Below are 115,343 nucleotides of genomic sequence, written 5' to 3'. Positions count from 1 at the left end.
GCCTTCGGAATCATATCCGCTTATACCTTTTTCATAATCTATAAATGAAGAGCCACAGAGTGAGTAATAAATGTCCGAGTAATCTCGTATATGAAAGCCCATTCCATCAGTAGGATCCATGCCCTGCCTACTGCAAATATCTTTATAATTCTCCAGTGTTACTATTTCATCCCCTACTATATCCTTGGCTGCAACACATGTATTAATCTGGAATTTGGGAACTAAAAAGTAATGATTTCCCTTTATAGATGTAGCCTCTACAACATTTTCGAGGATTTTTTCCAGTGATATTTCCTGATCCTGTTCTACATATTTATCGAGAGATTCCAGTGCACCTTTATCAATGTAGCTTCTCCAGGGCATATCATCATCAAGTATGAGAATATCCGGTGCATTTCCCTGAACCATATCCAGATTAAGTCTTTCGTATGAGGCTGACAAATCGCCTTCTTCCGCACCAGCATCATTTTCTGTATAATCCAGAATCTTTAGCCTTACTTTATCGTTCTCCTGATTAAACCGAATCATCTGATTCCTGACGTCATCATCAATCCCCATCATCCCTATTGTCAGAGTAGTTTTTGATGTAACGTCTTCCGGTTTAACTTCTGTGACACCGCATAAACTATACTCATCATTTCCAAGTGATCCATATATAACCATGTTATCAGGAGATGGTTCCGCTATAATTGCAATATACCCCATCTGAATATCTGACAGGACATAATCATATATCAAAGTCGCTTCCATATCCCCAGTATTAAAGCCGTAAATGCCATCCTTTTCAGCCACATAGAAATCAAAGGTACTTCCCGGAAAAAGACTTTGACAGTTCACATGTAATGATTGTGGAGTCTCAACTACTTTCCCAAATGTTTTTGAATCACAATTAAACTCATAAAGCTTGTAATCCAAATTGCTATCTTCTTCGCAGATATAAACCTTGCCATTCCTTGTCTTAAGAAGTTTTGCGTCATAGTAATTAGGAATATCCGTATCTCTCTTTACTTTTTCTGTGAATTTTCCATCATTTTCATCATATATTGATAATTCACCTTCTCCGACAATTACTACCCCTACACCATTTACATAAGCTACATCACGGATATCATTCTCACAATCAGCTTCAGTTAATGGTGCAGACCACATCATATTTCCCTGTGCAGATAACTTAACAAGACACTTTTCTGATGGTGAAGAATCATCGCTATAGGCCGTCTTTATAATGAAAATATTCCCACTATCGTCAACTGTAAATTTCTCATAATAATAATCTGATTCTTCCGGCAAGAGTATTTCCTCAAAATCTCTCTCCACAGTTAGCTTCAAGATAGATTCAGCCGTCAGGATTTCTCCATGATAGGCATGAAAATAGCAGCAGCCATTAACGACAGAAAAGCTATCCGAATAAAGACTCATATCCGCATTGGGAAGTTTTTTGTCTTCCAATTTAAAAACATGACTTCTTTCTCGAACATCTTCATCCCGAACAACTGCTACCGGTGCTTCATTTTCACTTATGTTCTCAGCTTTTCCGCACGCTCCTATGAGTAACACAGACATGCACATCCCCACCGCCAAGCTTCCCCAAGTATTGACTTTTTTCATATTCCACCAAACAATTTATTTTTCCTTGATTCCAAAAAACTTAATAGTAAAACACAATAGTTCCGGATTCATAACTCTCATCATTTCCGAAAGCAGCTTCTCCTTTGCACCATCCACTCATGAAAAATAAAACATTTTCAAATTCAAACGTACTGTCCGCAAGGCACTGCTTTGTATCATATACATATTCTATGGCGTAATCCTGCTTTGCTTCTGAAACAGTTTCATCTTCTATCATTGTCTCAAGTTTTTCTGTTGATGGAACTTTTAACCTATTAACAACCTTGTTATATTGAGATGAACCTTCATCATAACGTTGAGCTATACATATCGTGGCATAGAATATTCTTTTTATTAGTAATGAAAAATCATTTTTTTCTGATCTCTTCAAGACAACGTCCAAGCGGTGTTTCACCCTTCTTACATGGAATATTGGGTGCTGTTCCCTGAACTGCATTAATACTTCCATCAGGATTTTCGCCTACGCAGTCTGAAAAACCGATCAGTACACCCGAATCAGGAAGTAACAATAGAATCGGTGAAGTATGATTACCATCCCCCGATGTCTGTGTGCCTACTATAGTAGCCCAACCAGTAGCTTTGCAAAAACCTGTAAATGTTTCTGCAGCAGAATAAACATTACCACTTGTTAAAACCCATCTTTTGATCTCTTTATTGACTGTCTTACCTTCATAATAATCATAAGGGATACTATAAATAAGCTTACTATATCTGTCTAATCCCAAATCCTCGACCCAGTCAGGTGCATCACTCAAATCGGATACGGGAAAAGTTACAATATTTGAACGATACTCTTCAAACAACGGAGACGATTTATAGTAATTACGAATCTCGTAATCATAGTGCCCACCAAATGGAGAAATCAGATTATCTGTCCAATAGTAATTGCTTCCCCCACTATTTCCCGTAATGTCAAAAATGATATGCTTAGTTTCAGGATATTGCTCCAAAGACTCATATATAATATCTCTGTCTCTATAAATAAGATCCCATCCAAAAGACGATATTTTAAGATATAGCGTGTCACAATCAGAATAGTATTGAGAAAAGATTTCCTCATTAGATGCGGAGCCAGTCTCATATTCCGTGGCCTCAGACACATCATAGCGTTTAGAAAGCAAAGGGCTGGTCACAACTTTTAAATATGGATCATTTTCCTCAGCTACCATATCTTTCTCTTCTTCCGGAACATAATAAGCCCTCATGTATTCGCTAGGTGTGATTACACGCAGATGGGCAAAATTATTCAATTCCGAAAGCATGCTTTCTATTTTTCCATAAAATTGGTCTTCATCTGAAACAGCTTCTATTTCCTCTGCATACCTCGAGTATATTTCATCCGTATCAATTCCTACCGATTGCAGATATGGTAAATATGGGTAGGTATTTCTGAGTGCATCCCACAGCACCTCATAATCGCTCATATATGGAGCTTCACCTTTTTCCTGGCTAAAGGTAATGCTAACATTGTTACCACAAAATACCTTAATCTGCTTTATCAAATTGTCTTTATCATCTTCAGATAACTCACGTGCCCCGGTATCAATAGAAACTTCTTGAACCACTAAATCATCAGATACAACAGTTTCAACCTCTGCATCATCTATGTTTAGCTGTTCCGCTATTACATCTAATAACTGTTTTTCAATATATTTCCCATACTCATCTGCTGTGACCGGTGTAGCATCTGTTAATGATTCTATATCCGCAGGATCTTCCGTTACATTTTGCCCTGATGAACCATTTCCACATCCATTCAGTAAAAGCATGATGAATACTGCCCCAATGGTGATTCTCCTAGACCAAAAGCTCTTTACCATACCTTTTCCCCTACTTTACGACCATCATCTATTCTCACTAAGGTAAATGCTAACCCTGCTCTGGATGATATCGGCTACTTCTTCCGCAGTTTTCTGATCCTCATAGAAAGCATCTGCCTCTTCATATATGATGGTCGATATCTTATTTTCATACGCTACAGTATTAGTCAGGGATTTGATGAAATCCATAAGTCTGTCTGTTTCTTCCTTTGACATCTCTGTGATTTCTATATCCTGTCCACCTGCATGCCAGGATTCTGAGGTTTCAACCTTTTTGCCATCACTATCGATGTAATACGGCTTGTGCTGAGCCTTCTCAGCCTGAGCTTCTAAGGCACTTGTCTTGATTGGGAATCCATAATCCAGACGGTCCTGATAATCATCTACAAGAAATGATTTCATGAATTCCCATGCTGCTTCCTTGTTTTTACAATCCTTGTTCATTGCTATTTGAGAATCAACTGAAATATAGGACTCTCCACCATCGGCTGTGGGGAAGCCGTTAAACACTATATCTTTGCCAAAATAACCTTTTTCCAGCACCTGATATTCTTTGAAGGAAGAAATATTATATGACAGAAGAAGTGACTTGTTTTCCCTGTAATACGTATCATATTCTTCGTAATCCATATCCTCATCCATTTCCTCAGGGAACTGTTTTACAAATTTCAAAAGATCGACAAAGCCATCAGAATCATAGTTGCAGGTCGCATTCTCATAGTCTATATATGTAGTTCCTGTAGTGGCATACAGTTCAGAAGCTGAATTTCTGGTCATTGCTCCCATGCCGACAGCAGGGTCTATACCGTTCTTTTCACAAATATCCTTATAATTCCCAAGTGTGACCTTTTCATCTCCTACATTATCCTTAGCAGCCACGCAGGTGCTGACCGAGAACGAAGGAACAACTGTATAAAGCTTTCCGCCAACACGGGTCGAATCCACAATATTTGTCACATAATCAGAGAGCTGTATGTCGGTATCGTTTTCAATATAGGAATCCAAAGGCTCAAAAACGCCCTTTTCGGCATAGCTCTGAATCGGCATATCATAGTCAACAATCAGCATATCCGGTCCCTGTCCCTGTACAAGGTCAAGTCCCAGTTTATTTATGGAATCGCTATAGGCATCGCCTGTATCATCCATGTTATCCTCTGCATAGTCGATCAGACTTATCCTGTATTTGTCGCTCTTTCTGTTGAACCTGACTACCTGCTTTCTAACATCCATCGGTGTCCAGACGGTACCGATTGTGATCGTCTCCTTATCAGCAATTTCTGACGGATCAACTTTTACCATGCTTGCAAGCATCGGTTTACTGTCTTCATCGTTATTAAGCACATACAGCTTTCCACTCTCATCATCTCCTACATAGCTGAAATAATTGGACAGTATGTCAGAAGATGTCAGATCGCAGATAAGGGTTGTTTTCTCATCACCAATATTAAATGCACTTATGCTTGTTGAATCAGCTATATAAAAATCATAGCATTTTCCGGGATATAAACTGCTTCCGCCATATACTCCTTCTGGAAGGGATGCCTCTCCATCAAAGGACATGTTATCCGGGTTGAATTTAATCAGTCCTGTTGAATTACCATCCCAATTATCTTCATAGATGTATATGCTGCCATCCCTCATGGCATACATGTATGCATAATAGTAATCGTCATCACCATCAGGCTTTCTCTCTGCGATCTGTTTTCCCTCACCGGTATTCTCATCATATAATGAGAATTTTCCACTACTCTGAGTAAGGATACCTTTGTCCTTAACATATATCATGGAGCGGACATAATCCTTGGCATCAGATTCCGTGAGAGGCTGATCCCATATAACATCCCCTGAAGGAGACAGCTTGACCATAGTGGTTTTAACATCGGAATCAGAAGCTGCTTCTGAAATTGTTGTATCGTCAGTTGTTGCTTCTACATTTTCTTCATTATTATCATCTGAGTCTTCTTCTATAGCTTCATCTGAATCTTCATCCTCTTTTGAAGCGGCTTCTTCCACGGATGTTTCTTCCGCTGTTTCAGCACTTTCGTTATCTGAAACAACTGCTTCATCAGATTCTTCTTCGTCTTCCATTGCCTGGATCTTAGCCATGTATTCATCAGAGTACACCGTCTTTATGAGATAAAGATTTTCTTTCTCATCAACTGCCAGAGATCTGTATGAGGTATTACCGTCTGTATCAAGCGGGATCTTCTCGACATTTTCTGCATCAAATCCCATTTTGAGCAGGGAGATCTCATCCTCATCTCCACCATAAAAATCTACCAGCGTATAGAAATTCTCCTTTGTTGTACAGCAATTCTGAATATAGCTGTCCCCATTGACCGGCAGCTCTATATCCTCCATCCGGTAGACATGATCCTTATCAATCCTGGATTCCACTTTGGTTTTTTCCTGTTCAGGTGCAGTCTCTTTTTTCCCACACGCACTTGTAAAAACCATGGTGCATACCATCCCCATGGTAAGCCCCTTCTTCCAAAAACTCTTTTTCATACACCTTTTTCTCCTATTTTCCAGCCATCAGCTATTTTCACTAAGATAAAGACTAACCCGGCTCTGTATGATATCAGCCACCTCTTCCGCCGATTTCTGGTTCTCATAGTAAGCCCCGGCTTCTTCGGTTATTATGTTTTCAATCTGGATTTCATTAGTTGATACATCCGTCACCGATGAAATGAAATCTATCACGGTTTCTATTTCTTCCTTAGAGAGTTCATCGAGCTGGTATTCCTCATTTCCTATCCCAAGGATATCACCCGTATATACTTCTTCGCCCTTTGAATTAGTATAGTAAGGTCTTTCCTGCGCTTTTGCTGCCATCGCTTCAAGAGCACTTTTCTTTATTGGAAAATCCCTTTGTAATTTATTTCGATAATCATAGTCATAAAAAGACTTCATGAATTCCCAGGCAGCGTCTTTATATTTACAGTTGTGGTTCATTGCTATCTGCATTCCCATGGAGAGGAAGGATTTTCCTCCATCATTTGTTGGATAACCATTAAACTCTACATCCGTGCCAAAGTATCCATCAAGCAGCAGCTTATAGTCCTGAAAAGATGCCAGGGTATAATCCAAAAGAAGAGCTTTATTTTGCCTGAAGTATGTTTCGTATTCTTCCCACTCATCGTTATCTTCATCATCTTCTGTTTCTTCCGGAAACTGATTAATGAATTTCAGAAGATTAACAAAGCCCTCTGAATCAAAACTGCAGGTTCCATTTTCATAATTAATAAAAGTGCTTCCTGTGGTTTCGTAGAAGTCCGTGGCTGCATCTCTTGTCATATAGCCCATTCCGACAACAGGATCAATACCATTTGCTTCGCATATTTCTTTATAATTCTCCAGTGTGACCTTCTGATTTCCAAGCTTATCTTTAGCTGCAACACAGGTATTCACATAAAAAGACGGAACAACGGTATACAGTTCTCCATTTACTCTTGTGGCATCGACCACATTGGGTAAAAGATCAGAGATGCTAATATCAGGATCATTTTCAAAATATGAATCAAGAGGCTCAAACACACCTTTCTTCGCATAATTCTGAAGAGCTGCAGAATGGTAAACCACCATAATATCCGGCCCCTGCCCCTGAACAAATTCCAGCCCCAGCTTATCTACACAGTCAAAATATCCTGACAAATCCGCTCCTGCGCTGTCAGTAGCATAATCAATCAGCTTAAGCCTGTATTTATCACTCTTTTTATTGAATTTGGAGACCTGCTTTCTGACCTCATCAGATATGAAAATGGTTCCAACTGTGATAATCTCTTTTTCCGTAATTTCTGATGGATTGATTTTTGTCAAACTTGCAAGCTCAGATTCTTCATCGGGCATTTCATTTATTACAAAGATTTTTCCGTTTTCATCATCCCCGATATATGTCAGGTAATTTATTACTATATCCGATGCCTCAAAGTCACAGACAAGCGTCATCTGCTCGTCCCCAAGATTAAAGGCCTTTATTCCGGAGCGCTCTTCAACATAAAAATCGAAGGCTTTTCCTGGATAGATTCTATTCCCATTCTGAGCATCGTTTGGAATAGAAACCTCTTCATCAAAATCCATCGTATCCGGGTTGAATTTTTTAATGATAAGACCGTTTTCATTGTAGGAATTGTCATATAGATATACGTTGCCATCTCGCAGCGTATATAGATTTCCGAAGTAGTAATCATCAGAAGAATCATCATTTCCCCCTATGATTTCTTCTCCTTCATCGGTGTTTTCATCATAAAATGAAGATGCGCCTCTACTATAGGTCAGGATTCCCCTACCCTTAACATAGGCCATGCTCCCTACTGTCAGCTTCGAATCTGTCTCAGTAAGCGGTTTTTCCCATATAATATTCCCTTCTGCTGAAAGTTTTACAATAGTAGAAGTAGTGTTGTCAGCACGAAATTTTTCCGAGTAGGCAATCTCTTCCTCATTTTCATAAGCTTCCAGCCAATCATCGGTGTAAACTGTCTTTACCAGATACAGATTTTCATCTTCGTCAGCTGTCATCTCACAGTATGCAATATTATAGGCAGCTTGAAGGGGAATCTCAGCCACAGCTCCGGAAGCATAATCAACCCTCATTATCTCCGGAGCAGCTTCGCTCCCTTCGTAGTAGCCTATCAGTGTGAAAAAACTGTCCTCTGTGCTGCAACTGCTAATGCAGTAACTACTATCCTTTACAGGTAAGTCGATGTCCTCCCACCGATATACATGATCCTTGTCAATCGCAGGTTCAACATCAGCGTTTTCCTGCAGAGCTACATTTTCCTTATTTCCACATGCACCAAGGATGGTCATGGTACATATCATGCCCATAGCTAATACTCTTGTCCCAAAACTCTTTTTCATAGTCCCCTTTTCTCCCATTTTGAAAGCCTTATCTCAATCTCGTTATGTAATGCCATAAAAGTATCTACTTCAAAAACAATCACCCCCCTCATTTATATAACGCGTGAGCATCCTATTTCGGGACACAAAATCTGCTTATTTTAAGATTTTCTTCTGCCATATAATCCCAAAATAAGAGTAGAACACCCCATCGTTCCCACTATAGCTCTCCATATCAAACCGGGGATTCCAAATAATGGTGGGAATGGACATAAAAGAACAAATATAATAATCCAGATTCCAACAATACAAAATATCAAGCTTTTCATATATACCTTCCCTCTAATCATCTTGCTAAATTCATATTATCATCTATTTTTTCAGATAAATCTTAATAATTCTTAAGTTTTCCTAAGTCGTATAAAATCTATGTTATAGTAAAGAAAAACCATAATAAGGACACATTATGAGCTCACAGACCATACTGATAATTGAAGACGATGAAAGCATAATATGTAATGCCATAAGTATCGACTTTTAAAAACAGTCAACCCATCCACAGCTTTTAATGTCATCAAATGTAACTTCTTTATTTAATTCAGAACCATTAGTTAACGGCTCCGGTTTGGCAGACATATCCCCAAATGACACTACCGTTATAATTATTGCCACAATTACCCCCAAGCAGATCACTACCAGCTTTTTTGTATGCATATTATTCCCTCCGCTGATCTTTAGAATGAACAACTAACTTTCTACACAAGACTGTACTAATCAGGAAATGTCATTATTAAAACCATGCTTCGTAATAATACCAGCCGTTACCAATTTTCTTAGTTATTCCGCCATTATCACCTTCGTCATGCCACTTCCAGTAGCCATTTTCTGCTTCCAAATTGACATCAACATTCTGAAAAGCTTGTGGCTGATCTGAAGGAGAATAATAAAAGCCATAATACTTGGAAGCAGGAACTATTCCTTTTCCTGTATACGTAAATTGAACAATTTCTTCACTCTCTGAATTTCTGAAAACTCCATCCATTTTAGCCTTTTTGAATGTTTTTTTAGACAAATCCCCATCTATCATGTTCTGAGCTATATCTGTAAGTTGAAGTTTATTCTCTTCTACAAAGGCTATTATCTGTTTTTCTCTAGATGGTCTTGTACATAAAAAAATCATAAAAGCCGCGATAGTGCCGATTAAAACTGCCATAAATCTAACTTTTGCAAATATATTTTTCATGTAAATCCTCCTGGCAAAGTTTTCCCTTCTCAAGTATCTTTAATCCCCTCATTTATATAACGCATGAGCATTTAATTTCGGGACAATTAATCCCATCCTTTTCTATTTTCTTATCTCCAACATGTTATATGGCTCCACCTTTAATTCTTTTTTAGGTATATGTTGTTCAAAAAGCTCGCCATCAACATACAAGTCATATCCGTCCGGCGTAAGCTGTAAATATGCATTATCCTTTGTTATGAATATTTCGTCCTCAACATAAGGCGGATCATAGAGAGGCTGTATGACCGGTACGTATGATGCAAAAAGAAGAACCAGTCCCAGCATTATGATCACAGAATTCTTCCTTTTATCTGTTCTTATATCAAAGAATACTCGGCGTGCTCTTGATACAAGCATTCTTTTCTGCGTAATTCCTGAAAAGCTTGCCACGCTGTACCCATAAGGCTTCATCGCTCTTATGACTGCCATCTTTTTCATGGTCTCAATATAACTGATCTTCTCTTCCTGTGAGTAACCTCTTACAGCAGCTTCATCGCATCTTCTTTCAGAAAGCATTTCAAAATCAACTTCAAGGAGTCTAAGCACCGGATTCCACCACAAAATACAGCTTGCAAGATGAAGCAGCATTTTGGTCAGGACATCCCTGTGTTTGATATGTGATGCTTCATGGAATAAGATATTTCTGATATCCAGGTCCGAATAATCCACCGCTGGCAATATCACACCATAATTTATAACCCCAACCGAAACAGCCTCTTCAATAAATTCAGACATTACTATTTTCTTCGGATCCAGGCCCGCGCTCCTTGCTATAAAGGCATATTCCTTAGGAAGCTCTTTACCCTGTATAATTAAAAGTCTAATACTGTTTCTGTTTTTTAAGACCTTATATCCCCAGAAGCCGATTGCAAAAGCAGCACCGGCAATCCATATGACTATCAGCAGTGAACCTATAGATATAACATTGCCTATCCTTGAGTTCAAAAAATCATTAAGGCCTGTCATCACTATCCTCGATGGGATTACAAATGAAATGCATGTTTCTATGGGAATTATGATCCTTACAAGAAGCATGACAAATGCTGCAATCCATGGGGTCATTCCTGCGGAAAACATGTTGCTATCTCTTTGCACAGCTATATGAAAAGTCAGCGCAACCGCTGTTCCAAAAAACATCGCAGTAAACACAGACCAGGTACTTATACTTATCATTTCCCGATTTCCTTCTTCTTTTCTTTTACAAGTCTGTCCAGTTCCTCTATTTCATCCGCATCAACTTTTCCAGTCCCAATTATCCCTGAAACCAGCTGAGGCAAAGATATCTTCCCTTCATATTGCATCAGTTCTTCCATCATATATTCCGTGCAGCTGACCTCAGGTGCAAAAGTCCTGGCAATTGTCTTCCCACTGTGCGTATATCCCACTTCTTTAAGAAGGCCTTTTTTTATAAGACTGTTTATGATAGAAAAACCTGATCTGTCCTTCCAACACCTGTTAGGACTTGCCTCGATCAACTCTGCCAGAGACATCTCTTTCTCCGCTGTCCAGTATGCCTGCATTATCTCCATCTCGCTCTGTGTTAAGTACATCCGTTATCTCCCTGTATTTTATTTAAACAATTTGAATTTCGCCTGATACGGCTGATTTCCCCAAAGTTATATATAGAGTATATGGCATTTGATAGTATGCGTCAATTCATTTTGACTGTATCTTTTTGTTTTTATTAAACAAAAAAGCTCTTAGGAAATCCCAAAAGCTTTTCAGTAAATCATTTTATAAATCTTCTCGAACCATTCTAATTTCTACAGCGACAAGACTCTTAGTTTCCATAGTTTTTATTATGATTTCTATATCATAATCACCCTTTCACAATTCTTAATTCTTTAACCTGTTGCGATATTCTGACATTACCTCCACGGATAAGCTGCTCCCCAACTTCAGTAAAGCCCATCTTTGCATGAAAAGCCAAACTCTCTTTGTTATAAGGAACAGTAGTAATCGCAGCAGCCACTATCTCTATGTCATTTTCTTTAACATAATCAAATGCATATTGATATAACTTACGTCCTAAACCTTTTTTCCAGTATTTTTTATCAACAACAACTCTGTCTATATAAAGGAATTTGGAATACCGCTCTTTAAACCATCTATAGCTCTTGAAATCATAGTCCTCAAGGCCTTCTCGTAAAGCAATGATAAAACCGGCAGGAACTTCGTCTACATAGATAATCTGAAAGAGAGCTGCCTTTTCAGCAAGATATTTCAGTTCTTCTCTATCAGTAGGTATCAGGACATCGACATTTTCTTCATTTAATTCAAGAACATAGTCATAATCCTTAGGTTCTATTCTTTTAATCATCTACATATACCTTGAATTCATACCACTCTTCATCTGTTTTCTTAAATCCTATCGGTTCAAACATACACTGACTCTGTTTATTAAAGGAATAGATATTAGCCTTGACTGTCTGCATGCCTTTTTCTTTCGCCAATCTCAGCATATCCTGAATGCAACGTCTTCCAATATGCTGATTCTGATATTCCTTACATACCACAATGGCTACTTCAGCATTCTCCCTAAGCGAAACATCTCCAACCAGCGTCCCCTTGTACTCTATATAGTAACAATCTCCATGAGAACCGAGATAGTCATACATACAATGCAAAAGTTCCAGATCATATGGTTCATCCCTGTTGTCAACCTGTTTACATACATCAAGATCCTGATACCAGGGAAGTGATACCTCATCGTTTCTGTAATATGGAATCAGTCTTATTTCATCATCTATAATCCGTTCTTTCATCTTCCTTTTTAATACTTTCCCAATACTTCTTTACTTCAGTTATTTTCTTAACCACACTTTCCGGGAAAGGCTCATTATCATCCAGCGCAAGTAACTTATCAATACTATCAACAGCGCTCTGTCCCAAATCATCATATAGGGCTGGCTTAAAGTCTTCGTTTGCATGCCAAAACTTTATTTTCCCGGAAAGACTGTTGGTTGGATTCCTATCATACTCCTGCGCTAACGAATATGCTTCATCAACACAATTTCTCATATCATCATACTCTTTAAGGCAGGACAGGCACATAGCCTTAAGAATCAAAAGCGTAACTTTCACTTTGGATAAATAGCTATTTTCCTCTTTGGAGATAGAATCAAAGAATTCCATCCCCCACTGTATAAAATCATAGGCTTCCCTAAAAGCTTTTGTTTTATCTGTAGCAATGAGCGCTCCTGTCATACTCATGGAAAGGCCTATCATCCTGACAATTACTGCGACCAAAACTCTTGTAAATACATGTAGTGAATCATCAATCCTGCCTGTCTTCATTAATATGCGAGCTATATTTATATCTGCTATGCCTAAATAATTTATTTTTTTGAAATCTTCAATAGCCTCCTCCGGAGCTTTTTCGCTTTTGAGCTCAGCAATCATAAATCGTATAAATACCTCATTAAAATCCGGATCATCATTTTGAGATATGTATCTTAGCGAAGCTTCATATAGCTCTATTGACCTTTTCCTATGTGCCTCTGAGCCATCTAAGGTGTAAATGACCGAGTATAACTGTGCAGACTCTTTGAGAATTTTAAAGTTCCCAGGGTATCTAACAATAGCCTTTTCTGCCGCAGCCATTGCCTCATCATGTTTTCCCTCATTTAACAGCTTATTTATTCTTTTTTCAATGTCCGTAACCCTTTTAGAGGACATATCATATCCAAGAAGAACATCCATGGAAATACTGAAAAAATCTGCCAGTTCCATAAGTGTGACGATATCCGGAACAGTACTTCCATTCTCCCATTTTGATACGGCACCTACCGTAACACCAAACGCCTCTGCAAGAGCTTCCTGAGTAAGCCCCATTTCCTTCCTATACTTTTTGATATTTTCATGCAAATTAAGCTGCATCTGCTGTTTTTACCTCTCTTTTTTCAAGCTCTGGCCTTGTCAGAACCAGTGCCAGAAGAACTGCTAACGAAAATACTGCGCTAAAAATCATTATATTTGAAGTGCTCATATATGTTACGAGCCCGCTTATCCCAAATGATCCGACAGGCATAGCCACCGTTGAAGTTGCATCAAACACCGCTGAGGCTCTTGCCATATATTCCTGATCAACGCATTTCATGAACTGGATACCAAGAACGCCACCAATAAGTGAAGCTGCAATAGTCAATTCAAAGAAGCAAACACTCATAACGATATAGCAGGCTGTCTTATTTCCGGCAAAAATGCCTCCGACGGGTATTCCCAAAAGTCCAATCCCCAGTGCTGCTGTTCCTAAGCCTGTAATGCTCAAGGGAGAAAGCTTCCTTGACAGAAGCGGTAATAAGGCAGAACCTGCAATACCTCCCAGCGCGGAAAAAACTCCTGCAAAACTGAGTATCTCAGCACCGGTCTTGAAGATTTCACTTGCTATAGGTGCCTGGAGTGCATTTATCGGTACGAGCATAAAATTCAGCGCCACACAGAGCATACAGAAATTCCTGACAACCGGAGTCTTTGCAGTATATGCGATTCCATCCTTAAATAATCTGATGATACTCTCTTCTGAATTACCTGCTTTGCTATTGCTGCATTCCGAAAAAGCTATTCCATCACTTTTCATAAGTCCGACAAGAATAGCTGTGACTAAAAAAGTCGCTATATCTATGCACATAGCTGCCGTAGCTCCTGCTCTCGCCAGGATTACTCCGCCAATTCCTGTGCCTATCAGAGTTGCAGCACTTGAAAGCATCTTATTCAGGCTGATGCCTGCTGTCATATGCTCTTTCCTGATCACGTTAGCAGTATATGCAGACGCTGCAGGTCGATCAAATGACTCAATCGTTGTGATAATAAGCGTTATTACCACCATTACAACAGGTCCAATATGCCCGAAAATATATAAGGCTACAAAAGATGTGATTACAATTGCTCTCAGAAGGTTTGTTATTATCAGGACCCTTTTCTTATCCATCTTTTCGACAATAGCGCCTGCAAATGGCTGCACTACTACATTGGGTAGGAAATTAACTCCAAATACTATTGCTGACCACGCCGCACTGTGAGTGATCTGATATACAATCCATGTGAAAGCTATTGAATCTATAGAATCCCCAAAACGATTGACCATGTTTGAAAGAATGAGTTTTCTGTAATCTGGTATTCTAAGTATTTGCCTATATGATATTTCTCTGTTCTGTTCCATAAAAGAAGCCTCCCATCCGGTTCTGTTGGCTTCATTTTAGGTGGATTTCATATAAATAATAATACACCAATTGTATAGTTTAGAAAGATAAATATTTCCAGTCAGGAAAACAGTGTTGAGTAAAGGTCAAGACGATATCAGGCAAGCTTGTTCTGATCCTGCAGCATTTCCCGACGTTCAATAGCTTCCTCAGTCAACTGTTTCTGATAATCCTTTTTCTTGTAATACTCCTCAAGCTGCTTCTTTTGTCTGGCAGCTTTTTGAGCTCTCCTCTGAGCGTTAGTATTATTATTGTTTCTCTGTCGATTCTGAGTACTCTGATTTCTTATCTGTTCCATTAACTGATCAAGCTTTTCTTCATCCGATAATAGTTCAGCCTCGCGTCCTTTTATAGCCATATCCACATGCTGAATAGTCCCTGCTCCCCCGTTCTCTTTTAGGAACATGCCTGTTTTCCGGATCTTTCCGTCAAGAACCTGATCTGCACCATCCATTCTGAATTCTGTCTCTTCTGCTCCAAGGAAAATCGCTCCGACGCCTGCATCCTTAAGACTCTTTAACTCATCGCCGTTTTCAGTCTTGTACCACACTTTGAGCTGATCAAAAACCTCATCATTTTCATCGATCCAGCCATTTCCATCTATGTCATATTCTGCAAGATCCTTGAAGCCATCACCACTTTTCACTCCAAAAAGCTCATTTCCATCGTTAATCTTGCCATCTCCATTTTTATCCAGTGTAAGGAACCCGCTTCCTTCACCAAGCGTAGAGATCTCATCCTCTTTTCCATCTGCATCCAGGTCAAATTTGAATTTCTTATCACTAAGCTCTGCAGTGTCGGATCCTGTATTTATGATAAGTGGATCAAACAGCGCATCTAGCGGAGAAGCCATCGGTACAAAAACTTCTGACACTTTGCATCGTTCCATAGAGGCGTTCATATTAACATCAATACTTCTACCATCTGTAGTTTTGACTGTTCCCTTAGCTTCATATGTTGTCATTTCCTTCTCTGTTGTTTTATCGACAAGGCCAACAAATCCCATGTTGCTGCCTTTTCCCGTCTGGCCGTACTGTTTATCATAATATCTTGAAGCTGTACTGTTTATTTCACTCTGATCAATTCGCATATATATTTCCTCCAGATACTTCCGAGACACAAAAAGCGCCTTAGTTCAAATTAGATCCCTCGAACCAAAGCGCTTTCCGTAGCTTTAATCTATGTAGTTTTCCCTTACGCCAGCCAGTTTCCTAAAAATGATGAAAGTCCATAGTTCCCAGTAAGCCCATAGCTGCTTCCTAACCCATAACTACTCATCAATCCATAAAGGCTGTTGGTCCCATACAATCCATTGCTGCCATAAGCACTGGTTGTACTATTCCTTACAGCTGTCGCAGCCACGCTCTGAATCAGTGTAGAATTAGAACGGATCCTCTGACCAAATGAACCATCCCGTCCAAGCAGGTTTTTGACTTTATCCTTATCAGCTGCCTTAAATTTCTTTTCATCAATGCTTAGTGTTCCATTTTTGCTGTTATAGCTGATACCAATTTCACTAAGAGCATTTTTATTGCCGGCAGCATCATTTTTCATGGCAGTAGCTCTGGTTCCGATAATTGTAGCTGTGCTGTTCTTTGCCTGCGAAACTATGTCATTATATCCATCAACAAGATTCTTTGCACTGTTATACAGCTCATCAGTATTTTTATCATTGTAGATATAATCGCTGCCAAGTGCCTTCCCGGCTGCCTCAGCCTTTACACCGCCCTCAAGCACTGAACTGTTTGCTCTGGCAGAACTACCATTAAGCTTGTTATACAGATTGCTGTTTCCCGTTGAACGGATATTTCCAGCGTTTCCATACCTGCCTGATGAAAAAGCTCCGGTATTTTTTCGAGTGCCTGATTCAACAGCCTCTCGTCTTTCTGCCCTGGACATTTTCATAAAAGTATCCGCATAGCTTGCCTGTGCAACAGCCTGACCTTTGGTAAGCTGTTGTCTTCCACTTTTTCTTACGGATCCCGTTCCATAGCCACTCCAAACTGAGCCGGCACCACCGATCCTGCTCATTAGCGCGCCTACATAATCCATCCCAAAATTCATGCGATCACCTCCTCACAAGGAGCTTTTTCCTTTGCTATTTCAAGTATCGTCCATGAAATGAGACAATTAAATAGGATTGTAACGAACGGACAGTTTAATGTAATGAATAGTCATTTTTCTTTTGACTGCAGCATTACCGTAACGATAAAAGTATTATTTCCAGTCTCCACTTTGACTCCGCCGAGATATTTTTCTGCGATGTTTTTTACACTTTTTAGCCCAATACCATGCTGCCCATTATCTGTTTTTTCCTTTTTCCTGCTAACTATTGAGCTATCTTTGTCCCGTATAACAGTTCCATCATAGGAATTTTCTGCTTTTATCAGATAAAAGTTATCTTTTGAAGTCCCGTACAGCTTAATAAATCGTTCTTTTTCCGATACCAATGCCACCGCTTCCAATGCATTATCTAAAAGGTTATTGAGTACAATAGCCATATCCATAGCACTGATACTCTTATCCTCAGGGTAAGAAAACTCACACTCAAAGGTACATCCCTGCTTTTCTGCCTGAGTTGCCGCTTCATTTATTACAACATCAGTAACCGGATTACCTGTAGAATATTTCACCCCACTGGCATTCAGCTCTATATCCATTTCACTTAAAAAATCACTTGCATCCTGATAGCGATTATTCTCGATAAAACTCTTTAAAATCATCAGCTTTCCTGCCATATCATGACGCAGAGTCCTGATCTGATCGTGATGTTTTTCAGTAAATTCTATCTTTTTTCTCAGAAACTCCTGCTCCTGCACCTGTTCCTGAAGCAAAAGATCTTCTTCCTTTAATCGCCTATACCGCTGCCAGGTTGCTATGGCTGATAATTCACCTATAAAGATAAGCACTGCAAGAATTGGCAGAGTATATCTAAGACTTCTCTTTTCGTCCAGCAAAACAAATACTTCCTTTTGCATGGGAACGACCATAACATCTACAATCATGTATGAGATAAAATAAGATACCGCAGAGTAGATTGAAAGATAGACTGCTTCCGTCCAGGTCATATCATACTGTTCTGGACAAATCCTTTTTATTAATAAAAATTCCAGCCACAATAGTACAGTCATAAATATTACTTGAGCCATCATCAGCAAAAACATCCTGATCCACAGTTCTTCTATCGCTCCCTCCAGCGAGTAGTCTATACTTCCTATGACTTTGTCTGTTACTGAATTAGAAGCTGCTGTATTGATCAAGTGCCAGACATAATAAATGTTCTGCCAGAGAAAAAACACAAAAAGCATATGTGGCATTGCCTTTTTGTCATAGAAATAGAATATGGCAATGATTGTCAGAACACTTATTATGGTAAATAGCCCTTTTACAGGGAAGGGAAGAGAATACAGACATAATGCTTCTATCGTAATTACTGCTGATAACACAATCCTTTTTACCCTGTTCAAAACCTCTTTTTTTATAAACAGGCGAATGAAATAAAACAAAAATATGCCTCGTATCAGTATTATTGATACTCCATAAAATTCTTCTATTATCCTAATTTGCACTTCTGACATATACACCAAGTACCTCGTCACAAAATATAATCCATATATGCTTTAACAAAATCTGCATATTTATATTTGGAAATAATAATAGAATCTCCGCTGTCCATAATGGCTTCTGTCCTTGTGTACCCTCTGATATGGTTCAAATTCACAAGATATCCTCTATGTATTCTGAAAAACTCTTTTCCTAGTTCATCTTCAAATTCTGACATTCTTTTATACACTTCATAGTTTTTGCCTTTGAGATGTACAGTAGTTTTCCTGCCATTACTTTCTATATACAAAATATCCTTGATGGCTATCTGGATTGTTATTCCACCTGTCTGGATTGTTGTGTATTGTTCTCCTGTATCCTCTTCATATGCAGCTTCACATATCATCTGGGCATCCATTTTTTTCAGTTCTTCCACTGCTCTTCGTAGTTCAGACTCAAATGCAGCTTTGGATATTGGTTTAAGAAGATAACCGTAAGCTCTTACACCAAAAGCATCTCCCATTCTGTCGGGAATACCTGTGACAAATATGATAAGCGGCCTTGAAGCCCTAATACTGCGGCCACTTTCTTCAATTCTTTCCCCCAGAGTTTTGGCAGCCTCAATACCATCAGCACCACCCATAGCTATATCAAGAAAAAGCACATCAATTCTGGTTCCTGAATCTATGTCCTTTATGAGGTCTTCAGCTGATGAATACTCCTTTATTTCCGCGTTATACACACTTCCGGAAAGCCATCCGTAAAGTAATTCTCGTACTGCTTTTTCATCATCACAGATTGCAAAACACATTTTTCCCATAATGTGTGAACCCACTTTCCTCTTTTATTGTCTATCACATCCATATCATCAAAACTAACAATCATAATGCCGTTAACAACAAAGTTATCTCCATAGACATAACAAAAAGCTTAACATGATTCTTCATGTAAGCTTTTTGAATTTCAACTATATTTTAATCATAACATTATGCCAGCACTCTCTATAGGTCAATGTTATGAATGGTCAGTTTTATGTCATGAGTGGACATTATTCCTTCTTATCAACAGCCCGCGGTAACAGTGATGAAAGTGCATCCGAATATCTTCCCTGGCTATTATACGATCCACCACCCCTTGCTGCTGCGTTATTAATCGCCCTTCCTTTGTCACTCATCTTTGACGCAAACGAATTATACCCGGTGAAAAGTGTCTTTAGTGTTTTTATATCTGAACTCTTAAGCTTATCCTCATCCACCTCAAGCTTATTATTGGCTCCTACACTTATGCCCACCTTGTTTAATAGATCCTCATTTACTTCAGTTGTTTTAATCATCCATGTAGCAGAACGTAGAACATCTTTGGTGTTTGACTCTGCAGCACCATCCAATGTTCGGTTGTAACTATCCACAAAGCTCTTAACAGCCTTGCCGATACTATCCCAATCGTACTCTTCAGTTACTGTCTCTTCACCTGTTTCCTCATTTTTAGTAGTCTTCTGCTTTTTTTGCCAAAGAGAGTCCTTCATCAGATTCTGCGCAGCTTTCGTCAATGTTCCTGCATTACTTGCCATAGAAGTAAGCTTTGCATGCGAGTCCTTACCTGCAGCAGCATTTTCTGCTTTCTGCTTGGCATAGTATGCTTTCACAAGCTTTTTGTACGAGCCATTTCGGAGCATAGCATAATCAGAAACACTAAAAGGGCTTGTTGCACTTGTGCTGGTATTTATATTTAGCCCCGATAAAAAAGAGCTTGCATTCTGATTATAATCGCTGAAATCATAATCAGATTTATCATAATAACTACCACTTAATGAGTCTCTTATCGTTGACATCTCCTTGCCCTCCTTCCTTCGACTTATAATAATCATCAAAAAGTTTGTTTGCAGCTTTCAATGTTTCATTACATATAGATGGAAGATCTCTCCCCCATGCACCAGTAGCCAAATTAAATCCCTTTTCCATAGCTTTCTGCATCTTTTTCATTTTCTCTACATCATCGCCTGCAAGAGCTGATGCAAAGTCAAAAAGTCTCTGAGAAGTCTGCTTTACACCATAATATCCATCTTCAGAAATATCCTTTTGTGCCTGAGCTTTAGTTGCTGCATCTACCTTGAAATTGCCACCAGCCAATCTTTTCCAAAAGCTGTCATCTGTTGCCTTTCCAAAAGCTGAAACCTGACCTTCCAATGTTTTCCTGACAATTTCCAGAAGCTTGTTTCTCTGGTCCTCTTCAGCCTGTTTCATCTGCTGAACTATTGCAGCTCTGTCTGCAGGTGACTTCTTATTTATGCTATATAAACCTGCATCCTTTTCACTTGTCTTTTCAGCTGTCTTCTCGTAAACTGCAGCAGACTCTTTATTCTCGTTTGCTACTTCCTGAACACTGTCAGTTTTCTTTCCATTTTCAGAACTATAGTTTTCTGTGTTCATGACTGAATAATCAGTATTCTGAATGTTTCCTACTAATCCTGTACTCATAACAAATACCTCCTTTGTTAACATCTGTTAATCATTTAGTTATAAAAAAGCTATATTTCTGCATCAACCATGCCACCTACTTCTGTCATTCCAGAGTCCTGTACCATCACGGACATCTCATCTCCGCCAAGTGATAGCGAAACACCGCTATCAAAACCTGATGAAACTGACGATTTCCCCAAATTCTCTTTTTCTGCCTGAAGTCTTTCAAACATTGCCTTTAGATATTTTAAGTCAGCCTTCATGATATCCCTTGCTTCATCAGATCTGTGTTTAGCCTTTAGCTGTTCAAGATCCTGCGGCGCCATGGCTCCTGAAAGTGCCTCAGCCATCTCATCTAGCTCCTGATCTAGCTGAGCCGTTTCCTCAGCCTCTTCATACATCTCCTCAGCAGACATTTCCAGCTTTTCCATAAGAGCTTCGAACTCTTCCTGTTCAAGTTCCCTTATTTCCTCATCCGACTGAACTTTTTCTAAAGGATTTTCTTGCTCAGAAGGCAATTCTTCGTCCATATTCTGCTCAGCAGTTTCTTCCATTTTCAGGTTCTTCTTTTTCTTCTCACAGGCACGTTGAACCATTTCCGCATGCAGGATTGCCCTCAGAATCTCTTCATCATCGTATTCTCCGGTTTTCAGCTTCTTCTGAAGGTTCCCGATTTTCATCCTGATCCCGATTGAAACCTGAGCAGCTTTTGCGGAAGTCTTGGCACTTAATACCTGTGCTGAAACCTGCTTGAAGCTATACATAGCAGGTCTCTTCTTTTTAGAGCTGTTACTCGTTTTCCTTGGCCTGGACATAGAGATAGTCCCTACATGGTTACCATTAAGGTCATATAAGCGCTTTGAGTAATACTCTGTATTTCCTCTGATCTGTAGTTCATATCCATACATAGTTATCGCCTTCTCCACTTCGTTCCGCATACAGTCTTACTAAGCTCACAAGTTCGCTAAGTGCGACTAGCATCCTTGCTTCGCTACGCATAAAGATTTTTCATAACCACATTATCATCCAGTTCCATACGTCTATATCATCATGGTTCTCTATTCTGAACACTCCGTCCTTAACGTCAGATGCCGAAAATTCTCCCCAGCCTCCTCCACCGCCAACTCCAGGAATTTTATAATATCCCCCGACAAATACAAATAGAGACTGCTCTTCTATTTCAGCATCAGGGTATGCTTCCTTTAAAGCCGCTCCATCAATATATATGTAATCCCCATCATACCCTGTAACTATCTTTTCTTCTGTATCTTGCACAACCGTATCCATCTTTGTCATGCTGTAAATGCCACTTATATCCAACGGGTTATTACGCTTGTACGAAAAGCATTTTATTCCAAAGATTGAAGCTATAAGTGCCATTATGAAAAGGACACCACCGGCTAAAACCACTTTTCTGTTATAGCCATTCCTCTCAAGTATCCTGTGGATCCTTTTATTTAGCACCTTATAATTATCATCCCATGCAAAAAGGAACCCTTCTTCGCACTTCATGTTTTTTCGGGACAACATGATTTCCCTGGCATTTGCCAGAAGTGATTCACCATAATCAAAAGGATCAATCCCATTCATTTGCATAGTCACAGCATCACAAACATCTTCAAGATCCCTTTTTATGTACTTTGTAGCAATATGAAGAAAAACATTAGGCCACAAAAGACACCGCACCATATCATATCCGGCAATTATCCAAAGATGTCCCAGTTTAATGTGAGTTTCTTCATGCTTTATAACTATAAGAGCATTCTGCACGTCAAGCTTTTCCGGAATAACTATTATAGGATGGATACAACCTATGCAGAAAGGGGAAATAGTACCCGGATATTTTCTAATTTCATTATCAAAGCCGCAGGTCGTGGCTTTATCCAGCCCCTTCACAAATTTATGTAGTCGCCTTCTTCTGTATATAAAATATGCCGCAAATATGAATATTCCAACTATATAGATAATTGAAACGATCCTGTGTGCACATAACAGATTCCATCTGCCCAATGTATACCACCCGGCTTTGGTTTCGAAAATAAGCTTAAGTTTTCCGCAAAATAAACAAAGGATCAATAGTCCCCAAGAAGCAGCCTTCGCAAATACTCTATCTGCTAAGACAGTCTTTCTAAGGAACATAATGATCCCCAAAACCAGTACTGATATAAGCGCACAGAAACCTAAAATGATCGAATAATAAACGACCAAAAATTCAAAAAACTGTGATAAATTTGTAAAGAATTGCTGCAGCCCTTGCATAACATACCTCTGCTCATCCGTGAGCTACTTATTCTTCTTTGCATTCTTTATAATGTTTTCAAGTTCCTTTATCTGATCTTCAGTAAGTGACTCTGCCTCCAGAAAAGCAAAAGCCGCACCTAGTTTATTTCCTCCAAAATAATTATTGGCAAAATCTATGCTCTTTTCACGTCTGCATTCTTCCTTTGTCTTTATGGGAAGATAATGATAAACTCTGCTATCTTTTTCATCTACTGTATATGAAATAAGATTCTTCTTGCACAGCCTGTTGATAAGAACTCTCACCATTCGCTGCGACATTTTGTCCTGTCCGGGAAGTTTCTCACATATCTCTACAGAAGTAAGGTCTCTTCCAGCATCCCAAAGTGTCTCCATTATCAGCCATTCACTCTCACTAGGAAGCATTTCTTCTCTTTTCATGAAAACCTCCTCAAAATGCCACATAATCCGATATGTTACCTTTTCATAATAACATATCGGATAATGTGTGTTAATAATTAATAGCTGTTAATGATTTTTTTGGATTTTTTATTTTTTTCGACTCAAGTCTTTACATCAATGCTAACACTGACACCTTCTGCTGCAGATACCTCTGCTCCGGTGGATTTTGCAATCTTTTCATCAATATGAGGCACTTTTGTATTATGTGTGGACTCTGAAACCACAGAAACCTTCACGCCACCGACATCGATCTGCTGTGCCTTTGCATTTTCTTCGTCTGAGAATCCTGATGCACTTGCCTGTGCATTTGCAACTCTGTCTGCTTCTTCCGCTCTTCTTTCTGATGCAGCCTCCTGAAGATGCTGTTCCTGCCACCTTCTCTCAGCTCTCTTCTTTTCACGCGCTGCTTCATCTCTCTCATTCTCTTTCTGCAGGGTTGCATCAGCTTCCCTGGCTTTCTGCATTTCCTTATTAGTCTCAGCAATCTGCTCCATATTGTTATTTGCTATGTCTTCAGATCTTTTCTGAGTTTCAGCTAGTTCTTCTTTCTTTTTTGTGGTATCCACGCCGGATGCCTCATCTCTCTTGATCTCAGCATCCAGGACACCGGCCTTTCCATCCATCTGCTTCTTCACTCCCTGCTGAAGCTGTATCTGTTTCATGGATGTACTGGCAGATATAAGAGACTGAGTCATTACATTTGTTAAAGCCATTACACACACCTCCTTGTATTAAATAATGGAAGTTCTGATCTCACTTCGTTCGCCAGAACACGTTCGGACTAGGCTCAAAAATACTTCGCCAAGTCCTCTCAGTTCTACCAAAGGCTTCGGAAAGTTAACCAAAAACCATTATAGATTTTTCACGAAAGGACCTTTTTCAATCATGAATGGACTGGTTTTACATTAAATTACCATCATAGCTGTGAAAATAACTGTATCATCCTCCTGTTCCAGTTGTGTTGTTCCAAAATACTTTTCTGCAATTCTTCGCATATTTTTCAGTCCATAACCATGCTTATCAAAATCCGGCTTCGATGTTCTCACAAGTCCATCCTCATCAGAAATCCATAAAACACCGCTAAAACTGTTCCTGACCTGAACCATGAACATATCACCACTACGCCAGGATTTTATCTCAACAAACGGATTATCCTGACCTTCAGCAGCCCTAATTGCATTTGAAAGAGCGTTATTTAAAATAACACCCACATCTATAGATTCTACTTTTCCTTCCTCCGGATAGTGAAAATCATCTACAAATCGTATTCCAGCATCTTCAGCTTGTCTCCGTTTCTCTGAAATCACTATATCCGTGACTGGATTTCCGGTCTTTGCATTTATGTCTACTGTATGGAAATCCTCAGACCAATCATTTAGGTATTGTAAAGCCTGATCACTACTGTTTTCCTTTATTAGATTACCGAGTACCATAATATGATTGTTGATATCATGCCTAATTCCACGGAAATCCGAATAGACCTTCTCCATAGAATGAACATGCCCTGAAAGTTCGTCGATCTGACTGTGTATAAGTGAGTTTTGCAGTACTTCTTCCTCTGATGCCTTTATCTTATGATAAAAATAAATTACCGCCATCATGGCAAGAAAAGCTATCACTCCGAACACAGCGCATATTCCATGATATACAGGATACCTATGCCCGAAATAGTCACCTGCAGCTTTTTCAAAGGCTTCCTCCATAAATGTACATATCCAGTATGATGCAATTATTGCTATGTATGTTGTGGACAAAAAAGCCAGCTCTCTCCATTCCATTAACTCTTTCTTGCGCTTGTATATGACCTTAATCAGATGAATTCCAAAGCTCAGAACAGCGCACCGTATTACCGCATGAATAGCCTGCGCCAAACCATAAAGCATAATCTGCTGTAAATCTCCTGTCACTTTTGGATTCATAAAAGTCACAGAGCTTATAAGATTCCATGGCAAAACAGCAAGCTCCATTGATATCCACAAAAGCAGATACATCGTCATTGATAAAAACATCATTTGCGGAGCGTTCACCCTCTCTACGAAAACGGAGGCAATACATACCGCACTGCAGCCAAGAGCATAGGCAATTACCCCGGAAAAGTTCACCGGAACAAAATACAATATAGACATCACTCCTGCATAGACCACTCCGAGTATAACTGTGCGCACTCTTCTTCTCAAAAAAGGTATGTAAAAAAACGAAACAAGCACTGCATTTAACAGCACATTTGCAATCATCGATATATTATTTACCTGGTCCCACATGGCTTCAGTAATCATTAATTCTTTTCACCTCTATAATTTTTGAAGTAATACCTTACTCAGCTCTCTTTTTGTTGTAATCCATCAGAGCTTTTACAAAAACCGGATAGTTTTGTTTTGAGATAAGTGCTTCACCCCTTGCCATATAGCACGTTCCAGAATCATACCTCTTTACAAATCGTAGATTTACAAGATATCCTCTATGAGTCCTTAAAAAATCATCACCTACAAGCTTTTCTAGTTCTGATAGATGTCCATAATATTCAATTTCATCAGTTCTTGTATGTACGATTATCCTGGCACCATACACTTCTGCAAAAACAATGTCTGAAACACACAGCCTTATATGACTGCCTCGTGAGTTCAACATCACATACTTCTTTTGAGAATTAATAGCCGATTTAGCAATTTCCACTTTTGCATCTTTTATCACATTAACCATCTTCTTATTTGAGAATGGCTTTACAAGGAAATGAAATGCTCTTACATCAAAAGCATCAAATACATACTGCTTTTCTCCAGTTATAAAAATGATAACAACCTCATCGCTAATATCACGAAGTTTCCTGGCGACATCCATTCCAGACACTCCGGGCATCATAATATCCAGAAGAATAATATCAGGCATATAACCATCTTGTTCCACAACTCTCAAGACGTTTTCTCCAGTGCAAAAGCAACTAATCTCATCATCCGAAAACGATGCATTCAGTTCCGACACTATAATTTTTCTTATTCTTTCTTCATCATCGCATACTGCTATCTTCATAAGGTAATATTCCTCCAAGTTATTCGTATCATAATCACATAAGAAATACTATGATTTGATCACGAAACGACCTTTTTCATATCTGAAAGGGCAAAAAAGAGCCGGATAGAAATATTTTCCCATCCGACTTTACATTAACAATATAACTTTTAACCATACTGTTTAAATCTGAACATCAATCGAACCCCCATCTGAAACCGGAGCTGCCATTGCCGGCATTGATACGGTTACCCCCTGCACTGCAGGGCTTCCAACCACTGCAGAAGCTGACTGTCCACCTCCCATACCGGGAATACTTCCGGCTTTTCCAAGCTCATGCTTGATCATATCTTTAAGGTATTCCATATTTGCTTTTACAATAGCCTTGTTTTCCGAAGCCCTATGCTTCCGCTTTAGATCCTCAAAATCCTCTTTGCTCATATGCGGATCTACCACTTCCATATCTTCAAGCATCTCCATAGTTTCTTCCAACTCTTCCAGTTCTTCCTCGCCAAATTCAGAGATCATCTTGTTCAGATCAGCCATCATTTCATCCGAAACATTAGCTCCGCTTTCTTCGATTTGTTCTAGAGCTTCCTCCAGCATCTCCTCGCGCTCATCGAAGATTTGGTCTTCTTTCTCAGTGATCTTTTCTTCCTCTGCCTGTGTTATGGTACTCTGAATACCCCGAACAGCATCTTCCTGTTCGTCAAGGCGCTCATCCTGCTTCTGAGCACGAGCCACCATTTCTTCCAGCTCCAGATGATGTTTCTTTTTCCTTGCCACCATTTCCATGCGCTTTGCATGGGTTAAAGCAAACTGTAGTTCCTCAGGATCACCATCCCCCGCAGAAATCTTTCTCTTTATCTGCGTCACAGCTCTTTTTGCTGCCAGTACTGCCTGCCCGGCACTGTTTGATGTCTTGGCACTCTGTATTTTGGATGCAACCTCTTTATAATTATAGGTCGGCTTAGGCGCTGTCTCTTCCTCTGCTGCATCCGGGGAACCGGATGATGTCAGAAAATCATTTATTTTTTTATTATTCTGATCTTGGTGAGAATCCTGCTTCAGTGAGCGTATCATCTGCCGCATCTGCTGTGATAATCCTTTTCGATCATTAACATCATTGTCTGTTCTTCTGTCAAAGCTTGATACAAAAGGATTTACCGGCATCTTTCCCATAATTGTATTCTTCATGGCTCTGTCAGTCTTCTGAGCATAGAGATTCCCCTGGGCATTCTTCATGTACTGTGAACTATATAGATTATTCGCAATAAATGATATATTCATGCCGTACCTCATAACATATAGGAATCGTATTTATACGATTCCTCTCGCGCCAGCCGCACGCTGCATAGCAGCAATTTCCACTGTGCGGCTGTGTGCATAAAACATCAGCCTCTGAAATCTATCTTTGTTCCTACCATCTGCTCGGCCTGAGTCATAACTTTTCCGGATGCATTATTGTATGAGTATGTCTGCACCTTAGAGAGAAGTTCATCCATGGAATCTGCTTCGAATGTTACATATTCCTCGTCATCTTTAATCCTGGAATCATCTTTATCAGTATCTTCCTTTTCAGCTTTTTTATCCCTGGCTTTTTGGATACGTTCCTCCTGCGCCTTCTTTTCCGCTTTCTTCTTCTCCTGAAGTTTCTGAGCCTTCTTCTCTGCTGCTTTCTTTTCTGTACGCTTTTTCTGAAGATCTGAAGATTTATTTACAGTGGCAAAGAAACTCTCCTTACCATTAGAATCAACACTCATCCCAAAATTCTTAACACTTGCGCCGCTGCTGGCAAGTCCCATCTTAGCCTCTGACATCTTTGTCTGTGCCATGGCAATGATTCCCTCATATTTTTTGCGATATGATTCATCCGTCGCCATCCGCTCAAGCTTCTCTTCATCTATAAGGACTACCATTTTGTTGGCATTGCCATAGGAGGCAGCATTCTGCTGGACCTGTGCTTTCATATCCTTGCTGACAGCAATGAACTCCATGTTATGATATTTTGATTTCAGCGAATTATAGTAGTCCTTTGCCTTATCGGAAAGCTGCACATCTCCAATAGTCATCCCATATTCAGTTTTTCTGGGCACAAGTGAACTCGTGGTATCTATCGGACTCCACGCTTTTGTTTCTACTTTAGCCTGCTGAGAATTTTTTGCTGAACCAGCCTGATCTGCCCTACCTGTATCAGGAGTCTTAGACACTCCCGATTTCTCGTTATGGACACTCGGATTTATCTGCTGATATGCAGAAATGCCATTAATTCCTGTCATACTGATCTACCTCCTTGTAAAAAAGCCGACATCCTTTTCATTCATCTATATCTAAAAACACATAGTAAGACACTTACCATTTCTTATATATCTTTTATCGTCTTAACTTCATATGGAATGTACCCTGAAATTATTAAAAAAATATAAAAAGGCACTCCCATCTAATCAAACCAAGAATGCCTCTATCATATATCGCTACAAACGTTTTCATCCATAGCGCCTGCGGAATATTCTGACAGTCATTATTATTAAAAGCAATCCCACAAGCACATAAAGAATAGGTGCTGTTTGAAAAGAAATAAGAAATCTGCCAAACAGCTTAGTGAGACGCATATCCGGAATTTCCGAATTAAGAAGTATCGTAATCGGAGTCAGATAGCGTATCTGACTTAATACACGCATATGTGTAGGCACGTTCCCAAAGAGATCAAACAGAACTATCATAAAAATGGTTCCGGCTGCAGCCATGGACCTGTCATAGAATAATGACAGCATCATGACAAGTAGCCCAGCAAGCATGCAGCCAAGAAGGTACACCAATGTATGCAAAAGCAGCATCTGCCATGCTTTCATGGTAATATTCGAAAACTGCATAACCATGTACCAAGGGGCATCAAGGCCATGAAGTCCGCTAAGAATAAGAACAGGCAAATGTGTCATTAGGAGCATCACACTTCCCATAACAAGAGAAAAAGTGCATCCTGTCGCCAGTTTTACTGCGACCGTATATTTATGTCCGTACTTACTTGAATAAATCAGCGCATCCATCTTACTCTCTGTTTCTCCCGCAAAGCTTTCAGCCAAAAAAACAGCTATCAGCATACATGTAACGGTCATTGTAAATTGATAAGTTGTTCGCAGATTTTCAATGTCCTGAGCACTACGATAAGTAAATGGTTTTGGAATAGTTTCTTCCATCCTTTCCCAATACTCGTGTTCGGCTCTCGTTAGATAGAATTCATCTGCAAGCTCACCAATCACGCGCTTTCTTGTATCGTAAAACACATCTGCTGTCCAGCTTTCCTGTTCCACTGAACTATGGTAAATAGATTGTGACTCGTTATAATAAAAAACCATACGTGCATAACGTTTTGCATAGCGCCACATTGCTCCGGGGTCTGGATTCGAGTCTTCACACAGCTCAGCAAAGAAATCCTCATCCATGATTCTTCCATCCAAAAGATGCTCAGCTTTCCATGCGTTAGTTTCCGGATTTACCCCAAAATAACGCTGAGCTGAGGCAAAGAAAAGGAAAGCAGCAACTGCTATCAATACTAACGGTTTTAGCTTATTCGAAAAAATCTTTTTGAGTTCATATAAGTATAATGTCCAAAACATCATGAATACTCCCTCAGATATTACAATCTGTCATCTCCCGGTAACCTGAAATCTGTCATAAGCAATTTTCCCTATAACTATCAAAAAAACTGATATAAGTATGTATATGACAGGAGCGGCCACATAGGCGGTTACATAGTGTCCTCCAAAGCCGACAAGCCTGTGCTCCATAAGTGACCATATACTTATCTGGTTAGAAGGCAGCATGGCTTTTATCTGTGCCAGTACTCGAAACCTTGGAGGTATAAGTTCCAACTGGCTAAAGATAAACAGTCCCACCATAATGCCCATGACTGCAAGGCTGTTCTTTACTACCTCTGACATTGCCATGGCAAATGTGGCAAAAAGAACCGCTGCAGTGATCATTACAAGCATCTGCACGATTATGAACTGTCCCATGGTAAAAGAATAGGCTGATAGCGGAAGTTCAAGCTGAACTGCGGCTCCAAGACCATCCATGCCATAAAGAATAGCGATAAGTAATGCAAGGAGAGCTACGGACACAAGGCAGCACCCTATTACTACAGAAAGGCCAGCTGCAATCTTTAAAAAGAAAGTTTTCCTTCGTCCGTTCCTGCAGCTGATCACTATCTGATCCGTACGCTGACGATGCTCTATTGTGAACACAGTAGACAGGCACAGTGCTGAAATAAGCATTATGCACATAAGCGTCAGCGACATTCCCTGTGCAAGGTTTATAGTTCCTTGGCAGTAACGGTAAGTAAAGGGCGTATCTATTTTTGAATTCTCATTTTTCCACCACTGAAGTTCTCTTTCTGTCAGATTGTCCTCCTGCATCATTGCCATAATAGCTGATTTCCGTTCCTTATAAAGTTCATCCGCTGAATAATCAGATAGGTTCGCTCCATCGGGAAGTATGCCATCTTCCATATCAGCTATTTTTTCATACATTGCGTTATCTGCTGTCCATACAGTTCCATTACTGATTAGCTTTGGATACATTTCCTGAAGCAAAGCATCGTCAATTACAGTTCCATCCAATACTTTTTGTGCATCTTCCATCTCTTTTGATAAATACAGCTTCGGAATGAACGCTTCTATCAGGATAAAGAGCACTGTTACAATCAGCATTGCGACAGTAAGGCGGTTCTTCATAATCTTCTTGATTTCAAATCTGTAGAGCTCCCCGTAGTTTCCCATCACTCAAACTCCTCCATGTAGAACTGCTCAAGATCTCCCTTCTCCTTATCCCAGGCACCCTCATAAATGATCTGCCCGTCCCGCATCATTAAGAGATTACTTGCTATACTGTCAATATCAGAAACTATATGTGTTGAGAAAAGTACTATTGTATTCTTTCCAATTTCAGCTATCAGGTTTCTGAAGCGCACTCGCTCCTTTGGATCAAGACCGGCTGTTGGTTCATCCAGAATGAGTATTTTGGGATCATTAATAATAGCCTGTGCGATTCCCACTCGCTGCTTCATGCCGCCTGAAAATGTTTTTATCTTTTTACCTGCCACATCAGATAGGCCCACCAATTCAAGGAGCTGATCAGTTTTTCTCTTGGCAGTATTCTTATCAAGTCCTTTTAATGCAGCTATATACTGAACAAACTCTCTTGCAGTAAATTCAGGATAATATCCAAAATCCTGGGGCAGATACCCCAAAATAGCTCTGTATTCTTCGGTCTGAACCGGGATTCCATCTGCTATAATATCTCCGCTTGTTGGCGCAAGAATGCCAGTTATCATTCTCATCAAGGTTGTTTTTCCTGCACCATTGGCTCCAAGGAGCCCGGTAACTCCTTCTGTAAGATTAAAAGAAACACGATCTACAGCGATCTTATTCTTGTACTGTTTACTTAACCTGTCGACTGTTAATCTCATGCAAACTCCTCCACATAGTTTAATGTCTTCCACTGTTCATATACTGTTACCATCGCAAAAATAAGGACTATCAAAACTCCCCAGTTTTCAATAAGTTCCATTGTTCCATGGACTAAGCCAAAATCATAATTCTTTATCCAGATCATTAGAACAACTATAAATGTCGATACAGCCAGCGAAGCATATTCCAGCTTCCGTCCCAAGCTGCTCCGTTCCACCTGAAGGCAAATACTCATTGTTATCAGATATGGAAGTACTATGTTTATTGCGGTAATAATTGTCTGTCCGCCAAAAGATACTGCAATTACCGGAGAAATAATTCCCAGGACAATAATGTATAAAAGACCAAGCACCAGCATCCTTGCAAAGATCACGCTCCGTAGAGAAAATCTGGTTGCCATCTCAAGCTCGATCATTCCATATTTCTTAGATCTTCTGGTCTCCAGCACCGATACTGCAGCTAGAAAAGGCATGATCACAGGTATCAGCTCTTTTGTTTCCTCCATCTGCATCCAGGATCCAAATAAAGCAAATGTAGTGATTCCCAATGCAAAAATCCAAACTGAAATCCTAATATACCTAACCTGCTGAACCAGCATTTCTACTGTGCTAACCTCACGAGGTCTGATAGTTTTCAGGAATGCCTGCTTATTCTTTGGCTCCGGAGCATAAAAAGCATCCTTCAATGCATCCTTCATTTCATTTTTCATGGACATCCACCTCCAAACCGGCTCGAAGCTTATCCTCTGCATTTTTAAGCCGCCTGTAAAATGCAAACCTGGAAATTCCCAGTGTCTTACTGATAGTTCCTACAGACTCATTGTTAACGTATCTTAAGAGTAATATTTCCTGTTCTTCTACAGGTAGTTTTGCTACTGCATCTCTTATTGCAATCCGCTCTTCCAGCAAATCATCTCTGGCCGGTATAATTTCTTCATAACCTTCAGGGAGTGAATCAGGCTTAACTCTCCTGTACTCGTCAACACAAAGGTTTCTGGCTATGGTGTACAGATACTTTACCTCGTACCCATGTATACTGCCTTTCTGACTGATAAAGCGAAGGAAAGTCTCCTGGGTAATATCTTCTGCTACTGTCTGATCATTCATTTTGAAATAAACATACCGGTATATTTTGTCGTAAGCATTTTCTAAATCCATGGATACCATTTTAACCTCCCTTCATTATGATTAACGGCTGAGAATACTAAAATGTGCGGCTATTTTCATATTTTTTTATTTTTTCGTATACAACATAAAAGAAGCCTTCAGAAATACTCATTCTGAAGGCCAATGCAACAGCACATCAAATAATCAGATGCTAATTATAGAGATTCTATTTGTATTTATTAGATTGTCAAAGACCCATTTACAATATCTATAACATCACCATATCCTGATTTCTGCAGCAACCGATTCATTCCATCAAGGACCTCTTCTTTGGAAAAATCATGCTCTGTCAGGAACCCTTCCTCTTTTTCAGACAAGTATTGATAGAACAACGCCGCAGCAGCAACGCTTTGCTTATCAGAATAATCAATACCTTCCAGTAAGAGATTTTCAGCTCTATTAATCTCTCCGCAATCTATCATACCAAGCAGCTCATTCAGTTTTCTCCCGGAAACTTCATATCCGTTATTCCGCTCCATCTCAACAGCAACATACTTTTTCCCAAGCATCAGCGAAAACAGAACCCTTGCCATTTCCTTGATGATTCGCATGATGTAGTCTTTTTCATCGTCAAATGTCATAATGCACCTCCGCTCTTAAACGATAATGCATTATTTCCTGTGCCTGGATGAAATGGCTGCCAGGGCCCTTAGCACAACAAAGGATATGATAAAGATGATACAAAAGAAGGCAATAGACAACTGAAATTCATTTCTTACAGAATATCTAAGTGCAATTAAGAAAAACGGTACTGTAAACACCAATGAAGTAACCGCACTGACAAGGAGATCCCTGCTTATGACATCCGACTCCTTCTTTGAGCCGTTCCATGCTCCTGCCCTGACAACAAGCGTCAGATATGCAATACCCCCGATCAAAATAGCCGCCGTTTCTCCCACTACCAGCTTCATGTCGGAATACATTACAAGCTGCGCCACAATAGCAACTGCACATGCCATAAAAACTATAACAAATCCATAACTGCTTGCTTTTACAGCTTCCTGCCTCTGAATATCAGTATAATCAGCCACCGTTTTCAAGGTTTCTTTCAATTCTTTATCCATCTCGCTTTTCCTTTCTCCATTAAGGAGCTCCTTGATGTCAATATCATAGTAATCAGCGAGTTCTATCATGATTGCAAGATCTGGCATATTTGATCCGGTCTCCCATCTTGACACAGTTCTCCCCGACACTCCTAATATTTCAGCAAGTTGCTCCTGGGTTAAGTTTTTCTCCTTACGAAGTTCGCGTAAGAATGCTCCTATTTTTTGTGAATCCATGTGTTCCTCCCTTCACACACAGAATATTAAAAGTTGTCTGATCCGTACACGACACAAAGCGAGAAAATATCGTTTTTATGCAATTAGACAACCTTGTCTATCTGAAAATTATTTAATAACAAAAGTTATTGTCATGCCAATGCTTCGCAATACTCATTACCACCAACAAGACAACTATCAGTTCCCCAAAACAAGAAAAAACAGTGCACAACTCCCACAAGTCATGCACTGTTATAGTATATCATTATCTATGTACTTTATCTTGCGTTGATGATTTCTTCTGCCATATCCATCATTTCATCTGCGCTCATACTTGTATCAAATGAAAGAATACAATAATATACATCACCCATGACAAAGCTTACCGTACTGCTCATACGCGTTTCTCTCTCATCACTTCCAACACTTATAAAGAAATGCGGATCATTTGCATCTCTGTCTTTCTCCTCATCCGTCAAAACATCCGCTTCAGAGACAGGAACAAATAGATATTCATCACAGCTATAATAAACATCCACATCTCCTACTTTGCGGCTGGCCATGGCATCTTCTGAGGCATCACCACTAACCATATCTATGGGGTCCATATATATTGCAACGTAGGGTTCATTCTCTTTGATATATTGCATGCTTATGCCCATGTAAGACTGAATATCGTTGAAACTATCATCCTGAGTAGTAGATTCGCCTACTTCCATATGATCAAACTCATATCCATTTGAAAATGATTCTACAGCTGTAATATCCAATCCTGCCTGCTGTTCAAGCTTTTCAAGATCTCCAAAGTTACCTGTTCGTGTGTCTGGCTTGTTATGACTAACTACACCTGTCGCAATCCCGGTAGCTGTTGCTGTCACCCCAAATACCATTATGCACGCTGCAACTAATATCGCCGTTTTCTTTACTCCCAATCTCTTTTTCATCATGCCTTCCTTTCTGATCGGACTAATCTTAGTTAAATCCGAAATCATCTTTTCTTTTTTATCATCAGAAAGTTTGATAAGGCTCATAGATTCAATATACTCTTTATTTCTATATTCACTCATGTCGATTCTCCTAACCGTTAACCCGTTTCACCATACCAAGATCATTCATGATTGAAAGCCTGAGTTTCTTTCGCCCTCGGGAAAGATACATATTTATTGCGGATTCTTTTTTCCCCAGAAGCTCCGCTATCTCTTTTGCCGAGTACCCTTCATAGTAAAAAAGATAAATACTGATACGATAGTTTCTGGGCAGCTTCATCACTTCTTCCGTTATTCCAAGATCCGGTGGGGTAATAGCTTTAACATCATCAGCTTCCTCCAGCACTGTAGTCTTTTTGGAAAATGCACTCTTCAATTCGTTTTTACACATGTTTATAGTGGTTCTGATAACCCATGCTTTTTCATGTTCAAGACTATCAAACTGTGGATCTGTAGAAACGTACTTTACTAAAACCGCCTGGCATATATCCTCTGCTTCTGTCGTACTCTTAAGATAATTGGTACCGATGCGCATGATCATGTCAGTATAGCTCTCCACCAACCGTCTTGCTTCTCTCTCCTCCATGCGTTTACTCACTTTCTGATATCTTTTAGAAGGCCTTCTATATATAATACAATTCAGGTTACTGAAACCTAACACATAATTTTTTACTATCACAAAAAAGCCTCCAGAAATCCACATTCTGAAGGCTAACGCATTCTGATAATCTGAACACTACGTTCCATCACATCTTCCACTATCTGCTCTGGAGACGGGTTGACCTCACCATTTATTGATAATTGATAGTAACAGTTCAGCTTCAACAGCACATTTACATACTTTTGCTTGATTGAAGTCAGCCTGCTACTTTCCAAGAAAAACCTTTCAATTTCAAAGAATTGTCCCTTACTTTCCTTTGGAACCTGTTCAGGCAATATATCAATGATCCAGTAAGGTTTTTGAAGCAACACATCTACTTTTTTTATTTTTCAGTCTCCTGACTCATTCTTCGCCAATGATTCCCAGTATTCGTTACCCTTCATATAATCAAACGCCTCTTCGTCACAGAATCTCTTTATCAGATCCTGCTGAAAAATAGATATGAACTCCTTATCCAGCTGTGAAAATTTGAGATGTGAAAAAAGCAGGGATTTTGTAAAATCTGATACGCTTTCACAGTTCTCAATGAGTATCTGCATTATTCGGGCGGTTTCATCAGCATTCTTTTCATAAGCAGCTATTTCAAGCTTTGAGGCGTTCTCCTGATACGGTCCCATTTCAAAACATTTTGCTATTTGTCCGTTCAAATCCGCAATTCTATGCGCCATCTCAAGATTGTTGTCTTCCAGGCAATAGACTTGCAGGGCATTCACAACACCTCTTAACCTGTTCACAGCTGACAGCATAAGTCCCTCATATGCGGCATAAGCCTCTTTTGATTTGCCGGTTTTTGAGTAAATATCTGCCTGTAAAAGTTCACGATCAGGATGATTTTCCGGCAAAAAGCTCAGATTCTCCTCTGCCTTATTGTAATCCTCTTTTCTGAAGTAGATACGGAAAAGCGATTCTGCAGCTGATTCTCTGATTGAAGCATCCTCTGATTTCAGTAACTGCGAAAACCATTGACATATGCAATCAACATAGTAATCATGATCTTTCACATCATTTATCAGCCACGTTGCATATAAAATTGTCGCTGTATTCCACTTAAGTCTATCACAGTTTGGGTACTCGGCAATTTTCTTTTTTGCATCGGCAAATACCTGCTCAAAAGACTCTTCCTCAAGCCTTTTGTCCAGCTTCTTTATAAATATGTTCACTTCTTCATCAGTGAGATCTTCCTTAAATGACAGCAGCTCATCAGTTGAAATTCCAAGTAGCCTTGCTATTGGCGCAACCAATCCTATGTCAGGAAGTGTATTCCCATTCTCCCATTTATTTACAGCAGGAGTTGTTACTCCCAGACGAGCCGCCATCTCTTCCTGGGTTATACCCATTTCTTTACGATATTTTCTGATAATCTTTCCGATATTCATCTGCCGTCCCTCCAGCAATATATTGGAACCGGTTCTTCTTGATAATATCGAAGATAATCCAAAAAATCTATTGAGCGCTCGTTAAATATAAAGAAAATTTTTTAACCATAAAGAAACATAGCCTCTCTTCCATATTGCGGTCGAGAGGCTATGTTTTCATTTAAAATAATGATACCATTTACCCTTTTTATGCAAACAAATCATCCAAAGTTATTACATTAGCAAATATCCCACTATATGAATTTTTCTTTAAACCATAAGTCGTTACAAGTGTGTTCCTGACTACTTTTTTTCGGGAAATCTTTTCCATAACAAGCCTGTCCCTTGTTCGCATCTTTTCTTCATAATTGTAGTCAACTGAAAACTCACCACTATAAAATTTCAGTTCACAGAGGTTCACCACATTATCTGCACGATCTATCAGCAAGTCTATTTGGGTTCCTTCGGAATCATCACTTTTTTCTTTTATCCACATAGACATACTTGCTTCGACGCCATTAATCTCAAGGGCTTTCTTTATCTGAGGATAATGCAGATAACATACATTCTCAAAGGCCAAACCTCTCCAGATATTTAAAACGCTTGAATTCACATTGTGTTGCCAGAAGTTTTCTTTATTTCTCTTCCCTTTGATAAAATTTAAATATGTCAGGCAATAAGGATCCGATAATCTGTATTTTTCTTCTCTTTTGCCATCTGCAAATGGGATGTACTTTATCAGAAAGTCACTTTCTTCAAGTGATGCCAATATCTTGTTAAGCTCGCTGCCCGAGACATCTTTAAACTTTTCTGCTATTGCACTTCTTGTATATCCAATACCCTTTTCAAATAAGAACTCAACAATTTCCCTAGTTTTTGTAGGCTTATCAAATGCTGATGTGAAGAGATTATCATATTCTCCTTTTAGCAAAGGGTTTTCATCAAACAATATCCTGTCAATATTCTGAGCAAGGCTCAACCTTCCATCAATATATCCAAGATAGTAAGGAACTCCACCAAATACCATGTAACTTTGCGTAATATCATACCTTGAAAACTGGATATTTTGGCTTAGGAAGTATTCTTCACACTCTCTTAGTGTAAACGGTAACAATTTAATCTTGTGGGTAATTCTATTATAAAGACCACCTTTATTACTTATCAGCTTATTCTGAATCCATGAGTTAGCGCTTCCGCATACTATCAGCATGATATTTCCGCGTTCATTGCACCAGCCATTATAGAATTCTTCGAACGCAGTAATAAATCTGGATCTTTTTGTATCCATCCAGGGGAGTTCATCGATAAAAACTACCTGCTTTGAGCCATCGTCTTTTTCAGTCAGCAGTTTCTTAAGCATAAAGAAGGCTTCAAGCCAACTGGATGGTTTTGCACTTTTTTTCATTCCATACATTTGCAGAGACAAATAAAAGCTTTCAAGCTGGTCGTTTAATGTAACTTTTTCACCTTTTTCATTGACAGGTGACAACCCCGTGTGATGAAAAGCATACCGTCCCCTAAACGTGTTGTTTACAAGATATGTCTTTCCAACTCGCCTTCTGCCATAAATAACCACAAAGTCTGACTGGTTTCTGTCATATAGTCTATTTAGTTCTTCCTGTTCTTTTATTCTTCCTATCATACTTTAATTATATCTTATTTGTCCTATAAGTCAATTTATATTGCATTACAGGACAAATAAACGGCATTTTAAGTCTTTTATTTGTCCTGTTATGTATAAAAATATTATTGTTAGGATAATTATATTTATCATTCCATGCCCAATCATCCAAAAAACCAAATATACTTGCGAATCTCGAAATTCTAAAAGTTCTCATCTTTGCAAAGTAATGATTTTGGGATTTCACATAAAATACATATAAACTTCACTTTTAGTTACGATGTCTAATGTAAGATAACAATATAGAACAAAAACACTAAAACTCCCTCATAAGAAACACATTTTTTTCATAACACACAACAATCCGGATTCTACGTGACAAGAATCCGGATTTCCTCATTAATATGATGTTTTAACCATCTGTACGTAGCAAGCTCAGATTTTGTTTCCGCATCCGATTCAGCTGGATTGGGAACATGAATAAATCCTGCAGGAATATCAAGAGCCTTTTCTTTCAGGTAATGCATTACCCTATAGAAAAGGTCGTTGCATACATAAGCTCCTGCTGAATATGAAAGCTCAGAAGGTATTCCTTCCTTTGTCATGGTTTATCTCCTTCTAGAAAGCGCCTCAATCACCTAGAATAGCTTACGCTTTCAAGTTTGATCGGAATGGGATTTTGAAGCACCCACTTAACAGCGAGCTCCTCTAGCCTATACATCTCTGTTTTACCCTGATTGGGCAAGGTTTTTGCGATTTCTTCAACCTCAAGCAGTTCTGAGTCTGACAACCCCTGCCCTTCTTTAAAGTACTCTTTTAATGCATTGACCATTTTTCTGAATTCATGATCCCAGTTGGCACCGCCATTATCAAGTACTTCATGGGAAAGTCTTCCGGTTATTCTTATAACTTCACCCTGAACAATGGAACATGCACCTGAGCCTGGAACAAGGAAATCCCACAGTTCTTCATGCTGCTCCATCCAGCCTTCCGCCTTTGGATGTATCTCACTGACACCGTCGTGAACCTGTCTTTTAGGCACGGGTTCTACATCAAGTAGCTTATAGAGCTTATCTACTGTATCATCCACTCTCTGGTTAAACTCTATAGCCCATGTGTTTTCTGCAGGGATTGGGCATCGGTGGAATTCTATTTCTTTAACATCATTTATGAATGCCTCTTTAAGCTTATCGGTTACTGGAACACCTTTTGAAAACAGAAATTCCGCTACAGGAAGTAACCTGATCAGTTCAGCAGGAATAGCGCCTCTGAAAGCTGCTTCCAATGGTGTTTCATCATCTTGATTTTTCTCGTTCGGGTCTGCTCCAGCATCAATTAATGCACTAATTATATTGAGAGTGCCATGTCTAACAGCATGGAAAATAACACTTCTTCTGGGATATCCTGTTTTAAAGTGTATATCTGCTCCATATTTCATCAGAAGAAGCGCTCTTTTTTCATGAAATTCTTCATCCCCTAGAGGTGTGCTGACATGTTCTATCAAAGGTGTATCCCCGAGACCATCATGATAGTTTATATCAGCTCCCTGCTCAAGGCACCACTTCACCATCTCATCGGATATATCAAAGAAAAGGATATTTTTCGATCCAGAATATGCATTTATCTCGCACTTTTCAAATACTGCCTTAAGTGCATTATCATCATGAATATACTCTTTAATATCTTTTGGAAGTCTTTTCCGTTTTCTTGTAGCCATTTTCATTTCCCCTTTAAAACTTTATTCAGTCCCCTCTTAGTAACTTATTACTTATTTAGCTCCCATGCTTTTAGCATGTTCTTCGCCATTTCAAAATCTTTAAGTGCATCTTCCCTGTCATAGGCTCTGCTTCTCCTTCGGTTTTTAGCTCTGACTGATGTAATTTTTCACGTTAAGGCTCTAATCCGCAGAAAATGTCGCATGGAGCAACTGGTCCAAAGCCATAGTAGCACAGGCAACGGATATACTTATGGCAATCCGGGCAGTATACAATGATATTGCCCAGTGATTCTGTAATATTGATTGTTTTGCCACAGTCTTCACATTTAAATTCCATATTTTACTTCTAAATCCCTTCTGAAGCCGTCTCTATAATCCTGCAAAACAGCTTCGACACCTTTTCACCTATCCCAACATACGTGGTGCTAATTACATGCCAAACTCTTCATAGTAATTTATAAGATCCTTAAGCGGCGGAATCACCCTTCTTATATCCTGTTCAGTTACACTTACAGATTTTGAACCGTTTGCATGTGCCCCGCTATTACCAACTTTTGAAATATTATATAGGATCTCAATATAGTGCTTTGGAATCACCTTTGCGTTTTCTAGCTTTTTGCGCTGCTCTCCCTTATTGTCAAAAACACATTCCGGTATGAAGATCTGGACAAAATAAGACAAAATAGTCTCTTCTATATGTCTTATATTAGCTGCGGCATCTTCAAAATACCCTTTTTCAAGGTGTTCCATTACTCTCTCGTAGAACTCACTAACCGATCCTTTTTCAACACTTGCTGCATCTACATTCGTAATATTATTCTGGCTGCTTACCTTGTTTTCTCTGTATAACCTGTCACATTTCTCAGCTGCATTTTCTTCCCCATTATCATGCGCTTTTTTATACCATTTTGCTGCAAGATTATAGTCCTTTGGAACACCGATACCATCTTCATAACATAAGCCTAGATTAAACATGGCATGACTGTTACCCATATCAGCTGATTTTTTATAGAGATTGAATGCCTTAACATAGTCTCTTATATCTATACCCAATCGTTCCTGATAGCAGATGGCAAGCATGTTATAGCCATCGCTCGACCCATGGATAGCTGCTTTCATATTCCAGATATAGCAGCTCCTTCTTTCCTTGTCTTTTTCAGGACTGGTAGGTCTGATATAATCCGATCCAAGCTTTCTACACGCACACTCGTTACCTCTATTTGCTGCCTTGCTATAAAGTCCATATGCACAGGCTTTTTGGTTCGCTTTTATAATATTATAAGTAGCTTTATCATGCTTTTGCATATAAATGCGGGCTAACTCAACATAACCCCAGTTTTCATCATGCCTTGATGCTTTCATGTACCAACGTATCGCATCTTCGATATTTACAGGTACACCATTCCCATAATGATAAGCATCTCCAACCAATAACTCTGCCCATGAATCACCATCTTTTGCTCTTTTAAGTAATTCATCAAAATTCATGGATTCATAATCAATCTCGTCTTCATCATCATCGCTACCAAGATCTTCAGTATAATCCAGATTGATCGTAATACTGGTTTCATCAGTTTCGATGCGCCTATTATAAATGTACTTCTCAAGCTCTTCTTTTATCAGTTCTTTCTTTTCCGTATCAGTAAAAGCAAAAGAAACCTTACGATCCCCTAACAATGCGTTAGTGATTTCTTCCCTATTTGCATATAGCCATTCCTCAAATTGCCCAATAACGCTCTCAGGGTTTTTAATGACTTTTCTACCTTTCTCTATATAATTGTTTTCCCAGGTGTTATGGTAATAGTCAAAACAGTCTGAAAGGATAGAGTCAAAATATTTCTCATCCTTTGTTTCCTGATATTTCTTATCATACAGTTCATAAAGCTCTTTTTGTGCCATGGGGATTTTTTCTTTTACTGCCAAGCGCAAAGCATCTACTATCTCATCAAAAGTCGATGCATCGTGCCTTTGGCACTTTATCACAGAGGGCATAAATCCAAGATTTGCTGACTTTTTCCACCAGTCATAGCTTATCTTTTCGTAATTCACGGTCTTTCTTTGCTCTATAATTTGAGCAAGCTGATACATGGAAACAGGATTATTTGCGCAGGCACTGCCACCTAATACCGAGAATCCATAGTCGGACATATGGTGCGTATAGAATAGATAATTAGCCCTTATAAAAGCAGCATAACTTTCGCCCATTTGTTCAGCTATTAAAAACAGCTTGTAAGCTGCTTTAGTATTCTTTTCTACACCTGTACCAAATGCATAACACTCAGCCAGTTTTGCAGTTGCTATACAGTTACCAGCTTTATAAAGTTCAAACAGACTTTTTGCATCATTATTGTTTATGATATTGTCATATGCGTTCTTTTTATCTCCGAGAAGCCCGTGGTGACTTGCATATCTGACAACATTTGTCCAGGAATAATTGCGTAGTTGATAAGACTGCATTTCTTCTACATCAGCAAGGACGGGTTTCTTTTTTTCAAAAAAATCTGTCGATGCATATATTACCGTCGAGTCCTGATTGCTTTTCGCGCATGAGCGACAGAACGGCTTATTCTCCGAGTTGTAATATATATTTTCAGAACAACATTTCATGCATATAGGATTTGTTTTGGGAATCTGCTTTATCTTATTGTTTACGAATGACTTCCTTTGAACCATCCTGGTATATCTATTACCACCAGAAGATGACTGGTTATTATTCTTTTTATAAATCGCGTATCCTTTATTCTGATCATTTCCCACAGATTTTGTAAGAGTATAATCCTCAGGCTTATTTTGCCTAGGTTCATTCAGATCCAGAGCTGCATCATAACCATCATTAAGATCATTATCATCCTCATCTACAGTCTGACTTTTACCCAAAAGAGATCCTCCCCAAGAATCATTAGAAAAACTGTCATTTTTGTACCTTCGCTCATCTTCCTCCAGATTGTCAATGAAGACAGAAAAATTCTGAACTTCATCATCAAAAAAGCCAAATAAGCTCATAGGTTGTTCCCTCCCAACTATTATTTTTTGTCCCCTCTGTACTGTTTTACGACAATACATTACTACTATATCAGAAACAGCAGAATATGACAGCAATTATCACGAAAAAGTGCTGCCTTTTCTGCCAAAATCTCCCATGAGACTTTCCAAAAAAATACTTGAATGCGGAATTTAATTCCGCATTCAAGTACAAGAGGAATTGTTGAAAGATTTTTCGGAACGCTAGAGTCCAGAGGATTCCATATGCTGCCATCAACAACCGGGTCAGATACCAAAGATCCTGTCAGAAAAAAAACCGAAAAAAATGCAATAAAATATGATGTCACATATGAACAGATGACTGAACTGATAGATGTTCTCATAGCTGAGTATAATAACACACCCCATAAAGGGGTAGATGGACTTTCACCCTTAGAGTGCATGAGCTGCAAACTGTTTCAAGCGGGGCTTTATATATATCTGATCCATGGAACACACTAATAATCCCGACATATCAGGTATTGTATCTGAAACATGAAGATATGTATGAAATAATGAAATGCTAGCTGTTACTCTGTTGGAATTGACGAGGTAGGGCTAAAGTGTTATATTGTAACTAGAAAATAGTTGCAAGAGGAATTACTGTGCCAAAGAAATCAAAATTACTAGAAAAATTACTGTCAAAACCCGCACCCAGGTAATGAACTGTACAGGTATCACGTAAAGATGGTCATAGTATTTCTTAAGGAAGTAGGTGAGATAGAATGATAAGTTCACTGATGGAATACAATGGATATCATGCAAAAGTAGAATTTGACCAGGAAGATCAGATATTCATAGGTCACGTTCTTGGCATCAATGACTCTCTGAATTTTCATGGAGAATCAGTAAAAGAGCTTACACAGTCCCTGCATGATTGTATAGATAATTACCTTGAATACTGCCAGAAGATTGGAAAAGATCCTGAACGAGAATTTAAAGGCTCATTCAATGTTCGCATTAAGCCTGAGCAGCATAAGAAAATTGCATTATATGCTGCCAATGAAGGAATCACAATAAACCAGTTTGTATCCAGAGCTATTGATGATGAACTGGACATCCTAGAAGGTTAGCCCAAAGACGCAATATTTTTGTTAATTCGCCGATTCGAGAACTGATAACTAAAGATGGATTTTTATAATGGAAAGGCCTTGATGACAAGGCTTTTCTTTATTTGTTTCAACTATTAAAATATAAGGGTATGAAACCTTTTCTGAGCAAATTAGATATGATGAGTTTAAAAAAGTTGTGGAGAAAATTAGGACATTATGCGTTAGCTCATCAAGCATTCTTTGCTTGTCTTCATCGGAACCTATAAGTTGTTTTTCACGACTAAAATTTAAAACCTTTAATAGCAATTTGTTTTTACATTCATATCTATGAATTTCCGATACTATAACGTCATTAAAATAATCAAGAAATTCACATATTCTTTTTTCATCATCCACATAATAATGAACATTTATGTGACGCGAAAGCTCCTCTGTCAGTTGATCTGCTTCCTCAGATACACTCAACACTTGTAGCATATATTTCAAGGACTTGCCTGTAAAATACCTTTTCAGATGCACGGATATCTCTGATGCGTTCAAGAATCTCTTTGAAATAGCCACCACCACCGAGGTTCTTTAATCGCTCGTCATCCATTGTGAAGCCTTTTTGCATATATTCCTTCAGCCTGGCTGTTGCCCATTGACGAAACTTAGTAGCGGTTATTGAAGTTATACGATATCCCAAAGAGATTATCATATCCAGATTATAATGAAGTAGGTTTCTTTCAACGTTTCTTCCGCCTTCAATTTGAACTGTTCGGAATTTCCGAACAGTTGCCGCCTCATCTAACTCACCCTCTTTGAATATATTGGTTATGTGCTCGCTGACCATGAATGTCGTCTGTCGCCCTTGTTTTATGCAAGAATTATACATTTTGTTAACACATCATCAACTGCGACATAGCCTGAAGAAGAGCTTCTTGATGAAAGGCAGAATAAACCGAATTTTACGCCAACCCACCTTCCCGGTACAGCTCTCATTTTTAGTGCCGGAGTGTAGTTTACTCCATCGATACTATAATACATGGTGACACGGTTATCAGGAAACATCCCATCCTCTGAATTGATTTCTCTTTTTCCGATATTTTCTACAACGTACCTGACATAAACAATACCTGACTCAGTAGGTAATACCTTCCAGCACAGACAGTCTTCCTCAGACTTTTCAACAAGTATTCTCCCAAATATCTGGTGTCCTCTAATAACTTTGACAAAAAACTGTGATTTACAGTGGCAAAAAGAAATCACTCCGTAATCCATTCCCAAAGATATCATTCCTGCTTCATCCCCTTGCATAAGTTTTGAAAGAGATAGTCTTGCAGTCCAGGAGAATTCAGAAGCAGGCCATTTCTGAAGAAGGATATTCGGCTGATCACCATAAGCTCCACCCTTCTTAATAGCATGAAGATGCAAGGCATCGTCTTTTATATCAAACCAGGATGAATTCGGATTAGCATTCCATTGCCATTTAAGGCTAATACGGCCTTCTGAAAAGTCCTTAGAATTATCTGATTCCCGTATCAAATAGGATACTTCTCCGACATCAGGCTTTTTATGTCTGCTTACAGGCTCGCCATAATCGGCATCTGCAACAGGTTTTCCAATTATAGGCCAGTCATTTTCCCATTTCATGGGCTGAAGATGTACTATTCTTCCTGCTGCATATACATCCTGAAAATGTATAAACCAGTTTTCTCCGGACAAAGTATCAATCCATGCACCCTGATGTGGTCCGTTCACTTCACTATTCCCCTGACGCATAACAACTTTATATTCATAGGGACCATAAATATTTTTCGAACGAAGCACCGTTTGCCATCCGGTTTTTACACCACCTGCAGGTGCAAAAATATAATACATGCCATTTCGCTTATACAGCTTAGGGCCTTCGATAGTATGCTGATCATTCTCATTTCCATCAAATACTTTTACAGGTTCACCTATAAGTCCCATGCCATCAGGTTGCATTTCCTGAATATGGAGAACACTTTTATAGCCAATGCGGCTTTTTGCTACTCCAGTTACCAAATATGCTTTTCCATCATCATCCCAAAATGGGCATGGATCAATCCGGCCTGCGCCTGGACATATGTTTACCGGCTCAGACCATTCGCCGTACGGATCTTTTGCGGTAGTCATAAAAATTCCCTCATCCGGTGTAGGAAAGCATATATAAAACAGACCTTCGCGATAACGTATTGACGGAGCCCATACCCCACAACCATGTACCGGAAGGTCATATCTTTTATTGGGAATCTTTGGTAAAGCATAGTTTATAAGCTTCCAATCAACAAGATTCTTTGAATGAAGAATAGGAAGCCCCGGGGCATTGCTAAAGCTTGAAGCTATCATATAAAAATCGCTTTCAACTCGTATAGCATCCGGGTCAGAATAATCTGAATAGAGGATGGGATTTGTATATGTCCCATCCCCATTATCTGCAATATACATAACAGAACTTAGCCTCTTATTTCCTTTACAGCCTTAACAGCCTCCGCTGTAAGCTGCTCAATCTTTGTAAAATCGCCACTCTTTATAAGATCGGATTTAACCATCCAGCTTCCGCCACAGGCACTGATTTTGTCAAACGAAAGATAATCTCTTAAGTTCTTCTCGTTTATGCCACCTGTAGGCATGAACTTCACTCCGGTGTATGGTGCAGCCATCGCCTTGATCATTGGAAGTCCTCCTGCTTGCTCTGCAGGGAAGAATTTAAGAACCTTAAGACCTCTCTTTACGCCCTGAGCTACCTCTGAGGGTGTTATTGTACCGGGAATAATCGGAATATTTTTACTGATGCAATAGTCTACCACCTCAGGATCAAATCCCGGACTAACAATAAATTTTGCTCCCGCTGATATAGCTTCATCCACCTGCTTTGCTGAGAGAACTGTTCCGGCTCCTACAAACATATCAGGGAAATTTTCTGTCATGGCCTTTATTGCGTCAGCCGCTGCTTCCGTACGGAAGGTTACCTCCGCACACTCCAGTCCACCTTTCATAAGAGCCTCTGCCAGAGGTACTGCATCTGTAACATCATCTATTACAACAACAGGGACTACCCCGTATGTCATAAGCTTATCTATAACCTTTTCCATTTTTGTCTCCTCAAAAAAATTTGTTTTAGGGCTGTTTTCCTATATAAGCAAGGATGCCTCCATCTACATAAAGTATATGTCCGTTTACAAAGTCAGAAGCCTTTGATGCCAGGAAAATGGCAGGGCCTTTAAGGTCATCTGACTCACCCCAGCGCTCAGCAGGAGTCTTTGCAATAATGAAGCTATCAAAGGGATGTCTTGAACCATCACTCTGACGCTCTCTTAAAGGAGCTGTCTGCTCAGTAGCTATATATCCGGGACCTATGCCGTTACACTGAATATTGTATGCTCCATACTCAGATGCAATGTTCTTTGTAAGCATTTTAAGTCCTCCCTTTGCAGCTGCATAAGCTGATACAGTCTCTCTTCCAAGCTCAGACATCATTGAACAGATATTGATGATTTTTCCTCCACCTCTTTTCATCATTGACGGAATAACCGTTTTAGATACTATGAAAGCAGCTGTAAGATCAACATCAACAACTCGCCTGAAATCACTTGCTTCCATCTCGATCATCGGAACTCTTCTGATCATTCCGGCATTGTTAACAAGGATATCAACCTCGCCAACCTCCTTGCATATTCTCTCGTGAAGGCTCTTCACTGCATCCTCATCAGTTACATCACACACATATCCTTTCACAGAATCGAGAAGTCCGTCTTCCTCATAGCTCTTAAGTCCTCTGTCCACAGTCTCCTGTCTGCTACAGTTAAATACTACCTTGGCACCGGCTTCAATATACGCCTTTGCTATTGCATAGCCTATTCCATAAGCAGCACCTGTAACCCATGCCACTTTTCCTTTAAGTGAAAACATATCTTCGCTCATATATCCTCCTTATAAAAGGTCAGTTGCCTTTAGATTGTCCATATCATCAAACTCCTGATTCTCTCCACCCATTGCCCATATGAAGGTATAGTTTGATGTACCTGCTCCTGAATGAATAGACCATGAAGGAGAAATTACAGCTTCCTCGTTTTTCATTACAATATGTCTTGTCTCTCCGGGCTCACCCATGAAATGGAAAACCACCTGATTCTCAGGAATATCAAAATAGGTGTATATTTCCATTCTGCGCTCATGTGTATGAGACGGCATAGTATTCCAAACGCTGCCCTCTTCAATTACTGTCATTCCCATACTAAGCTGGCAGGTCTTCAAAACATTCGGATGAATAAACTGGTTTATAACTCTCTTGTTGCACTCAGCGGTACTTCCAAGAGGTCTCTTTACTGCGTCTGCAAAGGTAAGAAGCTTTGTTTCATAAGAGCAGTGTGCAGGAGCACTTACCATATAGAATTTTGCAGGCTGTTCCTTATCATCTGAGGAAAAAAGAACCTCCTTTGCTCCTCTGGTGATATAAAGGCAGTCCTTGTGTCCAAGGTTGTACTCTGTTCCATCTACATTGATTTTGCCGCTGCCTCCGATGTTAAAAATACCAATCTCTCTGCGTTCCAAAATATAGGAAGTTCCAAAATGAGCGTAAACATCCAATCCATCATCCAATGAAATCTGCTTATTTACAGGCATGCATCCGAAGGTTACCATTCTATCCACATGTGAGTAAACTGCCTTTACCTTGTCTGCCTCGTATAAACCAGTAATCAGAAACTCATCACGGAGCTCGCTTGTTGTATATCTTTTAACATCCCTCTGATTTGCAGAATATCTTATTTCCATAATCAAATACCTCTCATAATTTTTGGCTTAAAACAAAGGATTATCTCTGAACCCTTGCTCCCTTTCCGCCCATAATTGCTTCAACTTCACTTTTATCAGCCATGGTGGTATCACCAGGTGTAGTCATTGCAAGTGCACCGTGAGCAGCTCCGTAATTAACAGCAGTCTCAGCATCACCTGTAGTCATAAGGCCATAGATAAGTCCGGATGCAAATGAATCACCGCCTCCAACTCTGTCCATAATTTCAAGTCCTTTATAGTCCTTAGCCTTATAGATTTCTCCATCTGCAAAACACAGAGCACTCCAGTCATTTACTGTAGCTGTTTTTACTTCTCTTAAAGTAGTTGCCACCGCCTTGAAGTTAGGATAGGTCTTTACAACCTCTCTTATCATCTTCTTATAGCCCTCAATATCAAGCTTTGAAAGGTTCTCATCATTTCCTTCTATCTCAAATCCAAGACAGGCTGTGAAGTCCTCTTCGTTTCCAATCATCACATCAACATATTTGGCAATTTCCTTATTAACCTCTCTTGCCTTTTCTATTCCGCCAATAGCACTCCACATGGATGGTCTGTAATTGAGGTCATAGGAAATAATGGTTCCATATTTCTTTGCAATTTTAATAACTTCAAGAGCTGTTTCACAGGACTGTTCTGATAAAGCAGCATAGATTCCGCCTGTATGAAGCCACTTCACTCCCATTTCACCAAATAGCTTCTCAAGGTCAAAGTCCTCCGGCCTTACCTTTGAAATAGCAGTATTGGCTCTGTCTGAGCATCCCTTTGCACCTCTTATTCCAAAGCCTCTCTCTGTAAAATTGAGACCGTTCCTGCATTCCCTTCCTATGCCATCTGTTTTCATCCACTTAATAAAGGATGTATCTACACCGCCCTGAAGAATCAGATCCTCCATAAGCTTTCCGACTTCATTGTCTGCAAAAGCGGTAAGTACTGTGGTCTTAAGTCCAAAGCATCTTCTAAGTCCCCTTATGACGTTATACTCTCCGCCACCTTCCCATACATTAAAATGTCTTGCTGTTCTTATTCTTCCTTCGCCCGGGTCAAGTCTCAGCATTACTTCGCCCAATGATACTGCATCAAAAACGCAGTCTTTTCTTAAATTAAGATCCATTTTTATCCTCCAACAAAAGATTTATAAAGTTACTCCATCCTTAAATATTGCAATTTCCCGGTAGCCGTCCTCTTCCTGTTTTGTAAATTCCCCACTTGCTACCTTCAGAACATAATCAAGAAGTCTGTCCCCTGCTTCGTCCAGGGATTCCTTTCCTTCCGCCACCGTTCCGGCATTAAAATCTATCCACTTAGCCTTCTTTTCATACAGTGCTGTATTAGTCGAAATTTTCACAGTTGGTGCAGGTGCTCCAAAGGGTGTTCCCCGACCTGTTGTAAACAGAATCATATGTGCTCCTGCAGCTGTAAGATCTGTCGCGGATACCATATCATTACCGGGACCTGACAAAATAGAAAGGCCCTTAGTTTTTACCGGCTCAGCGTATCCAAGAACATCAACTATCTGCGCACTTCCGCCTTTTTGAACACATCCACAGGACTTATCTTCAAGGGTAGTAATTCCACCTTCTTTATTGCCGGGACTGGGGTTTTCATATACGACCTGTCCATGTCCTACAAAGTACTTCTTGAAGCTGTCCACCATATCTATAGCTTTATAAAAGGTCGCACTGTCCTTACATCTGTTAAAGAGTATGGATTCAGCACCAAACATCTCCGGTACCTCTGTCAGAACAGTTGATCCTCCAAGTGATATCAGTCTGTCAGAGAATCTTCCTACCACAGGATTAGCAGTTATTCCGGAAAGACCATCAGATCCGCCGCATTTTAATCCAACAATCAGCTCTGAAGCATCAATTTCTTCCCTGACCGACTCCTGTGCCGCTCTTGCAATCTCTTCAAGAAGCTTTCTTCCTTCTGAAAGCTCATCCTCTACATCCTGACAGGTTAAGAATTTTACCCGTTCACCGTTCCACTCCCGCAGTTCCTCCTTGAACTCAGCCTGAGTAAGGTTTTCACAGCCAAGGGATACCACCAGAACACCACCTGCATTAGGGTGTCTTACAAGAGATGCTAAAACCTTTTTTGTAGTAGCATGATCCTCTCCCATCTGTGAGCATCCATAGGGATGAGTAAAGGCATATAATCCCTCGATATTTCCGCCGACCAGATCCTGATTGTCCTTTGCCAGCTTCTCCACAACTGAATTGACACATCCCACAGTCGGAATGATCCATATCTCATTTCTGATACCGATTTTGCCTTTGGGTCTTCTATATCCCATAAAGGATTTTCCATCAAGCTTTGGCAGGCTGTTTAGAACCGGATGATACTCATACTTTGTGTCCTCAGAGAGCGCAGTTTTAACATTATGGGTATGTACATGACTTCCTGCCGATATGTCGCAGGTTGCAATGCCTATCTGATTACCATACTTAATAACCGGGCTATTCTCCTTAATATTAGTGAGAGCAATCTTATGTCCCCTGCTTATTTTTTCACTCGCACAAAGCTTGTTTTCATCTGCGTTTATACAATCTCCTGATTCTATATCTGCAAGAGCAACCACCACATTATCAAGTGGGTGTATTTTTATACTATTCACCCTGTACCTCCATCATAGCTTCGTACATTCCTTTTTCTCGTATAAGTTTAAGATCTCTGATTACAAGCTCTTTGAATCCAGGCAGCTCTGAAAGCTCTTTGCCCCACATCTTTTCATTATTTATAATCTTAGTTGCCAGAATTTCATCATCAGAATCCTTAAGCTTCAGGAAGTCCTCAAGCGCCCACTCGTCATCCTTTATCAGGAATTCCTTATCTTTTCTGTGCGCGACCAAAGCTCCGTCTCTCATTTCTTCTCCCATGTGGTAGAAATCAAGCAGCGCTGCAAACGAGAATGTCAGTACTTTAGGAAGCTTCTTTTTTTGCTCATAATATTCAAGCACCGTATACATAACTCTTGCCTTCCACTTGGATACTGAGTTGAGGGAAATGCTTAAAAGCTCGTGATCAATATAGGGATTTGCAAATCTGTCTGAAACAGCGGCTGCAAATTCCTCCAGATCCTTCTTATCAAGACCTGTAAGAACCGGGATAATTTCATCATAAAGGGCTTTATTCATATATCCTCTTATCACATCGTCCTGCATGCAATCCCTGACAATGTCCTTACCTGCAATGAAGGCTGCCATTATCATAGATGTATGTGCCCCGTTGAGAATTCTTACCTTTCGCTTTTTATAGGGATCAACATTATTCACCACTATTACGGGAATATCTGCTTTCACAGCCGGAAACTCATCTTCAATAAGCTTTGGTCCTTCAATAACCCAGGCTCCAAAAACTTCAGCAGTATCAATTAAGTTATCCTGATAACCAAGCTCATTACATATAGACTCAGCTTCAGCTCTCGGATATCCCGGAACAATTCGGTCAACCAGTGTTGAGCAGAAATAATTCTCATCTGACACCCATTTAGCAAATTCATCCGGTAGTCCCCAGCTTTCGATGTATCTGTTAACACATCTGTGAAGTTCATCTCCATTCCTGTCAATAAGTTCGCAGGACAGAATAATCACTCCGGGAAGTTTGTTGTTATATCTTTCATATAAAAACTGAGTAAGTTTTCCCGGAAAACTGGATGCCGGTCTGTCATCAGCCTTACAGGAAGGGTCATATACAATACCTGCTTCTGTTGTATTGCTGACTATAAACCTGATCTCAGGATTCCTCGCACAGGCTAAAAATTCATCATATTCATCATAGGGATTTATACATCTTGAAACACTTGATATGACGCGCTTTCTGCTCACTTTTTCACCATTTTCCTGGCCTCTTAGAAAAAGTGTGTACAGACCCGCCTGCTCATTTATCATGTCAGAAAGCCCCTGTGCAATGGGCTGGCAAAGAACAACCTTCCCATTAAATCCTGCCTTTTCGTTCATGATATCTATGAAATAATCCACGAAAGCACGAAGAAAATTACCCTCACCAAACTGAAGGACTCTTTCCGGTGCATCCTTAAGTATGTATCCGTCATACCCCTGTTCTTCCAACAGTTTGTAACTAAGCCTTTCCATTTATCTTAACCTCCCCAAAACTTTATCTATTTTTCCGATTACAACAATCGCTATCACCCAATACCGAAATATCTTTTAGCATTATAGAAGGATATACCTGAAACTATCATCTTAAGAGCCTCGTCATCGGCCGGGTACTCACCATTCTCAACAAGATTTCCGATCAGGTTACACATAATTCTTCTGAAGTAATCATGTCTTGTATATGATAAAAACGATCTTGAATCTGTTAGCATCCCGATAAAATTACCAAGAAGTCCGAGACTTGCCAGAGACTTCATCTGCTCTTCCATCCCCTGCTTTGTATCGTTGAACCACCAGGCAGGTCCGTGCTGTATTTTTCCCGGAATCTCCGAGGACTGGAAACATCCAAGAATTGTTCCAATCTGCTCATTGTCAGCAGGATTCAAAGAGAAAATAATTGTTTTCGGAAGTTCTCCCAACTTATCAAGCTCAGACATTAATGCTGCAATGTTTCCGCCGCAGGTATTCTGAGAAATCATGTCAAAGCCTGTATCCGGGCCTTCAAGCCTGTACATTCTCTCATTTACGTTTCTAAGGCAGGAGTAGTGAAGCTCCATTGCAATGCCGTGCCTGTGATATGCTCTGCCCAGTGCAAGAAGCAGTGCTGTCTGATATCCTTCAGCCTCCTCTATCGTAATGCGCTCACCCTTCATAGCCTTTTTAAATGCTTTATCACATTCCTCCATACTCATCATTCGGAAAGGGATATAATCAAGACCATGATCAGATGCCACACACCCGTGATTGGCAAAAAACTCTACTCTATCTGTCAGCGCATCTATAACGTCAGTAACTGAATCAAGCGACTCTTTTCCTACAGCCCTGGCAAGCTGTCCAATATATTCAGCAAAGCCTTCCTTTGTGATGTTAATAGCCTTATCCGGTCTGAATGAAGGACGTACAAGAAAATCTATGCTTTTATCTTCTGCAATTTTTTCATGCCAGATAAGAGAATCAATGGGATCATCGGTTGTTCCTACATAAGCTACGTTACTCTTTCTTATAAGTCCTCTAACCGACATGTCAGGATCAATTTTTAGGAGATCGTTACATTTATTCCAGATTTCTTCTGCATTAGCTTCATTTAATGGTTCTGTTATTCCGAAGTACTTCTTAAGCTCTAAGTTGCACCAGTGATACATCGGATTGCCAATTGCCTTTGTCAGAGCCTTTGCAAAGCCCTTGAATCTGGAAAGCTCATCCTCTCTCCCGGTTATGAGCTCCTCGGGCATCCCATCAGATCTCATAATTCTCCACTTGTAGTGGTCTCCAAAAAATGAACCGTCGCTCTGTTTTCCTCCAAACCACACATCTCCAAGGCTTTCAAAACGCTTATCCTCATATATCTCCTTAGGTGATATATGGCAGTGATAGTCTATTATCGGTAAATCCTCTGCATAATCGTGAAAAAGATGCTTAGCGGTATCTGTCTGTAACAAAAAATCATTATCCAAAAACTCTTTCATAACCGGTCTCCACTTCTTAAATTTGATTGCCATAATGCAATGTTAGTACCTTAAATTCTTTTTTTATATATGTTTGGCGTTTTAAACCAACTTATGCAACAAGTAAAACAACTTTTACAATCTTTTTGACACTATATTTTTTCATACAGATTCTGTACAAATTCCCTTGTAGCTACTGCATTCTCAGGCTTGGTATTCTCCAGTGTGCACTGTATAAAGGGCTTATATTCCTTTATTTTTGAAAGCAGTAATTCGTAGTTAAGGCCGCCCGTTCCGGAAGAAACCGATATAAGTTCATCTCCATCAGTTACAAAATCCTTCAAATGGATAACAGCTATGTCATCCCGCAGTATGTCAAAGGTTTTGACTATTATCGAATCCTGTTTTTCAATATTACCCTTATAGAGCATGTTTACAGGATCAAATATAATCTGCAGATTAGGGCTTCCAATCTCATCAAGAACGTATCTTGCCTGCTCCGGACCATACACAATATGCTTCCACACAGGCTCAATTGCTACTATTACCCCAAATTGCTCTGCAGCCCTTACGACAGGCTTTAGATTTTTAATGAAAATATCAAGAGCAGTCCTATCATGATTCGCGGGCTCGTATTTGTAGGCTGCGTTTACCGCTCCTGTCTCTGTTCCGACAACTCCTGCCCCCAATATACCTGCAAATCTCATGTGGACAATATACTTATCCGTTATCTCCTTTAAAGCCTCCGGGTCAGGATGAGCTAAGTTCAGATAATTGCCAAGTACAGCAATATTTACAAGATTCTCATCGCATAATCTCTTTATGTACATTGCAAGCCCCGGTGTCATGGAGCTTTTGTTTATTTCGAACTCCTTTATGGATTTCGAAAGTGCCATATGTATACAGTCAAATCCCTGTTTTTTTATATTTGGTATAAGCTCATTAAGTGGCGCATATTCTGCATCATGGGCCCGTAATCCTATCTGCATTTTTCACCTCTTTGTAATCAAACGGATAGCCTTTAAAAATATTGCAGGCCTATAGCCTGCAATTATCAACTTCACTGACAAGCTCATCAGCAAGTGTGTTTATTCTTTCGGCTTCCTCATCATCTAATATTTTTACCCATTTATTTTTGCCCAATAGATCACAAGGTCTTCCATCATGTAGCTTTGATCCGTACTCAGCAAAAGCAGCCATACTGTCCTCTGTTTCTATTGCATTCCACTCACAAAATCTAAGAGGATTTATAGCTTCATCATATCTGCAATTTAAAAATGCAGCCTTTCCCTCCGGTCTCCATGGCCTCCCAAGAAATACCGACTCCTTGGAAATCCCCTCTTCTCCATGAATAAAACAGTTTCTAAACACAAATCCTATTGCTCCAAGATTTTCAGATGGCGCAGTAATATACCCATTAATCTTCTTTTTCCTGTCCATAGACACTATTTCGCATTCATCAAAAACAGCGTCAGCTCCCCCGAAAATATAATCCACATCTCCCTTTATTACGCAGTTTTTAAAGTATTGTCTTGTGTTCTTGATATCCCCGAGCATCCTGGGGCCAAAAAAGCCTCCGGGTTGACGCTCCTTCAAAGGATGTGGTGCAAGAAATAATGTGTCCTGTCTTGAGCTCATGCACACATTTTCCATGTACACCCGGTCCGAATCCGAATATACAGCAAGGGCCTGACCTATATCCTCTCCCCAGCCGGCTGTATTTTCGATGGTCAGATCAGACAAGCGTGCAAACTCCCCTGTTATAAACAAAGTCTGGGTTCTAAAGGTTCCACGCCTGGAATTATCTTCAAGAATTTCCTCTGCACTTGCATTTCCTCTGATAATGGTTTTGTGCATCCCTGAGCCTACAATGTTTATATTTCTTTTCTCAATGTGTAGTCTTTCATTGTAGATACCCTCTGCAATACTTATAATCGCAGGCATATCATAGGGAACAGCCTGAATGGCTTCTGTTATGGTATGATAGTCACCGCCTGGTCCTACATTTACTCTCATCCCTGTTTTCATACTCTTAACTCACCCAAAAATCAGGTTATCCTTTTCAATTTGCTCTACACCATTTAAATCTTCTTTTGAATCTACAGATCCTTTGATATGCACATTCTTCAGAATAAGCTTTCCGACATTCCTGGCAAAAATTCCGCGGCCACTCATCTTATCGATTCCATCCATCATAACCGGATATTCAGCCTCTCTTTTGGTCTCTTCTTTATAATCTGCCTCTATATCCTCAAGAGTTACTGTTCCTACCTTCGATTCAGGCAGACCGTATACTGTAAGAAGACAGACCTCTGTGCCGGTACATTTAATATTCTTTGCGGATATATCCTTAATCTCCGGGGTCATGTCTGTTATTTCAAGAGCTTCTTTGCTCTGACAATAATCACTATGGCCGTCAGGGTCACAGAAATAAAACATGTTGATAGTAAAAGGCATTCTCACATCCTCCATACTTATGTTTTCGAATCGAATGCCTTCAATTATTGAGCGTTTTCCTCTTCCCCTTCTTGTCTTAATTCTTAATCCTCTGTCAGTGGAATCAAAAATACACTTTGCTACAGTTACGTTCCTGACACCGCCTGCACATTCACTTCCAACAGTGACACTTCCATGTCCCCTGTTCAAAAGACAGTTTCTTATATCAATGTTTTCTGTCCGTTTATAGTGCTTCAAAGCCATGTAATACTTACCTGACTTAATTGCTATGCAGTCATCTCCAACAGAAATATTCGCTCCAGCAATAAGCACATTTTTACAACTCTCCGGATCTATGCCATCTGTGTTAGGTGAATTATCCGGATTCTTTATATATACCTCTATAAGCTTAATATCATCTGAATAGTATGGATGCACGGTCCATGAGGGTGAGTTCCTAAGCTCAATGCCAACAACTGTGATATTCCTGCAGCCATTCAAAAAAACAAGTCTTGGTCTATAGGCACCGCGTTTTTCCTTGGGCTTTTCCCACCAGTCACCGTTTTCGGCATTTCCATCTATTATTCCGCTTCCAAATATTCGAACATTTTCCACTCCTATACCTGTTATCAGCGATGCAAAGGACGATAATGGATTGCCTTCCCAGCTTCCAAGGTTATACTCCTCATTTTCATCTGTTCCCAATGTCATTCCGGGAAGAATCGGATACAGGCTTCGATCAGTAAGTCCCTTTATGACTGCCCCTCGATCTATCCATATATTGATATCGCTTTTTAGGAAAAGAGGTCCTGTAAGATAGATTCCTTTTCCGATATGAACTGTACCATTTATAGGACATGCACTTATGGCCGCCTGCAGGTAAGCAGTATCATTAGTCACCCCATCTCCGGCAGCTCCAAAGTCCTTAACTTCCAAAAGTACACTTTCCTTTTTTGTTGTAACTGTCTTTACAGTTTCCACTTCTCTATCTGAGTTGTCACAGCTTGCAGCTATCTCTATTTCATACTCAGTATCCGGAGAAAGATCTTTTAAAGTGAAAACATTTTTTATAAAGTCCCCTAGAATTTTCCCATTTAAGGACACCCTTACAGGGCTCCTTGTTTCATAAGAAAAGTCATTATCAAGTTCAATACAGATGCTTCTGCATCCGATATCAATCACATTAAAATTCATCTAAAATTCCTTCTTTTATCAGGCTTAGAATTTCTGTATATAGCAGTAAAAGTGGAGCTGTTCCCTTGGCATCATTCTCAACAACAGGTTCACCAAAATAGTATTCAAGGGATCCATCTCTTCTATCCTTACCACCCAAGCCTGCAACGAGGCAAATTCCGCCAAGTCGCGGAAGCCCTTCCTCATTTTTTGAGAGATATCTGTTTGTTATTCCAAAGAAAATGCTCTCTGCAATCTGTGCATATCGCTTCGGCAGGAATTTGAGTCTTACTCCCTTGGCAATGGCATAGGCTATAAGTGCTGATCCCGAGGTTTCAAGGTAATTGCCGGCTTCATCTGCCTTATCTATAACCTGATAAAACATAGAGCTCTCATCGTCCATGTACTTAAGCAGTGTGTCTGCGAGCTCCCAAAATATATCCTGCAGAGTTCTGTATTCGTAGTAGAGCTGCTCTCCCATTGCTTCTGCTGTATCCACAAGAGCTGCCATGAACCACCCTGTAGCTCTAAGCCAGAAGTTTTTGCTGCAGCCACTCTTCTCATTAGCCCAGTACATTTCCCGGGACTCATCATATCCGTGATAATACAAGCCGGTTTTTTCATCTCTCATCAGCCTCTTCACATTTTCAAACTGATGAAAGCTGTCAAGACATCCATTCATTTTTCTGTACCGTCTCTCATATTCCATGTAAAAGGGCTGTGCCATATACAGACCATCCAGCCAGACCTGATTGGGATAAATCTTTTTATGCCAGAAATTCCCTTCCTTTGTCCTGGGCATGGTCTCAAGCTGCCTCCTCACCGTGTCCATGGCTTTTCTATATTTTTCCCTGCCTGTAAGATCGTAAAGCGAGAAAAGATTACAGGCAGGTCTTACATTATCAAGGTTATATTCTTCTACGTCATAGGTAGCTATTGTTCCATCTTCATTTACATAAAATGAAACAAAGCCATCAGCAAAGTCCAGGTATTTCTTTTCGCCTGTTATTGCATATAGTCTGAGCAATGCAGTGATCATACAGCCATCAATGTAATTCCATTTATTAGGCTTACCGCTTCGCACCTTTTCAATGTTCCACATAGGGTGCTCCGGATCTGATCCTGCCATCAGATAATTCACATATTCATTTAATAGCTCCGCTGTTTCCCGCCTTGTCATTCAAGACTCTCCTTCATGTAATAGAAATAACCTTTTAGCTCCATGAGCTCTTCATATGTTCCTCTTTCTATTATTTTTCCATTTTTCATTACAATTATCAGGTCAGCATTTCTTACGGTTGCAAGCTTATGCGCAACGATAAAGGTTGTACAGGTCTTCGACATACAGTCGAGAGCACCCGTAACCTCTTTTTCTGAAATCGCATCAAGGGCAGAAGTTGCTTCATCCAAAATGATTACCTTTGGATTTCTGATAAGTGCTCTTGCAATTGATATTCTCTGTTTCTGCCCGCCTGATAATCTGTCTCCGTGCTCACCTACAATTGTGTCTACACCATCAGGCAGCTTATCTATAACCCGGCTAAGACCGGATTCTCTTATTACTTTTTCAAACAGTTCATCAGAAACGCCTGTGCTTCCATAGAGAATATTTTCTCTGATTGTTCCTGAAAACAGCGCCGTACTCTGTGGCACAACTGCCAAAAATCTTCTATAGCTCCTAAGGTCAATCTCATCAATCGAATGTCCGTCGATAAGGAGTCTTCCTCTGGTAGGCAACATAAAACCTATAAGGATATTTAATATAGTAGATTTTCCTGCACCTGATTCTCCAACAAAAGCAATAGTCTCACCGCTCTTAACCTCCAGATTAAGGTCTTCAAGAACAGCCATTTCACCTCCGGGATATGAATATCCCATGTTTTGGAAGGAATAATCGCCCTTGAGATCATTAAGTACCGTCTTTCCTTCATTATCTTCCACTTCGTCAGCTGCAAGGACCTCACCTATACTGTTAACTGACTCCAGTCCCTTTGAAATTGTAGGGAGCAGATTGAGTAATCCCGTAACATAGCCGACAATAGTAGTGAAATAGGTCTGATACAGAACCACATCTCCGGTACTTATAACCTTTTTCATAGCAAGAAAGGCAGTAAACACCAGGCATAGTACCTGAAAGAACTGAAAAAATGCCCAGCTGACCGCTCCGAAATTAGTCTGAACCATATCCAGCCTGTAGCCTTCAGCAGCTATTTGGTACATCTGCTCATCCATTCTGTCTGTAGCTTCTGCCTCAAGAGCGTGTGCTCTGGTCACCGGAATAAGCTCGATCATCTCAGATATTTTTGCAGATGTCTTTTCAACCTCTTTTCTGAACCTTTGATTGTGGGCCTTTATCGGCTTTTTAAAAACGTAAACAAGAACTGCAGCCAGAGGAACCATCAAAAGAAAGAACAAAAACACCACTTTACTTTTAAAAATCGTAACTGATAATGCTACAATTACATTTATTATAATATTCAGCAGATTGACAAAAATCTGATCCGACAGCGTTTCAATTGCTTCTACGTCCCTTATTATCTTGGACTGAAGTCGCCCTGACTGAATATCCTTTTCAGATAATATGGTCATTGTCTGAAGCTTATGTACCAAAGCACTCCTTAGCCCTGCCTCGACATTTCTTACAGCAGATGCTCTAAAATGCATGTGCAAATAATTCATCGGTACATTAAGTATAAGCAAAGCTATCAGCACCGCTGCATTAAGCAAAATCAGACCGGTTGTATTTTCATATCCATCCACTACATAATTTATAATGTTGGCTGTAACTATTGGCGTTAACCATACAGGAGAATGCTTCACTGTATAAAAAATTATCGATAGAACAAAATTGTGGTAATAGCCTTTATAAAAAGCTATAAGTGCCAGTAATGGCTTTGCTTTATATTTTCTATAGCTTTTTTCAAGCCTTTTTGCTGTATCTTCCGTTATCTCCTTCATGCTTTGCGTATTCCAGTCCCACTTATAATCATCAATAATCACATATCAGCCACGGCATACTCATCTGCCACACCTTCATCCTGTAAATTCCTGTCATGAACCATATCAAGTTCTTTTAAGACACTTTCATCAATGAGAGATGAAAAGGGCTCTCCTGCTTTAATTATTTCTTTTGCCAGAAGTTCCCCAAACTTCATTGCTCCTTCATATTTAAGGTGTGTATTGTCAGTAGAAAGGCCTTCAGGAAGCCAGAATACCTCACCTTTTTTTACATGCATAAAATACTTCTTGGTTTCCTCGTCACCTGTCCTCTCGATAAACTGCCGACTAGCCTTGAACAAATCGACAATCGGAACCTCATACTTTTGTGAAGCTTTAAAATATGCCTCCACATAAGGCTCATGCTCCGAGATTTTTAAACGTTTATGATCATCCTCAAAACTTCTTCTTTCCAACGGTGTAATAAATAGGGGGATTGCACCGCGATTTCTGGCAACATTTACATACTTCCCAAGGTTATCAATAAAGTCCGTATTTGGATCTGTATATCTGCTAAGATCAGTTATCTTTTCATCGTTATGTCCAAACTGAATGAAAAGATAATCTCCTTCTCTTATTTCCTCATCAATCCTTGCAAGTCTGCCCTGATCAATAAAGCTTTTTGTACTTCTTCCATTTATCGCATGATCGTATATTACTACATCCGGCATTGTATATCTGTCGAAGGCCTGTGCAATTCCGGTCTGAGGGTATTTATTTGCCTTATTGCAGGTATTGGTGGAGTCACCTGCCCAAAATATTATTCGCATAAATTATTCCTTTACAGCACCGATATTTACACCCTTTACGAAATACTTCTGCAGGAACGGATAAAGTGCCATAAACGGAAGTATTGCACATACAATAGCTGAATAATACAGCGTATTCTGCGATACGTTGAAGGATGTTGTAGGTGTATCACCATCCATGACCATAACTCTTAAGATATACTGGAAGTTAACCTGGTCACGATTTGTGATGTAGATCTGAACTGTTGAATAGTCATTCCATACTGTTACCGCAAACATAAGACCGATGGAAGCAAGTGCTGCCTTTGAAAGGGGAAGCACAATCTTAAAGAAAATTCCCATAGGTGTGCATCCATCAATTTTTGCTGCCTCAAATAGTGATCCCGGAATGCCCTCAAAGAAGTTCCTCATAAGGACAAGATTGTAGACATTCATACCATGCTTAACCACAAGGATCCACATGCTGTTTACAAGGTGGAGCTTCTTCATTACAAGGTATTCAGGTATCATTCCACCTGAGAAAATCATGGTAAACAGAAGGAAATATGCCAGTGCTTCTCTTCCCGGAAGATCCTCCTGGGCCAGTACATATCCTCCAAGTGTTGATAATACAAGTCCGAGAATTGTTCCAAGAATTGTTGTTATAATTGAATTAAGAAAAGGTCTATACAGCTTAGCTGTACTGAAAATCGTTTTATATCCATCAAGCGTTGGCTGTGTGGGCCAAAGCTGGAATTTATATACTCCTACAGCATTGAATGAATCTGCAACAACCTTCCAGATCGGAACAAGTACAATCAGACCGATCAGAATAAAAACCAAATAGTTGATCACGTCGAAAAGGTCCGTCCTTCTCTTGCGACCCACTGCGTATTCTTTTGCTCTAGCCATTGTACCCTCCTTAGATTATTCCGCGTCCGCGGATCTTCTTACTTGCTCTGTTACAAATAATTACCAGCAGGCATCCAACAAGAGACTTAAATAAACCTACCGCTGTTGTGTAGCCATAATTGGGAATTGCTGTCAAAAAGGTTTTACGATAAATATAAGTTGAAATAACATCTGAAACCTCAAAAACTCTGTTGTTATACATAACAAATACAGATTCAAAAAGGTTAAGTACCTTTGCGAGATTAAGAATCAGAACAATAATAATCGTATTTGCCAGTTCAGGAACTGTGACATACCATATTTTCTGAAGTCTTGATGCACCATCAATGTCAGCCGCTTCATATATCTCAGGATTTATTCCGGCAAGAGTTGCAAGGAAAATAACCGTTCCCCATCCTGTTTCTTTCCAGATATTAACGATGTAATATACCCATCTCCACAGCTTGGTCTCATGCATGAAATCAATACTCTGGGATATAAGTCCCCAGCTCTTAAGTGTTTCATTTATAAAGCCTGTAGATGAAGTGGACAAAAACAGAGTAAATACTGCAGCTGTAACTGTCCATGACATAAAGTGCGGGAGATAAATAACTGTTTGCAGAACCTTTTTTGCAAACAGGTTTGCCATTTCATTAATAAAGACTGATACTATAACAGCCGTAAATGTCGTAATCAATAATTTTGTTATTGAGAGCCAAAGTGTATTAGTAAACGCACTCCAGAACTCTGCATCCGAAAACATCTTTTCGAAGTGCTTAAGTCCAACGAATTCAATTTTCTTTAATGTGTAATCATAAAATGAGTATCTTATACCCAGCATAGGCCAATAAAGAGTTATCAGCACATAGATAAATATTGGTAAAAACATGAGGTAAAAGCCTCTGTTATTCCAAATACGTTTTTTCAAAGGTTTTTTATTTATAACCTGCCCTGTTGATGTAGTCTTTTGCGTCTTACCCATTTGTTACCGCCCCTTCAAAAATCTTCTCTTTATAAACCATATGGGCACCCATTCCGGATGCCCATATAATCCTTATGTAGCAAAAATGATTGGTAGTAAAAGTATGAAATGTGAACTATCGTTTATTACTCAGCTGCGTTTAACTCAGAAAGAATCTGATCAATTGTGTCACTCCACTTGCTCTGATACTCTGCTATAGCATCTTCAGGTGTCTTCTTGCCTGCAACAACCTCATTTACAAGAGTTGTCTTATCTGTGGCAAGATCAGCCTCTACCTCTGTAAGAGTCTCGGATGAAGCTGCTGCAGGAGCATCTACACAATTCTCTGTAAAGAACTTATTACCTTTCTCTACAAGGGAATCTGTATCAACGAACCCATTTGTCAGCGGCGCGATAACAAGTACCGGATCAAGAAGATTCTTCTTCCAAAGTGCGTTAGGATCGTTAGGTGTCTGCTTAAGATGGAATTCACCATCTGCAAAGCTGTATTCAGCCTTTTTCTCAGGATCATCAGCATTAAGAACAAATTCCTCTGCCTTTGTTGACCAGTGAACATCCTCAGCACCATAGGTCCAAAGTGTCTGAATCTTGTCTCCATCAAGCATTGTCTCAAGAAGAGCATCGAAGATAGCCTGCTCACGGCTGTTGTCTCCATCACCATCATCTGTGATTACCCATACAGGTGCTTCACGGTTAAGGTATCCGCCCCATGTATCCTTGATCTCCTGAATAGGAGCAAGCTGAACAAGTCTGTCATCGCCAAGTTCTGTATCTACATCATTCTTATCAAGATTATCTGTAAGTGTTCTAAGCCATGTTCCTGCCCAGTATGTAAATACACCTTCGGATGTAGCCTGGTCATTTGAGAACCACTTCTCTCTTGCTGTCTTAGTAGAAGCTTCCTCTGTATCTGTATCAATAACTCCGTCTGCATAGCCCTGAGCAAGTCTTGCAAGCGCATCTATAGTTGCCTGCTCCTGGAATCCGTCAACCCATGTGCCGTCCTTCTCATAAATTGCAGGATATGCTCCCTGCCAGAACTCAGGCATATAGTTTGTATAGGGTGCTTCATCAAATTTTCCAAAACCGGCTGCGATAACACCTGTCTTTCCATCCTTTGTGAATGCTTTAAGCATGTTGTAGTAATCATCAAAGGTCTTGATGCTTTCTGCATCTATTCCTGCCTCATCCAGCCATGACTGCTTAATATATGTAACGCATCCATTACCGTATGTAGGAGCAAAGCCATACTGCTCGCCGCTATCAAGCTTAAGGTTCTCATTGATCAGGGGAAGTGTAATTCTTGACTGGAATTCAGCATTGTCAAATGCATCTGCCATGTTCCAAAGAATGCCTGTTGTCTGATACTGTTTGAGCATTGTTGCGCTCATAATTAGTGCATCGGGATACTGTCCATCGCCGGGTTCTCCTGTTGTAAGGAGCTGAGCTACATTATCCTTATATCCTGAATGCTCAGGCTGATTGATGTGAAGCTTAATGCTCTTACCAAGCTTCTCGGAAATTGCGCTCTCCCACTGCTCTACAAATGCATCCTGACCGTTATCTACGTTAGCTGTAAGTGTTCCATCCACTGTTATGTAGAGGTCTGTAAGCTCATAATCGGATGCTTCTGCTGTATCACCTGATGCTTCCTCGGTGGAGCCTTCTTCTCCCGAAGCAGCTTCTGCACCCTCTTCAGTTGATGCTGCAGTCTCTGTCTTGTCTGCTGTTTCTGTTCCTGTTGAATCTGCGCTTGATCCCCCACATGCAGCAAGAGAAGCTGCCATGGTTGCAGAAAGCAAAATTGAAACCAACTTCTTTTTCATAGTTTTTCTCCTATACCCTTTCTCCTTCTTGGGGCATAATCAGCCATAAAAAGTGGCTGTGTGCCTTTTTCATGTGCCTTTGTCCCCTTGACAAGATGTATTATATCGGATTAGGAAAACCAAAAAAATGAATAACTTGTTCTCGACTTTGCAAATGTTGCTGTAATAAACTTTATTTGCAGTTATTGCTATTTTGTTGTAGAATCATATCTGCAAAAGAATCAAAAAGCCTGCAAGCAAGCCACCAGCTTGCTTTATTCATTTATACATATATATTGGAGATTTAAGATATGCGACGAAACTTAACCTCAAAGTATGATGATAGGCAGTACATGAAAGAGCTTGATTTCGAGCTATATTACTATCATGACACAAAGCCCACTACCAGAACTGGTCTTCATACTCATAGATACTATGAATTCTATTTTTTCCTGGAGGGCCATGCTGAAGCACAGGTGCAAAATGAACATTATATGCTTAGCTATGGTGACATTCTGATAGTACCACCTGGAATTACACATGGTATCTTTGTACGAGACTTAGAAGTACCTTATAGAAGATTTGATCTGTGGATCAGTAAATCTGCATTTGCTGATCTCGTAAAACTTGGAGAAGACTACAAATATTGCGTAAATAAGGCTTTAAACGAATCCAGGCATGTCATTCATACGGATCATATTACCTTCAACTCCATTCTATCCAAGCTTTTTTACATAATTGAGGAGGACAAGAGTGCCAGATTTGGACGTGAATGTCAGCTAAAAATAAGTGTTGCTGATCTTTTGCTAAAGATAAACCGGCTCGCCTTTGAGCAGTTTAATGACAAACAAATATCACAGGATGTGTTGTACCAGAATATATGTGATTATATCGAACACCATATAGATGAAGATCTCTCCCTGGACAATATTGCCAACCACTTTTTCCTTAGCAAGTTTTACATATCTCATGTTTTTAAGGACAATCTCGGAATTTCGCTGCATAAATATATAGCAAAAAAAAGGCTGCAATTGTGCAGGGATGCTATACTCAGCGGGGAATCCATGTCCTTTGCCTGTAATAATTATGGCTTTGACGACTATTCAAGCTTTTACAGAGCCTTTAAGAAAGAATTTGGCATCACACCAAGGGAACTTTCTAAAGCCGCCAAACAAAATAAATCTAATGCCCAGGCAACTCAAAAGATTATATATGACTAAAGCTTGTTAAGGCAATCAATAAGTAGTTTAAAGTAAAAGCAGGAGCATCAAAAACTCCTGCTTTTTTATATTGCGCTATATTGTCATTTACTGATTAGTTTTACCATATTATCTTCCGCCTTTCCGTTATAAGCATCTTCGGATAGGCGCTCACCGGATAAAAGCTTATTATTCATACATGTTCTGTCTTGTGTTAACGTAATTTTCTCTCTCTTTTTCCCGGTTCTCACTTATCAGGGTATCTTCATAGATATTATATCCGTCTATAGTGTCTACGAGCTTCACATCGAAATTTGTGATGTCCTCATCCAGTTTTTTGTCAGTAGGAAAAATTATATATCTGTCCAGATCAGCTCTTGTATAATACAAAAGCTCCTGGGTTTTCATTTCTTCTTCCTGCATTAATTTGAGAACTCCGGTGTAATATTTATGATCAACATAGTCTCTTCCGTAAGGCATCAGTATATTGGGATCATATTGTCTTACAAAGTAGACCAGTTCCGGAGTAAATGCAGCTTTTACTGTTCCTTCATCCTCTGTGGTTTTAATCCTGTCACATATATCTATAACATTTTGTGGCAGATGATAGATATTTTCCGCCTTATATACATATTCATTTGCATATACATACGAACCCGTGACTGCAATAATCAAAGCTGAAACACAGGCTGCAACATACTTTTTTACCGCACTATTAAGGCTGGCAATAAACTTGGTAAAAGCGTATGCAATAGTAACATACATGGGGATGATCCACAGAATTCTGTAATATGTATTGGCAGACTCAATCCCCGCGAGTTTTACAAACAGCTTCTTTGTTACAGGGAAAAGAAAGCCTGCTACTACAACAAACGGCATCGCTCCAAATACAATTTTCTTTCTTACATCAGATTCTTTTACTATCAAATAAATCGATGATATCAATAACAGAAGCCAAAAAATCATCCAAAGACTTCCGTTTTCAAGTCCACCATATCTCTTAAGGTCAACCCAGCATTCCCTGAAAATTCCGTACATATATCATCCTCACATAAGCTTATAAAGTACAACATAAACAAGATTTGGAATAACAGAAAAAAATGCTCCCAGAAGAACTGTCATTCGCTTTGAAGAATACAGCAATACAAGTGTAAGTAGCGCAACAAGTCCCGCTCCGAACATAACGCCCATTTCTGAACACATACCGGAAAACATGTTAACAAGAGTAAGCAGACCCCAGAAAGAAGCCTTCTGCGAAAGTGTCTTCTCTTCTCCCCCTGTTTCCTTAAACATCCATAAAAATATCAACAGGATAGCCGGAAAGGCGATACTTGTAAGCATGGACTTTCCCTGCCAGGTTCTCATCAGAAAGAATGTTGCCGGAGTATAGATCGATACATTTCCAAAGATCATAAGCATATTGACCATGATCATGAAAATCGGGATCATAGCGGTATTATCCGCAAATAGTACTTTAGCTATCTCATGGAAAATAAAATATACCAGTGGAATAATCAGAACCGGCCAGACTGTATATGTGACAATTGTCGAATGTACACCCGCAGCTTTTGCAATAAACGCTATCCACATCGGAATAGCTGCAAGCGCATGCCTTCCATCAACCGGAATGATTCCACCTTTATTGGGATCTACAGTATACATTGCGCCCGTTTTTTGTGCGATTATGGATTGAGTGACATAAAACGAATTGTCGCCGTCAAATATTCTGGTTGAAACCGCCATTACCATCTGAAAAATTACAAGAGCAAAAAATATTCCGTAAAAGATTCTGGTATCCGTGCTAAGGCTCTTTATATCTGGCTTTTTCAGCATATTCTTATCAAATCTGAAACAACCTGCCACAGCAAATAACAGTACCGCTAAAAGACAACCCTTGAAGCAAGTTTCAAAAGCATTAGGCTTGCTTGCAACGGTCAAAATACATAAGATGGATATTATCTGAATAATCCCGGAATAGATAAAAAAACCGAGTACAAAAGTAATACCCAGGGTTCTAAGTTCTTTTTTCAAAATAAATTTGAATAGTTGTCCCATACACATAGGGACTATGAGCATAAAAATTATAAGTCTGACTACAGACCATATTGTCATCAACATTTTTTCATACCTTCCCGCTAAACAATTCCCCAAGAAATAATTATATCAGCATGTTAAAAATCATCAATATGAATACGATAGTCACAAATGTGACCCTCGTTCAACAAAAGATATATATTCCCATATTCCCGGTCGGCTCCAAAGAGTGACGCAAAAACACCTCCGAATTAATGGTTTTAGCCACTAATTCGAAGGTGCATATTTTAGAATTTAATTTGTTTTAGTTTGCTTCTTCTCCGGTTACCTCGCCTTCTTCTGCTTCCTCTTCTTCCTCAAAATCATATACTGCCTTATTATCTTTCAAGGTAAATGGAACAGTCTCTGTACTAATAGTATTTCCGATCACATCCTGAATAACATAGGAATAACCATAGGTTCCGGAAGGAAGGTTCTTTTCTTCCACATGAAGATTCCTTGTTATTTCTATAGCCTCTCCCTTTTTATATATAAAATTCTTACTTATAGGGTCGATATCGGGATAAAGGAAGCTAACAGTCACTCCCTCAAAATCCTTTAGCGACCAAGTTCCTCTGCTCGGTATTTCTGTGTTTTCCACGTCATATTCACTCTTTAAAAATCCATATAGTTCATAGCTTGCTTCATCGTCTCCGTCACCCGGAAAATAAGCAAGCAGAAGTTTCATTATCTGACCCTGCAAATAATCTATAGGTAACTCACCATTATATTTATTGGGGTCAACTTTTTCTATATATACCGGAATAGAGTATCTGCTACATGACTGTGCCTCATTTTCTAGCTCCATATACAGATAAGAATTACCAAGTACAGGCCATTTACCATTAAACTGTGCAGGGAATTTTGCATCATCAAAACTGCCTCCCATTTCCGTACGGGTTCCCATAGGTTCAAGTGAACCATCCTTACCTATCTTGTAAAGCACATAGTCTATTGAAACTATACCCTGCATTCCATTAGTTACATTAAGAGTAAGGTCTCTCTCGTCATTAAGTGTAAGCTTTGTATCAACATGATATTCATCGTAAGTAATGTCAGGTACCCTTTTTCTGTTTTCATATACCCAGTCAGGAGCATCCCAGTCCATATGTACAGAATCAAGATATGCAAGATATGCACAGCTCTTGGATACACGCACAAATCTCTCAAGATTTCTTGCAAAAGCTCTGGTGCCATCGTAGTATGACAATCCATGCGAATAACTTCTTCCTGTACCTTTCACATTATGCTTTACTGCCTTCATGACTGCCTTCTGAAGGTTATTTGCTTCTGTTGTTATCAATCCGCTTCTTCTGGTCTTCTTGGCAAGGTCAACAATATCTACAAGATTATGACTTTTCCCACCATAATGCTCGGCTTTTTCTGTATAATACCTGAATTTGCTATATTCTTCAGGTTTGTGAACAAGTTGTAGTACCTTGTCGAAAAATGCGTCGAAGGCCTTTTCTACCTCATCTATTTCACTTAAGTCGATTACTGAAAATGTAAGCATTTTTAATGTTGATTCGTCACCTTCCTCAACATATTTTTGCGTAGTAACATCACAAAACTCATTACCAATTTCTCTTCCATCGCATTCGGGAACATCATACAAAAACTGAAGCCACTCTGTATATGCAGTTCCTTCGCCAGCCAGCACTTCCTCAGAAGCAGCCAGATACTTTGCATAATCCTTGACACATGAACACATCTCAATTGTAGCCATAAGGCAACAGTCAGTCACAATCAGTTCAAACTCTGTGCCTGCTCTTTTTAGTGCACTTTCCATATCATATAGCGTCATCAAACTATTCTCGTGCAATTCATCACAAATGAGACCTACTTCTGAACCACCGCCATGATCCCACATCACAAGCATATACTTCTCTGCGGGATACGTTTTTGTACTCCATGTAATAAAATCGCTGAGTGTATAACCTGAAGCCATGTTCTGAAGCGGTTTTTCATCTACCAGCACAAAGCCATCCTTACCATACTCAAAACGCTGTGTTTTTGTAGGGTCAGCACCTATGTCTATCTTATCAGTTTGCCACTTCCTGGTCCCTCCGGTCTGTATAACAACATTCACAGAGTCACTAGGCTCTGTTTTAGATATTTCATTCAAATTAAAGGAAGCTTGCCCGCCCTTCGACTCTAAGTCTGTTGCGCACAGATAGATCATAACGGTCCAATCTTTCTTGGATGCATTTTTTTCTGAAGTTTCTTTATCGTCCTTAGCTTCTTCCTTAGCTTCTTCCTTAGCTTCTTCCTCTTCTTCAGCGTCGTCTTTGCTCTCATCTGTAGTCTCTTCAGCAGACTCTTCCTGTACGTCACCTTCCGACGCAGCAAGGCTTACATTTGTGAAAGACATGCTCACCATAGCAGCAAGTGCCACAACTGATATCATTTTTTTCCAATACGAATATTTCATCAAAAACCCCCTCAAAATAAAACACAGCCAACAGTACATATATTATCTGACACTAATTATTATGAACTATCTGTATAAAAATCCGATAAATTGTACATTAATTTGTTATAAAAAAGTTATGTACAAAGGCATCCATTTTCCGCGATATATCAAATACGATAGTCTCAAATGTGACCCTCGTTCAACACATAACAAACTGCTTGGCAAATCCAGATGAAGTCAATGCCAGATGTTCATGTGCCTATAGCCCAATATGTTTAACTGTTAATAAAGAAATCAAATAAGGTCAAGTAGCCTAAATTGCCATTCGGGCAATAACTACGCGAAAAATGGTCAAACAGGGATTTCTCGCGTAGGAAATGACCACCTAAAAGCAATCGACTACGTGAAAATTGCTTAGGAATAGATAAGACTCGTAGGAAAGAGCTAATACGAAGGCAGAAACTACTTGATAAATACTAAAACCCAGGCAGGGACAAGTAGAAAAGACAATATTGCTGCTAAATCCTACGCGAAAATAGTCGAAAAAACAAAGTGGTGTTATTGCGTGAACAGATGGTGCTCAATTGAGAATTGGGTGGGCTCACAGTCCGAAATGATTATCTGCTATCTGGAATACAGCTGAAGCATACAGAAGTGTTGCTGCAAGTGCATTCCACTTTGAAATATTTGCTCTCATCTCAATACTCCTTTCAAAGTTTAAAACTATAATATTACTTGTTATCTTCCTGATCTTTGCGGCCCTCATCGTCATATAGGCCAAAAACAATTGCCCACAGGAATCCCATACAAACTCCCATCACCCAGCTGTGCATGGATGTGCCAAATGAAATTCCAAAAAGGAGACCTATAGAGACAGGAAATATCTTACTTCTTATGTCCGTTGTCGATTCGTTATTTTCGTGTTTCATGATCTTCTGACCTCCCTTCATGAATGAAATATAACTCGGGATCAGAATTCTAATACTTTATGCACCTGAAAAGAGCGGATTTACACTGATTTATACGAAAAAGAGCGATGCGAAACTTCACACCGCTCATACACGTATCAATCAATTTTAGATATAAATAGGTTATGTATGTTATATAATCAATCAAAAATTCTTTTGATAAATCTATATCGTTTGTTATAATATTTGCTTGAGGGGACGCTGTAATAATTCAGTATGAAGAAAAGTTAAGGGGAACATCAAAATGAAGAAATACTTGGGGAATCTTTTATTCTTTATCACATCACTTTTGTGTGTGATAGTCTTATTTGGATGCTTTTCAATTCATTCAAAGGCAGCTACTAAAATGAAACCGGCAACACAATTAAGGTTTGATGGAACAGCCGTTAAATATACAACCGGCTCAGCGGGCTATTATACCGTCGCTGTAACATACAAGACTGCATCCGGAAAAGAAATTTTACACGATGTGTCGAATATGAGTGGAAAAAGAGGTGCAAATGAACCGGACTGGATCATTAGTTTAAGGGTAGTCTGCACACATGAAGAAGTTGGCGAATATGTAATCTATGTATTTAATTCCAAGAACAAAATCCCAAATTACGATACCATCGAGCAGTATAAAAAGGATTCTCACCTGACAATGGCCAGCAAAAGTGTAAATGTCAAAAACAAGCTGAAAGTTCCTTCATTTACATCCATAAAGCCTGTTACTGTAAAAAAGAAAAAGTACTACAGACTAAAATGGAAAAAGAGAGCCTGCTATTTTGATATTGACGATGACGTCAGCGATATTGAGTCATTTTTCCTGGCAGATGGCAAGGATCACTACGATATCCCGGTAGAGGATTATACAAAGGAAGTATCTATAAGAGCTTATAGTTCACATCTGGAAAAGGATGTAGCATCTGATACTATTTATTTGACAATTCCCGGCTCAAAGGATGATGGTGTTTTAAGGTATAGCGTTTCCTTTTCATCAAATGGTGGAAGTTACGTTCCTGCCCAGAAGGTTGCAAAAGGCGCAAATGCAGTAAAACCGGCTAACCCGACAAAGGATGGTTATGTATTCGCCGGATGGTACGCTGATACGACACTGACTAAGGCATTCAATTTCAATACGCCTATAACATCAAATACATGTCTCTATGCAAAGTGGAAAAAAGTAGAAACTCCTGCCCCTGGTAACGACGAGCCCGTAGAAACAGATCCTGAAAAAGAAACTCCCGGGGATGACTCAGCATCTGGCCGTAATGTGACGGTAGAATCAGGCAAAGCTGCTCTTCCAATGACTATAACACAGAATGGCATCACCTATTACATAGGAGCAGATGGTATCGCTACGGTGACAAAAATAGGCGCCGTTAAAAAGGCTTCTATTTCCAATGTAACAGCAGACGGCGTAACATACCCGGTAAAATCTATTGCAGATAATGCCTGCAAGGGAAATAAGAAAATCAAAAAGCTTAAGATTGCTGATAGTGTAGAGTCTATAGGAAAGAAAGCTTTTTATAATTGTAAGAAGCTCAAAACTGTCACTATAAAAGCAAATAAGTCACTTAAGATAAAGAAAAATGCATTTAACAAGCTTGCAAAGGAATCAACTATTACTATAAAAGGAGCCAAAAAGGCAAAGCTGGGACAAAAGCTTCGCAAGCAGACAAATGCAACAGTAAATAAGAAATGAAATAAAACAGACCTTATCTGTAACAGTACAGATTAAGGTCTGTTTTTCATTTATCACGGATTACTGCTTTCAGTCCTTTGTAATACCACGAAACCACAACCAGGACATCTTTCTGTTAAGTAGATACAACACAGTGGCAATAGTAAATGCAATTATATATATGAGCAAAATGGCTCCTATGATCATCCACATCGGGAGTAAATCCGGATTTAGAAATGGATAGGGAATCATGCTCATTGGAATGACTTCTGTTGCAAACAGCTGGATTATGATCAGCCCGTAAATTGTGATGAACCATGTTCCATGCAGCCGCATAAGGGGCTTAATTTTGCCAATAGGTGAATCGTTGGTTACAAAGGAAATGATCATAAGCACTGGCATGATAGCATGTGTTACAAGTTCATCCCACTCATCAAGGGCAGATGGATCCCCCAGGCAAAATCCTATGAAAACCACTATCATTATGACTGCTTCCGAAACAGCGCAGGACAATCTTATGAAATACACAGGAATGTGGGTTAGCTCTTTTCCTGTAACCAGTTCATATATGTTGACTATGATGAATATGAATGAACCCGTCATTGTAAAAAGCGTTCCATCGACAGTAAGCCATCTAAGTGCGTATATACCTGCCTTTTTAGCAAAAACGAGATACATTGGAACAATTCCGATCATAACAATTATCATGGATATGAGGAGATTAATGGATTTTTTCAAGCGAAATCGCCTGTCAAACAGCTCCATTACCCCATCAAGTTTATCGTATTCACTCATTGAACAAATACCTCTTCATGCTTGGTGGTAATTCTATTATACCTTATTCTTAGTTCCCCTTTAACGGATTTATCATTTTCTGGAGCATATCCATGGCTTTCTTATATGACTCAGCCATCTCATTTGGGTCCTTTATTGTAAATTCTTTATCCTTTAGCCTGGTATCTCCATCAGAAAGCACGCCAACATACGTCGCTTCTTTCATAGACATATGTTCATTTTGACAGTATTCAATCACGGCTTCTGATGCATTTCTGCCTAACAGCTCTATTCTATCTTCGAAAAGTCCTACATTTTCATCAAAAAACTGGCTGTCTGCTTCCGATGCTATCACAAGCACCATAAATGAATGGAATTTCTCTTTTAGCATCTTAAGCTGTCTTGTAAGGATATCCCTGTCGGCATCCCCATAGTTTACGAAAATTGTTGAATAACAACTATTAGCCATTCTTCTGCTTCCCTCCCATATACTTTAATTATTTAGGCGTTTCGCAAACGCCTAATTATCTTTTTTCTGATGTGTACCAATACACTTTAACCAAATAGCTTTATTACATAATTAACTATGATTCCTGCAGAGCACCCTGCAAGTATAAGGAAAACAATTCCCACACCTATGCAGATGCGGCTCTCCATCTTTTTTCTTGTATCCTTTGAAAAATGGTTGCCGGTGACAAGAAGAAGGGTGCCGCCAATTAGGCCAGTTATAACCACTCCTACAAGAATAGCTGCGATAACCAGAAACACAGCCAGAATAATAAGACCCATAATTCCAATTAGTAAACTGAACATTCCTCCCATGATTCCTCCTAAAAATTTCTTTCGTAATAATGAATTTATCCACTTTTCTTTTCTTATCTACTTATTATACAGATGGGATGAGGAATTTGTCGCACCTTCATCCAAAAAACTTATAGATATTTCGCGGAAATCTAAAAAGGCCACCGACATTTCTGCCGGCAGCCTCGTACTTTTTATGAATTATGCAGCAACCTCTGTATTTTCGGTCTGCTTAGTCTCTATGGGCAGCTTCTTGTAAATAAATGCAGCAAGTGCCAGAAACACTACACACATAATAGCTGCTTCAATATTGCTAAGAGCTCTTCCCATAAGTGAAGGTAATGCAATAGCAACTGTATTATTGATAGCATGCATAATGATTGCAGGAACTACTGAATTATACTTATAAGCTACGAATGCAAGTGCCAGTCCCATGGGCATTGCATATATGCTCTGAAGCGGGTTCATGTGCATAAGTCCAAACATCACTGCTGAGAGGATGACACAACCTACAATTTCAAAAGACTTTTTTGAGTTCTTAAGCATTACTGCTCTGAATGCCAGCTCCTCGGCGAAGGGAGCAAGCAGTGCTACTGTAAGTACAGCGATAACCTGATTTCCACCTGAGATAAGTCCCATAATCTGACCAAGCAGCTCTCTGCTTCCGGGGATAAGGGCTGCAGTAACATTGGAAACTATTAATACAAATGCATAGAAACCAAGTGCAGCGCTGGCAAGGAATGCGATTGACTTTACATTTGCTATCTTCTTAAGACCTGATTCATAGGTTCCCTGCTTTTTATCTTTTCTTACGGATCCAAGGTAATACCAGAGACCGAATACTGCAATGCAGGCAATCTCTCCAACAAACTGTAATACAGTTAAGATTTCGGAAATGTAATCCATATATTCTGCCTGATCCTTAAAGGTTTCTCCTGTCTGAACATAATGTATATAAGACGCTCCGACTGATCCTGCAGCTCCGATCACTCCCTGAATTCCCAAAAACAGGAGCACAATTCCCAGTGCTACGAATATTGCTTTTGCTTTACTTCCCTTTGTTGTTTTCATACTCATTCTCCTTTTTCTTATAAAATTATTGTTATCAATTTGAGGTTAAAAAAATACTTCAATCCTACAGGCGATTCCGTATCATGTTTGCACGCTTTCCTTTGCCTGATGAAAACATGATAATTCGAAATCATTTCCGCAGATTGAAGTAAATCTTAACGTAACCTTATTTTTACATTATTTTCAAATCTTTATTCGTTCTGTGAGGGAATATCCTTTGTATCTTTACTTGAAAAGGGCATTTTCCTGTACATAAAAATTGAAAGTGCAAGGAAAATAACAACACAACACGCACTTACAACCGGTGGAAGCCCCGGACTAAATATCTGATTCAGTAATATCGCTCCGATATTGTTTATTAGGATCACCAGCATGCCCGGTACGACTGAATTAAACTTGTAAGAAATAAACATCATAACAAGGCCAAATGGGATTCCGTAAATTGTTTGCACCGGATTAAGCATCAACACAACAAACAGTATGGCAGGTATAATTATGCAGGCCGCCATCCCGAAGGATTTCTTGAATTTTTGCATTATAATACCCGGAAAGGCAAAGGCCGTTGCCATAGCTGATAATATAACCATTGATGTGATATTCATGGGAGTTACTTCCGAAACGTTTAACATTATGGTGGATAATAACTCACCGCTATCAGGAGATATCATTATTATCAGATCAGCAATATGTCTGTCAAAAAGTCCTATTGCCAGTGATGAAAACACTATAAAAGCAATGACTTTTGCATCACACATTTTCTCATGCCAGGGCTCATAAGTTCCGGCAAGCTTGTCTTTTCTTACATATCCCAGGTAATACCAAATTCCAAACAATACTGTACAGATTAAATTCGAAATGAATAGCATAAGCGGTTGCATGGCATTAATACTATTGAGCAAGGCTTCCTTATCCATGTTGTCTACAGACATGGTCAGGGATACAACCAGACTGATAATGATTGATACCGCCAGTTGTATCAGCAGGTAAAACAGTGTTATTGCTACTGCCTCCATTACTGTCTTAACCTTGTTTTCCTTTTTTGTTTCCATATTTTTTTACCTCTCTACATCCATTCCAAGGGTAAAGTAACTACAAAACTTTTGTAGCCATCATCCGAATTCTCATTATATTCGAGGCTTCCGCCATGAAGCTCGACAATTCTTTTTGCTACTGATAATCCAAGTCCGCTGCCACCGCTTTTCCCCTTCTTATAGGGTTCGAAAATGTGCTCCTTCATGTCTTCCTCCAGAAACGGACCATCATCTGAAAAGCTGATAATTACGCCATTTTCCTCTTTTATTGATACCCTGAAGGTAGTATTTTCAGGGTTATGCCTTATGGCATTATTGATCAAATTAGTAAAAACACGCTTCATCTGCTCAGTGTCATATTTACAGATGACTTTGTCCGGTATTTCAGGCTCAAGAATTATTTTCCTGTCCTCAAATCTGTAGAACATATCTGCAAGAATGCCACGAAGAAAACCCGCAATATTGCCTTCTTCCGGGAAAATCTTATAGTCTGTGTTTCCGTATTTTGCATACTCAAGCATGTCTTCTAGCTGGACATTGGCAGCTTTTATCTGTTGTTCGATTATAGTCAGATAGTGATTTCTGTCATCCTCAGAGATATCCTCCTCCTTGAGAAGTCTGGCATAGCCCATTACCATAGTCATGGGAGTCTTCAGATCGTGAGCAATCCCGGCGTATAACTGCCTGTTCTGTTCCTCATTCTGCTCTCTGATACTCTGAGCCTCTTTTAATTTCAAAACCATGTGGTTGAAGGCTTCTTCCATCTCTGCAAATTCAAAGCTGTCCTTTACTTCCATCTGCACATCAAGATTCCCAGAGCTTACCAGATTCATGTTATCTGCTATTTTTCTGGCAGGTTCCGAAATATTCTTTTCCAAAATATTGGACAGTCCCCAGAAAAGAAGGTAGGTCACAATCATGCTGGCCATGGTGATCTGAGTACCGAGATCTGTACTCATACCCTGACCGCCATATAAGCCGTCTATGACTCCCATCAGGAACTCCCTGATTTTATCTATAAATAGGATAAGTAAAAAAACATATGCCAGAATAATTATCAGGAATGTTTGGAGTTTTCTTTTATATTTAAGTCTCATTTTTCTTCCATCCGATATCCCAGCCCTCTGATGGTGTGGATATAATCATTTTCTCCGTCAGAGATTTTCGATCTCAGCTTACTTATGGCAACCATAATGCTGTTATCGTCCGGGAATTTGTCGCTTTCCCATGCTGCCTCATATATTTGATCCTTAGTGAGGACCTGTCCGATATTACTCATGAAAAATTCGGTCATTCTGTATTCCAGAGCCGTAAGCTCAACGGACTCATCATTTTTATAAAGGCGCTTCAATGATGGCTTGAGCTTTAGCGCCCCGCAAATGAGCTCCTTCCCTTCCTCCTGACGGTCATAACCGTAGCATCTGCGAAGGGTTGATAACACTCTTGCAGCGACCTCCATGGGATCGAAGGGCTTTACGATATAATCATCCGCACCAAGATTAAGTCCCTTTATCCTGTCAAATACATCACCCTTTGCGGTCAGGAAAAGCACCGGTACATTGCTCTGCTTCCTTATCTTTTCAACCAGCTCATACCCGTCCATGACAGGCATCATTATATCTGTGATGACCAGATCAAACTGTTCGGAATTGAACAGTTCATAGGCTTTGCTACCATCATATTCTTCCTTTACCGTCATTCCATGCATCTCAAGACATACTTTTAAAAGTCCTGCTATTTGAGGCTCGTCGTCAACGACCAGCACTTTGTACTTTTTATCCGCCATATATACTCCCTCTAACCCACTTTTTCATTTTTTATAATTTATAATACCCCTCAGTCATTTCTGTACATTTAAGTGAATCTTAACGTAACCTTAACCAATCTTTGCTCTTCCCATATTCTTATGTCTGGGGCAATAGTTTTCCAAGGCAGTCCGAAAGTACTTCTGCCGCTATACGATGTCCTTCCGGATCCGGATGAAGCCTTGCACTTACGTGAATACCTGTACAATCCGGGAGACGTAGATATACAACGTTATCATCATTTTCTGCATTAAATGTATCTATGATCTCAGATACATACTCTTCCATATCATTTCCCAGCATTCCATATGCCCAGATGATCTTGGATTTCGGATTATTTTTCCTTACAGCTTCAAGGAAATCGATTCCGCAGGTTCTAAAATTCTGCAGGAATTCATCTTCACTCCATTTGTCCAGCTTCATTGCACTACTGTCATTCGTGCCGAGGTTGATGATAACGGCATCCTTCTCATTATCTGTAAAGTTCCAACTATCCATGCATCCCAGCTTTTTGGCATCTTCAGCTATCTGCGCAGCACATACATAGGGATATACCTTCGGAAGTGAACACTCGGTACTACCATCCCAGGAAGCAAACAGGCCCTGTCCGCTCTGACTTAGAATGCTGTAATCCGCATCAAGCATTTTTGCAGTCATATATGCATAGGTGTTTACACTGTCAAACACCGTGGGAATCCATTCTTCACGCGTAAGAGCAAACGCTCCCTCGCCTGATGTAATGCTGTCACCCACAAATTCAAGGCTGTACTTTCTCTTCGTCACCGGAAGGAACTCCCCGTCAGTGTCAAAAGAGAATATTTTGATCACAGAGGCACACTCCTCCATCATGGACTGAGTGCTTCTCGCGATCCTGACATTAGTAGCATGAGCCTTATCAAAGCCGCGCATTATCTGATATCTGTGCCTGCCCTCCATCAAGGGGAAATGCATTATTCGCGCATCATCAATAAAAACATCCAGCCACAACTCAAGCGTTCCAAAAGTAGCCTCTATATCTGCATACAAATATCCGGCCTTTACATTTACTTCTATTCCGCTTCCGGTCCAGAACAATGCCGTACAATCATCTAATGAAGAACATCTTCCCCATATACGCTTATTTTCTATTTCTGATAATTTATATTCCATTTTCCATATCCTCCAAAAAACACCAGTTACTTCAAAATTGTAATTCTGAGTACCATATATAGCAAGAAGATAATTTTTGCAAAGGAGCCCGGAAAGCCTGCAAATAAGCTTCGCCAAAAGTCTGTCGGAGATGGAGTTATGGCATACTATGACATTACGGAGAAAACCGTATATGTGTGCTGCCAAACAAATAAGATACGTTTCAATTCCAACTCCGGAGACATGTTCCGCGCCTTTAAAGAAGCTGAAGTTATCGATTTTGGAAAAAACATAATTGACACTACTCCCATGACTAGTGGCTCCTGTTTTTTCCTATACTGCAGAAGAGTTAAAGAACTGGATCTTAGTCAGTTTAGAACACCAAATCTTACCAACATGTGTGAGATGTTTCATTTTTGCACAAATCTAAGGAAGCTGAATGTAAGCACACTGGATACCTCCAAGGTTACCGATATGCACTCCGTATTCCTGATCTGTCCTTCACTTTATAGTCTAGATGTTAGCAACTTCAATACATCCAAAGTAAAAGACATGTCTCAGATGTTTGAATATTGTGGTATGTTCAAAGCACTTGACCTGTCAAATTTCGACACATCCAATGTTGAAAATATGTATCGAATGTTTGCAAATTCATTAGCCCTTAATAGCGTCAATATCAGCAGCTTTAAGACTTCAAAGGTAACCAATGTCCAGGAAATGTTTTGTGACTGCACAAGTCTGGAACACCTTGATCTTCGGAGCTTTGATCTTACAAATGTTCCTGCAGAAAAAGCAGGCAGTTTCCTTGGAAATTGCAAGAATCTGAAGTATGTGGACGGTCCCGCTAAAACAAACCGCAAATTCTATTATAATGCGGATACTAAATCAAAATATCAGATTGGAAAAGTAGCACTAGACGATAACAAGGATGGCAAACCTGATTCAGGTGCACGCTACGATTACTTTTTGCAAGGGTCAGCAATCCACCGATACCTCTTCGTGGACCACATTGATAAATCAGAAAAGGATAAAGATCCTGAAAAAGACCCTGATCCCGTAGACGGTTCCGATGAGGATGAGGAAAAATCTCCTTCTGCAAGGGTTGATAATCCTTCTGCAGATGGCCAGTCTCTTCTTCCCATGACTGTTACTATTAACGGTGTTACTTATTACATCGATATTAACGGCATTGCTACAGTCACAAAAATTGACAAGGTAAAGAAGGCCTCCCTAAATGATGTTACAGTCAACGGAACAACCTATCCCGTAACTACCATTAGTGCCAATGCCTGCAAAGGAAATAAGAAAATATCATCTGTTACTATTGGCAAAAATGTAACAATGATCGATAAAAAGGCATTCTATAAGTGCAAAAAGCTAAAGAAAGTAAAGATTACCGCAAATAAGTCTTTAAAGGTGGGCAAAAATGCATTTAAAAAGCTTCACAAGAATGCCAAGATCACGGTCAAGGGAGTAAAAGGAAAATCCAAACAAAAGCTCATTAAAAAGCTTAAGAAACAGACTAATGCTGTGGTAAAGTAATATATTTCATTAGTATTCCTCATTTTACAACCTTGTCTAAATTAAAGATTGCGAACGCGCACGGCGAGTTTCGCAAATACCTAACTTTAAATTATAATTATCCACTATTCTTATGAAAAATAAAAGATGGCGGTACCAAATTGCCGTTAAATAATACGCGAATCTCCGTTTACAGTATTCTCGGATTTAATCAATAACATCATTCTGAAAACGTGACAAATGCTCAAATGGCAGAATCAGTCTGCCTCTATAAAGTCCGCAACCATCATTTATCAGACTGTTATTGATTGCACCAAACATGTTGACGTCAACCTTAGAAAGGTCAAGCTGTTGAAGGAGCATTCCTCGCTCATAGGCTTCATCAAAATAAATGTTTTCACCCTGTGGAATCTTGTCTCTTCTTGCACGTTCTTCCTGTTGGCGCTTTTCATAACCAAGATGGTTAGCGGGGCCTATCTCTGCATAATCATCCATGTCCTTTGTGCGAAGCTGCACTTCGACATAACTTCTTGATTCATTATCATATAGAGTAATGTGGAGTGATTGATATCCATACGGACTTGGATTGTATATATAGTCCCTAAAATAAGGTCGTACATGGTCATCGAGTTTTTCCGAAATACCATCGTTGAAATTCGATACTTCTGCACTAAAACCGCGCATTTCAAGGAAGTCCGGAATCATGTTTGCAAGCTCATAAAGGCTCCTTAGCTCTATCTTCTCGCGGTCATCTCCTTCCTTCAGATGACATTTAGGCATGGAAATCACGATACGGTAAGCAATGAGATCCCTGAAATGTTCTATCCTGCCCTTTATCTGAGACAATTCCGGATATGTCCCATTCTTTTTATAGTAATCATAGATAGTCTCGACAATATACGCATTGAATTTCTCTTCCGCTCTGATGAGGGATTTGATTCTTCCTTTGAAAGTAAAGGCCAGCTGCGGATATTCTTTTGTCATGTACTTATACAGCTCCCTGATCCTCTGCGACTGGGATGTGAGGAAGTCGTTATGTACCAGAAGCTCCTCCATTCTCAAAAGAAAATTGCTATGAAACATATCAACTGTATTCCCGGTTTCTATGGAAGACTTTTTCAAATCTTCAGAATACAGCCTTATTATTTTAAGAACCGTGTCACCCTTATACAAATAATCATTCAGTGAAACCATAAGCTCCCCCTTCTTTGCCATGACCTAATGTCGTTATCTGCATAATTCCCATAAAAAAAGGCAAAGATGCCGTAATTAAGCGCCTTTGCCTTCTCTACCAATATGATAACACAATTTTTATGATTTTCGCCAGCATGAATAAAATTCCGCCTTGTTGGACAACCCCCTGTATACTTATAAACAGATAAGGACGACACACAATTGTTTATCAGTTTCTCATGAGGGGGAGATAACCTGATTAAACAACTACAGACCCATCGCAAAGGCAGCGTGTGCTTTACCGGAGCAAAAGGTCTGAATCTTATCTAAAACAAGTACTTCGGTGGCGATGCTTCACCTGAAAGTACTAATATTTCCGTAGTAAGAGTGACGCGTGTTTCACTTAAGACTTCGGAAGAATCAAAAAGCGGCTTTCGAGCCGCTTTTTTGATATTAATACAATATGAAATGATTATTAAAAAAATATAGATACGACCTTTTAAGGAAAATATTATGTATAATTATTTTGCTGCGAATAGAGACTTTGTGAAATTATATTTCAGAGGTTGACACGTATGTTTAAAATGTGCTATTTTTTCACATCACATCACATCACATCACATCACATCACGTAGCGGATTCTGCCCTCAGCACAAGGCGGATTATACAACTATGTTAAATTACCATCAGGATGATAAGCGATTTTTACGCATATATTCTTGATGGTTTTTTTAATATTTTTCTTATAGGAGGTCAATTTATGAGTGAAAGAAAGAAAAGTAACAACAAAATGATTAAGAGAATTCTTAGTGGCGTTATGGCTTTCGCCATAGCGCTGAGCATGTGCATGGTGGCAATGCCAACGAGGGTGTTGGCAGATGAGCCAGTTAAAGGTGGTTTTTGGGTTAACGATGGCAAGCTTATTAATACAACCCCTTCAGATCCAACCAAAAATGTTATATATGCTCAAGGAGTAGACGTAATAGATCCAACAACCATAATGGAGTATTCCAATAACACTCTAAAAATAAAAAAAGGCATTACTATAGATGCTTCTATAGATGGATTATGGATTGCAAAGCCTAACCAGACAATAGAATTATCAGAAAATAACACATTTTATCTAGTAAACATAGAAAATACCGCTAATTGTGTAACCATAAAAATGACTCAAGGATCTTCAGTAGAGATTAAATCGGTTACATACTATGATCCTTCCCCTTCTACACCTATGTCTCTTCAAGAAGCAGTAACCGCTAAACATATTAAGGTTGAAAATGGCAAAATTGAAGACACTAAGATTGTTTATGATGGAGATACTCCTACGCCCGATCCCGATCCTACTCCCTCCGATATCAAAGTTGATGATGAAGTATCAGAAAAAGGCAAGACTCCTGCAGAGGCACCCACCTACAAGGTAACCAAGAAGGATGGTAACACAGGCGAAATAACCTATGAGAAGCCCGCTACAGATGCAGCAAACGTAAAAGAAACTGAGGAAATTCCTTCTGAAGTAGTTCTTGGCGATGGCAACACCTATAAGGTAACAAAAGTTGCTAAAAGAGCTTTCGCAGACGCTCCCGGCAAAGAAAAGATTAAGGAAATCAAGGTCGGTGAAAACGTTGATGAAATCGGAGAAGAAGCATGCAAGGGCCTTCCTTCACTTGAAAAAGTAAATCTTGGAAAGAACGTTAAGAAGATTGATAAAGGCGCATTTGCAAATTGCGGAAAGCTTAAGAAGGCTGATCTTCCCGCTGATCTTGAAGAAGTCGGTGAATCCGCATTCGAAAGAACAAACCTTCCTTCCGCTAAATTTGGCAAGAAGGTAAAGAAAGTCGGAAGAAAAGCATATTACAAGTGCAAGAAGTTTAAAAAGCTCACTGTAAAGTCTAAAAAGCTCACCAAGAAGAGCCGCGTTGCAAAGAACGCTTTTGCCGGAACAAATAAAAAGTTTAAGGTAAAGGTTAAAATATCTAACGCAAAGACTAAAGCAGCTACAATCAATGTTTTCAAGCAGAAAAAGATTGGTTACAAGCCTACCTGGACAGTAAATTAATTTTATAGATAGCTGATATGATATGGAGCGAGCCATAGGCTCGCTCCATAATATTTGCACCCAATTTGGGACAAAGAATGCTATAATAATTGCCTGAGGGGAAAAAGTTTTAAGGGGAATCATAAAATGAAGAAAGTAAAAAAGAATCTGTTTATCTTTATCACAGCCATGCTGTGTCTATTATTTGTGCCAAAAGGGACAAGTATCACATCCCATGCAGCTGCAGGGGATCTTGTTACTGGAAGTGAATTTAACCAGACAATTAAATCATTTACTAACAGTAATGTTACATGGTCTACTCGTGACTATACTATCAAGAAGATAATTTTTGCAAAGGAACCCTCTAAGCCTGCAAATAAGCTTCAGCAAAAGTCCGTCGGCGTTGGCGTTACAGCTTACTATGACTCTGCGGAGAAAACCGTATATGTGTGCTGCAAAACCAATAAAATACGCTTCAATTCCCGCTCTGGAGATATGTTCTGCTCCTTTGAAGCAGCTGAAGTTATCGATTTTGGAAAAAACATAATTGACACTACTCCCATGACTAGCGGCTCCTACTTTTTCAGGTGCTGCAGGAATGTTAAAGAACTGGATCTTAGCCAGTTTAGAACACCAAATCTTACCGGAATGTGTCAGATGTTTCATTGTTGTACAAGCCTGAAAAAGGTGAATGTAAGCACACTGGATACCTCCAAGGTCACAGATATGCAGTCCGTTTTCATGACCTGTCCTTCACTTGAAAGTCTTGACGTTAGCAACTTCAATACATCCAAAGTAAAATGTATGTTTCAGATGTTTGAATATTGTGGTCAGTTCAAAATACTTGACCTTTCAAATTTTGACACATCCAGTGTTGAAAGTATGTATCGAATGTTTGATAGTTCAAGTTCCCTTACAAGCATCAATATCAGCAGCTTCAAGACTCCAAAGGTAAAAGATGTCCAGGAAATGTTTTACGGCTGCAATAAGCTCAAATATCTTGACCTTCGAGGCTTTGATCTTACAAATGTTCCCAAAGAAAAATCAGGCGGTTTTCTTGGAAGATGCGATAGTCTGCAGTATGTGGACGGTCCCGCAAAAACAAGCCGCAAATTCTATTATGATGCTGATACTCAATATGTATCAAAATGCCAGATTGGTAAAGTAGCAATAGACGATAACAGGGATGGCAAGCCTGACTCAGCTGCTAGATATAATTACTTTTTACAGGGAAAAACTATCCACCGCTACCTCTTCGTGGACAACATTGCCAAAGCAAAAAAGGATAAAGAACCAGAAGAACCCAATCCTGAAGACGATCCGGCTGAGAATAATGAAACAGCTCCATCTGCAAAGGTTGATAATCCTCCCACAGGTGAAAAGTCTATCCTTCCCATGACTGTAACTGTTAACGGTATTACTTATTACATCGATACTAACGGCATTGCTACAGTCACTAAAATTGATAAAGTAAAGAAGGCATCTATAAATGATGTTACAGTAAACGGAACAACCTATCCGGTAAATAGCATTAACGCCAATGCCTGCAAGGGAAACAAAAAAATATCATCCGTTACCATTGGCAAAAATGTAGCAAAGGTCGATAAAAAGGCTTTTTATAAGTGCAAAAAGCTCAAGAAGGTAAAGATTACCGCAAACAAGTCATTCAAGGTGGGCAAAAATGCATTTAAAAAGCTTCATAAGGATGCCAAGATCACAGTCAAAGGAGTAAAGGGAAAATCCAAACAGAAGCTCATTAAAAAGCTTAGAAAACAGACTGATGCCATAGTAAAGTAAAATTACATATTTTCAGCAAAACGCCCCACAACTCTTAAAATTATCTGAGTTGTAGGGCGTTATTAAATTCATCCAATTTCTTTCTTCAATACTCTCCTCTTAAATGCTCTAATTCTTGCGCCATATCTGCTGGACATCAAAAGCCCCGCAAACATCATACCAACTGCCATTCCTTGGATTAAAGATGTAATAATCCTAACCAGATGATACTCATGATAAATCGTCGAATCCACAAGCAGCATATATGCCACAATAAGAAGCATTCCTATGGCATTGCATATGCGTATGCGTTTGTTGTACTTCTCGTTCTCTGTATTTGTGTAATCTACTGCCTGTAAAACCGTATCCTTTACTTCTTTATTCATATTCTCGCTTTTCCTTTCTCCATCGAGGATCTCTCGAAGATTAACTTCATAATAGTCGGAAAGTTCAATTAGAAGGTCAATATCCGGCATATTGTTTCCGTTTTCCCATCGAGATACTGTTCTGCTTGAGACTCCAAACTGCTCTGCAAGCTGTTCCTGGGTAAGACCTTTCCCCTTTCGAAGCTCTTTTAAAAAGCCTCCTATCTTTTGCTGGTCCATATTGCTTTATTTCCTCCTTCTGAAAAAATCCTATCAATCATGCCTTGTTGCGAACACGACATAAAGCGAGAAAAATGTCATTTTCGCTACCCGACATATCTTGTCCTCCTCATTAGTATTACTGCTTCTTCGTTTAAATTATACTATTGATAAGCTTCTATGATGAGCTGTTTTCATAGTTTTTACACAAAACAGTCACTTTCTCTTACGATTTGGGAGTTATGATAATACTCAATTAAGAGAGTACCCCCTCTCTTAACCCCCTCATAAGAATAGAAAACTTTTCTTCAAACACATAGGCTGGCAACTCCCGTGACAAGGTGCCAGCCTTCTTTCATTAATCGACTAAACAGAAATATCTAATGCAAATATGATATTAATTTCTGTCTATTCTTGTACAATTTTAATCAAAATGCTCTGTATCATTTTTTAAAACCCAAAAGGCTTATAGTTCCGCTTGGTCAACACTCAAAAACTCATCTGGAGTTTCTTTCAAAACAGCCAAAAGAGGAATTTGCTATCGACCATATTGGTCAACAGAATTGTGGCATTTACGTCCTATTATTGCCTTGTTATGACACTTATGTCACTACTATATTGAAGAGATTACGTCAGTTCTGACAATTATCTCTTAATCGGTTGCTCTGCGGAATGCATGTTGAGGAGACGGTTACGTCTATTCGCGAAGAATTATTCTGACTGATTGACCTCCCGCCCCGCTTGCAGATAAACCCTCTCCGATCCAACAAGAAAGAATGTCGCTTGCGACATTCTAGCGCCGAGCGCGGTTGCTGAAGGCAACATATTCCTATTGCGCGAGTGCGCATCCATAGCGGAGCGCTTTTAATGATATAGGAATTTCGGAGAAATTTCCTATATCATTAAAAGAGCATCGCAACCAGCGATGCTCTCCCACTCATAAACCTCTATCATTCACTCTTTATATGCTTTACAAGTGCAATTCTAAATCCAGAAGGTGAAACCATTGTTGCTTCCTTGGAGCTCTGTGTATCCAAAGTATCATCTCCACGGGTATTGGTGAATCCATGTTCCTTCAGAATATTATACGCTGCATCAAAATCATCTACATTTATACGAATAATCACATAATCCTGCGGAACTTCGTCCACCTGAGCTATATCTATGTGGAAGCCTTCCTCATTTTCCATACGAGCAGTTGATACTTCTCCGCTTCCCGTCTGAGTAACCGGACTATGTGTCGTTGCAAATCCAAGTGCCTCGAAGACTGAGATTGCTGAATCTGCATCTTTAGATACGATAAGTGGATCAAATGTTGTAATATTCATGGTCATCCCTCCTCTTATAACTCAATATAATTCAATAACATCTAAACTATAAGCCTTTATACCCATCATTAAAACAAACCCACCATTAAAATTTCCTAAATTAAAATTTTATAAAATGCTCTGTTGCAAGAAAAAGTAGTGCTATATATGCAACAATTCTGCTTCTGCTTCATGAAAACAACGATCAATGCAACATTTTTCCATCGATAGCTGTTTAAATAATGTAGCACAATATAAGGTACTAAGGAGGAATAAAGGAATTGAAAAAGGTTGGATATAAGAAAGTACGTTTGATAATATCAGGTTTTTTGCTGTTTCAGGCGTTGATTATGTGTGTACTTAGCGCATGCAGTAATTGGTATTCAAAAGTTCTGGTTTCATATGTTGAAGTCCCCGCATATGTAACCGATGTCTGGGAATATAATGGTGGTCGATATTCATCTACCAGGTATAAATATACTATTGTTTATACGTACGAGGGACAGGAGTATAAGCGTAGAATAGATTGTAGTTCAAGCCCTGATGAAGACCTGACACGTGTTTGGATTAATCCTGTAACCATGAATATTTCTGAAGATAGCCGGGAATCATACGAACAAGCCGTTTGGGTGTTTGGAGCTCTGGCTATAGTAGTATTTTTGGCAGCCATCATTTCGTTCATAGCAATAACAGTTTCAGAAAAAAGGAAATTGGAAATTGAAGACTCAATGAGGAGCTACGTAATATGAAACGAAGGACGATTTTGACAGGGGTATCATTAGCAGCATCTATACTTGTAAGCGGCTGTGGTATGATCGGCAACGCTGAGGATAATTTTGTTGGCGTAATACAGCAGACTAAAAGGGAATCAGAGAATTGGGATTACGGTTTTAAGATTGCCTATAAAGAGGTCAAATCCTCTTATGATGGCAACAAGACATTTTCTAATCCTGAAAATGACTACTCTAAAGGAGAGCTTTTTGAGGGAAAATATGCTGTTCTCATGATGGACGATGCGGAAACTGCTTCGGCGCTTTATAGGACTATTAGCAGGAATGCGGATGCCAGGATTGCAGATTTAGAAAAGACTACCCTGGAAGTGACTAAGCAAGCCAGAGCTGCCTACGAGGATGCTATCGACAACGACCGACCCTTCATCGGGCCATATTATTACTATGAAAATGTTAATGTGATTCGTGCGGATGATACACTGGTCAGTACAACGACTACGATTGATGAGTTTTACGGTGGCCCTCACGATAATATTGTACAATATGGCTGCACCTATGATACCAGGACTGGAGAAGAGCTGAGAATCGGAGATGTTTTAAAGTGCTCCGAGGACGAGCTGAGAAGGATTCTGGCAGAGGAGCTACATGCAACTGAAGAGGATGAAAACCAGTTCATGAACCTGGATAATACGCTTTCTCATTATAAATTCGAGCCAGTCAGCTCCTATCCTTCGGACGATGAAAATGCAGAATTGCCATATAACTGGTATTTTGCAGGTGATGGTCTGCATTTTATCTTCAATGTCTACGAGCTTACTTCTTACAACTATGGCGCCTCGGACGTTGTTATTGGATATGACGAGTATGAGGGCGTGATTGATGAAAAGTATATTCCCGCTGCAGATAGCTATTATGTGACATCTCATACGGTTTATGCAGGTAGTGACAAGCCTGATGAAAATGGGATCACTCTGGATTTCATTGCAGATATCAAGAATTCAGGCATAATGGTAGATTATTATTACGTCCACCAAAAGGATGGAAAGGCTTTCATATATGTAGTTCTTCCTGAAGAGGATGAATCCTACAAGCTTTTCGTGTATGAAGTCACAGATGGAAATCCCCGTCCAGTCAGCATAAAAACCTGCGAGAGATCTGCGGAGGAGTTGAAGGATGGCTATACCGCATATCCTGCTTATGCCTTCTGGGGAAGGGATTTGATGGGCAGATAGTGTGAAGATGATATTACTCTTCTATCTTTTTAATCTCCGGGATTATCTCATAATCATCCGTAATCGTAATAACGGCATAAGTCGCTTTATCACCTGAGACCTGGGGATAGCAGATGCTTCCGGGGTTTACAAGGGTGATGTTGTTTTCGGTGTCCTTTACTATCTCAGCATAGTGGCTGTGCCCGAAGAGAACAAGGTCAGCGTGTCTTGACTTTGCTGCTTCCTTTAAAGTCTTAAGGTTTTCCTCATATTTGACATTGTAGTTAGTTCCATGTGTTGCCCATACGCTTAAGAAGCCAGCCTTGAATTCTTCATCGAGTGGAAGGCTGTTCCCAAAGTCGCAGTTACCGCGGACTATCTTTACTTCATAGGGCGGATTGTCTCCTGTTATGGAAGTGATGGAGCCCTGAATATCTCCGCAGTGGACAAGGATATCGAAGGGAGATTCCTTCTCGATCGCCTTTTTGGCAAATCCAGGATAACCATGTGAATCAGATATTACTAAGAGTTTTACGTTCATGTTGATATCTCCGATATATCCTACAAAAACCTTACTCAAGCTGTTACAATGCCTTTTTAGTTTCACCTACAATTTTAGCCTCGTTCTATATGGGCATCTTTGAGAATAGCCTCAACGTCAGCCCCTATAATATCGAGGCCCTCGGCCTTAATCTGGTATACTTCGTCTATTCCGTAAAAATTATTGGCGAGCGCTTTTACATACCCGAATCCGAGTTCATCAGATAAAATCGGTCCACCGGCTGTTGTTACGTAATACAGCTTCTTTGCCTTGCAGAGCCCCATAGGAGTGCCGGTTTCCGAATAGGTAAATGTCAGTCCAAGGACATTGATCTGCTCAAAAAACTGTTTAAGCATGGCAGGAAATGATAAATCATAATAAGGAGCAGCTATTACTATTAAATCCGCATCCGCGAAGTCTCGCCCAAGTGAAAACATGGGATCATCGTATTTTCCTGCATTTTTCAAATCCTCTCGATGATTTATGAACTCTTCATCTACGATAGGGAATTTTACATTTTCCAGTTTTACTTCCTTTATTTCGCCTTCGAGAGTAGCAAGCAGCTGCTTAGCTAATCTGAGAGTTCTTGATTCCTTGCGAACACAGGCATTAACAAATAGAATCATAGGATGCTCCTTTCCTTTGATTGCTTTTCTATACGTTATTATCCAATTTTCTTCCAGTCGGATCGATCCAGAAGATAGTCAGTGACAGATTCCTTTAATTCCTTTTCAAAAGCTTCCTTTGTGACGTCTTTATCCATAACTTTATATTCCGGAATGTTTGATTCAGAGTCAGAATTTGAAAATTCTTCCTGGACAAAAAGATGATTTACAGGTTCTTTCTCTCCTGCCGATTGATAACAGTAGATATCATAAGATATCTGGTCACCGTAATCATATTCCTCAACCATCAGGCCGTTTTTAAGCGGATAACTATAGCAGATCGCTTCTACACTGTCACTGTACCAGCAGACAATTTTTCCATCTGCATAATGAAATACAGAATTAAAAGCGCCCGGATCATCTTCCATCTGAATCAGAAGCTCGTCTGTTTTATCGCCATCAAGGTCCAAAAATGTGTACTCATAATCAAAAGCTTCATCGGAAAATTCAGGGACAAACCATTGATCTTTTGATGAATCAAGAAGACTGGTATCTCCTGATACAAACTTTTCAAAAGCTTTATGGGCAACATCGTTTTCATTGCTTGTCTGATTTTTTAATGGCCCGCAAGCCGCTAATAAGCTGAGGCCAAGTATGCCTGTTGTTATAAGTTTAATTCTTTTCATTTTTTCTCCAGTATATTACATATTATCCTTCACTTTTACCGCGATAATTCTTCCCTGAGCGCGAAGTGACCCCTCTGATTCCACAGTGAAAACGGTATTTTTCTCAAACATTCCTATTGCGAAGCCCATTTTAAGAAACCAAGGCATATCTTTATAAGCTTCAAAGCTTGTTCTATCTAGGAATTCCTCTACAGATATTTCCTCAACATATCCATAAGGATTGGCAATAACCACTTTGTCATTTGGAATATCTAAGCCGGTTATCAGTGAGTAATGAAGGGTCCATTCGTCTCCATAAAGAGCTGCCCACTCGAAAGGAACAGGAATACCATTAGCCAGATTATTGTAGACAGCGTCGATAAGTTCAGTATTTTTCATGTACTTATGAATGGTGGTTTTGTATTCCGGGAACTGCTTGTTCATTTCGGCACAAAAAGCTTCTCCCGTTGAGGTTATTACTTTTCCATAATCAGAAAACAGACTTTCCTCAGTAACATTTTTGCCACTCCATGTACTGAACATTTCTATTACGGCATATCCACAGGAAATATCCTGTTTTATGACTTCAACACCATCTACAGATACCGGTGTTGAATACTTGCTATCCTGAAAAATGGATGAATAATCATCTAATATTGCTGATGTCCTTATTTTTAGGCTTACTAAAGCGATGATAACTATTGCGAAAAAGAGCGCAATTATGCTCAATATTACGATTGATATTTTTGTGTGTTTATTTTTTTTCATTCCATCTCCGTTATGTATTTAGCTGATTTTTTTCTGGTTATTTAGATTTTTGATCTGCGAAGTAATGTTTTTTTGCATAAGCAAAATGTTTATTAAAGCTTTTGATAGCCGCTTTCCCTGCAGGGCTATCAGGTTCACTCATGTCAAAGGCATGATACAACCCCTCATATACATCAACTTTAGCAGGTATTCCTGCGGCTTTAAGGTTGTTGATATATGTAAGGGTTTCGCAATAGAAGGGTTCTGCGGTACATACAAAGGTATATGCCGGTGGAAGCCCTGAGTAATCCTTTTGTCTTGCGGGAGCAGCGTAAGGCGATACTTCCTTTTTGGCATTTTTTCTGAGATAAACAGCCCATGCCTGGTGGTTTCTTCTGGTATTCCAGACCTTTGCATGATTATCTCTGGAACTATCCGTATCGAAATTGTCGATCATAGGATAAAGTGGCATCTGGAATGCAATATTAACCTCTCCTTTGTCCCTTGCGTACATTGAAATAGCAGCAGCCAGGCCACCGCCCGCGCTCTCGCCTCCGACCATTATCTGACTTGGGTTTATACCAAGCTCCCTTGCATGTTTTTTCATATACAAAAGAGCTCCGTAGCAATCCTTAAGAGCCGTCGGATAAGGGTGGAACAAGGATAAATGATAGCCCGGAGCTATTACAACTGCGCCATGGTTTCTTACAAGATCGGCAGCTCTGCCTATGTAGGCCATTTCTTTCATTCCGGTCATGTAACCACCGCCATGGATCCACAGTACTCCAGGCGCATTCTTGGGTTTAGATATGGGCTGCAAAATAAGGAGCGGAACTCTAAGACCATTAACTCTTATTGATGTTCTTTTGCTTCGTATACCTTTTGTATTAAATCTATACATGACAGCTCCTCATCAATATTGCTCCGATTATGCTTCTTTTGCTACAAAACCGATTATCATAGCTATTATCAGTATAGGGAATGCCAGGTAAAGCAGTCCGCCAACAACCATTGCTATAAGAATAAACGGCAAGAATACAATATAGAAAGCTATCTTTATTATGCTCCATGAGAACTTAAAAGCAAATCCTATGAGCTTTCCAACCATGCCAAGTAAGCAAATGAAAAAAATAAATGTCAGTAACATGTTCATCACCATCCTTTTATGAATAAACAACTGTTTTTGTTTATGGTTATATTCTACATACAAACTGTTATCTGTTATATATTATATAGAGAAAAAAACAAGACCTTATTTCCCTTTTGGGGAGAAATATGGTCGTTACATAAAAAATCAAGTAGAATCTCAGGGTACTCCTTCTGTAAACTCCTGAAGATTCCACCTACTGCAACTCTGCATTCTACAGGGCCCATGCCTGAACTAATCTGCATTATCATCACGCATTACCTCCCTTGTAGTTATATATAGGCTTGAGGATCTTTGTGATGTCCACAGTTTCTGCTACGGCATCCTTGATGTAATCGATATTCCTGTATGCAAAAGGTGCTTCATCCAGTGTATCCTTACTGATGCAGCTTGAATAAATGCCCTTCATGGATGCTTTGAACTCGGATACTGTGTGGGATTTTAAGGTCTGCTCCCTTGAAGTAAGTCTTCCAGCGCCGTGAGGTGCAGAACAATTCCACGCTTCATTGCCCTTTCCTTTTCCAAGAATCACGCCATCTCTCATATTGATGGGTATGATTACATCTTCATCTTTCTTTGCCGAGATAGCGCCCTTTCTAAGGATGGGCTCATTTCCATCAAAGTCTGCGTAATTGTGGATGCATGAATGGATTTCCTTACACTTCCATTTCATTCCCTTAGCAATTTCTCTTATGATAATACTGCGGTTCAGGTCGGCGTATTCCTGAACAACTGCTATGTCATGCAGATAGTCTGAGAGGAGTTCATCGGTGAGATATGTAAGTTCAAAGGGAACATCCTCTTTTCCGTGCTTCTTGAGGTACTTATGGCCTTCACTCATGTAGTACTCTGCCACTTCTTTTCCAAGATGACGGCTACCGGTATGTACTATGAGGTATCCCTCACCATCAGCATCTACATCAATCTCGATGAAGTGATTTCCACCGCCCAAGGTTCCCAGACTTAGCATTGCTTTCTCGTATCTTATGTGCTCAGCGCAAAGAAGCTCTGCGAGTTCAAAGTCTGCAGCCTTGGAATGTGCGGTGCTTCTAATACTAAATCCCACCGGCACGTTCTCTCGGATCACTGTATCAAGCTTCTGAAAGTCTTTTCTCACCTTCCCAATCTTTACCATGCTCATTCCGCATCCGATATCAATGCCCAGAAGTGCAGGAATTACCGCATCTTTTACTGTCATGGTAAGCCCAATAGGACCAACCTTTCCCGGGTGAACATCCGGCATTACTCTAATATTGCTGCCCTTGGCAGCCTCAGTGTCACAGATCATCTTTATCTGCGCGATGGCATACTGATCCACGTTTCCATCAGCCTCATCTCCAATGCACATGATCATGGCATCTGAGTATTTTCCATTTATTTGTATCAAAACAAACCCTCCGTGTGGTGTCTTCGCAAAAATGCGCGCAAAAACCTTCCAAAATGTTGATCAGTCCAGCTTTTTCGTTAATCGCTCTAGTGAATCCGGGTCAATTGTAAGTACGTTTGACGAAAAGATTGCCTTTACAATCCAGAATAAAATCACAAGCACAAGTATCGGGATGATGCATGTAGTAACCAGCATTACTGCGAGGGTTTCAAGGAGACTGCTAAGAAAAGAAGTGACCTTGTCCACGGTATTGCTGGTTATTGAAGTAAGCTCGCTGAATATTCCGCCCTCTGCTTCTCCTTCGATATCCAGGTCATTGTACTCTTCAACTGCAGAATTTACGCTGTCAGCCTGCGTTTTATAAACCATGTCAGATAACTTGACACTTGCAGGGACAATTATGAAAATGATAAGTCCTAAAAAGGCGATCTTTCCTGCAACGTTGTACCAGGTCTTTTTTCCAAGCAACACTGCTGCGCATATAACAATGCAGGCCGCAGGTATAAGAACCGAAAATGCTATGTAACCGGACAGACTTATAAGGAATTTTTCAAGGTAAAGGGCGCTGAGTATCACCATGAAATACTTTGCAAGCTCTGCGAGCTGTTCTGCAATAGGTGTGCACATATCCCCCGGAAGGAGCGAAAGCGTTGCGGAGGTTCCTGCAGCACCTGCAGAGAGAGTCATTACGGTTGATATCTTTTCATCCGTCTGTTCTATGGAATGCTTATGGTTAGCGGGATCGCCGGCCCATGGTGCTATTTTTGTAAAAGAAATAACTGCTATAAGTAAAAAGAATGCAATTAGCGTCGCTTTCTTAAGATTCATTACTATCCCTCCATTCAAAACTTATGTCATACCCCGATGCCTGCGGGAAATTGCCTATGAAGTTCCTGATAAGACTCTCTGCCTGATCATCTGAGCGCTCAAGAATGCCGTTTTCAAGCGCTTTTGCCTTTGCAGCCTCTTCAAATTCGGCTAGAGACATGTTGTAATCTTCAAGCTTTATCGGATTCCAAAGAGAATCCTTCTCAGAGTATATCTTAAAGGTATCTTTATCTATCGTGGTCGCCTGTATCTCAGAATGAGGAAGCTCTACGGTCAGATGCTTTTTGTCTTCATCCTTGGAAATCGTGATCTTTTCAAAATCGATGCCGGCCATTACTGCCCCGTCATAGCTGTAAACAAAACCCGACTCTGACGGAATGAAATTGAATATCTTCGTCTCCTTTGTATAGTTCTCCACCTGTGTGAAGTAGTATTCCTGCGTTATGAGGACACCCATATTTGCAAGGCCGTCCTGTATTGTCTCCGTGCTGATGGAAACAAGTACTTTATCCTCTTTGTCTTTCATTGCGGTAATTGGAGTGTTTTCCTCAGAAGTATCCGTGGAAGCGGATTTGTCCTTATAATAGCCTGCCATAAGAAATATCATTGCAATGATAGCAATGGCTATGAAACCTAAGCTGACATATTTTCTAGTCTGTTCTGATACGTTCATCATGTTATCCTTTCTGGTTAGATTTTAATGTAAATTTAAGATTCTCGAAACCGACTTTTAACATGTAACTGCTATTGTTAGCTTATGGATTTATGCATGCATTTTTCCTGTTGTAACACCATTTTTCCACCAAAACAGGAGGTCATGGCTTATGAAAACAAAGAGAATCTTGTCATTATTTTTATGTGCTGCATTTATTATGATCACATTTACAAACAAAGTAAATGCCTCTTCTCCCGCAGCCGACATTGATACTATCGAAGAGGACGCATCCTCCACACCTACCATAGACCCTAATAATTACACCCTTGATGAATTGAATACCTATACAGAGACATTGATCAGCAACAAGTGGGGCAAAGACCAATTCCAATTTCGAGTTTATGAAGATTGCGTAGTTATTGATTTATGGGGCGATGGTATAGCTGATTTTGCTGAAATGGCCAAAACCAATGCTGAATATAAAGATCTTTGGGATAGCACCGTTGAGAGCATGCGAGATATGAGTGAGCTCTTTTACGGCCAATATTCCAATTTTGACATGGATACCTATGTATATGTTCTAAATGATAAAAATCTCGATAATGTCCTTATCATGACAATGGATGGTGTTAGAATTTTTGACTGTGTAAATGATGATGAAGATACAGGGGTAACAATCGACATGACCAGAATGCGATTCAGATAATACAGATTTCGATATTTGTAATTAAAAGAGGAGGGTGCAACTAACCCTCCTCAATTTTTCGCATTTAACTTAAAAAAGGTTCCAGCACTCGCCAGAACCTTTAGATACAATAAATTAGTCTTTTATCTCTATGCCCTTTTCTTCCATATACATCTGTGACAGATATACTGGGCCTTCCCACCATATTTTCAGATCAGTATCATATAAAAGCTTACATGTCTTTGACTGCAGAAAATCTGCGAGTATGTCATTTTCAGGCATATCTAGTTTGCTAGAAAGCTCTTCTACTGTCATGGCTATGAGCGAATCGACGGTATAATCAAGCATATCCTTCGTAATTACTTGTTCAGCCATATCTTTTCTCCTTGAACAAATTCAAGTGCACTTAATGCTTTATCAGATCTGAAGCAAAACTGGTCTTTTAACCTTTCAGGAAGAAGTCTTCCAATACACAATGAATCCGCTTCATCACTTCCAACCTCACCAAAAGCTCCATTTGAAAGATCAGGTTTACTCACTTCGCAGTAACTACCATGGTAAAGGGTCATTCCATTATCAAGCTTTATCATTATCTACAAACCCCTTTCTTGTAAGGTAGTCATTCACGTCATAAAAGACAGCCTCATCCCCTTCACAATGGAATATGCCAAAACCTTTTTCTATGTAGCCAAATACATCGTATTTTTTAAAGATGGCTCCTATCTTACCAATAGGAAGATTCCATTTTTCAGAAGCAAGCCGCGCAATTCGTGTCTGCATGAATACTATCTGCATTCTTTCTGACATATCTTATCCTTTCAAGATTGCTATTTGTCCAATTAATTTTATCACAAAAGAGTTCTGATAGTGGCTGTTCATTTCGTGTTATGACAATTATTCTTGGACAATCTGTCAATTCCCTAAAAATGTTGCAGCACCAATATAGTAAACACTGATTGTTTGTCCAAACAGTTCAGCTTTTTCAGAAGTGACTTCCCCTTTTTCTACCCTTATTGCACCATCTATCAGTTTATCTACTATTGAGAATTCAACTGGACAGGTACCATGGCAGGGATAGATATTCTTTATATCCGGTGCATGTTGCTTAAGTCTTTTAAGGCTATGAATATAGGCACTCATGTTTCTCATGGGACCAAACATGAAGATCCTGCCATCCTGAATGAGATCGCCACTGAAAAACGCTCCGCTATCTTTATCAAGGAGTCCTGTACTCCCAGGAGTATGGCCGGGAAGTGCTATTGCAACAAGCTCTCTTTCTCCAAGATTGATAACGTCGCCATCGTAAACAGGTATGATATTCTGCCAGGTATAGGATTTATCGTAATTTACGAGCTCTGCCGGGTTAATCATGACTTCATCAAACTCATCATTACTTCCTATATGGTCAATGTCCGTATGTGTATTGAACAGACCTATCGGCAGTTCTGTTATCTCCTGCGCCAGCTCTTTGGCATTTCTTGTCTGCATTCCGCTGTCGATAAGAAGTGCCTTCGCCTTACCAATTACCAGGAAAAACCTTACTCCCTCTTCATCATACTGATAAGTGTTGTCATCTATCTTTTTCCAACCCATAATACCCTCCCGTTTGTTGCTTGGTCTAACTTCCTCTTATTATACAGAAAAATCCTCCTGCCAGCAGCATTTATACTGGTTTCAAGGGCTTAAACTTGCTCTGGGCTACGCGCCATACTAACAATAAGGACTTTTGACAAGTAGGACTATCCCTTATAATCAGCCTACCTACGCGACTTTCTATAAATCTTTATCTTTTCACAAGTAGTTTTTACCCTCATGTTTTGGTTGACTACGCGACATCCTAGTGGTTTTGCCTTTTGACCAGTAAATCCATACTTAAAATATCCCCCAAACTACGGGACTTTCTATGAATATACAAAATGACAAGTATTCTTAACCCAAGAAGCCTCCGAGGCTACGTGCCATTACTGATTTGGCAGCATTCCTCGCGTATTGACGCGCCCATACCCCATAATACAAAAAAGAGCCATGACAAAAGCCACAGCTCTTAATAGCAAGTATGATATTATTCAATTCCTGACGCCCTTCATTAAGAACCCAGCAAAAGCAACAAAATAACCATCATCAAATATAACTCACTGTCTCTGACAAAGGCTTCCTGCTATTATGATTGTCCAACGGACCCGCGCCCTCGGCAGCATAGCCAAGATCAAGAAGCATAAGGATTTCTTCATTTTCAGGAAGACCGAGATCTTCAGCAAGCTTGTCAGGGTCAAAGAAATTGAGCCAGCAGCTGTCAACTCCCTCATCATATGCTGCAAGCATCAGATGTGTTGCAACAATGGATGCATCCTCTATACCGGAATCTCTTCTCTCACCCGGATATGTAAAAACATTGTTCTTATCAAAAGCGACAGCAAGAACTGTAGGTGCGCCGTATCTGCAGGGTGTTGCCTTGTCAATCTTGGCAAGTGCTTCCTCAGACTCAATGACATAAATGTGCTGCTCCTGAAGATTCTTTGCAGTAGGTGCAAGTCTTCCTGCCTCGAGGATATTATTAAGTCTTGCTCTGTCTATTTTTCTTTCACTGTACTTCTTGCATGAGTAACGATTTTTAACTACTTCCTTAAACTCCATCTTTATCCTCCTGACTTGTATGTCTGGTTCTATTAGATTGCATGCAATATATAGTGATATCATAAAGCACTTCAGGCATTAAATCAATACTATTATGCAGGTCTTCCTTCACACTGATATAGCTTCTCAAAAAACGCCTTGAGCGCCTCATCATCATGTATGTATTCTTTGATATCTTTAGAAAGCCTTTTCCGTTTTCTTGCAGCCATTTAAGTTCCCCTTATCTTCACTTAGCATTTTTCTCGCTGTAAACAGCATGGTTATAAAGCATGCCATTCCACCCACAACGTTACTTACAGGCTCCGCAGCAAACACTCCGTCAGTTCCCAGGTGGAAAATGTAAGGCAGTGCGTAGGTCAGAGAAACCACGATAACAGCCTTTCTGAACAATGAAAAGAATATCGCATGCCCTTTTCGTCCAAGAGATTTGAACACAACCTGGCCTGTATGCTGGAACGTCATGAAAATGAAGGTCGAGAAATACAGGTTAAACGCAGGTACAGCGTCCATAAGAATCGTAGTGTCCGAGCTGAATATTCCGATGACCTTCGCAGGGAAAATCCTTATGAAAAGCCATACGATTACAGAATAGCCAAAGTCCAGAATAAACATCAGCAAAATGGCCTTCTTTACCCTGTCATACCTTCTCGCACCGAAGTTGAAGCTTATTACAGGGGATGAACCCTCTGTTATAGCAATGATCGGAGTTTCTATCATCTGTCTTGCACTGTTCACGATTGTCATGATGGAGATATAGATATCACCACCCACATCTGCCAGAACATTATTGCAGCATATCTGCACAAGGGCGTTTGTAAACTGCATCATAAATGCGGCCATTCCAAGACCTACGATATTGAGGATTCTTGCGCCGCTTCGCATTACCTGATCGAACCTCAGAATGCTTACAGGAATGCTTATCTTTTTTCCGAAAATGAATTTAAGAACATACGCTGCGGAAAGCGCCTGGGATATTACAGTAGCAATTGCAGCGCCTTCAATGCCCATACCAAGCGCAAAAATGAAAATGGGGTCAAGTACAATATTGGCAGCTGCGCCAACGATGACCGTTGTCATTCCTACCAGTGAAAATCCCTGCGCGTTTATGAACGGATTCATGCCGGTGGCGATCATCGAAAAAGCCGTTCCAATCATGTAAATCCTAAGATAAGGCAGGGCGTAAACCAGAGCCTCGCTTGATGCTCCAAACAGCCTCAGAATCGGCTCTCCGAACAACTCTCCAATCAGGAAAAGTGGCACAGATGTTGCAATCAGCAGAAAAAATGAAGTGTTCTGAATAGCTGCGGCCTCTTCCTTTTCGCCCTTTCCTCTAGCCATTGAGAAAAGCGGAGCGCCGCCACTTCCGTACATATTTGTAAAAGCCGTGACCAGAATAACTATGGGGAAGCACAGTCCCACTGCTCCAAGAGCCGCCGTTCCGATCAGCGGAATTCTGGCGATATAAATCCTGTCCACGATGTTATATAAAAGGTTCAGAATCTGTGCAACCAGCATCGGAAGCGCTGTTGCCAGAATAATGTTCAAAGTTCTGCCGTTTTTAAAATCAATCTGTTTCATTTCCCAATTTGCCTGCCATTATAGATATTTCTTCATGTTTTCGAAGATGACCTCGTATGCATCACTCCACATATGAATGCCATCAATCGAATACTCCTCCTTGGTTCTGCCATTTTCATCTGTCAGACCATCGTTTACATCGATATAATTATACCCAAACTCCTTAGCCAGCTCTTCCACTGCCTTGTTGGCTTCATCAAGTCTCTCCATACGAAGCTGCACTGCCTTAAGAGCACCCGGCCAGGCCTCATTTGCGGCGACCGCATCATTTACGGGATAATATGCCATCATGAAAACTTCAGCATCGGGAAGTCTCTTCTTGATATTGTTAAGAACCTCCCTATAATCAGAAATCAGCTTTTCCTTAGTTTCTTCAGGTATGCTTATATCATTAGTACCTATATTAATAAAAATTTTTGAAGGTTCAAGAGCAAAAATCTGTTCATCCAATGCCTTAAGCATCTCAGGGATAGTGTATCCGCCTATTCCCCTGTTATAAATTATTTTGTTCATTCCGTGATTTAGCATGATCTCCTGTATAGGAAACTGCTCCATCAGCGATGAACCTGTAAAAAGTATCTCACCCTTTTTCACGAATTTATTAAGATGCCTGTATCTTATAACCTTGTCATCCTTCTCTTTTTGAAAAAAATCCTTTGCGTTATCCTTTTCGCCTGACATTTTTATCCTCCTGTTTTTCTATTACAAAATACATAAAAACAGACTGCCAATAATATAGATACAGTCTGTTTTCATCTTTACTTTATGGATTTCACACTCTCTTTTTCCACGATATGTCCGGTAACTATATGAACATGCTGATCAACAGTTTTGCCCTGAAGAAGGCTTTCTACAATAGAAATCGTTCTGTCGACCATCTGCTTCATGTCTACTTCATAGGTAGTTATTTTCACATCGCAAACGCCCGGGAATATAAAATTATCATATCCAACCACGGAGATATCATCCGGAACATTATAGCCCTTCTCCTCCAGCTTTTTGATAAGCTCGCCTGCAGTCAGATCGCAGTTACATACGAAGGCTGTGGGCATTTTTGAAGGGAGCTTAAACTTGTGCGCTTCAAAAATAATACCTGTATCCTTGTCTCTATCCTCTATAATCCGGTCTTTTCCGGGAGTAATTCCGTGCTCCATCATGGCCTTAAGATATCCAAGATATCGGTCAGTTATTGATGCAGTTTGTAAAAGCGATCCCACAAATGCGATGTCTGTATGTCCTTTTTCGAATAAATAGTTTGTCAGATAATAGGATCCATAAAAACTGTCCGATATTACGGACTGCATCTCCTGGTTCTCATCGTTAAAATCGAGATAAACCGTGGGAACAGATACATTTTTCTTAAGAAAAGCGCAGTATTCCTTTGAAAATTCGCCAAGCAGAATAAGCGAAGATACCCTCTTCTCACGAAGCATATTGGACAGTATCAGCTCATCCTCCATATTGTAGGTGATGACCTCCAGCATGCTGTAGCTCTGCATATCTGAAATCTTGGCTGACAGCATCTGATACATCTGCAGATAGAAGGAATTGTACTTGCTGAAATGCTTCTCATGAATAAGAATACCAATATTGTAGCCTGCGCCTTCACTAGTCTCCTTCACAGAGGCCGAGGGCTGCTTGTAGCCGAGCTCGTCAGCAAGCTTAATTATCTTTTCTCGCATCTGCTCGCTTACACCCTTTTGTCCTGACAACGCCTTTGAGACTGTTACAACGCTTACGCCCACTTTTTCGGCTATGTCCGCTAATTTAACTGACTTTGCCATTATCTGACTCCTTATAAATTCATGTTCTGTTTAGCTAAAATATAAAACAATTGATTAATTTAGTCAATAAATTAGCTTAAATTTTATGGCATACATTTTCCACAGTAACTATATTTGACCAGACGCCTTTACCGCTTTCATTGCAAGCCCTTAATCTATAGGAATAAGTCTGGCCATCAACCGCGGTAATATCATTAAAGCCGGGAATGCAATTTATACAGTCCACACCGTCAACTTCAATGTTTTTTCCGGAATCAAAAACGTATTCCTTTTCGCCGGCTACTGTTGTCCAACCGAATTCATCTGCGGTTTCGCTTACTCTTCCATTCGCTCTTTGAATCTCATAGTAGGCGCCTCCAACAACTCCTCGCCATTTGATATCTGCCACATTCCCATTTTCAAAGCTGTCCTCGTATAAAACCGGTGCTTCTTCAGTTTCAGGCCCAGGTATCGGTATCAGCCTTGCTTCTTCATAAGTATCTGCCTTACCATTTGCTATCTGTGCATAGGCATAAATACTTCTGACGATCTCTGTTTCACCATAATAATCGCCTGCGGGAAATCCCGGCCAGTGATAGGAAGCCCAATATCCATCCTCATCATGAAAATAGAAGCCAAAGCCATCCTTATGGGCTCTAAGGCTCCACATCATTACTCCGTTCGCATGATGTATGCGCGCCTGCTCAAACACCTTGATGCAGGGATCTGCTTTAATATAGGTCCCAAATTCCCCGAGAATATAGGGCTTTCCGGCTTCTTCATGAACTAGCTCCGTTTCATCTGCACACCTTTTTGCAAAGTCGCCTTCATAATAGTGTGCTCCCAGAATATCTGCGGGGTTCTCGGCACTTCTGCTTCTTTTCGTAGTGGACATTCTGCCGTCAAGAACCAGGTGATTACTGTCTAAACACTTGATAAAACTAATTATGTCCTTTGTCCACTCAGACAGCTCTTCATCATGTAAATCCTGACATTCCGGATTGCCGCCGAGCTCATTTCCTGTCTCCCAGCAAAGGATAGCCTTATCATCCTTGTACTTAATTCCTGTTACGGAATTTTCTCTTTCAAGCACATGGGCTATCATCTGCTTAAACAGATCTCTTGGCTTTTCTTCAGTGTAGAATTTCCACGCCCACTGATAGAAGGTGCCTCTTATGGGTGACTCACCCTCTGATAATCCTGCAAGCCAGACATAGCTCTCCATGCCGCCTACCCAGTGCCAATGATCCACGAAAGGAATGATCAGTCTGATTCCGTATTCGTTGCAGACAGCAAGGAGATTATCGAGCTCATTAAGCGCATCTTCATTGAACTGGAGCTTTCCATTTTTATCAACTCCCTTTACGTAGGCCCATTTGTCATTATGTCCATTAAAAACGGGAATTACATAGCTTCTTGTTACATTTCCGCCCATGGTTTTTATGGTCTTAATGGCGTTTCTCTGCTCCCAGGGCTTATCGCTTGTGGCCTGGGGATAGTTGAGCGAAACAAACTTAAGCTCTTTATCCCCATCCATAAGCCTTGTACCACTTCTGGTTATAAAATTTTCAAATACACTTTTCACCAATCATCCTCCATATCCTTGTTGTTATTTGACAGCTCCGTCCGTTACGCCGCTGATTATGTATTTTTGGAGGAAAACATATATGATTATCGTCGGTACAGCTACAAGTATTATTGCTGCAGACATAAGTGGCCATTCAGCAAGCTTATCTCCGGAGAAGGAATACAAGCCTGTAGCCGCAGTTTTTACCTTGGGCATATACATATACGGTGTAAAGAAATCATTGTAAATTCCCAGCATTTTCAGTATGACTGTCGTTGCGATCGCCGGCTTAAGCTGAGGAAGAATGATCTTATAGTAGATCTGAATCCTGCTTGCGCCATCTATCCTCGCACTTTCATCAAGGGCCTTCGGAATCTGATTTATAAACTGAATGAAAATATAAATCTGCATGATATCCGTTCCTATGTACAGGATGATTCCGGCAAGCAACGAATTATAGAGTCCAAGGGCTTTGATGATCTGAAAAGTCGCTATTGTTACTGTCATTCCGGGAATGAAGGTCGGCACCAGGAATGCCATATATACTATCATTTTGCACTTGAAGTCATATCTTGAAAGTATGTATGCAACCATGGTTCCGAATAAAATGGCAAGCGGTACACTGATCACCACCAGAATCCCGGTGTTTATAAAGCCTGTGACAAAGTTTCCTTCATTGAAGGCTCTTATGTAATTCTGAACATTAAACAGATTTTCAGGGATCGAGTAGACACCCTTCATCATGTACTCATCATTCGATTTAAGGGATACGTTAAGTATGATGAAAAGCGGTGCGAACACGCCTATTACGCCAATACTCAGAAGCAGGTATATGAAAAATCTGCCCAGCTTATTATTTACAATAAAGGGAGAGGATGGAATATCTTTCATTTTTATCTTATGCATTTTCTTTATCCTCTTTTAATAACACTCTCTGAACCAGCACCAGGAGCATGATGATCATAAGCAGTATCACACCCATGGCTGCGGCTTTTCCATACTTGCGGTAATTATATGCAAGCTCAAGCGACTTACTGATAAATGTTGCGGTTCTTCCGTTAGGGCCGCCCTTCGTAATGAGGAAGGGCTCGAAGTACACCTGAAGCGCTCCATTCAAGCTAAGTAGGAGCGATACCTTGAGCATACTTTTTATATTAGGAAAAGTGATATATGCAAGAGTTCCGAAGAATCCCGCACCATCTATCCTCGCTGCTTCAAACACTTCACTGGGGATGGACTGTAGGGCAGCCACGTAGATTACCATGGTATACCCTACATATTTCCAAAAACTAATGAAGGACAAAGCAAAATTCGTCATGTATGAAGTGCTGATAAAATGTACCGCATTTATCCCCAGTGCCTCCAGGATGAGGTTTACCGGTGAATTGCTGTAGTCATACATATAATTGAACATGAAGGCTACAGCCACACCGTTTATAATATATGGCATGAAAAGGACTGCCCTGAAGGTGGTTTTCATTCTGATGTTGCTGTTGAGGAGAACTGCCAGGAATAAGCCCGCGAACTGCTGCAAAATCGCAGTAAGTACATAAGCCATATTGTTGGAAAAGGTGCTGAACAGCTCTTTTTGTCCGAGAATATCCTTATAATTTCTCGTCCCGATGTACTTCAGATTCGGGCTCATTCCGTTCCAGTCCGTGAAGCTAAGCTGTATAAGCTTAGCCAGGGGATAATATGAAAATAATGCCAGCAAAATCATTGGGATGAATAAAAATCCCACAATTATAATTCTGTCTTTTGCTTTTGAACTCATCTCTTAATTTCCTTCTACCCAGTTAGGACGCTCCGCTGCCCACTTTGCATTCCAATCATCCACAAGCTGCTGTGCCTTGGCATCATCTTCCTCCATAACGTATGTAAGGAAGAACTGCTGGCCATCGAGCTCGATTGCATTTCTGATGTTACTGAACGCAGCGGTTCCTAAAATAGGTGAAAGGGGCTCCACACCGTAGCTAAGAAGTTCTGCAACAAAAGGATCCTCTACAGCGATATTCTTGTTTGAAGGAATATCTGCATCTGAAACGGGGTTATTAAGCATATAGGAAAGGAATGCCTTTGCAAGCTCGGGAGACTCTGTATCCTTTGAAATTCCCCACTGTTTTCCTGATCCGGCCTTGATATTCTTAGCTCCGGGGAAGGGGAACATTCCGATATCCTCAGCATTTGCGCCAAGCTCTACAAACTGTTCAGGGAGCCATGTCTCTGAATAATGCATTGCTACTCTGCCCTGAGCCAGATCAAGCTTGAACTGATCCCAGTTAGCTGACATAATGTCTTCCTCAAGCTCACCCTTCTTGTAGAGATTTCTTACAATATTCATGGAATCGAGCATTACGTCATCGTAGATTTCATCCTGCTCTGCGTATTTGTTCTCACCGCGCTCATCACCTGCTGTCAGGTTTACTTCGCCCCATCCGCACCATGCATAAATCGGCCAGATATCCTTAAAAGCTGTTCCCACAGGTGTAATTCCTGCTTCCTTGAGCTTGTCGCAGTCTTCATAGAATTCATCCACAGTCTTGGGAACGTTCTCAATTCCTGCGTTTTTAAAAGCCACCTTGTTGTAGATCATTCCACAGTAGGAAACTGTCAGCGGAAGAACATAGAGATTACCGTCCGAGCCGCGGCCATTTTCATAGAAAAGTATGTCGTCAGCAGTAAAATCGAGATCATCTATAGGCAGGAAATAATCTGCATAAGTATCCTGGTTAATAGGATCAACCACATAGAACAGGTCCGGTGCTTCACCACCGGCAATTCTTGTAGGAATCACATCGTCGTATTCCTTGATAGTCTCAAACTCTACTGTAGTTCCGGGATTCTCCTCCATGAACTTAGCAGCGTAGGCGGCAAGATCCTCTTCCAGATCAGTTCTGTTACTTGCTACCACGATTTTGCCTGTAAGCTCAGGCTTTGCAACTTCTCCGGTACTGTTTGCTGTTTCGCTCTCTGTAGCTGTATTACCGGCCTCAGTTACTCCGATTTCTTCCTTCTTCTCGCTGGCGCATCCTGCCAGTGTACTTAATGACATGGCCGCTGTAAGGCCAAGTGCTATTAGCTTTTTCATCATAACCCTCCAATGCTTCTCATTCTTGATTGTTTAATTATTTACCTAAATTTAGTTGCAACTGTTGGTATTATGATAGTTAAATTTACTTTGTTTTTAAATAGCACCATTTTGGATTTATGTGCATATCTTTAGCCATGTGCAAAATTCCTGTATTCATTTGGAGACATGTGGAATTTCTTCCTAAAAGCCCGGCCAAAGCTGGGTGCATCCTCATAGCCCACGGCATTTCCTATTTCATAGACCTTGAGCCTTGGATCCTTCAAAAGTTCAATAGCCCGCTCCATCCTTACCTCAAACACATAATCTGAGAATTTCATTCCGGATTTGAGCTTAAATAGGTTGCTGAAATATGATGGATTAAGGTCAACTAACGCAGCCACATTCATAAGGGAAAGAGACTTTTCATAGTTGGTCCTTATATAGCTCTGGGCCATCTCTATTTTGGATATATATGTCTTCATTCTTACTCCTGATGTAACGCTTCCAGATTTTTCCTAATGAGATCACATCTCTGTCTTACGCAAAGAACTGATCTGCCCGGATCCTCCGGTGTGTTGAAAACGTAGTCAATAAGCTTGTTCACGGTTGTTGTGGCAACATGCATCCTTGTATCGGATGACGCATAATAGATGAAAACTTCACCCTTTTCATTGACTATGGCGCCATTTGTGAATACCACATTTGACACATCTCCGACTCTTTCCTCGCCTCTCGGTCCGATTAAAAGTCCGGAGGGCTCAGCGATCACCTTAGACGGGTCATTAAGGTCCGTTGCGAATGCATAGATAACATATCTAAGTCCAGCTGCGGTATTTCTTACTCCATGTGCGATATGAATCCAGCCCCTGTCTGTCTTTATCGGGGTTGCGCCGGCACCGTTTTTAGCCTCTGTGATAGTGTGATATTTCCTGAGACTGGTCATCTTCTCTTCGTCTATAACAGCATGAGTTATGTCGTCGCACAGGCCAAAGCCGATTCCGCCGCCACTTCCTGTCTCAATGAAATCGTCCATGGGCCTTGTGTAAAAAGCGTATTTGCCATCAACAAACTCAGGATGCAGCACCACGTTTCTCTGCTGAGGAGAATTAAGTGTCACAAGATTGGGAAGCCTCTCCCAGCTCTTAAGATCCTTGGTTCTGACAATCCCCGCAGCAGCCACAGCCGCTGAAAGGTCTGAGGAAGCTTTATCCTTACTTTCTGAGCAAAATACTCCGTATATGTATCCATCTTCATGCTTGGTGAGTCTCATATCGTACACATTGGTCTCCTCCGGGCAGACATCCTCAAGAAGTATCGGATAATCCCAGAATCTGAAGCCATCTACTCCGGTGCTGCTCTCAGCAACTCCAAAGAAAGACTTTCTGTCATTTCCCTCGATTCTGGCGATCAGATAGTACTTTCCATCAAGATAGATCGCGCCGGAATTCATCACTGCATTTATTCCAAGTCTTTCCATGAAATAAGGGTTTGATTCCTTTACCACATCATATCTCCAGGTGATAGGCGCATGATCCCTGGTAAGCACGGGATTCACATATCGGTCAAATAAGCCATTATAAAAGTCGGACTTATTGTTCTTTAGCTCTATCAGCTTATTTTGCTTCTCAAGTTCCACATAGTAGTTTTCATGTATCATTGTTTTCTCTCCTTCATCCAAGTATTTTCATAAGTTCAAAACACATTCTTCCGTTGTGATACGGGCATTTCCAGGGCTCAACTATGGGTTTCTTTGAAGGTGTACCGTCAGGACTGACCTCCCAGAACCACTCTGAGCCTTCTCTTTTATCTATCAGAGACTCCTCCACAAAATCCCATAGGGTCTCCGCGCCTTTAAGATATCTGGTGTCCTCTGTTTTCATAAACGCATTCACAAAGCCTACCATGGCCTCGGCCTGAACCCACCAGATTCCGGTCTCATCGACAACGCCGTTCTCGCATTCATTTACAAAATACCTTCCGTTAAAGGCCTTTTCATAGGTTTCCGCTGCCATTTCAAGTGTTATCTTTTTTATGTCATCAAGAGCTTCCTTTGTTAACGCATTCTCTCCCAGCACCTCAACCGCACGATCAATCAGCCAGGATGCCTCAATATCGTGTCCGTAGCTGTGAAGATCCAGAAGGCTTCTATATTTTTCATCGAAGAAAACCTCCTGCCTTCTCTTATCAGCGTTATATATCTTGCTTCTCACAATATTAAGAAGCGCTGCCAGCTTCTGGCCTACCAGTTCATGCTCCTCTATGCCGGCTGCCACCTTGTACAGCTGTGTGTAGGCTTCGATAACATGAAGTGCAGTGTTCATGGTCCTCTCTGCGATCACTCCGTTTTCAGAGAGCTTGTGGTTTGCAACCGGATTAAATTCTCTGGTAAAGGCTTCGCAGTAGCCTTCCTCATCCCTGCATTTACTCTCGATTATTTCGAAGATTTCCAGTGCCATTCTCAGAGCCTCTTCATCCTTACTGGCTTCATAGTATTCAGCCAAAGCGTAAATTGCGAAAGCCTGATTGTATGTATGCTTGGTATTATCAAAGAGCTTCCCATCATAGGTAAGTGACCAGTATATGCCGCCATAGGTCTCATCAATACAGTATTTTTTCAGGAAATCATAGGCGTGCCTGGCCTCTCTCAGAAGGCTCTCGTCCCCCAGTTCCACGTAAGCCCTTGAGAAAAACCACATTATCCTGCTGTTAAGGATGCAGCCCTTCTCTGCCTTTTTGTCCACGTTCAGGTCATAGTCCATGTATCCGTAGAAACCGCCATGCTCACTGTCATGAAGGCTAGTCCAGAACGGGATAATGCCATTCATAAGTTCGTCTTTAATTCTGTGTAACATCTCAAATACCTTTCTCTTTTAACTAATAATGTTGCTTAATATCAGGTCATGTGTGGTTTAGGTAAATTTAGCTTTATTTAGCTAAATGTTTTGTTGTTTAACCTAATATTTAGCGTGATTGTAGTATTATTTAAGTTGTTTGTCAATATTTTCAACTTAATTTTAAGTTAAAACACAACAAAAAAGGAAGCCATAAACCTGTTATGACTTCCATAGGTATCTCAAAATGAAAACATCAGCTCGAAGCCCTGCTTTACTGGTTATTCTGATATAATCATTTAAGAGAGTGATGTGGGGTGATTTTTTAAGACGATACCGGTATCGGTGGGTTTTACCTGTAATTAATATGCTGTGGGTGGCATTTACTTGTCTTTACTATAGCCTTATGGATTGTCACATAGTCAAAACATTCATCTGGGAAAAATTACGCGACATTTGTTTAATGAAATAAAAATGACGCGTAGAAAATACCTATTTTATGCATTTCACTACGTGATATTTGCTTAAGCTTGGATTAATCACGTAAGTAAGCCCTAATACTAATACAAAAACTACGCGACATTACTCAACATACAAAAAGAACACGTAGGAACAAGCTTTTTGCGATAAAGTCCTACGCGTTATAACTGAAAAATAAGAATTGAACACGTAGCAGTCCCGCAAGAATATTAGCCAACAAATATTTGACTGATTGTTTTAGAAAAATCAGTAAAGAAAATGAGGAAAAATATGGAATCCACAAAGAATATAGAAACTGAAGAAAAGCAACAGAAATGCAAAGAAGATAGTCTCCTTCTTCGTTCCCTAAAGACAAGCCTGGTCGCAATTGTCCATGCCAATCTTGTGATACTTCTGTTTAATTCGATTGATCTGATATGGATTGATTTTATAGACCCTGTAGTTTTTATGATCGCAGCAATTTTACTGGTTATGACTATCACCTTCGCGGCGTTTCTTTTTTCAAACAGAATATTATTTAAGGCACAGAATAAGAAAAACATGCCGCTTATTTACTTTGCTGAAATATGCATCTCCTACCTCATTCACGAGGTTATTTGCTGGTATATACAAAGGACAGCTCCGGCCAGTGCGGATCTTGGGCCATATTTTTTTAAACTGATTTCTACTTTGCCCTATTTCCCAGTAGGAGTGTTTACCATCATCAGCTTTATGAAAAGTAAGCCAAGAAAAATAATCCCCACTATCATCTTGGTAGCAGGGATGGTTTATCTGGTATTTGTAGTAGCACCTTTTTGGCATCTATTATTTTGAGGGATACCCTGATTAGTGCGGCATATTGCCTTAGCTTTGTTATAATCCAATTCCTCTCCCCTTCTCCAATTGTCATAGTTACTGCACTATCTGGATAATATTTTAATGAACTCTTTATAGAATATCCATTGTTTATCAGGCCACACTATCATACATTTAATTTGGTAGCAAATCTATTGTTTAAAATCATCTAAATAATACGGGTTCTTATAGGGGAATATAAATATGAACAGTAAATATGACACATATTTGTTATATGAATACATGAAAAAAGTATCCTTCACGGTAAGGATACTTGTAAAGCTTAATGAAAAAGTGGACCCTAAGCTATTGAACGAGGCAGCCCAGGAGGCAATCACAAGGTTTCCTTATTTTGCTGTAAAGGTAAGGGTGGATGAAAGCGGCGCTTTTGCATTCGATCATAACGAAAATCCCATACCGGTGCTTCCGGAGGAGAATAAAAGGCTTGTGCTGGGCTCCCAAAAGACCAGCGGTCACCTGTTCGCAATAACCTACAGGGAAAACTGCATCTGGTTTAATTTCTCTCACTCCCCCTGCGGCGCCCATGGCGGATTATTCTGGGTAAAGAGCACTTTATATCAGTATCTCACAAAGAAATACGGCGAAATAACTGCGCCTGCAGACCTCAAGCTCGTCGGAACTCCGATACCTGAAAGCGAAATGGAACTACCTGATGCTTCAAAGCTTCCGGATGATGAGCCTCTTAAGAGGTATGAAGGCAAGAGCAGCAAAGTGGGCCTTGGCAGATTTTTAAAATTCCTTCTCAATCCGTTTGTTAAAAATAATTACTATTATGAAATCATCATTCCAACATATAAATTCCTCGAATATGCAAAGAGTATAGACGGCAGCCCGAATACTATACTTGCAGCGTTCTTTTTTAAGACGATCGCAAGATATTTTCCTGCCAGGCCCGATGATATTCTGTCCGGAAGAGTCGCTGACGATTACAGAGATGATATCGGCGCCAGTGAGTCCTACCGCGATTTTACCAGACTGATTCATGTCCTATACACCAGGGATATGGAGAATGATTCAATTGAAAAGCTTAACCGCATGGCAAGAGGTGCGGTTATCCTTCAGATGCAGCCGGAGCTCAGCTGCGAACGCTACAGACAGGTCGAGGAAATACATAAGGGAATAGATGCTCAGCCCGATCTCAAGAGCAAGAAAAAGTATGCCGCCACCCACAGCCTTTTCAGGTCCGATACAAGGGACGTCTTTAACGTGAGCTATGTCGGACAGACTGAATGGGGCGTAATGGAGCAATATATAAACGAAATCCATACCATTACAGACGGCGATTTTATGCTCGAAGTAAATGCACTTAAGGACAGGTTCTGCCTCTGTTTCCAGCTTATCAACAAGGATCGCAGGCCTGTGGATCTGTTCTGCAAGGTTTTGGAGGAAGAAGGACTGCCCTACACCTTATCGGAGATGAAGACGCGCTATCTGCCTGATATAGAGCTGCCCAAATGACCTGCTCTTACTAGCCATTTTTATGAAAAATAGACACTTACCAGTTTTCCCTCAATAAATACCAAAACTATATACGTTTAATCGAGTAGGAGAAAATGTCTCATTATAGAGACATTTTCGACCTCTCACACCACCGTGCGTACGGTTCCGTACACGGCGGTTCAATCAACTTAACAAGTGACACACCTCTCGGTGTAGTAATCTAACATTGAGATAAGTCCAAATTGCTTAAGCCTTTTCGGGCTTATTGCTCTCTGCACATCTGTCTTTGAGCATACGCTTGCAATCGCTTTTCCGTTATAGGCGGTTCTATATGCCGCCCATTTGGGTATTCCTAGCTTTACCAAGTTCTTCGCTCTGTTCTGTGGAGTTTTCCAGTGTTTCCAAATGCACATGCGAAGTCGATACCTGATATTTCTA

The 115,343-nt window shown here is 40.0% G+C and carries 112 protein-coding genes and 2 pseudogenes (1 of these 114 running past the window's edge); 12 read left to right on the top strand and 102 right to left on the bottom strand.

The window, feature by feature from the left end; genetic code table 11:
- The 42 genes from G601_RS0110815 to G601_RS0110610 form a co-directional block, all read right to left on the bottom strand.
- Window positions 1-1,608, bottom strand: the 5' portion of a protein-coding gene (locus G601_RS0110815) for an ABC transporter substrate-binding protein (RefSeq protein ID WP_155834515.1). 654 nt of this gene lie to the left of the window's left edge; 1,608 of the gene's 2,262 nt are visible here — the first part of the coding sequence; its start codon is at window positions 1,606-1,608; its stop codon lies off the left edge, out of view.
- Window positions 1,609-1,648: 40 nt separating this feature from the next.
- Entirely contained in the window at window positions 1,649-1,999 is a 351-nt protein-coding gene (locus G601_RS0110810; RefSeq protein WP_026665359.1) for a hypothetical protein, read from the bottom strand.
- Entirely contained in the window at window positions 1,977-3,449 is a 1,473-nt protein-coding gene (locus G601_RS0110805; RefSeq protein WP_026665358.1) for a S41 family peptidase, read from the bottom strand. Before G601_RS0110805 ends, G601_RS0110810 begins: the two co-directional genes overlap by 23 nt.
- 24 nt (window positions 3,450-3,473) lie before the next feature.
- Complete coding sequence (locus G601_RS0110800) at window positions 3,474-5,957, bottom strand: ABC transporter substrate-binding protein (protein WP_026665357.1); 2,484 nt, start codon at window positions 5,955-5,957, stop codon at window positions 3,474-3,476.
- Window positions 5,958-5,984: 27 nt separating this feature from the next.
- On the bottom strand, window positions 5,985-8,309 hold the full coding sequence (locus tag G601_RS0110795) for an ABC transporter substrate-binding protein (RefSeq protein ID WP_026665356.1): 2,325 nt from the start codon (window positions 8,307-8,309) through the stop codon (window positions 5,985-5,987).
- Between the two features lie 516 nt (window positions 8,310-8,825).
- Complete coding sequence (locus G601_RS26130; RefSeq protein WP_155829860.1) at window positions 8,826-9,002, bottom strand: hypothetical protein; 177 nt, start codon at window positions 9,000-9,002, stop codon at window positions 8,826-8,828.
- A 76-nt stretch (window positions 9,003-9,078) separates the two neighbouring features.
- Entirely contained in the window at window positions 9,079-9,531 is a 453-nt protein-coding gene (locus G601_RS0110785; RefSeq protein WP_026665355.1) for a hypothetical protein, read from the bottom strand.
- A gap of 102 nt (window positions 9,532-9,633) precedes the next feature.
- Window positions 9,634-10,746 (bottom strand): M56 family metallopeptidase, encoded by a 1,113-nt coding sequence (locus G601_RS0110780; protein WP_026665354.1) that lies wholly within the window; start codon window positions 10,744-10,746, stop codon window positions 9,634-9,636.
- The gene (locus G601_RS0110775) at window positions 10,743-11,123 is read right to left on the bottom strand and encodes a BlaI/MecI/CopY family transcriptional regulator (RefSeq protein WP_026665353.1); all 381 of its coding nucleotides are present in this window, start codon (window positions 11,121-11,123) and stop codon (window positions 10,743-10,745) included. The genes G601_RS0110780 and G601_RS0110775 overlap by 4 nt, the downstream gene beginning before the upstream one ends.
- Window positions 11,124-11,392: 269 nt before the next feature.
- Window positions 11,393-11,893, bottom strand: a complete 501-nt coding sequence (locus G601_RS0110770) for a GNAT family N-acetyltransferase (protein ID WP_026665352.1) — start codon at window positions 11,891-11,893, stop codon at window positions 11,393-11,395.
- Complete coding sequence (locus tag G601_RS0110765) at window positions 11,886-12,338, bottom strand: GNAT family N-acetyltransferase (protein WP_026665351.1); 453 nt, start codon at window positions 12,336-12,338, stop codon at window positions 11,886-11,888. The genes G601_RS0110770 and G601_RS0110765 overlap by 8 nt, the downstream gene beginning before the upstream one ends.
- A complete protein-coding gene (locus G601_RS22910) occupies window positions 12,316-13,452 on the bottom strand; it encodes a helix-turn-helix domain-containing protein (protein ID WP_035790671.1) in 1,137 nt (378 codons plus the stop codon). The genes G601_RS0110765 and G601_RS22910 overlap by 23 nt, the downstream gene beginning before the upstream one ends.
- Window positions 13,442-14,734: an MFS transporter gene (locus G601_RS0110755; protein ID WP_026665350.1), complete on the bottom strand. Its 1,293-nt coding sequence runs from the start codon at window positions 14,732-14,734 to the stop codon at window positions 13,442-13,444. The genes G601_RS22910 and G601_RS0110755 overlap by 11 nt, the downstream gene beginning before the upstream one ends.
- A 137-nt stretch (window positions 14,735-14,871) precedes the next feature.
- On the bottom strand, window positions 14,872-15,864 hold the full coding sequence (locus G601_RS25030; protein ID WP_051205750.1) for a hypothetical protein: 993 nt from the start codon (window positions 15,862-15,864) through the stop codon (window positions 14,872-14,874).
- 104 nt (window positions 15,865-15,968) lie between these two features.
- Window positions 15,969-16,838, bottom strand: coding sequence for a flagellar filament capping protein FliD (fliD, locus tag G601_RS0110745; RefSeq protein WP_026665349.1), 870 nt, complete (start codon window positions 16,836-16,838; stop codon window positions 15,969-15,971).
- 110 nt (window positions 16,839-16,948) lie between these two features.
- Window positions 16,949-18,241: a sensor histidine kinase gene (locus G601_RS0110740; RefSeq protein ID WP_196808868.1), complete on the bottom strand. Its 1,293-nt coding sequence runs from the start codon at window positions 18,239-18,241 to the stop codon at window positions 16,949-16,951.
- Between the two features lie 128 nt (window positions 18,242-18,369).
- Complete coding sequence (locus G601_RS0110735) at window positions 18,370-19,137, bottom strand: LytR/AlgR family response regulator transcription factor (protein WP_051205748.1); 768 nt, start codon at window positions 19,135-19,137, stop codon at window positions 18,370-18,372.
- Window positions 19,138-19,365: 228 nt separating this feature from the next.
- Window positions 19,366-20,148, bottom strand: coding sequence for a hypothetical protein (locus G601_RS25025; protein ID WP_051205746.1), 783 nt, complete (start codon window positions 20,146-20,148; stop codon window positions 19,366-19,368).
- Complete coding sequence (locus tag G601_RS0110725) at window positions 20,117-20,794, bottom strand: hypothetical protein (protein WP_026665345.1); 678 nt, start codon at window positions 20,792-20,794, stop codon at window positions 20,117-20,119. The genes G601_RS25025 and G601_RS0110725 overlap by 32 nt, the downstream gene beginning before the upstream one ends.
- Before the next feature lie 50 nt (window positions 20,795-20,844).
- Entirely contained in the window at window positions 20,845-21,714 is an 870-nt protein-coding gene (locus tag G601_RS0110720) for a hypothetical protein (RefSeq protein ID WP_207638043.1), read from the bottom strand.
- Window positions 21,715-21,784: 70 nt separating this feature from the next.
- The gene (locus G601_RS0110715; protein ID WP_026665343.1) at window positions 21,785-22,915 is read right to left on the bottom strand and encodes a M56 family metallopeptidase; all 1,131 of its coding nucleotides are present in this window, start codon (window positions 22,913-22,915) and stop codon (window positions 21,785-21,787) included.
- Between the two features lie 144 nt (window positions 22,916-23,059).
- Window positions 23,060-23,455, bottom strand: a complete 396-nt coding sequence (locus tag G601_RS0110710; protein WP_026528419.1) for a BlaI/MecI/CopY family transcriptional regulator — start codon at window positions 23,453-23,455, stop codon at window positions 23,060-23,062.
- Window positions 23,456-23,577: 122 nt separating this feature from the next.
- Window positions 23,578-24,189, bottom strand: a complete 612-nt coding sequence (locus tag G601_RS0110705; RefSeq protein WP_026665342.1) for a hypothetical protein — start codon at window positions 24,187-24,189, stop codon at window positions 23,578-23,580.
- Window positions 24,190-24,381: 192 nt separating this feature from the next.
- Window positions 24,382-25,653 carry a sensor histidine kinase gene (locus G601_RS0110700; RefSeq protein ID WP_196812554.1) on the bottom strand — a complete coding sequence of 424 codons (1,272 nt, stop codon included), beginning with the start codon at window positions 25,651-25,653 and terminating at the stop codon, window positions 24,382-24,384.
- A 136-nt stretch (window positions 25,654-25,789) separates the two neighbouring features.
- On the bottom strand, window positions 25,790-26,503 hold the full coding sequence (locus tag G601_RS0110695; RefSeq protein ID WP_026665340.1) for a LytR/AlgR family response regulator transcription factor: 714 nt from the start codon (window positions 26,501-26,503) through the stop codon (window positions 25,790-25,792).
- 162 nt (window positions 26,504-26,665) lie between these two features.
- The gene (locus G601_RS0110690; protein ID WP_026665339.1) at window positions 26,666-27,772 is read right to left on the bottom strand and encodes a hypothetical protein; all 1,107 of its coding nucleotides are present in this window, start codon (window positions 27,770-27,772) and stop codon (window positions 26,666-26,668) included.
- 104 nt (window positions 27,773-27,876) lie between these two features.
- On the bottom strand, window positions 27,877-28,761 hold the full coding sequence (locus G601_RS22900; protein WP_051205744.1) for a DUF6033 family protein: 885 nt from the start codon (window positions 28,759-28,761) through the stop codon (window positions 27,877-27,879).
- A 207-nt stretch (window positions 28,762-28,968) separates the two neighbouring features.
- Window positions 28,969-30,099 (bottom strand): hypothetical protein, encoded by a 1,131-nt coding sequence (locus tag G601_RS0110680; protein ID WP_196808866.1) that lies wholly within the window; start codon window positions 30,097-30,099, stop codon window positions 28,969-28,971.
- A gap of 30 nt (window positions 30,100-30,129) precedes the next feature.
- Window positions 30,130-31,260: an ABC transporter permease subunit gene (locus tag G601_RS0110675; RefSeq protein WP_026665337.1), complete on the bottom strand. Its 1,131-nt coding sequence runs from the start codon at window positions 31,258-31,260 to the stop codon at window positions 30,130-30,132.
- Window positions 31,260-31,949, bottom strand: coding sequence for an ABC transporter ATP-binding protein (locus G601_RS0110670; RefSeq protein ID WP_026665336.1), 690 nt, complete (start codon window positions 31,947-31,949; stop codon window positions 31,260-31,262). The genes G601_RS0110675 and G601_RS0110670 overlap by 1 nt, the downstream gene beginning before the upstream one ends.
- Entirely contained in the window at window positions 31,946-32,659 is a 714-nt protein-coding gene (locus G601_RS0110665) for a hypothetical protein (RefSeq protein ID WP_026665335.1), read from the bottom strand. The genes G601_RS0110670 and G601_RS0110665 overlap by 4 nt, the downstream gene beginning before the upstream one ends.
- The gene (locus G601_RS0110660) at window positions 32,649-33,107 is read right to left on the bottom strand and encodes an RNA polymerase sigma factor (protein ID WP_026665334.1); all 459 of its coding nucleotides are present in this window, start codon (window positions 33,105-33,107) and stop codon (window positions 32,649-32,651) included. Before G601_RS0110660 ends, G601_RS0110665 begins: the two co-directional genes overlap by 11 nt.
- 188 nt (window positions 33,108-33,295) lie before the next feature.
- Window positions 33,296-33,697 (bottom strand): DUF6483 family protein, encoded by a 402-nt coding sequence (locus G601_RS0110655; RefSeq protein ID WP_026665333.1) that lies wholly within the window; start codon window positions 33,695-33,697, stop codon window positions 33,296-33,298.
- A gap of 30 nt (window positions 33,698-33,727) precedes the next feature.
- On the bottom strand, window positions 33,728-34,396 hold the full coding sequence (locus G601_RS22895; protein ID WP_035790668.1) for a helix-turn-helix domain-containing protein: 669 nt from the start codon (window positions 34,394-34,396) through the stop codon (window positions 33,728-33,730).
- Window positions 34,397-34,653: 257 nt separating this feature from the next.
- Window positions 34,654-35,442, bottom strand: a complete 789-nt coding sequence (locus tag G601_RS0110645) for a hypothetical protein (RefSeq protein ID WP_026665332.1) — start codon at window positions 35,440-35,442, stop codon at window positions 34,654-34,656.
- 10 nt (window positions 35,443-35,452) lie between these two features.
- The gene (locus G601_RS0110640; protein WP_026665331.1) at window positions 35,453-35,959 is read right to left on the bottom strand and encodes an RNA polymerase sigma factor; all 507 of its coding nucleotides are present in this window, start codon (window positions 35,957-35,959) and stop codon (window positions 35,453-35,455) included.
- A gap of 392 nt (window positions 35,960-36,351) precedes the next feature.
- Window positions 36,352-37,398 (bottom strand): helix-turn-helix domain-containing protein, encoded by a 1,047-nt coding sequence (locus G601_RS0110630; protein WP_026665330.1) that lies wholly within the window; start codon window positions 37,396-37,398, stop codon window positions 36,352-36,354.
- Window positions 37,399-37,585: 187 nt separating this feature from the next.
- On the bottom strand, window positions 37,586-39,019 hold the full coding sequence (locus tag G601_RS0110625) for an AAA family ATPase (RefSeq protein ID WP_026665329.1): 1,434 nt from the start codon (window positions 39,017-39,019) through the stop codon (window positions 37,586-37,588).
- 350 nt (window positions 39,020-39,369) lie between these two features.
- On the bottom strand, window positions 39,370-39,603 hold the full coding sequence (locus G601_RS0110620; protein ID WP_026665328.1) for a pyroglutamyl-peptidase I family protein: 234 nt from the start codon (window positions 39,601-39,603) through the stop codon (window positions 39,370-39,372).
- Window positions 39,604-39,632: 29 nt separating this feature from the next.
- Window positions 39,633-40,715 (bottom strand): ankyrin repeat domain-containing protein, encoded by a 1,083-nt coding sequence (locus G601_RS0110615; RefSeq protein WP_035790666.1) that lies wholly within the window; start codon window positions 40,713-40,715, stop codon window positions 39,633-39,635.
- 172 nt (window positions 40,716-40,887) lie between these two features.
- A complete protein-coding gene (locus tag G601_RS26640; RefSeq protein WP_207638042.1) occupies window positions 40,888-41,052 on the bottom strand; it encodes a hypothetical protein in 165 nt (54 codons plus the stop codon).
- A gap of 92 nt (window positions 41,053-41,144) precedes the next feature.
- Complete coding sequence (locus G601_RS0110610; protein WP_026665326.1) at window positions 41,145-43,718, bottom strand: tetratricopeptide repeat protein; 2,574 nt, start codon at window positions 43,716-43,718, stop codon at window positions 41,145-41,147.
- A gap of 162 nt (window positions 43,719-43,880) precedes the next feature.
- Here G601_RS0110610 and G601_RS0110605 point away from each other — a divergent pair, with 162 nt between their 5' ends.
- Both G601_RS0110605 and G601_RS0110600 read left to right on the top strand, forming a co-directional pair.
- Window positions 43,881-44,198 carry a hypothetical protein gene (locus G601_RS0110605; protein ID WP_207638041.1) on the top strand — a complete coding sequence of 106 codons (318 nt, stop codon included), beginning with the start codon at window positions 43,881-43,883 and terminating at the stop codon, window positions 44,196-44,198.
- Window positions 44,199-44,461: 263 nt separating this feature from the next.
- Window positions 44,462-44,809 (top strand): type II toxin-antitoxin system HicB family antitoxin, encoded by a 348-nt coding sequence (locus tag G601_RS0110600; protein WP_026492158.1) that lies wholly within the window; start codon window positions 44,462-44,464, stop codon window positions 44,807-44,809.
- 48 nt (window positions 44,810-44,857) lie between these two features.
- On the opposite strand, the gene G601_RS26635 is transcribed toward G601_RS0110600, so the two are convergent.
- The 19 genes and pseudogenes from G601_RS26635 to G601_RS0110510 form a co-directional block, all read right to left on the bottom strand.
- Window positions 44,858-45,184 (bottom strand): hypothetical protein, encoded by a 327-nt coding sequence (locus tag G601_RS26635; RefSeq protein ID WP_207638040.1) that lies wholly within the window; start codon window positions 45,182-45,184, stop codon window positions 44,858-44,860.
- 64 nt (window positions 45,185-45,248) lie between these two features.
- Window positions 45,249-45,617, bottom strand: a pseudogene (gene rhuM, locus G601_RS22885) (RhuM family protein); the annotation flags it as partial.
- A 26-nt stretch (window positions 45,618-45,643) separates the two neighbouring features.
- A complete protein-coding gene (locus G601_RS22880; RefSeq protein WP_035790662.1) occupies window positions 45,644-47,239 on the bottom strand; it encodes a glycoside hydrolase family 43 protein in 1,596 nt (531 codons plus the stop codon).
- An 8-nt stretch (window positions 47,240-47,247) separates the two neighbouring features.
- Window positions 47,248-47,886, bottom strand: coding sequence for a bifunctional 4-hydroxy-2-oxoglutarate aldolase/2-dehydro-3-deoxy-phosphogluconate aldolase (gene eda, locus G601_RS0110585; RefSeq protein ID WP_026492160.1), 639 nt, complete (start codon window positions 47,884-47,886; stop codon window positions 47,248-47,250).
- A 25-nt stretch (window positions 47,887-47,911) separates the two neighbouring features.
- On the bottom strand, window positions 47,912-48,715 hold the full coding sequence (locus G601_RS0110580; protein WP_026665324.1) for a gluconate 5-dehydrogenase: 804 nt from the start codon (window positions 48,713-48,715) through the stop codon (window positions 47,912-47,914).
- A 9-nt stretch (window positions 48,716-48,724) separates the two neighbouring features.
- On the bottom strand, window positions 48,725-49,567 hold the full coding sequence (gene kduI / locus G601_RS0110575) for a 5-dehydro-4-deoxy-D-glucuronate isomerase (RefSeq protein ID WP_026492162.1): 843 nt from the start codon (window positions 49,565-49,567) through the stop codon (window positions 48,725-48,727).
- Between the two features lie 40 nt (window positions 49,568-49,607).
- Window positions 49,608-50,699, bottom strand: coding sequence for a sugar kinase (locus G601_RS0110570; protein WP_026492163.1), 1,092 nt, complete (start codon window positions 50,697-50,699; stop codon window positions 49,608-49,610).
- 21 nt (window positions 50,700-50,720) lie between these two features.
- The gene (locus G601_RS0110565; RefSeq protein ID WP_026492164.1) at window positions 50,721-52,202 is read right to left on the bottom strand and encodes a UxaA family hydrolase; all 1,482 of its coding nucleotides are present in this window, start codon (window positions 52,200-52,202) and stop codon (window positions 50,721-50,723) included.
- Complete coding sequence (locus tag G601_RS0110560; protein ID WP_026492165.1) at window positions 52,195-53,679, bottom strand: tagaturonate reductase; 1,485 nt, start codon at window positions 53,677-53,679, stop codon at window positions 52,195-52,197. Before G601_RS0110560 ends, G601_RS0110565 begins: the two co-directional genes overlap by 8 nt.
- Window positions 53,680-53,732: 53 nt before the next feature.
- Complete coding sequence (gene uxaC / locus G601_RS0110555; protein WP_026665323.1) at window positions 53,733-55,169, bottom strand: glucuronate isomerase; 1,437 nt, start codon at window positions 55,167-55,169, stop codon at window positions 53,733-53,735.
- Between the two features lie 131 nt (window positions 55,170-55,300).
- The gene (locus G601_RS0110550; protein WP_026665322.1) at window positions 55,301-56,137 is read right to left on the bottom strand and encodes a sugar phosphate isomerase/epimerase family protein; all 837 of its coding nucleotides are present in this window, start codon (window positions 56,135-56,137) and stop codon (window positions 55,301-55,303) included.
- A 49-nt stretch (window positions 56,138-56,186) separates the two neighbouring features.
- The gene (locus G601_RS0110545; RefSeq protein WP_026665321.1) at window positions 56,187-57,176 is read right to left on the bottom strand and encodes a pectinesterase family protein; all 990 of its coding nucleotides are present in this window, start codon (window positions 57,174-57,176) and stop codon (window positions 56,187-56,189) included.
- Between the two features lie 9 nt (window positions 57,177-57,185).
- Window positions 57,186-58,778 carry a glycoside hydrolase family 28 protein gene (locus tag G601_RS0110540; RefSeq protein ID WP_026665320.1) on the bottom strand — a complete coding sequence of 531 codons (1,593 nt, stop codon included), beginning with the start codon at window positions 58,776-58,778 and terminating at the stop codon, window positions 57,186-57,188.
- A complete protein-coding gene (locus tag G601_RS0110535) occupies window positions 58,768-59,937 on the bottom strand; it encodes a glycoside hydrolase family 88/105 protein (protein WP_026665319.1) in 1,170 nt (389 codons plus the stop codon). Before G601_RS0110535 ends, G601_RS0110540 begins: the two co-directional genes overlap by 11 nt.
- On the bottom strand, window positions 59,934-61,757 hold the full coding sequence (locus tag G601_RS0110530) for an ABC transporter ATP-binding protein (RefSeq protein WP_242830069.1): 1,824 nt from the start codon (window positions 61,755-61,757) through the stop codon (window positions 59,934-59,936). The genes G601_RS0110535 and G601_RS0110530 overlap by 4 nt, the downstream gene beginning before the upstream one ends.
- A complete protein-coding gene (locus tag G601_RS22875; RefSeq protein WP_081673493.1) occupies window positions 61,754-62,524 on the bottom strand; it encodes a rhamnogalacturonan acetylesterase in 771 nt (256 codons plus the stop codon). Before G601_RS22875 ends, G601_RS0110530 begins: the two co-directional genes overlap by 4 nt.
- 3 nt (window positions 62,525-62,527) lie before the next feature.
- Window positions 62,528-63,394 carry a carbohydrate ABC transporter permease gene (locus tag G601_RS0110520; RefSeq protein ID WP_035786355.1) on the bottom strand — a complete coding sequence of 289 codons (867 nt, stop codon included), beginning with the start codon at window positions 63,392-63,394 and terminating at the stop codon, window positions 62,528-62,530.
- 10 nt (window positions 63,395-63,404) lie between these two features.
- Entirely contained in the window at window positions 63,405-64,355 is a 951-nt protein-coding gene (locus G601_RS0110515; RefSeq protein WP_026492173.1) for an ABC transporter permease, read from the bottom strand.
- 125 nt (window positions 64,356-64,480) lie between these two features.
- Window positions 64,481-66,181 (bottom strand): hypothetical protein, encoded by a 1,701-nt coding sequence (locus G601_RS0110510; protein WP_026492174.1) that lies wholly within the window; start codon window positions 66,179-66,181, stop codon window positions 64,481-64,483.
- A 290-nt stretch (window positions 66,182-66,471) separates the two neighbouring features.
- Between G601_RS0110510 and G601_RS0110505 the strand changes: the two genes are divergently transcribed.
- Window positions 66,472-67,380 carry a helix-turn-helix domain-containing protein gene (locus G601_RS0110505; protein ID WP_026492175.1) on the top strand — a complete coding sequence of 303 codons (909 nt, stop codon included), beginning with the start codon at window positions 66,472-66,474 and terminating at the stop codon, window positions 67,378-67,380.
- Window positions 67,381-67,548: 168 nt separating this feature from the next.
- Here the strand turns inward: G601_RS0110505 and G601_RS0110495 are convergent, their stop codons facing one another.
- The 4 genes from G601_RS0110495 to G601_RS0110475 all read right to left on the bottom strand — a co-directional run bounded on the left by G601_RS0110495 (window position 67,549) and on the right by G601_RS0110475 (window position 72,774).
- Complete coding sequence (locus G601_RS0110495) at window positions 67,549-68,397, bottom strand: hypothetical protein (RefSeq protein WP_026665318.1); 849 nt, start codon at window positions 68,395-68,397, stop codon at window positions 67,549-67,551.
- A 9-nt stretch (window positions 68,398-68,406) separates the two neighbouring features.
- Window positions 68,407-69,471, bottom strand: a complete 1,065-nt coding sequence (locus tag G601_RS0110490) for a DUF6077 domain-containing protein (RefSeq protein WP_255346198.1) — start codon at window positions 69,469-69,471, stop codon at window positions 68,407-68,409.
- 226 nt (window positions 69,472-69,697) lie between these two features.
- Window positions 69,698-71,863 carry a clostripain-related cysteine peptidase gene (locus G601_RS0110485; protein WP_026665316.1) on the bottom strand — a complete coding sequence of 722 codons (2,166 nt, stop codon included), beginning with the start codon at window positions 71,861-71,863 and terminating at the stop codon, window positions 69,698-69,700.
- Between the two features lie 713 nt (window positions 71,864-72,576).
- Window positions 72,577-72,774 carry a hypothetical protein gene (locus G601_RS0110475; RefSeq protein ID WP_026492179.1) on the bottom strand — a complete coding sequence of 66 codons (198 nt, stop codon included), beginning with the start codon at window positions 72,772-72,774 and terminating at the stop codon, window positions 72,577-72,579.
- A gap of 283 nt (window positions 72,775-73,057) precedes the next feature.
- Between G601_RS0110475 and G601_RS0110470 the strand changes: the two genes are divergently transcribed.
- Window positions 73,058-74,500: an InlB B-repeat-containing protein gene (locus G601_RS0110470; protein ID WP_026665315.1), complete on the top strand. Its 1,443-nt coding sequence runs from the start codon at window positions 73,058-73,060 to the stop codon at window positions 74,498-74,500.
- A 69-nt stretch (window positions 74,501-74,569) separates the two neighbouring features.
- Here G601_RS0110470 and G601_RS0110465 read toward each other — a convergent pair whose 3' ends face one another.
- From G601_RS0110465 to G601_RS0110430, 8 genes are all read right to left on the bottom strand, one after another.
- A complete protein-coding gene (locus G601_RS0110465; protein WP_026665314.1) occupies window positions 74,570-75,274 on the bottom strand; it encodes a hypothetical protein in 705 nt (234 codons plus the stop codon).
- Between the two features lie 49 nt (window positions 75,275-75,323).
- A complete protein-coding gene (locus G601_RS0110460) occupies window positions 75,324-75,722 on the bottom strand; it encodes a hypothetical protein (protein WP_026665313.1) in 399 nt (132 codons plus the stop codon).
- Window positions 75,723-75,808: 86 nt separating this feature from the next.
- The gene (locus G601_RS0110455; protein ID WP_196812559.1) at window positions 75,809-76,066 is read right to left on the bottom strand and encodes a hypothetical protein; all 258 of its coding nucleotides are present in this window, start codon (window positions 76,064-76,066) and stop codon (window positions 75,809-75,811) included.
- Window positions 76,067-76,255: 189 nt separating this feature from the next.
- Window positions 76,256-77,125: a CPBP family intramembrane glutamic endopeptidase gene (locus G601_RS0110450; RefSeq protein WP_026665312.1), complete on the bottom strand. Its 870-nt coding sequence runs from the start codon at window positions 77,123-77,125 to the stop codon at window positions 76,256-76,258.
- A gap of 191 nt (window positions 77,126-77,316) precedes the next feature.
- On the bottom strand, window positions 77,317-78,174 hold the full coding sequence (locus G601_RS0110445) for a CPBP family intramembrane glutamic endopeptidase (protein ID WP_026665311.1): 858 nt from the start codon (window positions 78,172-78,174) through the stop codon (window positions 77,317-77,319).
- Window positions 78,175-78,188: 14 nt separating this feature from the next.
- The gene (locus G601_RS0110440) at window positions 78,189-79,151 is read right to left on the bottom strand and encodes a HAMP domain-containing sensor histidine kinase (protein WP_196808863.1); all 963 of its coding nucleotides are present in this window, start codon (window positions 79,149-79,151) and stop codon (window positions 78,189-78,191) included.
- Between the two features lie 98 nt (window positions 79,152-79,249).
- Window positions 79,250-79,942, bottom strand: a complete 693-nt coding sequence (locus G601_RS0110435; protein WP_026665309.1) for a response regulator transcription factor — start codon at window positions 79,940-79,942, stop codon at window positions 79,250-79,252.
- Between the two features lie 118 nt (window positions 79,943-80,060).
- Window positions 80,061-81,110: an SGNH/GDSL hydrolase family protein gene (locus G601_RS0110430; RefSeq protein ID WP_026665308.1), complete on the bottom strand. Its 1,050-nt coding sequence runs from the start codon at window positions 81,108-81,110 to the stop codon at window positions 80,061-80,063.
- Between the two features lie 138 nt (window positions 81,111-81,248).
- Here G601_RS0110430 and G601_RS25015 point away from each other — a divergent pair, with 138 nt between their 5' ends.
- Window positions 81,249-82,631 carry a BspA family leucine-rich repeat surface protein gene (locus G601_RS25015; RefSeq protein WP_026665307.1) on the top strand — a complete coding sequence of 461 codons (1,383 nt, stop codon included), beginning with the start codon at window positions 81,249-81,251 and terminating at the stop codon, window positions 82,629-82,631.
- A gap of 186 nt (window positions 82,632-82,817) precedes the next feature.
- Here the strand turns inward: G601_RS25015 and G601_RS0110420 are convergent, their stop codons facing one another.
- Complete coding sequence (locus tag G601_RS0110420; RefSeq protein ID WP_026665306.1) at window positions 82,818-83,804, bottom strand: guanosine polyphosphate pyrophosphohydrolase; 987 nt, start codon at window positions 83,802-83,804, stop codon at window positions 82,818-82,820.
- Window positions 83,805-84,543: 739 nt separating this feature from the next.
- Here G601_RS0110420 and G601_RS0110415 point away from each other — a divergent pair.
- Both G601_RS0110415 and G601_RS25010 read left to right on the top strand, forming a co-directional pair.
- Window positions 84,544-85,839 carry a leucine-rich repeat domain-containing protein gene (locus tag G601_RS0110415; protein ID WP_026665305.1) on the top strand — a complete coding sequence of 432 codons (1,296 nt, stop codon included), beginning with the start codon at window positions 84,544-84,546 and terminating at the stop codon, window positions 85,837-85,839.
- A gap of 126 nt (window positions 85,840-85,965) precedes the next feature.
- Window positions 85,966-87,615 carry a BspA family leucine-rich repeat surface protein gene (locus G601_RS25010; RefSeq protein ID WP_026665304.1) on the top strand — a complete coding sequence of 550 codons (1,650 nt, stop codon included), beginning with the start codon at window positions 85,966-85,968 and terminating at the stop codon, window positions 87,613-87,615.
- 68 nt (window positions 87,616-87,683) lie between these two features.
- On the opposite strand, the gene G601_RS0110405 is transcribed toward G601_RS25010, so the two are convergent.
- Entirely contained in the window at window positions 87,684-88,199 is a 516-nt protein-coding gene (locus G601_RS0110405; RefSeq protein WP_026665303.1) for a helix-turn-helix domain-containing protein, read from the bottom strand.
- 929 nt (window positions 88,200-89,128) lie between these two features.
- Window positions 89,129-89,506: a VOC family protein gene (locus G601_RS0110400; protein WP_026665302.1), complete on the bottom strand. Its 378-nt coding sequence runs from the start codon at window positions 89,504-89,506 to the stop codon at window positions 89,129-89,131.
- A gap of 260 nt (window positions 89,507-89,766) precedes the next feature.
- Here G601_RS0110400 and G601_RS0110395 point away from each other — a divergent pair, with 260 nt between their 5' ends.
- Window positions 89,767-90,234 carry a hypothetical protein gene (locus G601_RS0110395; protein WP_026492193.1) on the top strand — a complete coding sequence of 156 codons (468 nt, stop codon included), beginning with the start codon at window positions 89,767-89,769 and terminating at the stop codon, window positions 90,232-90,234.
- The gene (locus G601_RS0110390; RefSeq protein ID WP_026665301.1) at window positions 90,231-91,448 is read left to right on the top strand and encodes a DUF3298 and DUF4163 domain-containing protein; all 1,218 of its coding nucleotides are present in this window, start codon (window positions 90,231-90,233) and stop codon (window positions 91,446-91,448) included. The genes G601_RS0110395 and G601_RS0110390 overlap by 4 nt, the downstream gene beginning before the upstream one ends.
- A 13-nt stretch (window positions 91,449-91,461) precedes the next feature.
- On the opposite strand, the gene G601_RS22860 is transcribed toward G601_RS0110390, so the two are convergent.
- The 10 genes from G601_RS22860 to G601_RS0110340 form a co-directional block, all read right to left on the bottom strand.
- Entirely contained in the window at window positions 91,462-92,007 is a 546-nt protein-coding gene (locus G601_RS22860) for a metallophosphoesterase family protein (protein ID WP_207638039.1), read from the bottom strand.
- A 35-nt stretch (window positions 92,008-92,042) separates the two neighbouring features.
- The gene (locus G601_RS0110380) at window positions 92,043-92,594 is read right to left on the bottom strand and encodes an NAD(P)H-dependent oxidoreductase (protein WP_035790660.1); all 552 of its coding nucleotides are present in this window, start codon (window positions 92,592-92,594) and stop codon (window positions 92,043-92,045) included.
- A 38-nt stretch (window positions 92,595-92,632) separates the two neighbouring features.
- A complete protein-coding gene (locus tag G601_RS0110375; protein ID WP_026665299.1) occupies window positions 92,633-93,259 on the bottom strand; it encodes a hypothetical protein in 627 nt (208 codons plus the stop codon).
- Window positions 93,260-93,274: 15 nt separating this feature from the next.
- Complete coding sequence (locus G601_RS22855; RefSeq protein WP_081673489.1) at window positions 93,275-94,006, bottom strand: C39 family peptidase; 732 nt, start codon at window positions 94,004-94,006, stop codon at window positions 93,275-93,277.
- Window positions 94,007-94,043: 37 nt separating this feature from the next.
- Entirely contained in the window at window positions 94,044-94,886 is an 843-nt protein-coding gene (locus tag G601_RS0110365) for an alpha/beta hydrolase (RefSeq protein ID WP_026665298.1), read from the bottom strand.
- Between the two features lie 27 nt (window positions 94,887-94,913).
- Complete coding sequence (locus G601_RS0110360; RefSeq protein ID WP_035790659.1) at window positions 94,914-95,132, bottom strand: hypothetical protein; 219 nt, start codon at window positions 95,130-95,132, stop codon at window positions 94,914-94,916.
- A gap of 74 nt (window positions 95,133-95,206) precedes the next feature.
- Complete coding sequence (locus G601_RS26125) at window positions 95,207-95,383, bottom strand: hypothetical protein (RefSeq protein ID WP_155834511.1); 177 nt, start codon at window positions 95,381-95,383, stop codon at window positions 95,207-95,209.
- Entirely contained in the window at window positions 95,383-96,480 is a 1,098-nt protein-coding gene (locus G601_RS0110350) for an RtcB family protein (RefSeq protein WP_081673498.1), read from the bottom strand. Before G601_RS0110350 ends, G601_RS26125 begins: the two co-directional genes overlap by 1 nt.
- 99 nt (window positions 96,481-96,579) lie before the next feature.
- A complete protein-coding gene (locus G601_RS0110345) occupies window positions 96,580-97,347 on the bottom strand; it encodes a hypothetical protein (protein ID WP_026665295.1) in 768 nt (255 codons plus the stop codon).
- Window positions 97,337-98,023: a DUF4230 domain-containing protein gene (locus tag G601_RS0110340; RefSeq protein WP_026665294.1), complete on the bottom strand. Its 687-nt coding sequence runs from the start codon at window positions 98,021-98,023 to the stop codon at window positions 97,337-97,339. The genes G601_RS0110345 and G601_RS0110340 overlap by 11 nt, the downstream gene beginning before the upstream one ends.
- 148 nt (window positions 98,024-98,171) lie before the next feature.
- Between G601_RS0110340 and G601_RS0110335 the strand changes: the two genes are divergently transcribed.
- Entirely contained in the window at window positions 98,172-98,708 is a 537-nt protein-coding gene (locus G601_RS0110335; RefSeq protein WP_026492202.1) for a hypothetical protein, read from the top strand.
- A gap of 114 nt (window positions 98,709-98,822) precedes the next feature.
- On the opposite strand, the gene G601_RS0110330 is transcribed toward G601_RS0110335, so the two are convergent.
- The 15 genes from G601_RS0110330 to G601_RS0110255 form a co-directional block, all read right to left on the bottom strand.
- Window positions 98,823-99,062, bottom strand: a complete 240-nt coding sequence (locus G601_RS0110330; protein ID WP_026492203.1) for a hypothetical protein — start codon at window positions 99,060-99,062, stop codon at window positions 98,823-98,825.
- Window positions 99,047-99,277 (bottom strand): hypothetical protein, encoded by a 231-nt coding sequence (locus G601_RS0110325; RefSeq protein WP_026492204.1) that lies wholly within the window; start codon window positions 99,275-99,277, stop codon window positions 99,047-99,049. The genes G601_RS0110330 and G601_RS0110325 overlap by 16 nt, the downstream gene beginning before the upstream one ends.
- Window positions 99,264-99,494, bottom strand: a complete 231-nt coding sequence (locus G601_RS0110320; protein WP_026665293.1) for a DUF3791 domain-containing protein — start codon at window positions 99,492-99,494, stop codon at window positions 99,264-99,266. The genes G601_RS0110325 and G601_RS0110320 overlap by 14 nt, the downstream gene beginning before the upstream one ends.
- A 105-nt stretch (window positions 99,495-99,599) precedes the next feature.
- Window positions 99,600-100,280, bottom strand: coding sequence for an MBL fold metallo-hydrolase (locus tag G601_RS0110315; RefSeq protein WP_035790657.1), 681 nt, complete (start codon window positions 100,278-100,280; stop codon window positions 99,600-99,602).
- Between the two features lie 528 nt (window positions 100,281-100,808).
- Complete coding sequence (locus G601_RS0110310) at window positions 100,809-101,321, bottom strand: nitroreductase family protein (protein WP_026665291.1); 513 nt, start codon at window positions 101,319-101,321, stop codon at window positions 100,809-100,811.
- Between the two features lie 177 nt (window positions 101,322-101,498).
- Window positions 101,499-102,899, bottom strand: coding sequence for an MATE family efflux transporter (locus G601_RS0110300; protein ID WP_026665290.1), 1,401 nt, complete (start codon window positions 102,897-102,899; stop codon window positions 101,499-101,501).
- Between the two features lie 18 nt (window positions 102,900-102,917).
- On the bottom strand, window positions 102,918-103,580 hold the full coding sequence (locus G601_RS0110295) for a GDSL-type esterase/lipase family protein (RefSeq protein WP_035790655.1): 663 nt from the start codon (window positions 103,578-103,580) through the stop codon (window positions 102,918-102,920).
- A 77-nt stretch (window positions 103,581-103,657) separates the two neighbouring features.
- Window positions 103,658-104,683: a LacI family DNA-binding transcriptional regulator gene (locus tag G601_RS0110290; RefSeq protein ID WP_026492209.1), complete on the bottom strand. Its 1,026-nt coding sequence runs from the start codon at window positions 104,681-104,683 to the stop codon at window positions 103,658-103,660.
- A gap of 76 nt (window positions 104,684-104,759) precedes the next feature.
- Window positions 104,760-106,247 carry a cellulase family glycosylhydrolase gene (locus tag G601_RS0110285; RefSeq protein WP_026665288.1) on the bottom strand — a complete coding sequence of 496 codons (1,488 nt, stop codon included), beginning with the start codon at window positions 106,245-106,247 and terminating at the stop codon, window positions 104,760-104,762.
- Window positions 106,248-106,271: 24 nt separating this feature from the next.
- A complete protein-coding gene (locus G601_RS0110280) occupies window positions 106,272-107,135 on the bottom strand; it encodes a carbohydrate ABC transporter permease (RefSeq protein ID WP_051200961.1) in 864 nt (287 codons plus the stop codon).
- Window positions 107,128-108,003 carry a carbohydrate ABC transporter permease gene (locus tag G601_RS0110275; protein WP_026492212.1) on the bottom strand — a complete coding sequence of 292 codons (876 nt, stop codon included), beginning with the start codon at window positions 108,001-108,003 and terminating at the stop codon, window positions 107,128-107,130. Before G601_RS0110275 ends, G601_RS0110280 begins: the two co-directional genes overlap by 8 nt.
- 3 nt (window positions 108,004-108,006) lie before the next feature.
- Complete coding sequence (locus tag G601_RS0110270; protein ID WP_026665287.1) at window positions 108,007-109,317, bottom strand: ABC transporter substrate-binding protein; 1,311 nt, start codon at window positions 109,315-109,317, stop codon at window positions 108,007-108,009.
- Window positions 109,318-109,448: 131 nt separating this feature from the next.
- A complete protein-coding gene (locus G601_RS0110265) occupies window positions 109,449-109,781 on the bottom strand; it encodes a helix-turn-helix domain-containing protein (RefSeq protein ID WP_026665286.1) in 333 nt (110 codons plus the stop codon).
- 2 nt (window positions 109,782-109,783) lie between these two features.
- A complete protein-coding gene (locus G601_RS0110260; RefSeq protein ID WP_026492215.1) occupies window positions 109,784-110,956 on the bottom strand; it encodes a glycoside hydrolase family 130 protein in 1,173 nt (390 codons plus the stop codon).
- A gap of 13 nt (window positions 110,957-110,969) precedes the next feature.
- The gene (locus tag G601_RS0110255; protein WP_035790654.1) at window positions 110,970-112,151 is read right to left on the bottom strand and encodes an AGE family epimerase/isomerase; all 1,182 of its coding nucleotides are present in this window, start codon (window positions 112,149-112,151) and stop codon (window positions 110,970-110,972) included.
- 729 nt (window positions 112,152-112,880) lie between these two features.
- Between G601_RS0110255 and G601_RS0110250 the strand changes: the two genes are divergently transcribed.
- Window positions 112,881-113,423, top strand: a complete 543-nt coding sequence (locus G601_RS0110250; protein WP_026665284.1) for a hypothetical protein — start codon at window positions 112,881-112,883, stop codon at window positions 113,421-113,423.
- Between the two features lie 225 nt (window positions 113,424-113,648).
- Complete coding sequence (locus G601_RS0110245; RefSeq protein ID WP_026665283.1) at window positions 113,649-114,923, top strand: hypothetical protein; 1,275 nt, start codon at window positions 113,649-113,651, stop codon at window positions 114,921-114,923.
- 170 nt (window positions 114,924-115,093) lie between these two features.
- Here G601_RS0110245 and G601_RS26630 read toward each other — a convergent pair.
- Window positions 115,094-115,343, bottom strand: a pseudogene (locus G601_RS26630) (group II intron reverse transcriptase/maturase); the annotation flags it as partial.

The organism is Butyrivibrio sp. FC2001 (assembly GCF_000424125.1).
GTDB lineage: Bacteria > Bacillota > Clostridia > Lachnospirales > Lachnospiraceae > Butyrivibrio.
Note: the sequence above shows the minus strand (reverse complement) of the source record. Positions and strands in the feature narration are given on the sequence as shown.

Bases quoted from the DNA above. Each gene is read 5' to 3' on its own strand.
- G601_RS0110340 (WP_026665294.1), bottom strand. From the start codon at position 98,023: ATGATGAACGTATCAGAACAGACTAGAAAATATGTCAGCTTAGGTTTC.
- G601_RS22875 (WP_081673493.1), bottom strand. From the start codon at position 62,524: ATGCGAATAATATTTTGGGCAGGTGACTCCACCAATACCTGCAATAAG.
- G601_RS0110265 (WP_026665286.1), bottom strand. From the start codon at position 109,781: ATGAAGACATATATATCCAAAATAGAGATGGCCCAGAGCTATATAAGG.
- G601_RS0110510 (WP_026492174.1), bottom strand. From the start codon at position 66,181: ATGAAAAAGAAGTTGGTTTCAATTTTGCTTTCTGCAACCATGGCAGCT.
- G601_RS0110405 (WP_026665303.1), bottom strand. From the start codon at position 88,199: ATGGACCAGCAAAAGATAGGAGGCTTTTTAAAAGAGCTTCGAAAGGGG.
- G601_RS0110335 (WP_026492202.1), top strand. From the start codon at position 98,172: ATGAAAACAAAGAGAATCTTGTCATTATTTTTATGTGCTGCATTTATT.
- G601_RS0110675 (WP_026665337.1), bottom strand. From the start codon at position 31,260: ATGGGAAACTACGGGGAGCTCTACAGATTTGAAATCAAGAAGATTATG.
- uxaC (WP_026665323.1), bottom strand. From the start codon at position 55,169: ATGAAAGAGTTTTTGGATAATGATTTTTTGTTACAGACAGATACCGCT.
- G601_RS0110580 (WP_026665324.1), bottom strand. From the start codon at position 48,715: ATGAGCGAAGATATGTTTTCACTTAAAGGAAAAGTGGCATGGGTTACA.
- G601_RS0110255 (WP_035790654.1), bottom strand. From the start codon at position 112,151: ATGTTACACAGAATTAAAGACGAACTTATGAATGGCATTATCCCGTTC.
- G601_RS0110245 (WP_026665283.1), top strand. From the start codon at position 113,649: ATGAACAGTAAATATGACACATATTTGTTATATGAATACATGAAAAAA.
- G601_RS0110455 (WP_196812559.1), bottom strand. From the start codon at position 76,066: ATGTTCAGTTTACTAATTGGAATTATGGGTCTTATTATTCTGGCTGTG.
- G601_RS26125 (WP_155834511.1), bottom strand. From the start codon at position 95,383: ATGATAATGCAGATTAGTTCAGGCATGGGCCCTGTAGAATGCAGAGTT.
- G601_RS0110360 (WP_035790659.1), bottom strand. From the start codon at position 95,132: ATGTTACTGACATTTATTTTTTTCATTTGCTTACTTGGCATGGTTGGA.
- G601_RS0110440 (WP_196808863.1), bottom strand. From the start codon at position 79,151: ATGGGAGTCATAGACGGCTTATATGGCGGTCAGGGTATGAGTACAGAT.
- G601_RS0110795 (WP_026665356.1), bottom strand. From the start codon at position 8,309: ATGAAAAAGAGTTTTGGGACAAGAGTATTAGCTATGGGCATGATATGT.
- G601_RS0110725 (WP_026665345.1), bottom strand. From the start codon at position 20,794: ATGAGTACAGGATTAGTAGGAAACATTCAGAATACTGATTATTCAGTC.
- G601_RS0110400 (WP_026665302.1), bottom strand. From the start codon at position 89,506: ATGAATATTACAACATTTGATCCACTTATCGTATCTAAAGATGCAGAT.
- G601_RS0110805 (WP_026665358.1), bottom strand. From the start codon at position 3,449: ATGGTAAAGAGCTTTTGGTCTAGGAGAATCACCATTGGGGCAGTATTC.
- eda (WP_026492160.1), bottom strand. From the start codon at position 47,886: ATGGAAAAGGTTATAGATAAGCTTATGACATACGGGGTAGTCCCTGTT.
- G601_RS0110600 (WP_026492158.1), top strand. From the start codon at position 44,462: ATGATAAGTTCACTGATGGAATACAATGGATATCATGCAAAAGTAGAA.
- G601_RS0110330 (WP_026492203.1), bottom strand. From the start codon at position 99,062: ATGGCTGAACAAGTAATTACGAAGGATATGCTTGATTATACCGTCGAT.
- G601_RS0110300 (WP_026665290.1), bottom strand. From the start codon at position 102,899: ATGAAACAGATTGATTTTAAAAACGGCAGAACTTTGAACATTATTCTG.
- G601_RS0110620 (WP_026665328.1), bottom strand. From the start codon at position 39,603: ATGACAAAGGAAGGAATACCTTCTGAGCTTTCATATTCAGCAGGAGCT.
- G601_RS0110540 (WP_026665320.1), bottom strand. From the start codon at position 58,778: ATGAATTTTAATGTGATTGATATCGGATGCAGAAGCATCTGTATTGAA.
- G601_RS0110785 (WP_026665355.1), bottom strand. From the start codon at position 9,531: ATGAAAAATATATTTGCAAAAGTTAGATTTATGGCAGTTTTAATCGGC.
- G601_RS25010 (WP_026665304.1), top strand. From the start codon at position 85,966: ATGAAGAAAGTAAAAAAGAATCTGTTTATCTTTATCACAGCCATGCTG.
- G601_RS0110715 (WP_026665343.1), bottom strand. From the start codon at position 22,915: ATGTTCCTTAGAAAGACTGTCTTAGCAGATAGAGTATTTGCGAAGGCT.
- G601_RS0110375 (WP_026665299.1), bottom strand. From the start codon at position 93,259: ATGAAAAGAATTAAACTTATAACAACAGGCATACTTGGCCTCAGCTTA.
- G601_RS0110710 (WP_026528419.1), bottom strand. From the start codon at position 23,455: ATGAAAAGAGAAGAAATGCTTCCTAGTGAGAGTGAATGGCTGATAATG.
- G601_RS0110755 (WP_026665350.1), bottom strand. From the start codon at position 14,734: ATGGAACAGAACAGAGAAATATCATATAGGCAAATACTTAGAATACCA.
- G601_RS0110280 (WP_051200961.1), bottom strand. From the start codon at position 107,135: ATGCATAAGATAAAAATGAAAGATATTCCATCCTCTCCCTTTATTGTA.
- G601_RS0110470 (WP_026665315.1), top strand. From the start codon at position 73,058: ATGAAGAAATACTTGGGGAATCTTTTATTCTTTATCACATCACTTTTG.
- G601_RS0110390 (WP_026665301.1), top strand. From the start codon at position 90,231: ATGAAACGAAGGACGATTTTGACAGGGGTATCATTAGCAGCATCTATA.
- G601_RS0110695 (WP_026665340.1), bottom strand. From the start codon at position 26,503: ATGAAGATAGCAGTATGCGATGATGAAGAAAGAATAAGAAAAATTATA.
- G601_RS0110275 (WP_026492212.1), bottom strand. From the start codon at position 108,003: ATGAGTTCAAAAGCAAAAGACAGAATTATAATTGTGGGATTTTTATTC.
- G601_RS0110310 (WP_026665291.1), bottom strand. From the start codon at position 101,321: ATGGAGTTTAAGGAAGTAGTTAAAAATCGTTACTCATGCAAGAAGTAC.
- G601_RS0110625 (WP_026665329.1), bottom strand. From the start codon at position 39,019: ATGATAGGAAGAATAAAAGAACAGGAAGAACTAAATAGACTATATGAC.
- fliD (WP_026665349.1), bottom strand. From the start codon at position 16,838: ATGAATTTTGGGATGGATTATGTAGGCGCGCTAATGAGCAGGATCGGT.
- G601_RS0110350 (WP_081673498.1), bottom strand. From the start codon at position 96,480: ATGTGCATTGGAGATGAGGCTGATGGAAACGTGGATCAGTATGCCATC.
- kduI (WP_026492162.1), bottom strand. From the start codon at position 49,567: ATGGAAATAAGATATTCTGCAAATCAGAGGGATGTTAAAAGATATACA.
- G601_RS0110765 (WP_026665351.1), bottom strand. From the start codon at position 12,338: ATGAAAGAACGGATTATAGATGATGAAATAAGACTGATTCCATATTAC.
- G601_RS0110380 (WP_035790660.1), bottom strand. From the start codon at position 92,594: ATGATTCTATTTGTTAATGCCTGTGTTCGCAAGGAATCAAGAACTCTC.
- G601_RS0110630 (WP_026665330.1), bottom strand. From the start codon at position 37,398: ATGAATATCGGAAAGATTATCAGAAAATATCGTAAAGAAATGGGTATA.
- G601_RS0110655 (WP_026665333.1), bottom strand. From the start codon at position 33,697: ATGACATTTGACGATGAAAAAGACTACATCATGCGAATCATCAAGGAA.
- G601_RS0110345 (WP_026665295.1), bottom strand. From the start codon at position 97,347: ATGAATCTTAAGAAAGCGACGCTAATTGCATTCTTTTTACTTATAGCA.
- G601_RS0110665 (WP_026665335.1), bottom strand. From the start codon at position 32,659: ATGAAAAATGAAATGAAGGATGCATTGAAGGATGCTTTTTATGCTCCG.
- G601_RS0110660 (WP_026665334.1), bottom strand. From the start codon at position 33,107: ATGGATTTAGAAAATGCTTACGACAAAATATACCGGTATGTTTATTTC.
- G601_RS0110315 (WP_035790657.1), bottom strand. From the start codon at position 100,280: ATGGGTTGGAAAAAGATAGATGACAACACTTATCAGTATGATGAAGAG.
- G601_RS0110550 (WP_026665322.1), bottom strand. From the start codon at position 56,137: ATGCAGATAGGATTACGGGCCCATGATGCAGAATATGCGCCACTTAAT.
- G601_RS0110465 (WP_026665314.1), bottom strand. From the start codon at position 75,274: ATGAGTGAATACGATAAACTTGATGGGGTAATGGAGCTGTTTGACAGG.
- G601_RS22910 (WP_035790671.1), bottom strand. From the start codon at position 13,452: ATGCAGCTTAATTTGCATGAAAATATCAAAAAGTATAGGAAGGAAATG.
- G601_RS0110270 (WP_026665287.1), bottom strand. From the start codon at position 109,317: ATGAAAAAGCTAATAGCACTTGGCCTTACAGCGGCCATGTCATTAAGT.
- G601_RS0110295 (WP_035790655.1), bottom strand. From the start codon at position 103,580: ATGTCAGGCGAAAAGGATAACGCAAAGGATTTTTTTCAAAAAGAGAAG.
- G601_RS0110325 (WP_026492204.1), bottom strand. From the start codon at position 99,277: ATGATAAAGCTTGATAATGGAATGACCCTTTACCATGGTAGTTACTGC.
- G601_RS0110420 (WP_026665306.1), bottom strand. From the start codon at position 83,804: ATGGTTTCACTGAATGATTATTTGTATAAGGGTGACACGGTTCTTAAA.
- G601_RS0110290 (WP_026492209.1), bottom strand. From the start codon at position 104,683: ATGGCAAAGTCAGTTAAATTAGCGGACATAGCCGAAAAAGTGGGCGTA.
- G601_RS25015 (WP_026665307.1), top strand. From the start codon at position 81,249: ATGGCATACTATGACATTACGGAGAAAACCGTATATGTGTGCTGCCAA.
- G601_RS0110535 (WP_026665319.1), bottom strand. From the start codon at position 59,937: ATGACAAGGCGGGAAACAGCGGAGCTATTAAATGAATATGTGAATTAT.
- G601_RS0110250 (WP_026665284.1), top strand. From the start codon at position 112,881: ATGGAATCCACAAAGAATATAGAAACTGAAGAAAAGCAACAGAAATGC.
- G601_RS22855 (WP_081673489.1), bottom strand. From the start codon at position 94,006: ATGAAAAAAAATAAACACACAAAAATATCAATCGTAATATTGAGCATA.
- G601_RS0110615 (WP_035790666.1), bottom strand. From the start codon at position 40,715: ATGGCTACAAGAAAACGGAAAAGACTTCCAAAAGATATTAAAGAGTAT.
- G601_RS0110780 (WP_026665354.1), bottom strand. From the start codon at position 10,746: ATGATAAGTATAAGTACCTGGTCTGTGTTTACTGCGATGTTTTTTGGA.
- G601_RS0110690 (WP_026665339.1), bottom strand. From the start codon at position 27,772: ATGAATATATCATTTATTGCGAATAATCTATATAGTTCACAGTACATG.
- G601_RS0110435 (WP_026665309.1), bottom strand. From the start codon at position 79,942: ATGGCGGATAAAAAGTACAAAGTGCTGGTCGTTGACGACGAGCCTCAA.
- G601_RS0110610 (WP_026665326.1), bottom strand. From the start codon at position 43,718: ATGAGCTTATTTGGCTTTTTTGATGATGAAGTTCAGAATTTTTCTGTC.
- G601_RS0110450 (WP_026665312.1), bottom strand. From the start codon at position 77,125: ATGAAAACAACAAAGGGAAGTAAAGCAAAAGCAATATTCGTAGCACTG.
- G601_RS0110775 (WP_026665353.1), bottom strand. From the start codon at position 11,123: ATGTACTTAACACAGAGCGAGATGGAGATAATGCAGGCATACTGGACA.
- G601_RS0110680 (WP_196808866.1), bottom strand. From the start codon at position 30,099: ATGTTTTGGACATTATACTTATATGAACTCAAAAAGATTTTTTCGAAT.
- G601_RS0110670 (WP_026665336.1), bottom strand. From the start codon at position 31,949: ATGAGATTAACAGTCGACAGGTTAAGTAAACAGTACAAGAATAAGATC.
- G601_RS0110460 (WP_026665313.1), bottom strand. From the start codon at position 75,722: ATGGCTAATAGTTGTTATTCAACAATTTTCGTAAACTATGGGGATGCC.
- G601_RS0110495 (WP_026665318.1), bottom strand. From the start codon at position 68,397: ATGTACGGAATTTTCAGGGAATGCTGGGTTGACCTTAAGAGATATGGT.
- G601_RS0110570 (WP_026492163.1), bottom strand. From the start codon at position 50,699: ATGGATCTTAATTTAAGAAAAGACTGCGTTTTTGATGCAGTATCATTG.
- G601_RS0110770 (WP_026665352.1), bottom strand. From the start codon at position 11,893: ATGATTAAAAGAATAGAACCTAAGGATTATGACTATGTTCTTGAATTA.
- G601_RS0110645 (WP_026665332.1), bottom strand. From the start codon at position 35,442: ATGAGTGAATATAGAAATAAAGAGTATATTGAATCTATGAGCCTTATC.
- G601_RS26130 (WP_155829860.1), bottom strand. From the start codon at position 9,002: ATGCATACAAAAAAGCTGGTAGTGATCTGCTTGGGGGTAATTGTGGCA.
- G601_RS0110415 (WP_026665305.1), top strand. From the start codon at position 84,544: ATGAGTGAAAGAAAGAAAAGTAACAACAAAATGATTAAGAGAATTCTT.
- G601_RS0110705 (WP_026665342.1), bottom strand. From the start codon at position 24,189: ATGGCTTTAACAAATGTAATGACTCAGTCTCTTATATCTGCCAGTACA.
- G601_RS0110545 (WP_026665321.1), bottom strand. From the start codon at position 57,176: ATGAAAACAGGGATGAGAGTAAATGTAGGACCAGGCGGTGACTATCAT.
- G601_RS0110560 (WP_026492165.1), bottom strand. From the start codon at position 53,679: ATGGAAAGGCTTAGTTACAAACTGTTGGAAGAACAGGGGTATGACGGA.
- G601_RS0110720 (WP_207638043.1), bottom strand. From the start codon at position 21,714: ATGCGGAACGAAGTGGAGAAGGCGATAACTATGTATGGATATGAACTA.
- G601_RS0110320 (WP_026665293.1), bottom strand. From the start codon at position 99,494: ATGTCAGAAAGAATGCAGATAGTATTCATGCAGACACGAATTGCGCGG.
- G601_RS0110515 (WP_026492173.1), bottom strand. From the start codon at position 64,355: ATGGGTAAGACGCAAAAGACTACATCAACAGGGCAGGTTATAAATAAA.
- G601_RS0110735 (WP_051205748.1), bottom strand. From the start codon at position 19,137: ATGGGAAAAATGTGTTTTGCAATCTGTGATGATGAAAAAGCAGTACGA.
- G601_RS26640 (WP_207638042.1), bottom strand. From the start codon at position 41,052: ATGGAATTTAAATGTGAAGACTGTGGCAAAACAATCAATATTACAGAA.
- G601_RS22895 (WP_035790668.1), bottom strand. From the start codon at position 34,396: ATGGATTCACAAAAAATAGGAGCATTCTTACGCGAACTTCGTAAGGAG.
- G601_RS22880 (WP_035790662.1), bottom strand. From the start codon at position 47,239: ATGTATATTGCAGATAATGGGGATGGGACATATACAAATCCCATCCTC.
- G601_RS0110430 (WP_026665308.1), bottom strand. From the start codon at position 81,110: ATGGAATATAAATTATCAGAAATAGAAAATAAGCGTATATGGGGAAGA.
- G601_RS0110605 (WP_207638041.1), top strand. From the start codon at position 43,881: ATGCGGAATTTAATTCCGCATTCAAGTACAAGAGGAATTGTTGAAAGA.
- G601_RS0110485 (WP_026665316.1), bottom strand. From the start codon at position 71,863: ATGAAATATTCGTATTGGAAAAAAATGATATCAGTTGTGGCACTTGCT.
- G601_RS0110490 (WP_255346198.1), bottom strand. From the start codon at position 69,471: ATGACAATATGGTCTGTAGTCAGACTTATAATTTTTATGCTCATAGTC.
- G601_RS0110260 (WP_026492215.1), bottom strand. From the start codon at position 110,956: ATGATACATGAAAACTACTATGTGGAACTTGAGAAGCAAAATAAGCTG.
- G601_RS0110505 (WP_026492175.1), top strand. From the start codon at position 66,472: ATGCGACGAAACTTAACCTCAAAGTATGATGATAGGCAGTACATGAAA.
- G601_RS0110475 (WP_026492179.1), bottom strand. From the start codon at position 72,774: ATGAAACACGAAAATAACGAATCGACAACGGACATAAGAAGTAAGATA.
- G601_RS0110445 (WP_026665311.1), bottom strand. From the start codon at position 78,174: ATGGAAACAAAAAAGGAAAACAAGGTTAAGACAGTAATGGAGGCAGTA.
- G601_RS0110520 (WP_035786355.1), bottom strand. From the start codon at position 63,394: ATGGCTAGAGCAAAAGAATACGCAGTGGGTCGCAAGAGAAGGACGGAC.
- G601_RS0110365 (WP_026665298.1), bottom strand. From the start codon at position 94,886: ATGTATAGATTTAATACAAAAGGTATACGAAGCAAAAGAACATCAATA.
- G601_RS25030 (WP_051205750.1), bottom strand. From the start codon at position 15,864: ATGCGAATTGATCAGAGTGAAATAAACAGTACAGCTTCAAGATATTAT.
- G601_RS22900 (WP_051205744.1), bottom strand. From the start codon at position 28,761: ATGACAGGAATTAATGGCATTTCTGCATATCAGCAGATAAATCCGAGT.
- G601_RS25025 (WP_051205746.1), bottom strand. From the start codon at position 20,148: ATGTCAACGATAAGAGACTCATTAAGTGGTAGTTATTATGATAAATCT.
- G601_RS0110800 (WP_026665357.1), bottom strand. From the start codon at position 5,957: ATGAAAAAGAGTTTTTGGAAGAAGGGGCTTACCATGGGGATGGTATGC.